This window comes from Sporosarcina koreensis (assembly GCF_000826145.2).
Lineage (GTDB): Bacteria > Bacillota > Bacilli > Bacillales_A > Planococcaceae > Sporosarcina > Sporosarcina trichiuri.
In genome coordinates this window covers 229,495-343,698 of the sequence record NZ_LN651335.1, presented here as the reverse complement: position 1 = coordinate 343,698, position 114,204 = coordinate 229,495, and the positions used below count along the sequence as shown (strand labels likewise).

Here is a 114,204-nt window from a genome sequence, read left to right as displayed (position 1 = left end):
TCCTGGATTTCGGTTCCGGCAAATCATATTTGACATTCGCTCTCTACCATTATCTCCGGATTGAGAAAGGGCTCGATATCCGGGTGACCGGACTTGATCTCAAGAAGGAAGTGATCGAGGAATGCCGGGACATCGCCAAGGATCTCGGCTATGAGCAGCTCGAATTCCTCGTCGGTGACATCAACGACTATGAAGGCGATACGTCGGTCGATATGGTCGTCACGCTGCATGCATGCGATACGGCAACGGACATGGCGCTTGCCCGCGCAGTCCGCTGGGGGGCGAGTGTGATTTTGAGTGTACCTTGCTGCCAGCATGAACTGTTCAAGCAGCTGCAGGCTCCGGAACTTGACGTGATGCTGCAGCACGGGCTCATCAAGGAACGGTTCGCAGCACTCGCGACCGATTCGCTCCGCGCCGAGCTGCTGACGCTCGCCGGCTACGAGACGCAGCTGCTGGAATTCATCGATATGGAACACACACCGAAAAACATTCTGATCCGCGCCTACCGTTCGGACAAGCAAGTGACGGCGGACGCAGCAGAAAGGTACAAAGCATTCCGCCGTCTGCTGCACGCCCGGCCGTTCTTGGAACGCGAGTTAAAGCTGGATATATTGAAGGAAGATTGACTGGAGACGGGTCCCGCTGTGGCTGGGCCCGTTTTTTTGGTGTGCCCGGGGCTTGAGCGTTTCAAGAAAGGAAGATATGAGCGGTTTGGTCGGGGAATGGAGCGGTTCTGGAGTGGAAATGAGCGGTCAAGGAACAAAATGGAGCGGTTCGCGGGCCGAATGGAGCGCTTAGCCGTAAGATAGGAGCGGTTCGGTCGGGGAATGGATCGCTTCCCCGGTCTGCAGTATTTACTTTGCAAGCCGCCCGATCGTTGCATGCCATCCAAGGCAAAAAGCCGCACTCGTCATGGAGTGCGGCTTTTGTCTGTTCACAATTCGGATACAGCTGGATCGCGGGGCATCGCTTCACCGTATTGCTCGGTATCGAGTTCACCCGTCACACGGGCGGCGGTCACACCGGCGGTCATGGAGCCGCTGACATTCAGCGCAGTCCGGCCCATATCGATGAGCGGTTCGACCGAGATCAGGATGCCGGCAAGGGCGATCGGCAGGTTCAATGCCGACAGGACGAGAATGGCCGCGAATGTGGCACCGCCTCCGACGCCCGCCACACCGAAGGAGCTGATGGCGACGACGGCAACCAGTGTGATGATGAACTGCGCATCGATCGGCTGGCCGACGGTAGGAGCGATCATGACCGCGAGCATCGCCGGATAGATGCCGGCACAGCCGTTCTGCCCGATCGAGAGGCCGAACGAGCCCGCAAAGTTCGCAATCCCTTCCGGCACGCCGAGACGGGTCGTCTGCGTAGTCAGGGTCAGCGGGAGAGTTCCCGCACTGGATCGGGATGAAAACGCGAACAGGAGTGTGTCGCCCGCTTTCTTCACGTAGTTGAGCGGGTTCAGGCCTGTGAGGGCGAGAATCGCCAAGTGGACTGCAAACATGACGATCAATGCGGCATAGGAGGCGCCGACAAATTTGCCGAGGTTAACGATTGCACCGTAGTCGGACACGGCGACTGTCCGCGCCATGATGGCAAGGATTCCGTACGGCGTCAGACGGAGGACGATTTTGACGACGGCCATGATGAGTGCGTACACCGCGTCAATGCCTTTCTGGACGACCGCTGCCTGTTCAGGCTGTTTCCTGCGGACGGCCAGGAAGGCGAAGCCGAGGAAGGCGGCAAAGATGACAACACCGATGGTCGATGTCGGGCGGGCACCTGTGAAGTCGAGGAACGGATTCGCCGGCAGCAGATCGAGCAGCTGATCAGGCAGCGCCTTATCGGCCACAGTCGAGGCTGTCTCTTCGAGGGAGATTCCCCGGGCGGCTTCCGCTTCCCCCTGCACAATCTGTTCAGCATTCAGGTTGAACAGCAGCGCAGATCCGATACCGAGCATGGCAGCAATCGCTGTCGTCCCGATGAGCATGCCGAGAATGACAGCGGCCTGCTTCCCGAAGTTTTTGCCCGCTGCCACTTTCGTGAAGGCCGTAAGGATGGAAATGAAGACAAGCGGAACGACGATCATCTGCAGCAGCTTGATATAGCCGGTTCCGATGATGTTGAACCAGGGGATCGAGTTCTGGAGTGCCGCCCCGTCTGCTCCGTAGCTGATGTGAAGTACGATTCCGTACACGATTCCGAGCCCGAGCCCTGTAAACACCCGTTTCGAAAATGAAACATGCCTGCGGTTCATCCAAAATAGGATTCCTGCCAGTACCAATAGGCCCGCAACGTTGAGCAGGATATATCCGATATCCATGGTGAGTCCCCCTTTAGTTATTCAAGTTATGTTTTTCTGACTCCATTTATATTATGTACTTAATTCCGATATGTCAACTAGGTTTTAAGTTTTTTTCATTCCGCCTCACAATTTCTTTGAAAATATCTGCACTGAAATTGAGGAATGGCAGCTTTTTGGTACAATGAAAGGATTACAGAATGGGGGATGTCTATGTTTGTCATGAAAGTCTCGGAAACCGTGTCACTGAAACTGCTGGAACAGGAGGATGCGGAGGAACTGTTCCAGACGGTCCACAGCTCACGCGGTCACTTGCGGGAATGGCTGCCGTGGGTCGATGGGGCACTGTCTCCGGAGAGCTACCGTCCCGTCATTGCCATGTGGCTGCAGCAGTTTGCCGGCCATGACGGGTTCCAGGCGGGTATTGTGGTGGATGGAGAACTTGCCGGCATGGTCGGGTTCCATACCATCAATTGGACGAACCGCAGTACGAGCATCGGCTATTGGCTCGCAGACGGACATCAGGGGAAGGGGGTCATGACCGCTGCTGTCGGCGCCCTGCTGGACTACGCGTTCACGGTCTACAAACTGAACCGGGTCGAGATCCGCTGCGGGACGGAGAATTTGAAGAGCCGGGCAATCCCCGAACGGCTGGGGTTCCGGCTGGAAGGGATCCAGCGGGACGGCGAGTTCCTGTACGATCACTTCCATGACTTGGCGGTCTACAGCATGCTGGCGGCAGACTGGAAGGTATGAGATCCGGCAGACCGCTGTTGCAGGTGAGGTGGCTTCGCTGCCTGCTGAACTTGTAATCTTGCGTTTATCTTACGTTCACCTGCGGGTGGTGCAGTAGGTAGATAAGATGATTTCCAGCGAGCAGCAAGTACAGCTGCAGCAAGTTACCAGATGGAGGTGTAAAGAGCATGGCAGCGGAAAAAACTTCGAAAGTCAATATTGGATTTGTCGTCCTGCTGATCGGTGTGTTCATGGCAGCGCTCGACAACGGGATTATCAGTGCGGCGCTTACGACCATCAATTCGTCCTTCGATGTGAGCGCGACACAAGGCTCCTGGGGTATTACGTTATACACATTGGGCCTGGCCGTGATGACGCCGATCGTCGGGAAACTTGCCGACCGGTATGGCCGGAAAAAATTATTCCTGATCGAAATCGCAATCTTCACGATCGGATCCCTCGGGGTCGCACTCAGTCCGAACTTCAGTCTGTTCCTGGCAGCCCGTCTGTTCCAGTCATTCGGAGGTGGCGGGATCTTCATCATCGCGAGTTCCCATGTCCTCAGTACATTCACGAAAGAGAAGCAGGGCAGCATGCTCGGCCTGCTCGGCGGCATGAACGGGATTGCGTCTGTCGTCGGTCCGAATATCGGGAGTTTCCTGATCGACCTGACCGGCAACTGGCACTGGCTGTTCCTCATCAACGTGCCGATCGGGATTGCGCTGGTGGTGTTCGGGATCTTCTCCCTGCACGAAACGAAATCATATGTCATGTCGAAGATCGACTTCCTCGGCATCAGCCTGCTGTCGTTCTCGATCCTCAGCATCATGTTTGCTGTGAATAATATCGGTCAGGGCGGTTCGTTCACTGAAGACGCGGCGAAATGGAGCGTTCTCGGATTGCTGCTGCTCGGTATTGCAGTCTTCGCAGTGCTGATTTACGTCGAGAAACGGAATGAGCGAGGGGATGCCATCGACCCGATCCTGCCCTACAGCCTGCTGCGCAAACCGACGTATGCAATGACCATGGTGATGGGACTGCTGTCCGGTACGTTCATCGGCGCGATCATTTTCATCCCATCATTCGCCCAGCAGATCCTCGGCATTTCCGCCGCGAAATCCGGGTATTGGATGACTCCTCTCGCGCTCGCATCTGGAATCGGCGCGGGCGGAGGCGGTTACTTTGTGGATAAAAAAGGTCCTTTGAAAACGCTCATTTTCGCTGGATTGATCGGCATCATCGGATTCGGCGGTCTCGGCCTCTTCACGGAGACGAAGCTGACGTTCATCATCTTCTCTGTCATTGCAGGAATCGGATTCGGTTTCGTCCTCGGCGCCCCGCTGACCGTGCTGACATCCAATGCGGCCGGCACGCAGAAGGGATCCGCCATCGGCACGCTGTCCGTCGCCCGGCAGATCGGCCTGACGATTTCCCCCACCATTTTTGCGGTATTCATCCAGAACGGGTTCAGCAAGATCGGTGACCTGATTCCGCAGAAACTGAAAGAGCACGGTGTCAATCCGGCCGATATGCCGGCCGGTTCGATGGAGCAGATCCAGGGCGGCAGCTATGGCGATCTCCAATCGAAGATCGACAAGATCCCGTCGCCGGATGTCCGCGATGCCATCCAAGAAGCGTTCCAGCAGGCGGCCCATCAGGCTTATGAACCGATCTACATCACGACGGCCGTGATGGCGCTGCTGATCATCGTGATCACCGTCCTGTTCAGCAGGCAGTATAAGCAGGATGCTGCGGACAGTGAACGGCTGGAGGCAGAGGAACAGCAGCAGGCCGCTTCTGGTCAATGAACAAGAAGACCCCCGCCCGGGACCTGGATCCCGGGTGGGGGTTTTGCATGCATAGGATCTGCCTACTTCGGCCATTCCGCCTTCACGAGCAGGCATCTGTCATTCTCCTGCAGACGGGCGAGCATGTCTTCATCCGACGGGTAGACGGTTTCGACACGGCCGCTCGCAGAGACGATATAATAAGCGAGTACCGCCGCTTCCCCTTTTTTCAGGACGAGTTCCTTCTCGAAGGCAGGTGCAAGCGCCGACCCGCCAGGCATCGCTTCGAGCTCCGGCATCAGCCGCTCTTCCGTCCCGCTGAACAGCAGCCGTTCGGGTGTGTGGTCGTCCGCCGGCTGCACACCGAACCCGATATGGGCCGGCCGGTCGTCTCCGCCGATCCATGCCGTTTCTCCAAGTGTTGCAACAAAGTTCCCCTGTTCGAATTGTTCCAAGGAAAGCTGGATCGTCTCACCTGCGGGCAGTCCTTTCTCCGATGTGAAGTGGAGGGCATCCACCCCGCCAGCTGCATAGATCAGCTGCTGTTCGTCTTCGGTCAGCGGACGGTGTGTGAACGTGACAGACTTCGTTCCGAAACACCCCGCCAGCAGGCTGCCGCACAGCAGAAGAAGCACCGTTCCTGCCATGATCCGTTTCACATGCATCCCCTTTGTCTGTTAGTCGGCCTCCGCAATGTGCGTCGGCAGGAATAGATAATTCCCGTGTGTCACTGCTTCACCGAACCGGAGCGGAATCCGGCTGCTGAAAATCGGCCCGTCCGCAACGACAGTATGGAATTCCCCCGCTTCCCCGCAGCTGTCGATTCCGAGCTGTTCGAGTTCATCCATCAGACTGACGGTGAACCGCCGGCCGAGGAACTCTGCGGGCATCCTTGCAGTGTCGATGACAATAATATACGCTTCGAACCCCGCGCTGATGAATTCTTCGAGCAATTGCCGCCGGGGGATATCCCACAGCGGGTGCAGCGCCGTCACCCCGGCGCGCCCGCTCATCTGCCGGACCCACGTGCGGTGATCCTCCAGATCGATGTCCCCGAACACACCGAAGCGGATCCCGTCGTTTGCCGACTCCTGCATTGCATCGATGAATTGGGCTTCGTACGTTTCCCATGACGCCCGCCGTTTTACGAACGGGGCACCGAGGCTGCCGGCCTGCGCACGGAGGACCGCTTCCGGCAGGGCATGGGAGCGCGAACGGTCCGCCTCCTCTTCGAACATGGTCCAGACGCGTGCGAGCTCATCCCCTTGCTGCACCGCTTTATAGACAGCCATGGCGGAGTCCTTGCCGCCGCTCCAGGACGCTGTGAATTTTCTGTTGGTCATGCTGCATTCCTCCTTCTGCTTCGATGCTCCCAGTATAGCAGACGGCAGCAGGGTGGGCGGTGGAGGAACGTGAGCACTTTTTACGCGGGGTAATGAGTACTGGTGCAGCTGGCGCAGTTCTTGTACGGCTCCACAGAAAACGCGGAGTGAAACGGAGCCACAAGCAGGTCTTTGACTTGCCTTTTTCTTAGCGGCGGAGGGTGCGGAAGATACCGGAGCGGTCCGCGGGCGGGGACTGATGAGGGGCATGATCACTTTGCAAGGTTTATGAGCGACACGGCTCTTAGAACAATACTTCTGTCCAGATGTCTCCACGGAAGAGACGGAGTCTGACAAGCCAGTCTTGGTATTGTTGGTGGAAAGGCACTTGGCGCGGAAGGTTTTCTCGCCAGCACTGGCGCCGGGTCGCGGCAATTGTGAAGTTATGAGCGGTTGGCTGGTGGTTATGAGCGGAACTTTGGATTTATGATCACTTTTCTGAGTTTATGAGCGGAAACTGAGATTTATGATCACTTTGCCAGGTTTATGAGCGGAAACTGGGATTTATGATCACTTTCAGCAATTCTCGACGGACTGCATTGGAAAACCCTCCGGCTGCAGGGCAGCGGGAGGGTTCATGTCAGTCGGCCATTGCTGTTTCGGCCGCCGCCAGCCCTTCATAGACGACCCGGTCGTGTTCGAAGGATTTTTCATATGTGCGGAGTCCGTGAATCTGCATCTCGTTCAGGCGCTTCGGGTCCACCAGTCTGCACATCCGGTTCATGCGGGATGCGTTGTGCCAGGCGGTTTGTTCGAATGCGTAATCCCGTTCATTTTCGTCGATGAGTTTCTTCATCAGCGGCATACTCCGGGATAGTTCGCGCCAGCTGTACCGACGCTTCAAGTCAATGATCTCACGCGTCTGCGGCAGTGAATCAAGAAGCGCTTTTCTGTCCATGGCGTGGCCAAGTTCATGCAGCGTCAGTGCTGTGACATACTCCAGAAGCGGCAGCGGTTCTTCCATTTCCAACCTCGCTTCGCACAGCCGCTCTATGTCGACTAAAATACAATGGTCGATGAAGTCATACATCATGTTGACGCCAGTCGTCTGTTCAATGATATCCAGCTCCATACTCACAGCTGCCATCGTCGTGCGGATTGTCCCGAGGATCTGTTCATTCAATTGTTCGTTCATTCTCTTCCCTTGCTCTCTCTATATATCGTCCTTCCAATCGTGTGAAAGGTACTATGTCAGTATAGTATATGCAGAGGAAATTACAATACTACATGTAAAATGTCACAATTTCTTCAACACATTTCTATCCAAAGTTCATAGAACAAAAAGCAGCCCCTGCATCTTACGTAAGGGGCTGTCTTATAATATAGTCAAATCGCCTTTTGCAGCTGCAGTGACTCGATTGTGTCCCGCAGCTGCTTCAGGTGCCGTTTTTCGTGAAGACCGACGAACGGGAACCATTGGCAGAGAGGAATCTGGCCGAAGATCGGATGCTTGAATGATTTGGCCATCAGGCAGTCCTTATTGCTGCTGTCATAGACGTCCAGCAGGAACAGACGGGAATTGTGCAGTTCCTGTTTCATTTCACAAAGCGTTTTGAATGTATCGGAAGGAACAGTGCGTTCCGGTGCGTCGACTTTGATGATCCGGTTGGTGGAAATGGAAATCGGTTTTTTCATCGCTTTCGGACTGTCTGGATTTTTCAATTCCTTGGCGACATTCGATGCGATCAGTGTTTCCATGAGCGAGAGATGCTCGAGGATCTGCTTCGGCGACCAGCCGCCGTCCGCAGGTTTCCGGTTGAACTCCTCGTTGGTCAGTCCTGCGACTGCCTGCAGTATTTTTTTGCGTATTTTGTTATTGCCTTCAAAAACCATTGTACCCCTCCTACGCAGTGTTCACGTCTGCATACTCTCAAAAAATCTATTAGCAAGCATACGCCCATCCATACGAAAAAGGAACCCCATTTCATACTGTCAGAATAGTAAATATCCGTCCTTTTCCCGCTCGCATGACAATGATCATAGACCACCTGTGAACGGAATACAACCATAATGGTTCAAGCCCGTCCTGAAAGGGTTTTCAGGTGTTTTCAGTACACCCGGATTACGTCGTTCTGCACGCAAAAACAGGCCCTCCGGAGAGGACCTGTTCTGTTCGGTTCATGCAGGCATCGGCGTGTCAGTCGGACGCGCGTAGCCTTCCTTATAATCGCTGTCGATTTTCTCCCGGATTTCCTTCAGCGTTTTTCCTTCTTTCGCCATGGTTACCGATTTGACCGCGATCTCCACACAGACGTTGCAGCGGGTGCCGTGATCATCCCAGACGACCGCGCCGTCTTCCCGGATTTCATCGACAAAACAGTTCAGGTTGCTGCCGTGCGCTGCGCTGTCCGCGCATCCGCAGTAGCAGGGCATCCACTTCAGGATATCCTCCGCATTGCCTGCGACTTGGTAGACGAGCTGCAGGTCTTCGGATTTCTCCGCAAGGAAAGCCGGCAGCTCATCAGCGGATGCTGTAACCTGCAGCAGGTCACCGTTCGGCAGCTGCTGCTGTTCCCCGACAGCAAGATCTGCGCCTTTGCTCTGTTGGACGGCACTGCTGTCTGCCGCACCTGTGCCGCCATGCTCGTGGACCGGTTTTGCCGCTTCCTTGCCGCAGGCTGTCAGGACCAGCAAGGACGCAAGAATGAGGGGCATGAATAGTTTTTTCATCATGTCGACTCCTTTTCCATGGTTGTCCGTTCAGCATACCGCAAATCACCGGGGCGTGCGGTTACAACTTTGTGGCGGCTCAGCGTCCGGTCATTTTCGACGGATCGACCCACTCGTCGAATTGCTCTTCCGTCAGAAGGCCTGTTTTCAGTGCCGCTTCTTTCAGCGTTGTGCCTTCCTTATGTGCCGTTTTTGCGATCTTCGCAGCATTTTCATACCCGATATGCGGGTTCAGTGCTGTCACGAGCATCAGGGAGTTTTTGACTTTGCGGTCGATCTCTTCCCGGTTCGGTTCGATGCCGACGGCGCAGTTGTCATTGAAGCTGACCATGCCATCTGCCAGCAGTTTCGCCGTCTGCAGGAAATTGAAGATGATGACCGGCTTGAAGACGTTCAGCTCGAAGTTCCCCTGGCTTGCTGCGAAGCCGATTGTTGCGTCGTTCCCCATCACTTGCGCGACGACCATCGTCAGGGCTTCGCTCTGTGTCGGGTTCACTTTGCCCGGCATGATCGAACTGCCCGGCTCGTTTTCAGGGATCGTGATTTCGCCGATACCGGAACGCGGGCCGCTTGCCAGCCAGCGCACGTCGTTTGCGATTTTCATGAGGTCCGCAGCGAGTGCTTTCATGGCACCATGTGTATAGACGACTTCATCATAGCTCGTCAGCGCATGGAACTTGTTTTCGGCCGATGTGAACTGGATGCCGACCGACTTCGTGATCTCCTCCGCCACTTTGTCGCCGAATCCTTTCGGTGCGTTCAAGCCCGTTCCGACCGCCGTACCGCCGATTGCCAGTTCTTTCATCGACTGGACACTGTCTTTCAGCATCTTTTCGGTCTTTTCGAGCATCCGGTGCCAGCCGCTCATTTCCTGGCCGAGCGTCAGCGGGGTTGCGTCCTGGAGGTGCGTCCGTCCGATCTTGATGATGTCCATGAAGGCTTCGGATTTTTCGCCCAGTGTTTTCTTCAGTTTCTCGAGCGCCGGAAGCAGTTCCCGCTCGACGGCGATCACACCCGCCACATGGAGGGCTGTCGGGAATGTATCGTTCGAACTCTGCGATTTGTTGACGTCGTCGTTCGGATGGAGACGTTCTTCGCTGCCCCATTCTTCGAGGAGCTGGTTGCCGCGGTTTGCGAGCACTTCGTTCATATTCATATTCGACTGTGTGCCGCTGCCTGTCTGCCAGACGACAAGCGGGAAGTGTTCATCCCACTTTCCTGCAAGCACTTCATCCGCTGCCTGTGCGATCGCTTTCATCTTCGGTTCGGACAGGTTGCCGAACGAGTGGCTTGCGATGGCTGCCGACTTCTTCAGATGCGCGAATGCCCGGATGATGCCGGTCGGAATGCGCTCGCCGCCGATTTTGAAGTTCTGCTTACTGCGCTGCGTCTGTGCACCCCACAGTTTGTCCGCAGGGACTTGAATTTCACCAAATGTATCGTGTTCAATGCGGTACTCCATCCTGAAAACCCCTTTTCGCAAATAATTTCACTCTCTTTCTATCATGCCGCAACTCGGCGGCAAAATCAAAGATATTCGATAGGGGATGAATGCAGAAAAGCCCGCCGGGAACGAAGCGGGCCTTACATTACAGTTCCTGGCGAAGCGCATCGATGACATCGATCTGTGTCGCTTTGCGGGCAGGTCTCCACCCGGATACCATCGCAACCGAGAGACTGATGGCCGAAGCGATCAGCACGAGCTGCCATGGGATGATCGAGAAGGTCACATTCAGTTCACTGAATTCCTCTTCGCCGAGCGCAGCGCCGACAATGAGCGGGAGGATATAATTGGCGAGCAGGCTGACGCCGTATGACAGAATGACCGCAATCACCGTACCGATCAGACCGATCCACGCACTTTCCAGGAGGAACAGCCGCTGGATGAGTTTCGGCTTCGCGCCGAGTGCTTTCATCACACCGATTTCACGCGTCCGCTCCGTCACCGCCATCGTCATCGTGTTGAAGATGCCGATCGACGAGATCAGGATGGCGATCGTACCGACGAAGATCAGACCTGCCTTCAGGGCAAGGAAGAAGACGTCGATCTGATCGAGTTCCTCGGATATCGAATAGACGTCATAGCCATCGTCCTTCAGTGTCTGCGTAATCGATTTCACATGTTCAAGTTCATCCGCATAGACATTGAGGTTCTGTCCGAACAGTGGATCGCTGTTTTCTTCCGACACTCCGTCCTGATAGATTGTCTCAAGCTCCGGGATGAGCGCAGCGTCGGCGTATACACGGTTATCCTGGATGAAATCCTTGGCAGGGGCTTTTGCGATGCCGACAATCGTCAGTTCCACGGGCTTGCCGAATGACTGGTCTTTCATGTAGTCGCCGAGTTCGTACGTGAATGTTTTGCCGAGCAGAGGCTCTTTATACGTCGGCAATTCCGGGTCCTCGGCCGTTGCGTCATCTGTCTTCTCTTGGGCAGCTTCTTCATCAATGAGGCTTATTGCGAAGTCATGACCGACGACGACTTCATGCGCGTCTTCCGGCAGCCGCCCTTCATCGAGCGCAAACCCGGCTTTCGCCTCTTCCTCAAAATCAGAGACCGACAGTGTACTGTGGCCGGTGAAGCCGTCGAGCTCCATCTTCTGCCAGGCTGTGACACTCTGACGCAGCACGACCGCATTGACATGCCCGATCTTCTTCATGTTTTCCGCTTTCTCTGCATTCAAATCTTGCGCATACACCTCGATCTGCGTGACGAGCCGGTTGTCGAGGATTTCCTTGCGCAGCGTGTCCTGGATGCCGAAGCCGACGGACGCCAGGATGATGAGGAAAGCCGTCCCCATTGTAGCGGCGAGCACCGTCATGAACACACGCAGCCGGTTCTTCCGGATATGCTGCCGGACAAAATCGAACTGGTCCTTAACCTGCATGACGGGCACCTCCTGCAAGAAGCACGCCATCGTGCATCTGATAGACCCGGTCCGCCGTGTCGGCCACTTCGTCGTCATGCGTGATGATGACGAACGTGATGCCGCGTGTCTTGTTCAGCGACCGGATGAGGGTCAGGATTTCCTGCTCGGTTTCCGAGTCGAGACTGCCCGTCGGTTCATCCGCAAAAATGACCGGCGGATTCGTAATCAATGCGCGCGCGATGCTGACCCGCTGCTGCTGGCCGCCCGACAGCTCATTCGGGTAATGATCGCGGACTCCCTGCAGGCCGACCTGCTTCAGCAGTTCCGTCACTTCTGCGCGACGCACCGTCCGGCTGACCCCTTTCAGCTTGAGCGGCAGTTCGATATTCTCAAACGTCGTCAAGCCGGGCATGAGCTGGAAGTTCTGGAAGATGAAACCGAACTGATCAAGCCGGAACGCCGCGCTTTCGGTCTCATTAAACCCCGAAGTCACCGTTCCGTTCACTGTGATCGTACCGGATTCCGGCTTCAGGAAGCCTGCCAGTATGTGCAGCAGTGTCGATTTGCCGGAACCGCTCCGGCCGACGATCGAGACGATCTCCCCTCTGCCCACTTCGAGCGTCAGGTCTTTCAGGACCGGCACCGCCCGCTCCTTGCCCTTCTTTCCTATTTTGAATGAATGTGATATATGTTCTGCTTTGATCACCATTGTGTCCCCCTTGGTTTTGCTGATAGACCAAGTATGACAGGCAAATCTTTAGATAAAGTGTGCAGGGAAATGAAGAAATTCTTAAGATTGGAAGAGTCGCGCAGGGGGAGGTGCATTGCGCCGCGGCCGAGGGGCGCTGGAGGACTGAATTGTGAAGTTATGAGCACTGGAACGTGGTTTATGATCACTTTTTTTGATTTATGATCACTTCGGAGAGTTTATGAGCGGAAACCTGTGTTTATGATCACTTTCGCTGATTTATGAGCGGTTTGACCAGGTTTATGATCACTTTGCCCTTGGCAGCACTCCCCGTCCCCGATCTCGCCTCAGAAAATATGAGCGCAGCGGAGCCGGCAAGCCAGCCCTTGACTTCTTCATTTTTGCGCGGCCCGGGAGTTTGAAGTTGCAGCAGTTGAGCCGCGGCCGAGGGGCACTGGAGGACTGAATTGTGAAGTTATGAGCGCTTGGGTGTGGTTTATGATCACTTTTTTGATTTATGATCACTTTGGGGAGTTTATGAGCGGTTTGGCGCGGTTTATGAGCACTTTCAAGTTTTTCATGAAGGTTCCTCCATAACAAAAACTGCCGCTCCCCAGTTCAGGGAGCGGCAGCTGCATATCAGTCTTCTGTTTGCTTCGGTTCGTTCTTGGATGGCTCTTCCGTCGTTGCCGCGAGCGGCGAGCGGGATTTCTTCAGTTCGTCGGTCAGGCTGTCGATGCTCGGGCGGACAGATCCTTTGCCTGCGTAGCTCTCGAGTATCTCCTTGATGTTGAGACCGGTTGTCGCGCCGAGCGATTCCTGCATGGTGGACATGAGGTCGGTGGCGTAGCCGGTGACTTTGTTGGCACCGCCGCCTTCCCCGCTGCCGGTATCGACGACTGTGATCTTGTCGATGTTGCTGAGCGGACTTGCGACCTGCTTCGCATACTCCGGAAGCATGCCGACGATCATGTCGAGCATCGCGGCCTGGCCATAGTGTTCGAAGGCTTCTGCGATTTTGCGCTTCGCTTCCGCTTCCGCGAGACCTTTCAGGCGGATGACTTCCGCTTCGGACTCACCCTGTGCGCGCTGGGCGTCGGCGCGTGCCGTACCGTCGAGACGGACTTTCTCCGCATCGGCCGCTGCACGTGCTTCGATGCGGTATTTCTCGGCATCGGCTTCCGCGAGCTGACGGGATTTCTCCGCGGCTGCGTTCTGCTCGACGGAGTAGCGGTCCGCATCCGCTTTCTTCTTCACTTCGGAGTCATACTGGCGTTCACGGCGCTGGATCTCTTTCTCTTCGAGTTCGATCTGCTTCTGACGCTCGATGATCCGGATCTGCATTTCCTGTTCCATGACTTCCTGCTTCGAGCGTGCTGTCTGCAGCTCATACGCCTGGTCGGCACGGGCCCGTGCAGCATCCTGTTCAAGACGGTAACCCGCCACTTTCAGCTGGTTCTCTTTTTCGGCTTCTGCAATCTCCGTGGCACGCTCGATTTCCGCTTTCTGCGCTTCCTTCGAGGCTTCCGCGTTTTTAATCCGCGTCTCTTTTTCGGAAATCGCTGTGGCAATGTCCGCATCCCGTTTCACCTGTGCGATCCGCGGCTTCCCGAGCGAGTCGAGGTAGCCGTTCTTATCGCGCACATCCTTGATGGTAAAGGATACAATGACCAATCCCATTTTCGCTAGATCCTGGGAAGCAACGCGCTGCACTTCCTGTGAGAACTTGTCACGGTTCTTATAGATCTCTTCGACGGTCATCGACCCGAGGATCGAGCGCAGGTGACCTTCGAGCACCTCTTTCGCTTCATTCTCCCGGTCTTCCTTCGACTTCCCGAGGAACTGCTCGGCGGCAGTCGCGATCTCGGAGATCGAGCCGCCGATCTTGATGATCGCCGTGCCGTCCGCCATGACTGGTACGCCTTGCTCCGTATACACTTCCGGTGTCGTCACTTCCAGTTTGCTCGACAGCAGGCTGAGCGGTGTCGCCTGCTGGAATACCGGCAGCACGAATGTACCGCCGCCCCGGATGATCTTCACTCTGTTTCCGGAGTCATCCGTATGGACATTTTTCGATCCCAAATAGCTGCCTGTCACGATCAGTGCCTCATCCGGACCGACTGTACGGTACTTCGTGACGTACACGAGAATAACGGCTAACACAACAAATACGGCGATGGCAATGGCAATCCACATCGCTGGCAATTCTGCTGGCATGTCTTTTCCCCCTTTTTTCTGCTAAAAAGTTATTTGAAACGGAAAGGCTCGTATTCTTTGACGATGAACGTCCCGGCCGTCACCTCGATAATCAGAACTTCCTTCCCGTACTCGATTGGGGTGTTCTCATAGCCGGCGGCCCGCTTCGACAGCAGTCCGTTGACCGTCTCGATGACGATCTCCCCGAATCCGTCCGCCGGAATCGGGACAATCACCTTCCCGACCTTACCGGCAAGCGATTCATCATTATAGGCAAGCGATACTTCTGCGGATTTGAGCGGCAGCAGGATGAAGAAATACAGCAGGAAATCAAGCACGGCTGATGCCGCAAGTGAAATCGCCAGAACCCAGCCGCTGCCGAGCCCCGTAACCAGCTCCAGGATGTATCCCCATGTCGCCGTCAATGTGACGAACGGAAGCAGCACAGCTGGATCGAGCAATGGATGAAGTTCACCGGATCCATCTGTCAGATCACTGAAGAATAAGTATAACAGCGTAGCAATCCCTGAAATGATAAGGACAGGTAAGTATAGGTCGCCGATCGGGATTCCGAACACTTCCATTTCAAACACCTCCTTTGCCTATTGTATACGGGCAAGCAAGCGAAAGGATTCATTCCGCTGAAAAAATTTTGAATAATGCACTAAAAGTGAGAGAAGGCTGACAAATATGAATAAAAAATGGATAACCGGATGCAGAACTCGAGAAAATTGTCGAATCCTGAAAAAATCTATTCGTCTAAACGGCGGCGGTTTGCTATGATAGATGCGTTATCAAATTATTACATTCCGAATATCCGGATGGAGGTCAGCCATGTTCAGCCCGAGAAAAACAGATCCTTTCTTTGCAGCCCTGGTCGCCATTGCCGAACACGTGCAGGAAGCGATGCACTATGCAAATGATTATAAAGTGAATTCCGCTGCCGACTTGAAAGAAGTCAGCATCAAATTGAAGTGGTATGAAACGGAAGGCGATGATCTGATCCACGACCTCATCACCAATCTCAATACCTCTTTCATGACACCGATCGAGCGGGAAGACATCCTGCAAGTGGCCATCAAAATGGATGATATCCTCGACGGTGTCGAACATTTCGCTGCCAACCTGGAAATGTTCTCGCTCACGGAAATCGACGGATATATGCACAAATTCATGGAAAACATCGTGAAAAGCTCGGACGAAATCGTTAAAGCGATGAAACTGCTGGAGCGCAAGAAACTCGTGGAGATGCGCGAACACGCTGTCAGCATCAAGGAGTACGAACGCATCTGCGACGAAGTGCTGCGGACATCCATCAAGCAGCTGTTCGTGACGGAGACCGATCCGATCCAAATCATCAAATTGAAAGATATCTATGAACTGCTCGAAGAAATCGCAGACTACTGCCAGGATGTCGCCAATCTGATTGAGACGATCATCATGCGGAACGCCTAAGGAGGCCTACGATGGATATAGTTCTCCTTCTGACGATCTTAATCGTCGTCTGTGCACTCGCCTTCGACTTCATCAACGGATTCCACGATACTGCGAACGCAATCGCGACGTCCGTTTCCACACGGGCGCTGAAGCCGCGTGTGGCCATTCTGCTGGCGGCCACCATGAATTTCGCCGGCGCCCTGACGTTCACAGGGGTCGCAAAGACGATTTCAAAGGACATCGTCGACCCGTTCACACTGGAAAACGGCTCCCTGGTCATCCTGGCCGCCCTGCTGTCCGCAATCATCTGGAACTTGGTGACTTGGTATTTCGGTATCCCGTCCAGTTCGTCGCATGCGCTGATCGGCTCGATCGCGGGTGCTGCGATTTCAGCAGCCGGTTTTGCGATCCTGAATTACAGTGGATTCATCAAAATCCTGGAAGCCCTGCTGATCTCCCCGGTCATCGCAATCGTCGGCGGCTTCATCGTCATGTCGCTGCTGCGCCGGGTGCTGAAGAACCGCAACCTGTTCAAGGCGAACAAGCGCATCCGCTATCTGCAGATCTTGACGGCTGCAATCCAGTCATTCACGCACGGAACGAATGACGCGCAGAAAGCGATGGGGATCATCACGATGGCGCTGATCGCGGCCAACCTGCAGACCGGTGACGACATCCAGATGTGGGTCCGCATTGCAGCGGCCACCTCGATGGGAATCGGCACCTCGATCGGCGGCTATAAGATCATCAAGACCGTCGGCGGTAAAATCATGAAGATCCGGCCGATCCACGGTGCGGCGGCCGATCTCAACTCGGCTGCCATCATTTTCGGTGCGACGCTTCTCCATCTGCCGGTCTCCACCACACATGTCATCTCTTCGTCCATCATGGGCGTCGGGTCTGCACAGCGGGTCAAAGGCGTGAAATGGGGCACAGCGAAGAAGATTGTCATCACCTGGGTGATCACGATGCCGATCTCCGCGGCCATGGCAGCGGTTCTGTATCAATTGCTGGACTTGTTCTTTTAATTTGAATCGTATGGGTTGCACTCCCAGAACACCTCTGTTATGATAAAGAAGAATTATTTTTGTTCGGTGCGATGGTCGAGGTGCACTTGACCTTTTCAAGACTTGAGCAAGGATAGTAACACAATGTATGCACGTTGCATACGAGGAGGAAACAAACATGGAACATGGTAAAGTAAAATGGTTTAACGCAGAAAAAGGTTATGGCTTCATCGAGCGTGAAGATGGCGACGACGTATTCGTACACTTCTCAGCTATCCAAGGCGAAGGCTTCAAGACTCTTGAAGAAGGCCAGGACGTAACTTTCGACATCGAGCAAGGCCAGCGCGGTCTTCAAGCTACAAACGTTGAAAAGAACTAATTGACTTCACCCTTACAAAACCGCTCCCTCCGGGGGGCGGTTTTTTTATGCGCTGGATCTGTAGTGCGCAGGTTTATTTTGACCTTTGGACTTTTTTTGCCGCGTGGATTTCTCCTCTTGGCGCGCGTATTCTCCCTCGGGCCGCGCGTATTCTCCTCCGGGCCGCGCGTATCTTTGCCTGTTCCGCGCGTATCCCGCCTCTGCCCGCGCGCATTTTCCGGCGCGCGCGTATTCTCTCCCGGGCCGCGCGTATCTCGGCCTGCTCCGCGCGTATTCCGCCTTTGGCCGCGCGCATTTCCCAGCGCGCGCGTATTCTCTCCCGGGCCGCGCGTATCTCTGCCTGTTCCGCGCGTACCCCGCCTCTGCCCGCCCGCATTTTCCGGCGCGCGCGTATTCTCCTCCGGGCCGCGCGTATCTTTGCCTGTTCCGCGCGTATCCCGCTTCTGCCCGCGCATATTCTCCGGTGCGCGCGTATTTCCCCCCTGGCGCGCGTATTCTCCCCCGGGCCGCGCGTATCCCGCCTCTGCCCGTGCTCGATCTCGATTGCAGCGCTTGCAATCCCCGACACGGCGCTGGTTCCCGTCCGCAATCGGCGTCGGAATCGCCATTGCGGTCGTCATCGACGCGACCATCATCCGCCTGCTGCTCGTCCCGAGTCTCATGAAACTGTTCGGCGACTGGAACTGGTGGCTGCCGTTCCGGAAGAAAAACTCCTGAACACATGTGAAAAAGGCTGCTGTGCGGAAATCCGCACGGCAGCCTTTTGTTTCATTGAACCACATAGCCCGTCTCCGCCGTATATCCGGCAGCCGAGCCGCTCTTCTGTTCATCCTGCTTGAACGTCGCCAGCATGAGCCAGATAATGACCGCCACGACAATGATCGTAATGGCAATGATCCCGATGGTCACCGTCCTGCCTTTCATCCGATCACCCCGTCGTCCCCGACTTTCCGGAAACCTTCTTCTTTCAAGTAATCGACAGCTTCCTGGTAATCCCCGAAGCTGTCTTCCAGATTGAGTCCATGGTAGACGTTCCACGCATCGAGCTCCTCTTTCAGTTCCAGTTTCGAATTGCTGCCGTCCAGCCAGACCTCTTCGACCGGTTCCCGGTCGGCACCGCTTTCGGACAGCCCTTTGATGGCATCCTCGATTGTCTGGCGCAGTTCCGCTTCCGATGCTTCCCGCACATTGACGAGACCGCGGCCGTCCGGCTCGTATCCCGGTACATCCGCTACGTACACGAACGCGTTGCCGTTCGGATGAAGATGCTGCACGACGACCGTCTTGTCGAATTTGCTGTCAAGATAGTGGTAGTTTACCCGTTTCATGGAGACGTCTTTCTTCGTCAGCTCCGGATAGGATTCAATAATTGCCTGTTTTTCTTCAAATGTCAGCATTGCTCGTCCACACTCCTCGTTTGGTTCGTTCCAGTATATCACGATTCCCCGTCCACCAATAAGCCGAACATACGGGCGAAGCCGACCGCCTGCTCACTGGATATACGGCAGCCTGCAATTTTGGCGGGGGTCACTTCGAGCCGATCGAACCGGCAGTCAGACAAGTCGATGCCGGCGAGGTCCGTCTCCCGGAAATTCACGTTCTCCAGCCGGCTGTTCCTGAACGAGACCGGTTTCAGGCTGCACTCGAAGAAGTCAGAATCCGACAGCTGGGTTTCGTTGAATTCCGCCCGCACCAGCCCGGAAAAACTGAAATTGCTGTAGCGCATATCACACTGGGCGAACAGCACATCAGCAGCGGACGCCTGGGAGAAGTCGGCTCCCGTCAGCTTGCAGTTGACGAATTCGCATCGCCGCATATCCGCCCGGGCCGCCTGGACGTTCGAGAAATCGCATCTTTCAAATACTGTATCGATGAACACTGCACCCGTCAGGTCATTCTCCGCAAACGAACAGTCCGTCAGCTTCGCATTGTCCGCCGTCACTCCCGCGGTATCCATGCTGAGGAATGATTCGTTCGCGAGTTCGCAGTCCCGCAGCACTGCCCCGGCGGAAGCCGGTTCGCGATGTGCTGTCAGTTTCGGCGTCTTCCGTTTCCATGCCGCCATTTCCATCATCCCCTTACCGTGTTTTCCACTCCGTGATCAGCACGATCAGGATAACCACTGAAAACGCCAGGATATAGAACCAATCCGGAACCGCACTCAATCCGCTGAACATTGCCGTCACTTCCTTCTCTGTTTTTGCCCGATCTGCCTCTGCCTTCTGAGTATACCTGCTTTCCGCCTCCCTGAACACCGGCGCCCCTTACGGCAAAAAGTGTTCCCGCTGTATCCGGACTGCCCCTGCAAGGTATACTGGAGACAGGAGGCGACTGATGTGAAACGACTATTCCTCTTCATCCTTCTGCTTGCTGCCATCTACCTCGCAAAACCGTTCTGGGAAGAACCGGTCTCGAAATACGCCGACCTTTCCTTCCTGGATCCCGTGGATGAAAAGCTCGAAGGCATCATTTCCAAAGACACGATCGAATCGACATACCATACATTGCGTGACGCGACGGAAGAACTCATCGGGATCGTTTCGTCGAAAACCGATACTCTCCGTGACGTCAAGCAGCCCGTCGAAAAGCCGGCGCTCGCGGCTCCGACGTCTACGCCGATCTCCATCAGCAACCTGGAAATCGGTTCATCGGCCGCGGACGTCATGACCGCTCTCGGCAAACCTGTGAACCAGTCGCTGAATGAGTACGGCACCGAGTGGAACACCTACCATACCGACTACCAGAATTTCGTCATGGTATCATTCGACGAAAAGGATAAAGTCGCCGCGCTCTATACGAATGATGATCTCATTTCATCCAAATCCGGCGTCCGCTACGGGTCTGCGAAAGCGGATGTGCGGAAAGCGCTCGGGCAGCCGCTGACCAAGATGCGGAAAGGGCTGAATGTCTATATTCTGCAGGACGACGAAGGCATGGACCTGTTCAAACTCGGGGACGTATACGCCTACGTCTTCTATGATCTCCATCAGGACAGCCAGGTGACGGCCGTCGAACTTGTTTCGGCGGATCTCGAAGACCGGAAGAAAGGGTTGTATGGCGAACGGAGTGAAGCGCTGCGCAAAGGGTTCGAACAGCAGCTGTTCCATCTGACGAATGCGGCGCGCGTCCGCCATGGCCGGTCCATCCTCACCTGGGACAGCGCCGTCGCTGCCACTGCGCGGAAGCACAGTAACGACATGGCGGAACACTCGTATTTCAGCCATGACAACCAGGAGGGACAATCGCCGTTCGACCGTATCAAGGAAGACGGCATCCGCTTCAAACGGGCCGGCGAAAATCTCGCCTATGGCCAATCGAGCAGCATCTTCGCCCACGAAGGGCTCATGAACTCGAAAGGCCACCGGGACAATATCCTGCTGAAAGGCTACAGCAGTCTCGGCATCGGCGTCGGATTCAGCAAGGAGCAGCAGCCGTACTACTCGGAAGAATTTTTGCTGCGGTGATACTAAAAACCAGACCGTCCTCAGCGAGGCGGTCTGGTTTTGTTTTTGATTCACATGTGATTTCCCTGCTGGATCGCAGTGGTGCCCCTTCTATCTGCGACTCGCACGTTCTTTTCCTGCCGAGTCGCAATCGGAGCCCTCCTCGTTTCATCAGGCCGCCGGTAAAGCGGCCGATCCGATAAGATAGGTGTCGAGCGGAACGAGTTTACCGTTCACTTCGAATTGGATCATGTTATCTTCCCCCTGACGCTGGAGTTCGAAGACATGGAGTTCCGTTTTGTCCGATCCGCCAGTTGTATCCAGACGGAACGTGACAAGGTCCCCATCGGTTTCGACCGACGAGGTGACACTGCCTGATGCACGGAAGACGAGATAGGACGCGCTGTCCCCGGTGCTGATCATATAAAGGTTGTGCTTGCTGCCCAGCATCTCCTGTTTCGTGATCATGTCCTGGACCTTGGCCGGGACGTTCTTGACTTCCTTAATATCAGCGCCTTTTGACTGGCATGCTGTGAGCAAGAGCACAGCGAAGAGCACCATTGCCATCTTTCTCATCTGTCATTCCCCTTTTCTCTGGGCGCCCCCTGTCCATAGTGAGACTGGCGGCCATGTGAATCTGCACGTAGTGTTTCAGCAGTCAGATAACTGAAGTATAGCACAGGTATATGCTGAAATAGCGGATAATTGGAAAAATAAAAAGCATTGCGCAGGGCAATGCTCGGACTATCCGTTTATTTAATTGGCCGAAAGGTGTTTCCGGGATCACTTGGCTTCCAATGCACCGCACACGATCCGATCGCCGGAATCGCCGGCCGGGTCGGTTTTGTAATCATCGGGTCCTGCGTGGATGACGAGCGCACTGCCGTCTTCATCGAGAAGGGAGTTCGGTTTCCCTTTCTGCAGGGTCACATTGTGCATGACCACTTTCACGGCGACTTTCCCGCTCTCGCCGACTTCCAGGTTCGGCAGATCGCCCAGATGGTACCCTTTCGGATTATCGAACCCATGCTGTTTGCCGGTCGGATTGAAATGACCGCCCGCCGATTTGAAGTCAGGCGGCGTGCAGACCGCTTTCTCATGCAGATGGATACCATGAGTGCCCGGCGCCAGTCCTTCCGCCCGTACGCTGATCGTCAGTGCACCATTCGCTTCCGTGAAATGGGCTTCTCCGATTTCCTTGCCGTCCGTATCGATCAGGACGGCTTCCGCGGTCATCGCCGCCTCTGCGCTGACAGGAAGTTTTGCGTCTTTCGGATTACAGCCGGTCATCATGGCAAGACACATCATGCCAGCCGCCGGCAGTAAGAATTGTTTTAGTATCATAATGGTTGGTCACCCTCCTTACAGGAAGGGTGGCTGGAAACCTGAGGATTATACGCCTTATCTTAGCTGGACTGCATCACTCATCTCCAGCACATCGAAGACGTCCTTCTGGATGATAAGTGACATGATCTTGCCGTTCTTCTTGAAATAATGGACATTGCCGACACGTGCCTCGGTCATCTCGGTCCAGCCCCATTTTTCGATTTCCGCCAAGTAGGCGGCGGGCGGGGTTCCGTCTTCATCGCCGATGCCAGCCAGCTTGTACTTTGCCGACTTGGCGATCTCTGTTGTGCAGTCTTCCGGTTTCAGCTCGTAGGCGTTTTTCGGCACGGGGAACCCCTCATTGATCACCGCCATCCGGTAGCCGTCTTCATGCGCGAACGTATAGGCGCAGCCGGATAGCAGCAGCACTGCGCCCAGCAGCAGCAGACCTGTCCATTGTTTCATCCCACTGACCTCCTGAAGTCGTTCTCATACTTCAAGCTTACTTCATAAGTCTGCCGCTGTCTCGGGCGTTTTTGTGACAGTACCTCCCTATTTGGGTTGCGGATCCTATAGAAAATGCTTCGCAAGGCGAAGCACACAAGCCAGTCTTGGTTTGTTTGCTGCGCGGCAGTCTTTGGGTGGATAAACAGGAAAACCGGCCGCGAGTAAGGGCTGCGGCCGGTTGGTTTATGAGCGGGTTGCGCTGGTTTATGAGCGGTTCTTCATGGTTTATGATCACTTTCCGCGTTTTATGAGCGGTCCCCATGATTTATGATCACTTTCCGCGCTTTATGAGCGGTTCCCTGTGCTTTATGATCATTTTCAGCGATTCATGAGCACATCGCCGAGTTTACTAATCATTCGCCAGGGTGTACGAGCGGGCGGCCCCGATCACTTCAGTTTCTGGATGATACACACTTTCAGATAGTTGAATTCCGGATAGTCACGGTTTGTGCGGAAGTCTTTCGGCAGTGATGAATCTTCCAGGATCTTATAACGGTGGCCTGCCGCCTTGAACGCTTCGTCGATGAACCCCTTGAATTTTTTCATGCTGAAGCTCGCGTTGTTCGTCGACGCGACGATGATGCCGTTCTTCTCAGTGATGGCGATTGCATCCTGCAGCAGGGCCGGGTAGTCCTTCGCTGAGCTGAATGTCGCTTTCTTCGAGCGCGCGAAGCTCGGCGGATCGAGGACGACGACTTCGAACTTCAATTCATGGCGCTTCGCATAGCGGAAGTAGTCGAACACATCCATCACTTTGATGTCCTGTGCTTCGTAATCGATGCCGTTCACACTGAACTGTTCGATGGTCTTTGCGAGACTGCGTTTCGCAAGATCGACACTCGTCGTCTTCACCGCGCCGCCGAGCGCTGCGGCGACGGAAAATGCGCCTGTGTACGAGAACGTATTCAGCACATGCTTGCCTTCCGAGTAGTTATCGCGGAGCGCCTTCCGGACGTCGCGTTGATCGAGGAAGACCCCTGTCATCGCCCCGTCGTTGAGATCGACTGCGAAATTCATGCCGTTCTCTTTGACGATGAGCGGGAAATCCGCCGGCTCGCCGGACACATAATCATCCTGATCGATGTACTGCCCTTTCGTATCGAACCGTTTCTTTTCGTAGACCGCCTTCGCGTCCGCAATCTTGTCGAGCACGCTATACACGTGATGCTTGAGCGTATAGATGCCTTCACTGTACCAGCTCACCATATAATACCCGTCGAAATAATCGATGGTCAGCCCGCCGATGCCGTCCCCTTCCCCGTTAAACAGGCGGTAGGCGGTCGTCTGTGTGTTCATGCGGAAGCTTTCCCGGCGCTCGAAGGCCGCTGCCATGCGGGATTCGAAGAAGTCGAAGTCGATCGCTTCCTCCTCTTTCCGGGTCAGCACCCAGCCGACCCCTTTGTTCTGCACGCCGTAATAGCCTTTGGCGATGAAACGGCGGTTCCGGTCCACAAGACGGAGCAGGCTGCCCTCTTCTTTCAGCACGTCCGGATTCATGACGGCATCTTTCAAAATCAGCGGATATCCTTTCCGCAGGCTGCTGGCGCTTTTATCGTTTACAAGTACATCAATTGTTTTCATCGTGTCATCCTTTTTGCTCCGGCCGCTGAGTGCTGCCGCGCGTTTTTTCCATTATCGCACGTTTCCGTCCGGATTGCGACGGGTTCATAAGATCACCCGGTCTTTCCGAGCCGACGCTTCATTAGGAAGCCCGGTTTCGTCTCAGCCAGCAGGATCGCTGCCAGGATCAGTCCGGCGCCGATCAGCATCCGTCCTGTGACCGCTTCATGCAGCAGAAGGATCGAAAAAACCATGCCCCATAGCGATTCCATCGACAGCAGGATCGCAGCTTTCGTTTCGGTGACATGTTTCTGGGCGACCGTCTGCAGCAGGAATGCAATCGTCGTCGAGAAGACTCCCAAGTACAGCAGCGCGGCAGCCGACTCCGGCGTTACCGGGATTGCGGCTTCCCCGCGCGCAATCACTGCCAGCCAGGCGATGACCGCAGCCGCCGCCATCTGGATAAGTGTCAGTATGATGGCATCTTCCGTCTTCACGAACTGGCCTGTGTAGAAAATATGGAAGGCGAACATCACCGCACAAAGGAGTGACAGCACATCCCCCGGATTGAGCGTCAAAGAGCCGTTCATGGACAGTAATGCAATTCCTGCCATCGCAAGAAACGCACCGGTCACCTCGAATGCACCGACCCGCTTGCGGTAAAGCACGAAGGCGATGAACGGCACGACAAGCACGTTGACGGCCGTCAGGAATGCGTTGTTCGAAGGTGTCGTGAATTGCAGGCCCACCGTCTGCAAGGCGAAGGCACTGTACAGGAAGATCCCAAGCAGACTTCCTTTCCAGACCGCCGCAGCGGTCACTGACTTCAATTTCCTATGGAACACGATGCCGAGCAGAACGGCACCGACCGCAAACCGTCCCGCGAGAATCTGGTATGGACTGAAGTAATCAAGTGCGATGGCACTGACCGGAAAGCCCGTCCCCCAGATGATGGCCGTGACCAGAAGGCCGATTTCCCCTATGTATTTCCTCATGATGCTTCCCCCTGTCTGTCTCCAGTATACAGGGCGGCCGGATGCCGGCGGAAGCGGAACATGAAAACCCCCCCGGGATTGTTCCTCCCGGAGGCCATCCATTATTCAGGAGTTGCTGCTGTGGCTGCACTTGCGATGGCGTCATCCCAATCCGGGGCGTCCACTTCAAGCGGCACTTGAGCACGCTTTGCTTTCACCGCGGAATAGAAGAACAGCGCAACGAGGAAGATCGAGATGACACTCGCCCCGATCAGCGACACTTCCATCGGCAGCCGGAACCCGATCGGCGCATTCAGGATATATGTCGTCGTCGCCATCAGCATGAACGTACCGGGCACAAGTGCTATCCAGTAATTCTTCCCGGCGATGAACAGATACGTCGCAGCGACGAACAGGGCGATGACAGCCGTGGACTGGTTCGCCCACGAGAAGTAGCGCCAGAGGATATTGAAATCGACGAATGTCAGTGCGATCGAAACGGCGAACAGCGGCAAGGCGATCCAGAGCCGGCTCATGACCTTCAGCTGCGGGAACTTGAAGTAATCCGCGATAATCATACGGGCACTGCGGAACGCCGTATCGCCGGATGTAATCGGCAGGATGATGACACCGAGAATGGCGAGGGTTCCGCCGACCGCGCCGAGCATGAGTGTAGAAGCTTCACTGACGATCATGGCAGGACCGCCTGCAGCGAGCAGTTCGTTCAGACCGACCGGACCATTGAACAGCGCCATGCCGGCCGCTGCCCAGATCATTGCGATGACCCCTTCTGCGATCATCATGCCGTAGAAGATCTTGCGGCCTTGTTTCTCACGCTGAGTCGTCCGAGAGATGATCGGCGTCTGGGTCGCGTGGAATCCGGACAGTGCGCCGCATGAGATCGTCAGGAACAGCAGCGGGAAGATGGGAATGTTATCCGGGTGCAGGTTCGTCAAAGACAGTTCAGGGATCGGCGCCCCTTTGATGAGCATGCCGCCGCCGACACCCAGCGCACTGATGATCAGCAGCAGGCCGAAGATCGGATAGAACCGGCCGATGATCTTATCGATCGGCAGCAGCGTCGCCAAGATGTAATAGATGAAGATCGCTGCAACGATGAGACCCATCGCCATCCAGCCGTTCATCAGGTTGTACAGGAGGCCTGCAGGTGCCGAGACGAACACCGTTCCGACCAGCAGGAGAAGTAAAATGGCGAAAGCGTTTACAAGGTGCTTCATGAATTTCCCGAGGAACTTGCCTGCAAGCTCCGGCAAGTGTGCCCCGCGGTTCCGGATGGAGATCATCCCGGTCAGGTAGTCATGCACTGCGCCCGCAAAGATTGCACCGAGCACGATCCAGAGGAATGCGACCGGACCGTACAGCGCTCCCATGATCGGACCGAAAATCGGGCCGACCCCCGCAATGTTCAGCAATTGGATCAATGAGTTCTTCTTCGTATTCATCGGCACGTAATCGACGCCGTCCTGATTCGCAAACGCAGGTGTCTGCCGTTCTTCTTTCACGCCGAACACCCGCTCCACAAACTTACCGTACGTGAAATACCCGACAATCAGCAATGCCACCCCAAATAGAAACGTATACATATATCCCCCGTCCTTTCTCTGTCAGAAGTCTTCCTTGATTATAAAACAACTATTCTAACAATTGGCCATTCCGGGGATATCATGTCGTTTCTTCCTTCTGACGTGCCGGATCTCCGTACTGACGTGCAGCTTGTCACCCTTCCAGCTTACGCCGCAGCGCTTTGGCATAATTCCGGCTGACGGAAAGCTGTTCCGGCCGGCCTTCCAGTTCAAGCTGATAAGCGCCGTTGAACCAGGGGGTCAGGCGGCGGACGTGCGCAAGGTTGACCAGAAAGCTCTTATGGATGCGAAAAAACGAGAAAGGGACGAGACGTGCTTCCAGATCTCTCAGCGGAAGCTTCACTTCGTGCTCCCCTGTCCGCGTGATGACCCGCGTCCGGTTCTCTTCCCGGCTGACGTACAGGATGTCAGGGATCGGCACGTACTCGATTTCCCCCTCCCGCTCAACAGCGAGCCGGCCGAGCGGCTGCCTGGCCGGTGCTTTCCCGCCTGCCGGCCGCTTTGCGCGGATCCGTGTGAGGGTCTGGGCGAGCTGTTCCTCTTCGTACGGTTTCAGCAGATAGTCGACCGCATCCACACGGAAGGCGTCCGCTGCGAACTGGGGATAGGCGGTCGCGAACACAAGATACGGCGGATGCTTAAGACCGTTTGCAACTTTTGCCGCTTCGAGGCCGTTCATCTTCGGCATCTCGACGTCGAGGAACAGGACATCGGGCTGCAACTCGATCGTTTTCAAGATCGCCGCATCGCCCGAGTCCGCTTCTCCGACGATTTCAACGTCCGGATGGCGTCCGAGCAAATAGATGAGTTCCTCCCGGGCGTAGCGTTCGTCATCCACCACAAGAATCCGGATACTCATACGTGCACCTCCTCTTTCGCTGTCTGGGGGATGCGGAACCGGACAGCCGTCCCTTCCCCTTCAGGGACCCCGAACCGGAGGCCCGCTTCGCTGCCGAACGACATGACGAGACGGCGGTGGACATTATAGAGGCCCATCCCTGTTCCGGTAGCCGATTCGACAGGTTCCTCGCCAAGAAGCGGCAGCCGTTCTTCCGCAATCCCCTTGCCGTTGTCCCGGACCGTGATCACGGTCTCCCCTTCCTCCAATCCGATCGAGACGGTCACCACACTGCCGCTCGCCATATCGGCGATGCCATGCTTGACAGCGTTCTCGACGATCGGCTGAAGCGTCAGCGGAGGGATCAGCTGCGACAGTACGGATGGATCGACGTCGAGCTCCACCGTCAGTTTGTCGACGAACCGCGCCTGCTCGATCTGCAGGTAGGCCTGGACATGGGCCAGTTCTTGTTCGAGCGTCACACGCATCGCCGTTGTCCCTTCAACGTTCTGCCGCAGGAACTTTGACAGCGACATGAGAAGCTGGCGCGCCTGGTCCGGATCGGTCCGGATCAGCGAAATGATGACATTCAGGGAATTGAAGAAGAAATGCGGACTGATCTGTGCCTGCAGCGCTTTGATTTCCGCATCTTTCGCGAGTTCGTGCGCCCGTCCTGCGGCTGCGATCTCGAGCTGGTCGCTCAGCAGCGAGCTGAGCCCGTCGATCAGTTCGATCGTCACATCCGTGATCGCCTTCTCCGATGGATAATAGAGTTTCAGGGTCCCGACCACTTCATCGCGCTGCTTGAGCGGCGCAATGACAGCAGCGCCGAGCGGACAGTGCGCTTCGATGCAGTGGATCGCCCCGTCATCCGCTGTGACACGGCGGCCGTGCTGCAGCACTTCCTTCGTGATCGTCGTCTGGATCGGGCTGTGCGGCTGATGATGATCGCTCGCCACACCTACATGCGCCAGGATTTCGGACTGGTTCGTCATTGCCACTGCGCTTGGCTCCAGTTCCCTGTACAGGATCCGGCACACAGCGTCGCATGTCGCCGCTGTCATCCCCTGCCGCAGATGCGCAAGCGTCTGATTGGCGATGCGGAGCGTCTTCTGCGCCTGTAATGCGGTCGCCTTGTCCTGATCGCTCAGCACGTTGTAGACGATCAGCAGGAAGATGGCAGTGCCAAGTCCGTTTGCAAGGATCATCGGCAGGCCGATCGTCTTCACAAGCGCCCAGCTCTCCGTGAACGGCTTGGAAAGGACCAAAATCAGCCCCATCTGCATCGCTTCCGCCAGTGCACCGATGGCGAACGCCATGACGGGATGCACCGTCTTGCCTTTCCGATAGAAAAAGCCGGCAAGAATACCGGATAAGATTGTTGAAAACCCACAAGAGAACGCCGTGAATCCGCCGAGCGTCATCCGGTGGAGACCCGCAATCAGTCCGGCCCCGAGACCCAGCCGCCAGCCACCCAGCAAACCGGCGACCACAATGCCGATGACGCGCGAATTCGCGATGGCCTCATCCCCCGAGAGATTCATGGACATGCTGTTGAAATGCAGGGTCTGCGTGCTGAACGCCACTCCGAGATACGTGCCGATCACCCCGAATGCCCCAAAAAACAAAATAGCATTCACCGACTGACGCCGTGTCAGCGTATCCTGGTGAATGAGCTGTTTGAAAAACCGGAACCGAGTCAGGATGAATGCCACCGCAACAATCGTCCCGACCCGCTCCAGCATGATGATCAGCAGGTCCAGCATAGCGGCCGCCCCCCTTCCCTTTTCATCTGATTATAGAATGAATTCAGTCACTTTAAAAGAGGGAAACGCAAAGCGCTTCCCTTTCAGCTTTCCAAAAACCGGTCCAGAATCTCGGCAACCGTTCCGCCGCCCGCCTGTGCAGCACCTGTTCCCGCCCACAAGGACAAATAGTCTGCATTCTCCAGATTGGCCGCTTCTTTCCGAAGCCGTTTCGTCAGGTCGTTCTGGATCGGGTACGGCGCAATCGGCATCCTTTGCATCCGATCGATGATAGCATTCCGGATACCGCGCGCCGGCCGGCCCGAAAAGACCGGTGTGATCACAGTCCGGTCGTCCGTTGCGTCCAGGATCGTCTGCTTATAAGCGGACGCAGCACCGCTTTCATCCGCCGCGAGCAGCGCCGTGCCGATCTGGACGGCGGACGCGCCGGCTCCGAGCAATTCCCGCATCCGGCTCGCAGACATGATGCCGCCTGCTGCCACCAGCGGGATACCGAGCCGCCGCACCGATTCGTCCAGCAGATCATCGAGCGGAACGAGGGGGCCATCCGGCTGGAAGGAACCCCGATGACCGCCTGCCTCCGAGCCTTGCAGCACTACCATATCCATCCCGATCCTCTCGGCGGCTGCCGCTTCTTCGGCCGTCGTCGCCGTACCAACCGCCAGGATGCCGGCATGCCGAAGCTCGTGCACGGTTTCCAATGACGGCAGACCGAAGGTGAATGAACAGACGGCCGGCTTCTCTTCCAGGACCACCCGGAGCTGTGCTTCAAAATCCGATTCTGACAGCGGCGCCTTCCAGAACGGCAGGCCGAGCTGTTCGCCGATCGGCTGCAGCGCCTCATACGCCCGGCGCACGTCCTGCTGATCGAACACCGGCTCATCCGGAACGAACAGATTGACCGAGAACGGCTTGTCCGTCAGCTGGCGGACCGCTCGGATGATGTTCCGTGTCGATGCCGCGTCCAGGTAGCCGGCACCAATCGAACCGAGCATACCCGATTCCGTGCACGCTGCAACGAACTCTGCTGTCGTCACGCCTGCCATCGGCGCCTGGATGATCGGATGCTTCAGGTGGAATCTGTCAAGCGGATTCATCGGACTGCCTCCCTTCACTCCAATATGTCGCAGACCCTGCCGACCTGGCCGTCTTCGAGCCGCACTTTGATGCCATGCGGATGGTGCGCGGATTTCGTCAGCAGATCCTTGACAACCCCTTCCGTCTTCACCCCGCTCCGCTGGTCTTTCTTCAAAATCACGTTCACCCGGAGACCGGGGCGGATATCACTTCGATTCTTTCCATCCATCGCATGATCACTCCTTTCCTATCAGTGTAGCATATCCTGTGGAATCGGCTGTTTCTGCAGGAATCGAAAGGGTTGACGGAAACTTGTTCACCCTATAAACTAGTAAACAGTTTAGGGGGTGTACGATGATGATGAAAGATACATTGCTGGAGGCAATCGAGCTGTTCGAAGAAGTGATGATCTACGGAACTGAGCATTTCCTGAAGTCCGTGCAGGCACCTGTCTGGAAGGAGTATTCCCCGGAACAGATCCAGACGCTGAAACTGCTGGCCGCCTACGGACCGCTGTCGAACGGCAAGCTGGCAGAATTGCAGGGCGTCCATAAGAGCGCCATCACTGCGCGCATCAAGAAGCTCGAGGACAAAGGGCTCGTCTGTACGGAACGGTCGATGACGGATCAGCGGTCGAAAACCGCCGGCCTGACCGCAGAAGGGCAGGAGATCCTCGAGACATCGAACCGCGCACTGAACGAAACGATCACCCGGATGTTCGAGAAGGAAATCTCTGAGGATGAGCTGCGCGCCTTCGTTCAGACATTCCGGAAAGTGAAGGACATCTTGAAAATGGAGGAAACTGACCAATGAAGACCATCTTGAAATTCCGCTGGCCGATTTTCATCGTCCTCGTCGGACTCGCCGTCGGCCTGCTGTTCGTCGCACCGGACCTCGCCAAACAGGCGGAAGAGGCCGGTTCGTTCCAGCTATCGAAGGATGCCGATTCCCAGAAAGCGGCGGATATCCTGGAGAAGGCGGGCGCGTCGGAAGACACCCTTTCGCTCGTCTATGACTATGACAAAGCGATCACGGATAAAGACAAAGACTCGATCCGTGATACCGCCAAAGAAATTGCAGATCTCGGAAAACCCGTCACAGATGTGATGGAGCCGTTCGAAAGCAAGGAAGTTGAAGAACAGCTCGTGTCCGAAGACCGCAAAACGGTCCTCGTCCCGATCACAGTTGACGGAACCGATGAAGAGATCATCGACCTGAGCGATAAAATCCGGTCGGAGATCCTTCCAAAGGACACGACAGTCTACCTGACCGGGGAAGCGATCATCAATAACGACGTCAACGACAGCGCGCAGGAAGGACTGAAGAAGACCGAAGTCATCACAGTCGTCCTCATCTTCGCGCTGCTGCTGATCGTGTTCCGCTCGATCGTGACACCGATCGTTCCGCTCATCGCTGTCGGGATCACCTACCTGCTCAGCCAATCACTCGTTGCGTTCTTCGTCGACTGGTTCGGCTTCCCGGTTTCGAACTATACGCAGATCTTCCTGGTCGCGATCCTGTTCGGGCTCGGAACCGACTATTGTATCCTGCTCCTGAGCCGGTACAAGGAAGAGCTCATCGAAGGGCATGAAATCACGGAAGCGATCGTCAATACGTACAAAACTGCCGGCCGGACGCTGATCATCAGTTCACTTGCCGTGTTCATCGGGTTTGCAGCTATCGGCTTCGCCGACTTCCCGATCTTCAAATCCGCTGTCGCGGTCGCCGTCGGGATCGCCGTCTTGATCCTTGTGCTGTTCACGGTCGTCCCGCTGTTCATGATGCTGCTGAAAGACAAATTGTTCTGGCCGTCGAAACAAGCGACAGCCCACAATGACAGCAAACTGTGGATCGGCTTCAGCAAGCTGTCCGTTGCACGGCCTTTGCTGTCGATGGCAATCGTTGCAATCATCACTGTGCCATTGCTGCTGACGTACGACAACGATCTTTCCTTTAACACAGTGGACGAAATCGACCAGTCGAAAGAGTCCGTCAAAGGGCTGAACCTCATTTCAGAAGGATTCGGGAAAGGGGACTCCCTTCCTGTCCAGGTCATCCTGAAAGATGACAGTTCCATTGTCGATGAGAAAGACGTTCCCTATCTCGAGACAATCAGCCGCAACTTGGAAAAAGTCGACGGCGTCAAATCCGTCCGGACGATCACCCGCCCGACAGGCGAACAGATCGAGGACCTCGATGTCGATCATCAGCTCGGTCTGATTGCAGACGGCCTGAACGATGCCAATGACGGCATCAAGCAAGTGCAGGACGGCCTTGGGCAAGTCGAAGGCGGACTGAACGATGCGGCCAGTCAGCTGCCATCCGGCTCGGAGGCCTCCTCAGGCGGCGCAGGTCTGCGCCAGGCCGCCCAAGGTATCGGGCAGATCAACGCCCAGCTCGGCCAGATTGCCGGCGGCTTGTCGCAAGGTATGCCGGCTGCACAGGCTGCGGGCGGACTGAATGCTCTCAGCGGGGAGCTCGGCAAGATTTCCAGCAGTCTGAACGGGGCTGCCAGTCAGATCGAAGGCTCCGGCTCCCAGATCGGACAGCTCAGCGGCGGTCTCGGCCAGCTCGCGAAAGGGGTCACCGATTCGAAGAACGGACTGACTGACATCAGCAAAGGGCTCACCGAAGTGACCGATATGCTGAAGGACATGAGTGACACGCCGAGCATCCGGGATACCGGCATCTACATCCCGTCCGGCACGCTCAAAGAAGAAGAATTCCAGCCCGTCATCGACCGCTATACATTCGGTGACGAAACCGGTATCCTCATGGAAGTCATCCTGGAAAACGATCCGTATTCACGCGAAGCGATCCAGACGGTCCATGACATCAAAGACAGCGTGAAAACATCTGTCATTGGCACACCGTTCGAAAAGACGGACGTAGCGTTCGCCGGGATTTCCAGCATGAACTCGGATCTCGATGACATTTCATCGAAAGACTTCACACGTACGGTAACGATCATGCTCGTCGGTCTGTTCATCGTCCTGACGATCCTGTTCCGCTCCGCAATCATGCCGCTCTATATGATCGGCTCCCTGCTGCTGACGTATTACACGTCGATCTCCGTGACGGAGCTCATCTTCGTCAACGGTCTCGGCTATGACGGCGTCAGCTGGGCTGTTCCATTCTTTGGCTTCATCATGCTGATCGCACTCGGCGTCGACTACTCGATCTTCCTGCTCGACCGTTTCCGCGAAGAGAGCATCAAAGGCAGCAAAATCGGCGATGCGCTTCGCATCTCGATGGCGAAGATGGGCACAGTCATCATCACCGCCGCCGTCATCCTCGCCGGCACGTTCGGTGCGATGATGCCGTCCGGCGTCCTGAGCCTCGTGCAGATCGCGATCATCGTCATCACCGGCCTCCTGCTGTACGGCCTCATCATCCTGCCGCTCCTGATCCCGGCGATCACCGTATCGTTCGGCCGCGGCGTCTGGTGGCCGTTCCGCGGGTGACGGGATATCGATAATCGAATGAAACCGCCCGGAACAAGCATCTGCTGTTCCGGGCGGTTTTTCATTGTAGTTATGGAGTTATCAGCAGACACTTACCTTTCATGGACTATCTTCGGATTTAATTGGCAAGCCGGCTCTTCCTCACTTCCCGCACAGCCACCATCAGCAACACAATCGCAATTACCAATGTAACGGGCAATGCCACGTACCACATCCGACTGTTCTGCTGCTGGAGAAGATCGCCCGGTAACAGGTTCAGAAAGGGGTTGATCCACCCAGGGATGAACGCCCCGAACAGTTTTGTGAGACCGTAACCTGCGCCGAGTGTTCCGAGGACAGCGGCCAGCACGGGCAGCGTCTTCTTCACATACGGGGCTGGGACATAACTAGCCTCCAATGAACCGAAAAAGCGAATCCTCACTGGTTTTTAGTGAGAATTCGCTTTTTTCTTTCCCAAGTCCCTTGTTTCTAACTGGTGGACCTACTCACGGCCGTGTATTTTCGTAAATTCACAGCCATGAACGCAAATCCCATTTCATTCCTTGCTTTCTCAAGCCCCCTCACGGAGAATCGAGTGAACGCCAAATTCGCCTTCAGAAATCCAAAAACTGGTTCTACATCAATCTTTCGTTTCCCGTAGAGTGCACCGGTTTTCTCTTCTGAAAGCTTCTTGCGAACAATGGTCTTATGTGCTTCCCATGTTTCATTTACGGCTAATTTGCGATTGTTCCCTTCGGTCGCTTTTGTACAGCTGGCACGCAAAGGACAATCTGAACAGTTTTCACATTCGTAGATTTTGTAATGGCGTGTGAACTCATACTTATCCGTTCGTTTCGCAAAGTGACTGAATCCAAGCTTCCGGCCATTTGGGCAAGTATACACATCATTCTGTTCATCATACGTCCAATTCGCTGTGTTGAACGGATCCTCTTTCCACTTCTTTTTCTGTTCCTTGCGGTACTGGTTGTAGGTGATTAACGGAACTCGCTCACGGTTTTCCAGAATATCTCCATAGTTTTGTTCACTCCCATACCCTGCGTCTGCGACAATGTGGGGAGGGAGGTTGAAGAAATCTTGTTCAATTCGATCCAGAAACGGAATGAGTGTGCGGGTATCCGTGGGATTCGGATAGAGATCGTACGCAAGGGCATATTGACCTTCAGTCGCGACTTGTACATTATAACCGGCCTTGAGCTGACCGTTTTTCATGTGATCTTCCTTCATCCGCATAAAGGTGGCGTCATGGTCCGTTTTCGAATAGCTGTTCCGAGCACCGAAAATTTCCATGTCCTTGCGGTATTTCTCTTTTCGCCGCAAGAAGTCCTCAAATTGTTTTCGATAGTGTTTGGGTTCTTTTCGTTCGGAACGAAGCTTCTTGCGAACATGGGTATCATCGCTCGCTTCAATTTTTTGATCATACTCCTGGACGTTGTCTTCCAATTGATTCAGGATGCTGGATAGCTCGTCCGCCGAAAGTTCCTCCGCATCTTCTCTTTGTATCGCCGGGATGATATTCTTTTCCAACAGTTCCTCGTACATCTGATTCGATTTCTCCACCAGACCGGCACTGTACCGTTCCACTGCCTTACGCCAGACAAACGTATACTTATTCGCATTGGCCTCCAGTTTCGTACCATCGATGAAGATGGCTTCTTCATCAATGCGCTTCTCTTCGACCAGCCGGCAGCGAAATTGGACAAAGCACTGACGCAGTAATTCCTGGACTTGCGGATGGACGCGGAAACGATTGATCGTGCGATACGTTGGTTCGTACCCTTGCGCCAGCCACATCATGCGGATACTGTCTTTCAAAAGAGCTTCGATTTTCCTGCCGGAAAACACGGATTGTGTGTAGGCGCAGAGAAGAATCTTCATCATCATACGAGGATGATATGCAGGACATCCGGTTTCACGAGCCTGTGAAGGCTTCTTGGGGGATGGATTCGACCAAGTCATTCACAGCGTAGGCAATATCATCTTTTTGCAATTTCATTTCCATATCAAGCGGCAAAATAAGTTGATTCATGGTATACTCTTTAAACATAGGGAGACCTCCGTTGATGGTTTGTGGTGAATCTATTTTAACAGAGAGTCTCCCTATTTACTTGTCTAAAAGATCAAAAGAACGGGCCTGGAGGTTTTATTCCTCCGGGACCCGTTCTTTTTAATGACTGGGTTTTGTCCCAGCCTCTTTCATGGTTTACAAGCCATTCCGGCAATGGTACCCTATTCACCGGACCAATCATCCTACAACTTTCTGGAGGGACGCCATGGTACGCAAAACACATCGCAAATCGCTGGTGGAGCAGGTGGCTGAACAGATGGAGCAGCTCATTGAACAGCAGCACTGGACCGTCGGCATGAAACTTCCGCCTGAAATGGAACTGATGGCGGAATTCGGTGTCAGCCGCAATACGCTGCGGGAGGCCATCCGGGCGTTAGTGCACGCCGGGTTATTGGAAACGAAACAAGGCAGCGGCACTCTTGTCCGTTCATCCAGTACGCTCGGCAGCGCATTGGCGCGCCGAGCTAAAAAATCCACGATGCTTGAAACACTGGAAGTCCGAGAAGCGTTGGAAAAGCAGGCGGCCCAGCTGGCCGCTGCACGAAGAACAGAGACGGATTTAACAAACCTGGAAGCGTGTATCCAGAGCTGCAGGCGCGCCTCTGCACACGGAGATGTGGAGCAGTTCATCACTTCCGACCTGCAGTTCCACAAAAACATCGTGCTCGCTTCCGGCAACCCACTGCTCGTAGATCTGTATGAGCATATGACCGGCATTCTGTATGCTTTCATCCAGGACGTCCTGGCGATGGAGCCTGCCCTGCAGAAGAGTCAGAAGGTCCATCTTGAATTGCTGGAAGCCATCCGGAAACAGGACCCGGAATCGGCAGCCTGCTATGCAGCGCGTGATATGAAGATGCTGAAAGAAATGATTTTGGATGCACGGGAGGAATCGTATGAAGAAACAAACCGCAACATTGGCAGATAATCGTACAGCAAAAACAGGGTGGCTCCTGCTGATTGGGGTTATATTGGTAGGGTCGACGCTACGGGTGCCCATCACGTCAGTCGGCGCACTGATTCCGTTCATCCGCGATGACCTCGGTATCAGTAATGCGGCGGCCGGGCTGATCACGACATTGCCACTGCTGGCCTTCGCGTTCCTCTCCCCTTTCGCCCCGAAAATCGCCAACCGGATCGGAATGGAATGGACAATCGCACTGTCGACCTGCCTGCTGATTGCCGGGATCCTCGTCCGCTCCGTGACAGGGATCGGTTTCCTGTTCACCGGGACGGTGCTGATCGGCTTGGCGATCGCCGTCGGCAATGTGCTGATCCCCGGCATCATCAAGATGAATTACCCTCTGAAGATCGGTATCATGACTGGCATTTACGCCATCTTCATGAATATCTTCGGCGCGCTCGGGTCAGGAATCAGCGCCCCGCTCGCTAAATCAGGTGATCTGGGCTGGCAGGGAGCGCTCGGGATCTGGGGAGGGCTGGCAGCCATCGCACTGCTCATGTGGCTGCCGCAGCTGCGCAAGCCGCGGGATGCCTCCCCTAAAGTGAAGGTGGACACGAAACAGAAAGCCAGTCTATGGAGTTCTCCACTCGCCTGGAGTGTGACCCTATTCATGGGCTGCCAATCTCTTGCCTTTTACACATTGATTACCTGGATGCCGGACATTCTGCGGTCGATCGGCTACACGGCGGACGCAGCAGGCTGGATGGTCTTCCTTATGCAGGCCGCATTGATTCCGACCACGTTCATCGTACCGGTCGTTGCGGAGAAATTGACAAACCAGGTCGGAGCATCAGTCGCAACGGCTGTCCTGTTCATCGTCGGGTTCAGCGGACTGCTGCTTGGCATCCCGACATTCATCCCTCTCTGGGCAATCCTGCTCGGAATTGCGGGCGGCAGTGCATTCAGCCTTTCCATGATGTTCTTCACAATCCGGACGGATGACGCACAAGAAGCGGCAGAGCTGTCCGGAATGGCCCAATCGTTCGGGTACTTGTTAGCTGCAGGCGGCCCTGTCTTTGTCGGGATCCTGCACGATCTGAGCCACGGCTGGTCCTTGCCGATCCTTTTCCTGATCGCCATTTCCACCGTAATTTTATTTGCGGGTATTGTATCCGGTAAGAAAGGGACCCTATCCGAACGATCCGGCCAGCAGGATAAAACAAGTGCGATCACCAAAAGGTAAAAAAGTTCCTGAATAGGCGGGATGAGTTCTCCGTGTCTGGATACGATGACCACTTCATCGCTATTGACAAAATCTTCTTCTACTCATTTCAGTATGACATCACAGCTTCTCGATTTTGACGATTCCGACAGTGTTCAGCCGTGACGTCTGTTAGCTTCGCCTCAAGCAGCGGAGTGTGTAACGCCAAAACCTAACAACTGAGTGGTAGCCAGCTCACACGTCCTAAAGAAAGAGCCTTGGGGAGTATGCACTCTCCAAGGCTCTTTCTTTTACGTCAGCGACTTTTTTCGGCCTACTCAGCAATTCTTACTGAAATCAAACTATCTCTTCCTCCACAAACGCGCCCTATTCTGGCATAGTTTACAAACTTGGCTTATGTGATTGTAAAAGCGATAAAAACTTCTTTTTTGTATATGTATATACCGCTGGAATGGAGGTGTTTTCTGTCGCTACTTCATCTTCTAACTGTATATGATTTGCATTTATCTTTCTAACAACAAACATATTGCCTTCATACTCACCTTGACGGAAGTTATCCAATGCAACAAAATCATAAATGAGATTAAATGTTTCGATATCCATCATTTCATCACTGATAAATTTGTCAAACATACTTTCATTTTTACTTATCATTTCACCACCTTAACGTATCTAACAATATGGCCCGTTTGTGGAAGAGTCGACGCTCTCTGACTCCTCCTCAAAACCTGGTACTCTGCTTCCATTCTATCATACCGACTATTCAAAAATCTCATTTCCTCCAAATTTTCATGGAAAATATCGGTTGTACAGATCATAGCGCAGTTTTCCGCTCAGTTGTGCATAGATCTTGGTGGTTTCACTCTTTTCATGACCCAGGAGGCTTTGGATCACTTCGAGCGGTGCGCCGTTGTCGATCATGTGCGTCGCATAACTATGACGCAGCTGATGTGGATGGATGGTTTTCGTCAATACGGACCGCTCGGAAATCTGCCGGATGACATACCGCAGGGAGTCGATGCTCATCCGTCTGATCGGTTTCCGGGTTGTCGTGAACAGGCACGGTTCGCTGTCTGATCGTTCCTGCAGGCTGCGTTTCAGCCAGATTGCGCAGCGGATGCTGAAATAGACTTCCCGTTCCCTGTCCCCTTTCCCGCGGACGATGACCGAGTTCGTGCCGAAGTCAATATCCAGCCGATCCAGCGCCGCCACTTCGCCGATCCGGCAGCCGGTCGAGTAGAAGAATTCGAAGATCGCCTTTTCTTTTGCTGTCCGGCACGCTTCCCGTAAGTATTCGATGTCCTGCTTGGTCAGGAACTTTGGCACCCGTTTCCCGGCTTTCGGCTCCTTCAGCTTGGCCGCCGGGTTTTTCCGGATGATGCCTTCTTCGTGCGCCCATCTGAAAAGTGAGCGGACGAACCGGACCCGGTGGCCGAGACTGGATGGCTTCAGGTACTCTGCCGCTTCGGCCAAATAAGATTTCAATTCGTCCGCTGTCACCTCCTCCGCCTGCAGGTCCCCCAAGTACCGCTGCAGCAGATTGTGCTGGTAGCCGTACATTTTCAGCGTCGCTGAAGAGAACCCCTCGATCTTCTTGTCGGTGCAGTAGTTTTCCCACACCTCGGACAGCTTCATGAAGTCCACACTCCTCTTCTTCGTATTGGTATACTTTCGGGTTCCGGGTCGTGACTTGTCATCCCTTCTAGGCATGCACCTGCATTGTAGGCTATTTTAATCATTCTAGAAATCAAAGAGACTTATATTTATTATTTTCTCATCACTCACTAAAGAAGCTGTCCATGAACGATGCATAGACCACGCACAAAACCGCCCGGGACAGCGGACTGTCCCGGGCGGCATGCGGAGGTTGTTTCATAATTTGAGTTGATTATAGATAAATATCCGAGAACTCGTACTTGATGAGCTGATCTCGATCCATGTCACGGTTGCTCATTGGCGGCTGGCCGCTGCGGGTGCCTCCCGTTCCGATCGGAAGTTCGATCGTGAACGTGCTGCCTCTGCCAAGGGTGCTTTCCGCCCGGATCGTGCCGCCATGCAGCTCGGCCAGTGACTTTGCAATCGGCAGGCCCAGCCCGGTGCCTTCGGCGGTGCGGTTCAGGTTCCGGTTGACCTGCACAAATTTATTGAAAATCGATTCCAGATTGTCCGGATCGATTCCGATCCCTTCATCCCGGACCGAAATGCAGACGGTCTGTGCATTTTTCCGTTCGAGACGGATGAAGATCTCCTCACCCGGTACGGAGAACTTGATGGCATTCGAGATGAGGTTGAGCAGCATGCGGTCGAATTTGACGATGTCGACCGGCAAGATCAGTTCCTCCACTTCCGGGTCGAAGACGATGCGGATCCCTTCGGATTTGGTGTATTCCGTGACGGAGTCCACAATCCGGTCGATCATGTCGACGATGTTGTAGTCGGCCGTCTGCAATTCCGACAGTCCCGATTCGATCTTGGAGATATCGAGGATGTTGTTGATGAGCCGGTTCAGGCGGTAGCAGTTGCCGACCGTCCGTTTGTTGACGTCCCGGATCTCCTCCCGTACCTCGTTCAGGCATTCCTTCTCCACGTACAGATCCAGCAATTGCGCTCCGCTCATGATGACGGTCAGCGGTGTCTTTAGCTCATGGGACGTGTTGATGAACAGGTCCTCCTGATCTTTCAGCAGTTTTTCCATGGATCGGTTCGCCATCTCTTCGTCGGAGATATCGATGCCGAGCGCGATGATCTTCTCCACCTCTCCCTGTCCGTTCATGACCGGCTGGAAAATCGTTTTCGTATGGTAGGTGACCCCGTCCTTCGTGAACTCCAGCTTGTGGAGGTAGGACTCCCCGTTTGCGACCGCTTCGTCGATATCCTGAAGCAGCGTCTCCAGGTCCTCCGCCCGGTAATAGTTGAAAAAGTTCTTGCCGATGACATCCGCTTCCGTCCGGATCTCCGGCCATTCTTCCGAAAAGGCCTGGAACGAGAACCGGTTCAAGAAGATGATCGCTTTCGTTTTGTAATCGAATGACGCGTAATACAGGGAAATTTCATCGACACTTTCCTGCAGCGCGGTGAATTCCCTGCTTTCTTCATCCGGCTCCGACCGGCCGCTGTTCAGCAGGCTGCGCATGTCACGGGTCTCCCCGATGAGCCTGTCCCGTTCTTCTTCTCTGGCGGTCGCATCGAAGAAGGTGACAACCAGATACTCCGGTCCCTCTTGCTCCAGGAAGCGTTTCAGCGTCACATCCCAGTAGGTGATGGTTCCTTCAGGGCCGGGCGCGGCAAGGCCGGTTTCATGGACCGAGGCACCGCGTTCCAGCAGGCCTGCAATCTCCGGAGGAAACTCCAGGCAGGTGCCGACCGACGCATCGGTCTCCATTCCAAGCAGTTGCAGCGTGTCCCGGAAATGGCTGTCATGTCCCCACAGACGACAATCCGGGTACTCGACGATCGCTGTGGAGCCGTTATCGATCGTGTCGGCTCCGCAGTAATTCCTCAGCAGGAATTCAAGCAGCGGGGTGTTCAGTTCTTCCATTTGTACATGATCTCTCCTGCGACGACCGTCATGACCGTCTTCGCGGCTAGAATATCTTCGCCCTCCACGGTCAGCAGATCACGGTCGAGTATAGTAAAGTCGGCATCAAAGCCCGCGACGATCTTGCCGCGGGTGCCCGATTTGCCGATTGTGGCGGCACTGCCCGATGTGAAAAGGGCGACGGACTCAAAGCGGGTCAGTTTCTCTTCCGGCAGATAGCCGTCGTGCGTTTCGCCCGGCTTCCGACGATAGGCGGCGGCAAAGATGCCGAGCAGCGGATCGACTTCTTCAACGGGTGCATCAGACCCACCGCCGCAGATGAAGCCGCGGTCGAGCAGCCGCTTCCAGGCATACGCCCAGTCCATCCGGTCTCCGCCGAGCCGGTCTTTCGCCCACGGGAAGTCGGACGGCACGAAGACGGGCTGGATGTCGAGAATAACCGGGAGCCGCGCGAGCCGGTCCACCAGGTCGTCGCGCAGCACGTTGACGTGGATGATACGGTCCCGTTTGCCTTCTGCAGGCGGGGCGGCTTCGATGGCGTCGAGCACTTTCTCGACCGCTTTGTCGCCGATCGTATGGACGGCGACCGCTTCGCCGTACTTGCGGGCGAGTGCGACGTGGTTCCGGATTTCATCGTCCGTCAAGACTGCCATCCCCGAATTTCCCGGATCGTCCGCATACGGTTCACTCAGCAGCGCGGTGCGGCCGCCGAGTGCCCCGTCGATGAAGAACTTCATCTCCCCGCCCTGGATCCACGGTTCGTCGTACGCTGCCCCGTCTTCCATGAGCTGTTCGAATACGGTGGCCCGGCGCAGCAGGTGCGCCCGGAATTTCAGCTTATCCGCCCCGATCACGTTGCGGAATGCCTGCAGCGGATTGCGGTAATCGGCGTAGTAGCCGAGGTCGTCGGTGACCGCCCCGGTGATGCCGCGGGCGAGCAGGTCCTCGACGGATGCCTGCAGCGCGCGGGTGAGTGCCGCTTCGTCCGGCACCGGGATGACCGCTTCGACGAGATCGGCCGCCCCTTCGAGCAGGAGCCCTGTCGCTTTGCCGTCGCTGTCACGGACGATCGTGCCGTTGCCGGGATCGGGAGTTGCATCCGTGATGCCGGCCAGTTCCAGCGCTTTCGAATTCGCAAGCGCGGCATGGCGGCATGTCCGTTTCAGGAGCATCGGCGCGGTACAGACCGCATCCAGCTCCTCTTTCGTGACGATCCGCCGATCTTCGAAGTTGTTTTCATTCCAGCCGTCCGCAGTGAACCATTCCTCTGCCGGATGGTCGTTTGCAGCTGCTGCCAGCATCCCGAGCATGTCCTCCGCCGACTTCGCATATGAGAGATCGAGCTGCAGCGTACGGGCACCGTGACCGATCATATGCATGTGACTGTCGATGAAGCCGGGGTACATGACTGCGCCAGCGAGGTCGACCTCATTGTCCGCCTGCGGCCGTAAATCCTCCGCTGTTCCCACGGCAATCACTTTCTCATCCTCGACCAAGACAGCCCCGACCGTTTCGCCTTCCTTTGTCATCGTATAGATGGTGCCGTTATGCCAGACTGTCTTCATATCCCCCATCGACTCCTTTTTTCTTTCCAGTGTACTCCTGTCGGGAAGTTGAAGCAATATTCTGCTACACTGATAGTACAAGAACGAAGGAGGAGATCGGAATGGAGTTGGCGGTTTACTTAGCAGGGGAGATCCACAGTTCATGGCGCGAGGAGATCAAACAGAAAGCGGAGGCGCTCCGGCTTCCTGTCGTGTTCTATGGACCGATGGAAGATCATGACCGGTCGGACAATATTGGCGAAGAGATTCTCGGTGCGCAGCCCGATGCCATCGCAAAAGATGCCGCCGCCTCGAGCGTTAACAACTTGCGGACGAAGCTTCTGCTGTCGAAGAGCGATCTCGTCATCGCCCTGTTCGGCGAGAAGTACAAGCAGTGGAATACGGCGATGGATGCGAGTGCTGCCGTTACGATGGGCAAGCCGCTCATCCTGATCCGTCCCGAGGCGCATCATCACGCACTGAAGGAATTGTCGCGCAAAGCGGATGTAACCGTGGAGACGCCCGACCAGGCGCTGAAAGCCCTGAAGTATATTTTCGAATAATACGTGAATCGCCTTTCCGGCACTGTCCGGAAAGGTTTTTTCATCCGCCGGCTTCACGGCGGCTGGCAGGCAGCCGATACAATACATAACTTAGTCGTAACGATCCATCATCATCTATGAAGCGGGGTGCCCTGTGCGCAAGAGAACAATCCGGACGACCTATATCAATATCATACTCGCCCTCTGCGGGGCCATGCTGATCCTGCTCGGTGCCGCTTATCTGTACAGCACGTCCGTGTTCAAGAAGAACAGCGAAGCGATGGAGCAGCAATCGGAAAAAGCTGAAGTGATCGGGGAATTGTCGGACAGCATTTCCAATGTCTTTTTCCGGGCGCGCGGATTTTACGCATTCAAGATGGACAGTGAACTGGATTTGGCACACGAAGAATTGACCCATATCCGCAAAGTGAATGAGCGGCTGCTGGCATTGCCGCTGTCTGCAAAAGAACAGCAATTCGCACAGGAAATTACTGTGTTCATCGACCATTATGAAAACGCTGTCCTCCCGGCTGCCGTCAACTTGGTGGAAGTGGATGACTATGAAGGCTTGCGGGAGCTGTCCAGCAGCGGCGCCAACCTGTCCGTCAACCAATTCATCAAATACGCCGACCGCTACGGACAGCAGGCGGGACAGATGCGGGATGAGTTCTACAGGCAATCCGAGAAGCAGGTGAACCAGCTGTATCTGGCAATGGCTCTTCTCGGTGTATGCGGCCTGCTGTTCCTGATCCTGCTCAGCTGGCGGGTCGTCCGTCAGCTCATCGCCCCGATCGAGTCGATGACTGCTGCAGCCGAACGGTATGTCGATGCACAAGATGTCAATTATACACCGGAAACACGGCCGGATGAACTTGGCTCACTGTCCCGGTCATTTGCCGGCATGATGGCGACCATCCAGACGAAGGAGCAGGAGCTTGTTGCTCAGAATGAAGAGCTGCTGTCGCAGCAGGATGAGCTCCTCTCCCAGCAGGATGAATTGTTCAGCCACCAGCGGCAGCTCGAGGATGCGCTGTCGGAAGCCCGGTATGCGAATATCCGTGTGGAACGGTACAGCGGTCTGAGCCATGAGATCTCCTTCTCGGATAATGTCCGGGAAATCGCTGAAGCGACCCTGCAATATCTGGATACGCTGTTTGGTGTCGATAAGGGGATCATCCACGTGCCCTCCAATGATGTGCATGTCCTGCGGGGGATTTCCGAAGAGAGGTACAAAGCGTATGATGACGCACATACAGGCTCCCTGGCGCGACTGAAGCAGGAGCCGTGTTTCCAAACCGAGCGGTCATTGGCGGACGGCACGAAGGTCTTTGATCTGTTTGCCGCCCCTGTCGTATCAGGAGATGACTACAAAGCGCTGTTTGTCCTGTCGCGAAGCAGACGCCCGTTCACGGAAGAGGATCAGGAAGACCTGTTCAATCTGGCCAAACGGGTAGCGCTTGCGGTTGACCGGGTCGATCAGCGGACGACGATCAGCCGCGAACGCCAGCTGAACCAGACGATCCTGGATAATCTGGCGGAGGGGATCCAGTTCGTCTCCGCCGACGAAGCCGACGTGCAGGTGAACGATGGGCTCGCCTATCTGCTGAATGTTCCGGCGTCCGACCTGTCAGGAGCCGGCTGGTCCGCCGAACTCGCGCAACGAAGTGAAGACCCTGCCGCACTGCTGGTATTCATCCGCCAGGCGCTCACCGGTGAGACCGGCGGCCTGGCCGAGACCGTCTACACACTGACCGGGGAGACGCCGGTCGTCGTCGCGCTGTACAGTTCTCCAGTGCACCATGACGGCAGGCGGATCGGCACGCTGTTCGTCCACCGGGATATCACGCAGGCATTCGAGGTCGATAAAATGAAGACCGAACTCGTGTCAACGGTTAGCCACGAACTGCGGACCCCGTTGTCGAGCATCCTCGGATTCACCGAGCTGCTGATCGGAAAAGAGATGGATACTGCCCGGCAGGCACGATATCTGCAGGCGATCTATAAGGAGGCGAAGCGTCTGACGTCGCTCATCAACGACTTCCTCGATGTCCAGCGGATGGAATCCGGCAGCCAGGAGTATTCCATGCAGGATGTCAATGTGGCGTCCATCGCTGACCAGACGATCCAAAACTTCTCCGTTCCCGCCTCCCACACGATCCGGCTCGAACGCCTGACAGACCAGGTCTGCTGCATCGGTGATGAGGACCGGCTGATCCAAGTGTTCACAAACCTGCTGAGCAATGCTGTGAAATTCTCGCCGGACGGCGGCACTGTAACAATTACTCTGGCTGCTGCTGGCAGTGATCTTCAGGTGACCGTCCGGGACGAAGGGATCGGCATTCCGGCTGACCAGCTGAAGCATATGTTCGAGAAATTCTATCGGTTCGACAATTCATACAGCCGGAAAATCGGAGGCACTGGACTTGGCCTGGCGATCTGCCGCAAGATTATCGAGAAGCACGGCGGGGAAATTTCCGTGGAATCCGAAGAGAATGCCGGCACCTCCGTCCGGTTCACTCTCCCGCTGCAAGGGAGGGCCGCCGAACAGTCCGCCGAACGGAGCGGGCAGCCGGAGATTGTTGTTGTAGAAGATGATGCGAGCATCGCCCTCTTGCTGGAAGAGGAATTGAGCCAGCATCAGTACGAAGTGATCCGCTTCAGCGACGTTGCACACTCGTTCGCCTACGCGAAGGAGCACACACCGGCGTGCATGGTCATCGATCTGATGCTGCAGGAACAAGAAACAGGCTGGGACCTGATCGGAAGATTGAAGGAGGATCCGGTGACATGCCACATCCCGATCATCATCTCATCGGCTCTGGAACAGGAAGAAGAATTGACGCGTAAGTTCAATATCCGCCATTACATGACGAAACCGTACCCGCTGCGCACACTGTCGGAGACCGTCGCAGAAGCGATCCGGAAAGAAGACGGACGCATTTTGTATCCGTTACGAGAATAGGGAGGATGAAGAAGGCAGCCGGACAGGATCCGGCTGCTCTTTTTGGTTGGGATGATGTCTTTGAGATTGGAGCGGTCTGCTGCCGGTATCGTGCACTCGGCATGCGGAGGGACCCCTTGTCCGCCGTCACTCCACAGAAAGTGCGCAGCGCAGCGGAGCCGGCAAGCCGGTCTTTTGACTTGCTGGCTGTTCGCGCGGCCCGGCGGGGTGCCGGAAGCGGGGCGGGCGCCGCGAAATTGATGCCGTGCGGGGAGCCATTTGTGAAGTTATGAGCGCTGCGGACCAGTTTATGAGCGGAATTTTGCGTTTATGATCACTTTGGCCAGTTTATGAGCGGTTCGTTGCGTTTATGATCACTTCCTGCGTTTTATGAGCGGTATGGCTTTGTTTATGAGCACTTTTCCTCACACTGCACGGTCCAGTGAAAAAATCCCACGCGCGCAGTTGCGGGCGTGGGATTCTCAGGGTCATCATTCATCCACTTGCAGCACTTGGCGGACGAGCGCCACCAGTTCGGCCGGGCTGAATGGTTTTGGCATGAAATAAGCGGCGCCGAGTTCCGCGGCAAGGTCACGGTCCGATTGCTGGGCTTTGGCCGTCAGCATGATGACCGGGATACCGAGTCCGAGCGGCCGCAGTTTTTCGAGCACTTCCGGTCCTGTCAGGCGTGGCATCATATAGTCGAGCAGGATCACATCATAACCGCCGGCTGATGCCTTCTCAAACCCTTCCTGGCCGTCCGCGGCTTCCTCGACCTCGAATCCTTCGAAAGAAAGCGTGTCTGCGATCAGCATGCGCAGAATCTCTTCATCGTCCACTACGAGAATCTTTTTGCTTTCTTTCATTCTTCCTGCCTCCTCTTTCTGTTAAAACATCCGGGACGCCAAATTCTGGATACGCGCCAGCATATCTTTATTCCGGAATGGCTTCGTCAAGTAATCGTCTGCGCCGAGTGCAAGGGCTTCCTTTATGTCTTCTTCGCTGGCCCTCGCTGTCATCATCGAGACAAGGACGTTGTTCAGCTCCGAGCGTTTCTTGAGCTGCTCGAGCACCTCCAGTCCATCCATTCCCGGCATGACACCATCCAGCAGGATGATGAAATTCGTATCTTCATCATACCAATCCGTCCTAAGGAAGGTGACGCCGTCTTCGAACAGGCGCACCGACAGCTCGATGTCCGGCAGACGCCACTGGGCCAGCTGCTCTTCCAGCATGGTACGGATCAGCAAGTCATCATCGATAATGATGACCTGCAGTTTCCGTTTCACTTGTGCCGTTCCGCTTTCATAGACAGCCGTCCGGTTGCGGCCCGACCGCTTCGCTTCATACAGTGCCTGGTCCGCTTCAATCAGAAGGGTCTCGAGCTCGTGTGTATATTCGGCGATGCCCGCAGAGAACGTCACCGAGAAGGAGCCGCCCGCTGCTTCGAATTCCTGTTCGTTGAACGCCGTATGCAGCCGCTCCGCGAAGGTGTAAGCTTCGCCTTTGTGACCGTTGACCAGGATGACGAATTCCTCACCGCCAAACCGGAAGATGCTGTCGGTCTCCCGCTTTTCCGTTTTCGCGATATCGCTGAACCGCCGGAGCACCTCATCCCCCGTATGATGGCCGTATGTATCATTGACGTGCTTGAAGTGATCGAGATCCACCATGACGACGGAAAATGGATCCCCTGTCCGTTCATGTACGCGGAGTGCATGGTCCAGCATCTCCGTCAGCCGCTTCCGGTTCCCTGCGCCAGTCAGGCCGTCCGTCGTGATGGACTGACTGATTTTTTTCCGCAGCATATCCCGGTTGAACAAGTATGGCAGGAACAGTGTCAGATCGAGCGGCTTCTGGATGAAATCCATCATTCCGGATCTGTAGGCTTCTATCATGATCTTATTTGTCTGCTCACTGCTCATGAGCATCGAGATGACATGCCGGTCGTTCGCTGTATCGCGGATTTTTCCGAATAGCTCGGTACCTGTCATATCAGGCAGCTGCATATCAATCATAAGCATATTCGGTTTCATGTCGTAAAATTGCTGAATACCGCGCATACCGTTCATGGCCACCAGGACCTGGGCGCCCAGCTGTTCGAGCAGGTCTTTGACAAACGAGACGAACTCCAGATCATCGTCGATCACCAGGACGAATGTATTGCGGTCGAACCGTTCGGAATAGACTGCCGGTATCAGACTGCCCCGGTCCTTTTTTTCATTGCCCGCTGCCAGCAGCCTGATATTCTTCTTGAAGTTTTTCAGAGAGGACACGGGTATGCTCGCGTCATCATCTTTTGACAGGATCTCCAGGTGCGCGCTGCAGAACTCCGCCAGATCCGTCAGACCGATCGTTCCTGATGTACCTTTCAATGTGTGCAGGAATGCATACAATTCAGATTCGCTGACTGTTTTTTGCACACTCCATTTCGTGAAGGCCGTCTCTATTTTTTCAGTTAGCAGTTTTTGATACTTCCCATAGTCCATGCAAACACCCCCCATCCCCGACAAGCACCTGGACGACTCTGTCTGTATAGAAGAAAACTGAAGTCCTGTATGATTCCCCCGGACTTCAGTTCAAGCCTTGCTGTATTACTCCGTACCCATTTCCTGCTTCACGACATTGACGATCCGGTTGCTGTAGCTCTCGCATGCATCTTCTGTCGGCGCTTCCACCATGACCCGGACGAGCGGCTCCGTTCCGGACGGACGGACGAGCACGCGCCCCTCGCCGGACATTTCCCGTTCAACTTCCGTGATGATCGCAGCGACTTTTGCATTGTCCGTCACGCGGTGTTTATCGGTGACACGGACGTTGACGAGTTTCTGAGGGAAGATGGTCATCCCTTTCGTCAATTCGGACAGTTTCTTGCCGGTCCGTTTCATGATGCTGACGAGCTGCAGTCCTGTGATCAGGCCGTCTCCGGTCGTGTTGTAGTCCAGCAGGACAATATGGCCGGACTGTTCGCCGCCGAAATTGTAGTTGTTCTTCCGCATCTCTTCCACGACATAACGGTCGCCGACAGCCGTCTGGGCGCTGTGCATGCCGTTGTCTTCGAGTGCTTTGTAGAAGCCGAGGTTGCTCATCACGGTCGAGACGATCGTGTCTGAATTCAGTGCACCTTTCGAACGGAGGTAGCTGCCGATCACATACATGATCTGGTCACCGTCGACAATTTCCCCGGTCTCATCGATTGCGATGACCCGGTCCCCGTCACCGTCGAATGCAAGGCCGATCTGCGCCCCTTTTTCCACGACCAGTCTGGCGAGCTGCTCAGGATGTGTTGAGCCGACTTCATCATTAATGTTGAGACCATTCGGGGAAGTCCCCATCGTCGTGAGATCTGCTTCCAGATCAGCAAAGACATGCGTGGCGATCGTCGATGTCGCACCGTGTGCACAGTCAAGAGCGATATGCATATCTTCAAAATCACCGTCAATCGTCTGCTTCAAGTATTGGATGTATTTCTGGCAGCCTTCAAAGTATTCCGTGATTGTTCCGACTTCTCCGCCAACCGGACGCGGCAGTGTATCCTCTTCGGCATTCAGCAGCTCTTCGATTTCAGATTCCAGCTGATCGGACAGTTTGAAGCCGTCTGAACCGAAGAACTTGATGCCGTTATCTTCAACAGGGTTGTGGGACGCGGAAATCATGACGCCGGCCTGCGCATTCATGGCTCTTGTCAGATACGCGACACCCGGTGTGCTGATAACGCCAAGGGTCATCACTTCGACGCCTGTTGACAGCAGACCTGCGGTAAGCGCGCTTTCGAGCATCTGTCCGGAAATACGGGTGTCTTTTCCGACGAGCACACGGGCTCCGTCCGAAGAATGCTGTGTCAGGACGTATCCGCCGAACCGCCCCAGTCTGAAAGCAAGTTCAGGTGTCAATTCCTTGTTCGCGACGCCTCGTACACCGTCCGTACCAAAATACTTAGTCATTTTCATTCTCCCTTTCGATCCTATCCTTTGTTCGTTCTATTATACTTGCTCAATCCGTATGGTGACTTCTTTGAAACCGACCTCAACCTGTATACCCGGAGGGACCTGTATCGTAATCCCCGCAGTGTGTTCACCTGCTGTTGTTATGGAACTGGCATCTGCTGTGATGCTGATGTCCGTTTCCTCCAAGGCAGCGATTGCCTGTTCTTCCCCTGTCAGCGTCACGGCAGCTGCACCGTCTGCTGGCTTGCTGATGGTACCGCTGAACTGTTTATCCAATCCTTGTATGCCAATAGGGATATTGGTGAATTTTTTCGTTTTTTTTTGTGAGGCGGCTTCCTGCTCTGCAGCAGAACCGGCTCCTGCAGGTTCTTCGCCTGCAGCTAAATCCGAGCTGTTTTCTTCCTGATCGGAAACGGCAGCGGCCTCTTCATCGGCCTGCCCCGGTTCGTCCTCGGTGTCTGCGGCGTCTCCATCCACCTGGACGTCAATGGTAATATCGACTTTGTCCTTCGACAGCTTGGAGATCCCTTTCGGCTTTTCCAGTCCGACCGTCTGTTTGCCGTTTCCTGAAATCTTGCTGAGGTCCACGCTCGCCGTCACCTGCTCGACGGCATCAACCGCTTTTCGGGGTCCATAGACGCTGACCGTCTTTTCGTCGGAGGTCAGTGAGTTGACCGTAATTCCCTTCTTAGGCTCCCCGGTCTGTTTTACAACAACAGGAACTTCCTTATGATACGCTTCCACGTCGACCTTCACGGTCACTTCCTCCGGTTCGATCGTGACATTCAGTTTGTTGAGATCCCTGTCCAAGACCCGGACCCGTCCGACCTGCTCGAACGACTTGCTGATCTCCTCTTCCCCCGTGACGGATACTTTGACAAAGCTGATCGCTTCCACCGCACTTTTCGCACCTGTCACTTCAATTGTCGACGGTTCCACTTCCATGTTCACCAGCGTGTAGTCTTCCGCGAGCATTTTGTCATTCAATTCGGGGTCCACCCGGAAGGACTTCGATATCTTCTCTTCAATATTGACGTTGATGGTGGCGGGCTCCAAGTGTACTTCCAGCTTATCCGACAGGTTTTCGTGCTGGATCTGGACCGTGTGGCTGCCCAGCGTCATGCTCCGCAAGTCGACTTTCAGTGCGAAGTCCTTCATCAGTTTCGTGGACTGCACGAGACTCGCCGGCCCTTTGATGGTCATGTTGACTGTTTCAGGCACACCGGTGACGACATAGTTTTCGTTATCGTAATAGACTTCCACAGGGACGTCGCGGATCATGTCCACCGAATCCCCTGTGCTCGCAAGCGAAGAGCTCTCCATCTCGGCACGGACGGAAAAAAACAGGAAGAGCGCCAGGGCGAGTGCCGTAAGCCGTAAAAACCAGGGACTGTCCATGAATTTATCCATTTTTCCGTTTCCCCCATTTCCAGATGGAGTTGACGCCGAGTGCTGACGCCGTATCACCGAACCACGCGAGACGGACGATCCGTTCAAATTCCTCCATCGTCACATTCCGGTTGATCTCCCCGTCGATCGTGACGCTGACGGCTCCCGTCTCTTCCGACACGACGATTGTGAAGGCATCCGTCACTTCGCTGATCCCAAGTGCCGCCCGGTGCCGTGTCCCGAGTTCTTTTGAAATGAACGGGCTTTCGGACAACGGCAGGTAACAGGCAGCAGCAGCTATCTTGTTTTTCTGCACGATGACAGCGCCATCATGCAAAGGCGTGTTCGGAATGAAGATATTGATGATCAGCTCGGATGAAATATCCGAGTTCATCGATATGCCTGTCTCGATATATTCACTGAGACCCGTTTCCTTCTCAACGGAGATCAGCGCTCCGATCCGGCGTTTCGCCATGTAGCTGACCGACTTGGTGAACGCATCGATCAGACGGTCGCGTTCCTCTTCCTCCTGCATCTGCGTGCGCGCAAACAGACGGCCGCGTCCCAGCTGTTCGAGCGCGCGCCGGAGTTCCGGCTGGAAGATGATGATGATTGCGAGGAATCCCCATGTCAGCACCTGTTCGACCATCCACTTCAGCGTATCGAGACCGAGGAGATCGGTCAGGATCCTGACGATCAGGATGACGAAGATCCCTTTCAGGAGCTGGACCGCTTTCGTTCCTTTGATGATTGTGATGAGCTTATAAACCACAAACCAGACGAGAAGCACATCCAAAATGGATTTCAATACTTCCACTGCGTTCATATCTGTGATCATTCCCCAATCCGGCATGCGCTTCCCCTACCTTTACAGACAAATTTCCAATGTATGTTCAGTATACCATACAGCTCTTGCGGTATTGTATTCAGACGGTGCAGTCCCAATGTAAGTTTCGCGAAAAAACCGACAGGCCCATGCCCGTCGGTCAGTCTGAATCCGGTTGTTCCGTCTCCTCAGGAACAAGCCCTTTGAATGCGGTTTTGATTTTGTACCAGAGCCAGTCGAACAGCTTATCGATTTCCTCAATATTGCCAGTCACGACTGCTGTCGATGCCATATACTTCTCTCCGCGGATAACGGTGACATTCCCGTCGACTTCCCCTTCGATCCGCAGGTCGCCGTTCTTGACGACCACATCCCCTTTGACAACCTCTCCTGCCGGTACGACGACAGTGTCGCCCTCAATGACAAGATTCGGCTGCATAGTGACGACTAGCTGCTCACTTGTATTATAACTGGAGAAGAGGGCTGCACTCATCAGGATCAGGAACAGTGCGGCAGCCGAGAGCATCGGATGCTTGCGGAGCCAGCGGCTGGCAGCGGACCTCTTCTTAGCTGTGGTCTCCGGCAGGCGGGCCATAACCCCTTCGGCAAACCCTGCTGGTGCCTTGATCGGCTCAGCCAGCCCGAGAAAAGCTGCAGTGCCGCTCAGTTCATCGAAAAGCCGGCTGCATTCTTCGCAGTCTTCCAGATGTTCATGCAGTTCTCGTTCATGCTCAGGTGCAATCTCTCCATCCAGGTACTCGTGCATGTACTGGACAACTTCTATTGGACATTTAGTCATCCTTACCCCTCCTACATTGTACCCATCTGTTTTCGTAAAGCTTCCCGTCCTCGGTGCACGCGTGTTTTTACGGTGCCGAGCGGGATATCCAGTATGTCCGCAATCTCCTGAAGCGGCAGTTCCTCCATATAGCGGAGCGTGATGACGGACCGGTATTTTTCCGGCAGCCGGCCGATTTCATACTGGACCCGCTCCTGGGTTTCCATCCGTTCCACTTCCTCATCGGGAAGCTCCTCGGATGCCGCAATCTGGGAGTACATATCCAGCCCTTCCGTTCCCGGGACCTGCGCATCCAGTGAATAATCCGGTTTCTTCTTCCGGATGCGGTCAATGCAGAGATTGGTCGCAATCCGGAAAATCCATGTGGAGAATTTCCGTTTTTGGTCGAACGTATGCAAATTGGAGTACGCGCGGACGAACGCTTCCTGCGCGATGTCCTGTGCCTCTTCCCGGCTGCCGAGCATCCGGTAGCAGACGTGGTACAGACGGTGCTGGAACAGCAGTACTATTTCTTCAAAGGCATCCTGGTTTCCTTTCAGCACTTCATTTATCCGTTTATTGATCAATTCATCCAACGACTCTCATCCTCCGCTTCTTCTGCGGCTGTCCCTTCCTATACGGGCGAAGGGGTCAACAGGTTTCATTCATGTTGAATTTAGTTTACCAAATTTCCTGCTGGATTTCTCTGTTATTTCTAAAGCTCGTTGAAATAGAAAAAAGGCTGCCCGCTGACGTCACATTTTTGTGACGCCGGGCAGCCTGTATTTATAAGGATCCGTCTAGCCTGCTTATAGAAGCTTTTCACCGAACAGTGAGCCGATGAGTCCGACGGCCACGTCCGCTGTCGCATTTTTGTCATCCAGGATCGGGTTCACTTCCACGAATTCCGCTGACGTCAGCAGGCCCGAGTCCTGAAGCATCTCCATCGCCAGATGACTTTCACGGTAGCTGATACCGCCCGGCACCGGCGTTCCGACACCCGGTGTGTACAGTGGGTCCAGGCCGTCGAGATCCAATGACAGATGCAGTCCGTCAACGCTGCGGGATTTCAAGTAGTCGATCGCTTCGTTCATGATCGCTGTCATCCCATCCCGATCGATTTCATGCATCGTGAAGACTTTGATGCCCAGTTCTTTGATGAGCGCCCGTTCCCCCGGATCCACCGACCGTGCACCAATGATGACGACGTTTTCAGGCTTTATCTTCTGACCGTCTTTGTACAGGTTGACGAGACGCTCGTGACCGATCCCGAGACTTGCCGCGAGCGGCATGCCGTGGATGTTGCCGGATGGCGATGTCTCACTTGTGTTGATGTCCGCATGGGCGTCATACCAGATGACACCTAGATTGCTATAGTGATCGGCCAGACCGGCAAGCGTACCGATCGCCATGCTGTGGTCGCCTCCGAACACGAGCGGGAACCGCTTTGACGACACGATCGCCGCCACCCGTTCCGCCAGTTCAGTACAGGCAGCCGTGACTTCCTCCAGATTCTTCAGACCGCTCGTCTCCTGTCCGACGCGTTCGCCGACTGGGACATTGACGTCTCCTGTGTCTGTCACATCATGCCCGATCGCTTCCAATCGCTGTTGGGCACCTGCATAGCGGATGGCACTCGGCCCCATATCCACGCCTCTTCGGCTCTGACCGTAATCAAGCGGCATGCCGAGCAGTGAAATGTTCAGTTGCTGTTCCATAATTCGTTCCCCCCGGAATATTCTTTGTCTGTCGCTTTCATTGTAGCCTCTTCAGACAAATGGCTCAACCGCGCATTTTCAAGCATATTTATTCACTTAGCGGTGTCCGGTTTCCGTACGAGCCCGAATGCTTCCGTCTCCGGCAGCGGCCGGCTGTAATAATAGCCCTGCCCTTCCCGGCAGCCGAGCCGCTTCAGGATGGCTGCCTGTTCTGCCGTTTCGACGCCTTCAGCGATGACGTTCAGTCCCGCCGTATCCGCCATGGTGACGATCGCCTGGATGATGGCACGGCTGTTCTCACTTGTCTCGATGTCCCGCACGAACGACATATCAATTTTCAGGGTTTCTGCAGGGAATTCACGAATATAACTGAAAGAGCTGTATCCCGTCCCGAAATCATCGATGGATACGGCAAATCCCAGGCTCCTTAGCTGCCGCAGCGAAGATCCCATCTCCAGCCGATCCGCGAACGCACTTTCCGTCACTTCCATTTCGATCAGATGCGGGTCGATCCCGGTCCGCTTCGCCAGCTTCTCCACGAAAGCGATGAGCCCCGGACTTTCCAGATGAACGGCCGAAAGGTTGACTGCCAGCGTGACAGGCCGGACGGTTTGACCCTGCAATGTCTTAGCTTTCATGAACACTTCTTCGAGAATCCATTCACCGAGGGGGATGATCACTTTCGTCTCTTCGGCAATTCCGATAAATTTGCCGGGCGGAATTCTCCCGAGATCCGGGTGCTCCCACCTGACCAGCGCTTCGAATCCGACAATATATCCGGTCGTCAAGTCGACCTTCGGCTGGTACTCCAAGACGAAGTGCTTTTCTTTCACACTTTTCCTCAATTCGTTCTCGAGAATGATCCGGTCCAGGGACTGGGTGTACATATCCGCCGTGAAGATTGCAAATCCGGAGCCGCCCTGGATTTTAACGGACTGCATGGCCTGCTCGGTCGTCGTCATCAGACCGGGTACTTCCACAGCATGTTCAGGAAACATGGACAGCCCGCAGCTGACGGATGGATTGTACAAATTCCCGGCTACTTCCACCGGCTCTTCCAGCAGCTGATGAATGGCCTCTGCCTGTGCGTACAGCCCTTCTTCCGACTCTCGGCTGTTCAGGACAAACGCGAATTCATCGCCCGCTGTCCTGCCGCAGATCGAACCCTGCAAATGTCCCGTAAGCCGTTCCGCCATTATCTTCAGTATGTCATCGCCCGTATCATGACCGAACGTTTCATTGGCATACCGCAGTTTATCGATATTCACATAGACAAGACCTAAACTCCGGCCTGAGTGCTTCGCCTGTTCCAGCTCCCTGAACAGCTCTTTCAGGAAGGCCCGCCTGTTCAGCAGACCAGTGAGCTGGTCGGTCGATGCCAGATCATGGATCAGGAGCTCCTGTTCACGCTCCGCGGTCACGTCATGGAACGACAGCACGCTGCAGTCCTTGAACTGCCCTTCCGTCTGGACGCGGGCCAGTTTTCCGCTCATCTGAAGAATTTCCTGGCCGGCGGAACGGAGCCGGAATTCCGCATCCTGCCGGTATCCTGCTTCAGCAGATGAATGAGCTGCCGCAGCCTTCAGGAACCGTGCTTCTTCCGTCGGCATATGATCTAGCAATTCGGGAGTGTTTGAACCAAGCAGCTTCTCAAGTGACGGGGAACAATACTGGGTGCATCCATGCCGGTCGAGCACAGCGACAAAGTCTCCGGCATCCTGTGTGATCAGCTTGTACAGTTCCAATTGTTTCTGCAGTGCCGCCTCATTGTTTTTCTTATCGGTTATATTGTGCCGGATGGAGATGTATTGAACAGGGATGCCCCGCTCATTCAAGAACGGGACGATCGTTGTATCCACCCAATACAGCGCACCACCCTTGGCCCGGTTGCAGATCTCACCGCGCCAGATCCGGCCGCTGCCGATTGTCCGCCACATGTCCTTGAAGAAGTCGGGCGGATGATAACCGGAATTGACAATCGACTGGTTGGCACCGAGCAGCTCGTCCACTGGATACTTCGAAAGTCTTGAGAAAAAGTCATTCGCATACAGAATCGTCCCCGTCCGGTCCGTGACAGCGACTATCGCTGAATTGTCGAGGGAATAGACGATGTCATTCAGCAGCTGTTCGGTTGAACCGTGCTGCAGAGACTCGCTGATGTTTCGGATCATATCATGGTGTCTGGTCATACAGCGCCTCTTTCATCCAGAATACCTGGTGTTTTTATGAGTAATCCATTAATCCGGAAAGACAAAAAATCCTTTCTCCCTGTATGGAGAAGGATAGTTACTATACAGTATAGATATCGGCATCTCAGCTATACATTCCATTGCTGAGCAGCTGAAAGTCTCTTCAGAAGCATGTATTTTTACATCTCATCAGGTGTGCCATGCAAGTAAAAGTGGCTGGGGTAGCTGGATTCGAACCAACGAGTGACGGAGTCAAAGTCCGTTGCCTTACCGCTTGGCTATACCCCAGTAATCAAAAAAAGCGGCTGTTCCCTGCACCTTTGTCCGGCACATTTAGAGAATACCCTTTTCTGCAGTTTTTATTCAAGTAAAATGGTGGTGGGGGACGGATTCGAACCGCCGAACCCGGAGGGAGCGGATTTACAGTCCGCCGCGTTTAGCCACTTCGCTACCCCACCATCTGAGTCGTCCTGAGCTGATAAGCGTGCATGGCAACATCGCTTATCGGTATGTAAAGGAACAAACATGGTGACCCCTACGGGATTCGAACCCGTGTTACCGCCGTGAAAGGGCGGTGTCTTAACCGCTTGACCAAGGGGCCGTTCTGGTATGTATACAGTCTGATTGCATTCTGGAGCTTCCAACCGGATTCGAACCGGTGACCTCTTCCTTACCATGGAAGCACTCTACCTGCTGAGCTATGGAAGCATGCGCATGGAAATGGCTCCGCAGGTAGGACTCGAACCTACGACCGATCGGTTAACAGCCGATTGCTCTACCACTGAGCTACTGCGGAATCATATGAATGTTATTTCAAAGACAAGAAAAATTATAACACAGTCGGACAGGAAAGCAAGCCTTTTCTGTACACACTGTCTTTTCCTCTTCAGGACTTTTACATAATAGCATGGGCCGCGCATACTGGTCAAGCCTTTCTCATACAGTACAGTAACCGAGTTGAAAGGAGCCCGCCGCGCTGAAAAGAATAGGTATCGCCATACTGGTCTGCATACTTCTTGTCATCCTCCTGCCTGCTGCAAACACTGCACCGAAAATGATTGATGTATTCCGCGCCGCGAGCGGACCGGATGTCATTGTCAAAGGAACAAAAGGCACCTCACTGACGATTGATCTGTCGTTCGGCGACGAGCCGGTCGAGGAATGGATCGCCGGGCTCTCGGCACCCTATCCGCTGCTGATGATCGATCCGGCCTGGGCAGAACGATTCCCCGATTCCGCACAGCTTATCAAGGAAAAAAACATACCGATCTCCCTTCTCGGTGAGCCCGGCGCCTCATATGAGGAAGACCCTGCCCTGTTCAACCGCCAGCTGGAACACTTCACCGGGATTTTCGAGAAGAAACCGCTCTGGTTCCGAACACAGGATGAGTACTTTCCGAAAGTCCTGAGAGATGTGCTGTGGGAAAAAGAGATCAACGCGTTAGGATCCTCCACCCGCTGGAGAGGCGGCGTCCTTCCTAAAGTGAAGGAAGGAGATATCATCGCCGTGTCACTCGACCGTCGTCAGCTGGTGTCCCTTGATGAAGTGAATGAGCTGCTCGCAAGCCGTCAGTTCCAATCCGTCGAAGACGTCCTGTTTACGGTGGACATCAAGACCAAAAAAATACCGGAATGAATAAAAGCGCACAATCCGCTGTGGATGTGCGCCTCTTGTCATTTCACTTTTACCGCTTTCTGTTTCCGACGCTCCGCTTTCCGGGCGTCGAGTTTCGCCTTATCTTCATCCGACTTCCGATTGTACTTCGGAAGCGCGAGAAGCTGATAGGCATTCACCGCCACGAGCGGGAACAGCATGATCGTCACCCATGTATCGACTTCGCCTTTACGCACCATCAGTGCAGGCAGCCATTCGAGCGTCGTGATGACGATCATGAAGAACAGCGCCGATATGAGGATATGTTTTTTCGTCCATTTCGCCTTGAACCACGCCGTCACTGCTGCAGTCCCGACAAGTACGAACAGAAGCACCATATAGAGCACAGTACGCCCGGTATCATCCGCAGTCAGACGGAAACGGAAAAAGACCAGGTCGAACAAAACGACAACAATCAGCAGCAGCTGCACCCAGTTCCACAATGTCAATGTCCGGAACAGGTTAACTCCGAATTGATGTACTGACAGATAGGCAAAAAAGCCCATCTGGGCAATGACACTCATCGTGAAGCCCAGGAAGATCATCCACAACAGTGCCCCGATGAATTGAAAAATCTCACCCGATGATAAGTATGAGTAGAAGAAATCCCAGCGTACGATCAAACCGACCAGACCGGTGATCCCGCCGCCGAGCAGCAGCGCGCGTAAAAAGAATTTTATCCAATTTCGTATAGTCACAACAGCGTTCCCCCGTTTTCCTTACTGTACCCAGTGTACCAGCGATTTCCCGAAAAATCTATTTCATTACACAGCGTTTGCATAATCGGCAGGAAGATGTGAACAATAATTGAAAAGCCTGCGGAGGGATCTTGCACTCATGAAAAAATTCACAGTATCTCTGCTTCCCGTCCTTCTGTTGACCGCCGCCTGCACACAGCAGGCCAATCCCCCCTCGTACGATGAAACGAAAAAGATGATGACGGACGCCATCCAGACCGAAGAAGGGAAAAAAGCGATCCGTCAGCTTCTGACGGAAGAAGAATTCAGGAAACAGCTCGTACTGGAGCAGCCCGAAGTGACCGCCGCCATCGAAACCACCCTGCTGTCCGACGACGGAAAAACGTTCTGGAAACAGACGTTCGAGGATCCGAAATTCCAGAAAACCGTCGCAGAAAGTATGAAAGACCAGCAACAGGAGATCATGAAAGCACTCATGGACGATGCGTCTTTCCAGAAAGAACTGGAGGAGTTCTTCGGCACCCCGGATATGCAGAAGCAGCTTGAAAACATCCTGCATTCCGGTTCCTTGAAGAAAGAGTTCCAGAAAGCGATCGAGGAAACGATCCAGAGTCCGCTGCTCCAGGCCAAGTGGCAAGAACTTATCCTGCAGGCCGGCGAAGTGAAACCGACGGAAAAGGATAAAGGAAAAGACAAACAGGAAGGCCAGGACAAAGAAGAAAGCGGAGGGGGTCAGTAACCCGCTCCGCTTTTCCGTCATTTCTTCGTTTCACCGATCACTTTAGCAGCGATATCCAAGTATGTCTTTCCGATCGGGTGGTCCTCCGCATAGACGGAAGGGGCGAAGTCCTCTTCGTCCCAATCCGGCTGACCGAGCGGAATCTGGCCGAGCAATTCCGTACGGAGTTCTTCCGCCAGGCGCTTCCCTCCGCCCGAACCGAATACATATTCCTTTTCACCGGTCGTTTTCGATTCGAACCAGGCCATATTTTCGATGACACCGAGCAGGGCATGATCTGTCTGCAAGGCCATCGCTCCGGCCCGTGCGGCAACGAATGCAGCCGTCGGATGAGGGGTGGTCACGACGATTTCCTTGGATGCCGGAATCATCTGGTGGATATCGAGGGCGACATCCCCTGTGCCAGGCGGCAGGTCGAGGATCATGTAATCGAGATCCCCCCACTCGACGTCACGGAAAAACTGATCAAGCACTTTCCCGAGCATCGGTCCCCGCCAGACGACAGGGGCATTGTCTTCCACAAAGAAGCCCATCGAGATCATCTTGACGCCTTTCCGGTCCACCGGGATGATCCGGTCTCCGCGGATGACTGGGGATTCCGTGACGCCCATCATATCCGGTACACTGAATCCGTAGATGTCGGCGTCGATCAGGCCGACCTTCTTGCCTTGACGCGCAAGCGCGACTGCCAGGTTGACGGATACCGTCGACTTGCCGACGCCGCCTTTCCCGGATGCGATGGAGATGAACGTCACATCATTCAGCGGTGACAGCAGATCCTGCGCTTCCGCCGCGGTGGCGGTACCGCGGAACTTCTCGATCGCTTCCTGCGGGAGTTCCTCAAACCGGATGCCGACGGAATCGGCACCCGCTGCTTTCAACACTTCCACGACTTTCGACTGCAATGCCATCTGTTCGGCGGTGTTGATCTTTGCAATGGCCAATTTTACACTCACATGTTTTTTCTCGGACTTCAGCGACACACTGATGATGCCGCCTGTTTCCGCCAACGGTTTATGTAAAAAAGGATCGCTCAGTTTCCCGACGACTTCACGCATGTTCTCTTCTTTCATCAAAACGGAACACTCCTTAGAGGTTTAGTACATTCACCCCCAAGTATAGCACAATCGTCCGGATGCGTAAGGCGTTCGGCTCTTCAGTTCACTTCCATCGACTGATGCCGGACAATCCCGTCGACAATCGCATCTGCCACCTTTTTACGGTACGCCGGATCCGCGAGAAGCTTGTGCTCTTCCGGATTGGAGATGAAGCCCGTTTCCACGATGACCGAAGGGGTCTGGATATTCTTCAGTAAATAGATACCTTTGATTTTCATGGCTTCACGATCCGTGTTCTTCAGGCCATCCCGGAATGCGCCCTGGATCGACTTGGCAAGCGCCTCTCCGCCTTCATGGCCTTCCGGATGGTAGAACACCTGCGCGCCCCGCCACTGGGTCTGCGGGATGGCATTGACGTGGATGCTGACGAACAGATCCGGCTCTTCCGTCTCCGCCAGTTTGACACGCATCTTCAAATCTTCGAACTTCCGGTCACGCAGGGAACTGAATTTCCGGTCCGGCGCATGCTCACCGATCGCGTCGCCCGCTTTCGTACGCGTCATGACGACTGTTGCGCCTTTCTGCTTCAGCCGTTTCTCGACCTCTTTCGAAATGGTCAGGGTAATATCGCTTTCGATCAGTTCGTCTGTCGAGGCGCCGCCATCCTCCCCGCCATGACCCGCATCCAGCAGCACCTTCACCCCTGCAAGTTCCGCAGGCATGAAGAACGCCCGGTCTGATGCTCTGACGCCCATCCATACCACACCCAGTGAACAGAACAACAATAAGCCGATAATGAGAACACGTTTCATAGGACACCGCCTTTTTCATCCACTATACGCAGGGGACGTCCGCGGTATGACCAAGCAAAAAGACGTCTCCCTGTTACGGGAAACGTCTTCTCCTGACTTATTCGATCGGCCCCTGCCAGCTCAGCATGCCGCCTGTCATGTTGGTGACATCGTAGCCCTGTTCTTCCAGAAACTCAGCTGCCCGGCCGCTGCGTCCGCCTGACCGGCAGATGATCGTATACGGCTTCGACTTATCGAGCTCCTCCATCCGGGCAGGGATCTCCCCGAGCGGGATATGGACAGCACCGGTGATTTTGCCGGTTGCGATTTCGTCAGCTTCCCGCACGTCGATCATGTTGACCTGCTGTCCTTCTTCCAATTTCGTTTCAAGCTCGCCAGCTGTGATTTCCTTCATGTACATACGCCTCCTGTACGTCAATATCCGTATTCTATCCGGAAACGGCGGATCCGTCCATGCATCAGCCCAGTTCCTCTGATTTGTGGATGACTTGATAGTTGAGCGGCAGTTCGATGCCGGCTTCGTCGAATGCAATCTTCATGGCTTTCAGCAGGTCGCGCTCACACTCCCACTGCAGACCGTTTTCGACCTGCCCGATGACACGCAGGACGACGTCGGTCCCCTGTATCGTCTGGACACCGATTGCGTTCGGGCCGTCCTTGAAGCGTTCGTCCTTCTGGAATTCATCACAGAGCTGTTCCAGGACGCCGATCGCCCGATCCACATCGTTGTAGTAACTGATCCCGATATCGACGAGCGCCCGCATGTGACCGCGCGAATGGTTGGCGACGTTCTCGATGATCCGGTTCGGCAGGTAGTTCAGTGTCCCATCGAAGGAACGGATTTTCGTCGTGCGAAGTCCGATCTCCTCGACGACGCCGTCAATCCCCGCCACTGTGACGTATTCATCCACCTCCATCTGCTGCTCCAGCAGGATGAAGAACCCGGTGACAACGTCGCTGACAAGCCCCTGCGCCCCGAACCCGATAGCCAGGCCGACGACACCGGCGCCGGCGATCAGCGGTCCGATATTGACACCGAGTATCGACAGCAGCGTGCCGATGAATATGAAGATCGCCACGTAGGAGAAGATGTTGACGAGCAGCTTATCGAGTGTTTTCACGCGACCCGGTTTCGTTTTCCGGGACAGCGACATTTTCTGTATGGTCGCGCTGAGGATTTTCTTGCCGAGCGGCACGGCGATGGCGAAGACGACGATCAGGATGCCGACCTTGCCTGCTGTTTGCAGCAGCTTTTCCATATTAATGGGGATTTCATATCCGAATAGTTCCATTTGTTTCAGGTACCTCCCATGCTGGTGAGTGCATTTTATCAGCATAACGCACGGAGGCATGCCGTTTCAAGTGATAGGCCGCAGCGGTGCTTCCCGTCAAGCCGCCTTTATTCCATGTCCGTCGCAGACGGGCTAATCTGTTTCAGATCGCGGCCGGTTGGGCTCTGGAACAGCTCCAGGCCGAAATCGCCGATGACTGCAAAGAGATGATCGAAAATATCTGCCTGGATCGTCTCATAGACGGCAAACTCCGTCGTCTTGGCGAATGCATAAATTTCGATCGGCAGCCCGTCTTTGCCCGATGCGAGCTGACGCGCGATGAGGGGTGCCTCCTGGTCAATGTCCGGATGGTTGCGCAAGTACTGGATGATGTAGACACGGAACACGCCGATATTGGTCAGGGCACGTCCGTTGATGCTCGTGCCGTCCTGGATGCCGTGTGCGTCGTTGTATGCGTTTATTTCCTTCTCGCGGCTTTCAATATAATCTGTCAGGATGTCAATCTGCCGGAACCGGTCGATCATGTCCGGCGTGCAGAACCGGATGCTCGTCATGTCGATGTGTAGCGAACGCATCAGCCGGCGGCCGCCCGACTCGAGCATCCCCCGCCAGTTCTTGAAGGAGCTGGAGATCAGCGCGTAACTTGGGATCATTGTCACCGTGCGGTCGAAATTCTGCACCATGACGGTGTTCAGCGAAATATCGATCACTTCCCCGTTCGCCTCGTAATTCGGCATCTCGATCCAGTCTCCCACACGCACCATGTCGTTTGCGGACAGCTGGATACCGGCAACAAGGCCGAGCAGCGAGTCCCGGAACACGAGCAGGAACACGGCGGACAGCCCGGCGATCCCGCTCAGCAGGATGGCCGGACTCTCCCCCATCCACCGGGCGATGATAGTGATGATCCCTACAATGATGACCACGAGTTTTGCGACCTGGATATAGCCTTTGATCGGCTTCGTCTTGGAGATGTCATACGTCTGGTATATATCATTCAGGACGCTGAGCAGGCGGCTGATCGCCACGAGTGTCACTGCGACAAGATACGTCAATGCCGCCGTCTCGATCGCCTTCCGGTACGTCGGGAAGGCGGCCGCGGACCAGTAGATGATCATCGCCGGCACCAGATGCGACAGCACGCGAAACACTTTGCGCCGCAGCAGGTACTCATCCCACCGGTAACGGTGCTTGCGCAAAATATGGGTCACCAGGCGGACCAGTATTTTCTGTGTGATGAAATTTGCAATCAGGCAGACGAGTGCAATGCCGCCGATCAGGATGACGAACGCCAGGAGCTCTGCCCAGGCTGCGTCGACCCCGTAGGCGAGCAGGCGGCTGCGGATAATGGTCATGGTGGTTCCTCCTGTTGCAGTAATTGTTCAGTCAGGGGTTGTCTTCCCTGTTTGGTGACGCCCTATGTCTGGAAAGCGGTCTCTCCTGTAAGGGACGTTCGGGAGGCGGTACGGTTTCCTGCCCGTGGTAGTGCGCAGGCAGGACTATTGCGCGTCGCTGTCGAACTCAGGGAGCAGGAACCTCTTCCCCTGGTTCCGTCCCCGGCGGCTCTGCCGCGGAAGTTCCCCCTCATCATTCTCTTCTCTCTCGTCCGTATTGCATCATAGGCTGTTCCGCCAGCTCTTTAGCGCGGATGATGCCAGCCGGCTATACTATCTGATGGAAAAGGAGTCTATCAAAGTTGATAAAACCAATTGAACGCAGCGGCGCCGCGACAGAATTGCGGTTGCTGGAACAGCTGCGGATCCGCGGGGTGCTCCCGGAGGACGGACTGCGGCGTGCAGCCCGCCTGTCGAAAGGGAACGCCGGCGAAGAGATGTTCGGGCGGCTGACCGCAAAGCTTCGCGGCGATGTCATCGTGCAGCATGATCTGTATCTGGAGCATGCCCAGTCCGCATTCCAGATCGATTCATTATTGATTTTAGAAAAAGGGATCCTGCTGTTCGAAGTGAAGAACTATGAAGGCGACTACGTGTATGAGGACGGAGCATTCCGGCTGCTCACCACCGGTCAGGAAATCCTCAATCCGCTGCACCAGCTGAGCCGCAGCAGGACTTTGCTGCAAGGCCTGATGAAAACCTGGAAGGCCGGGTTGCCCGTGACAGGATATATTGTCTTCGTTCATCCGCATTTCGCACTGTACCACGCGCCCACGGACTCTCCGATCGTACTGCCCGGCCAGCTGGAACGGTTCCTCGCCCGGCTTGACCTGGCGCCTTCCGTCCTCGGCCGAGCGCACCAGGAGCTGGCCGGACGGCTGCGGGCGCTCAGCCGGACCGACCGGCCGATGCCCCGGCTGCCCGCCTATACGCGGGACAAATGCCGGAAAGGAATTGCGTGTCCGCGCTGCTCCGCTTTCATGATCAGGGTCGGCCAGCGCACGCTGAGCTGCCCGGGTTGTACCTGGGGAGAGCCCGCCGAACACGGCATCCTGCGGAGTGTCCGCGAGCTGGCCCTGCTGTTCCCGGAAGACCGGATCACCACGGCGCGCGTGCATGAATGGTGTGCGGTGTTTGAATCGCCAAGCATCATCCGGCAAACATTGAAACGAAATTTCACTCCTTGCGGCGGCCGCAAGCACCGGTATTACGAAGTCAGAGACGACTCATAAGGACGTTCCTATTAGGCATGCGACCAGTTTTATTAACTGGTCGCATGCTATTTATATGTCATGATGTCTCATGTGAAAGTAAACATACAACTACCTGTCTTCTTTTTGTATGAAGCTACCAGTAATCTACCCCTTTGTGCAATTAAGCGCACTCTTTCTGCATGAAGCCTTCGATGACCAGTGCCTTCGTGCAATTAAGCACTCTCTTTCTGCATGAAGCCTCCGGCGACCAGCGCCTTCGTGCAATTAAGCACTCTCTTTCTGCACGAAGCCTCCGGCAACCAGCGCCTTCGTGCAATTAAGCGCACTCTTTCTGCACGAAGCCTCCGGCAACCAGCGCCTTCGTGCAATTAAGCACCCTCTTTCTGCACGAATCAACCAGCGACCAACGCCTTCATGCAATTAAGCGCCCTCTCCCTGCACACTTTATCGATACAAAAAAACCCCCTCCCCGGCTCTGCCGGGAAGGGGGCTGCATATGCATATGATTAACGCTTCGAGAATTGTGGTGCGCGACGTGCGCCTTTGAGACCGTATTTCTTACGTTCCTTCATACGTGGGTCACGTGTGAGGAGACCGGCTGATTTCAAGGCCGGACGGAAGTCAGGGTCTACTGTGAGCAATGCACGGGCAACGCCGTGACGGATTGCGCCGGCTTGTCCTGTGTATCCGCCGCCACTTACGTTAACGTGGATGTCGTAGCTTCCCAATGTGTTTGTCGCAACAAGCGGCTGCTTGATGACATTGCGAAGTGTTTCGAATGGTACGTAGTCTTCTGCGTCACGCTTGTTGATGATGATCTTGCCTTCACCAGGTACCAAACGTACACGTGCTGTTGAACTTTTACGTCGGCCAGTGCCGATATATTGTACTTGTGCCAAAAGTGTTTCCTCCTCTTTAATTACCCGCGAAGCTCGTATGCTTCAGGTTTTTGTGCTGCATGAGTATGCTCCGCGCCTGCGAATACATGAAGTTTCTTCGCTGTCTGACGGCCAAGCGGTCCTTTTGGAAGCATGCCTTTGATAGCCAGTTCGAGCATCTTAGTCGGATAGTTCGTGCGCATTTCAAGTGCTGTACGCGACTTGATGCTGCCTGTGTATCCTGAGTGACGGTAGTATTTCTTGTCTTTCAGTTTGTTTCCTGTCAGCTGGATCTTTTCAGCGTTGATGATGATCACGTGATCACCAGTGTCCACGTGTGGTGTGAAAGTCGGTTTATGTTTACCGCGAAGCAGTGAAGCGACTTCTGAAGCAAGACGGCCAAGCGTCTGTCCTTCAGCATCGACAACGAGCCATTTACGCTCTACTTCGTGGCCTTTAGCCATGAATGTTGTACGCATAGTTTCAGTTCCTCCTAAATTAGGTTTCAGTCTGTTCCGTTTTCTCTATCCCTTGAACACAAATAAAGTTTCGGGGCTTTTTTGTGGGGTTATTGAAATACCATTGATTATCTTACCGGTTATCCCCAGCGAAGTCAAGAGAATTTGCATAAAACACCTGGAAAAGTTGCTTATTCCCCGTACGTTACGTTCATCAGATACAAACCGTGTGCCGGTGCAGTTTTGCCCGCCTGTTTCCGGTCGCGCGCCTCGAGGATCTCAGTGACGTGATGGGGCTCGTCCCAGCCGATCCCGACTGCATATAGCACGCCCGCAATCGTCCGGACCATGTTGTACAGGAACCCGTCTCCCTCAACCGTCATGAGCAGTTGGTCGCCCTGCTCCTCGATCTCAAGTTTCCGGATGGTCCTCACTTTCGAAGACGTCGCGGTCTTGGATGAACAGAAGCTCGAGAAATCATGCGTGCCCAGAAGACGGGCAGCCCCTTCGCGCATCCGCGCCGCGTCGGGATTCCACTTGCCGAGATGGACGGCATAGTTCCGCTCGAACGGACTCTGGATCGCCGTCCGCGTCCAGCGGTACTGATACGTCTTGCCTGTTGCGGAATAGCGCGCGTGGAACTCTTCTGGCACCACGGCGGCATCAATGACACGGATGTCTTTCGGCAGCAGTACGTTCAATGCCATCACCCACCGGTCATCCTCGAGGGACAGCGGTGTATCGAAGTGGATCACCTGCCCCCATGCATGGACGCCGGCATCCGTCCGGCCGCTTGCGACACTGTACACCGAATCGTCCTTATGCAGTTTGCGCAGGGCCTTATCGATATCCGACTGGACGGTCCGCTTGCCCGGCTGCGACTGATACCCCGAGAACAGGGTGCCGTCGTACGCGACAGTCGCCTTGATACGATTCATATGTTCCTCCTCCTCATGCTCTGAAATACACCAATACGGCGCATAGCAGGGCAAAAACGATCATGACGGCCGTATCGCCTGCCTGCCAGTGCAGTTTGCGGAACCGGGTGCGTCCTTCGCCACCACGGTACCCTCTTACTTCCATCGCCACCGCCAGGTCCTCCGCCCGCTTGAATGCACTGACGAACAGGGGCACGAGGAGCGGGATGACAGCTTTGATGCGCTGCTGGATGGTTCCCGAACTGATATCCGAGCCCCGGGCGAGCTGCGCTTTCAGGATCTTGTCTGTTTCGTCCATCAAGGTCGGGATGAACCGGAGGGCGATCGACATCATCATGGCGAGCTCATGGACAGGCAGTTTTACGGCTTTCAGCGGATTCAGCAGTGTCTCCACCCCATCCGTGATGGAGATCGGTGACGTCGTCAGTGTCAGCACGGTCGTCATCAGGACGAGAATCAGGAACCTCAGCGATATGTAGATCCCCTGCCGCAGCCCCTCTTCGTAGATCTTGATGAATTTCCACTCGACCAGGACAGCCCCTTCCCTTGTCAGAAACAGGTGCATGAACAGAGTGAACACCACAAGGAACAGAATCGGCTTCAGCCCGCCGAGCAGGAAGGGCAGGCGGATCTTTGAGACTGCAATCACCAGCAGCGTGAAGACCAGCAGGATGGCATACGTCACTGTGTTGTTCGCCAGGAACACCGCTACGATGAACAGGAAGACGAAGACCAGCTTGGAACGGGGATCCAGCCGATGGGTGAAGGAGTTGCCCGGCAGATATCGGCCGAAGATCATTTTCTGCATCATCGGGAATCACCTGATTTCCGCGCCCGCTGTGCGATCAGTTCGGCCAGTCTCTCTTCCGTCAGCGCCTTCGCGGGCAGCGGTTCGCCGATCAGCCGTTCGAAATCCTGCTGGAATCGGACGGTCCGGGGCAATTCCAGCCGGAAGGTCTCCAGCCGCTGCCTATTTGTCAGTACATCCGCGGGCGTCCCGGTCAGCACAGCATGTCCTTCATGCATGACAATGACATGCTCTGCATAGCGTGCGGCATCTTCCATGCTGTGGGTGACGAGGATGGTCGTCAGCCCCTCCTCCCGGTGGAATCTCTCGAACAGCGCCATGATTTCGCGGCGCCCTTGCGGATCGAGACCCGCTGTCGGCTCGTCCAGGATGAGCACGGACGGCTTGAACGCCAGCACGCCCGCAATCGCCACCCGTCTCATCTGGCCGCCCGACAATTCGAACGGGGATTTGTCAGCCACATCTGCAGGCAGACCGAGCAGTTCGATCAGCTCCAAAGCCCGCGTCCGTGCTTCTTCCTCCGGCATGCCGAAGTTGAGCGGACCGAACATGATATCTTTCAGGACCGTTTCCTCGAACAGCTGATGTTCGGGAAATTGGAACACGATGCCGACGTTCCGGCGCACGTCACGCAGCGTCTTCCCTTTCGTCTCGGCTGTGATGAGCGTATCCCCGACACGGACAGTCCCTTCCGTCGGTTTCAGCAGCCCGTTCAAGTGCAGCAGCAGTGTCGACTTGCCCGATCCTGTATGGCCGATCACCGCAGTATAGGAACCGGATGGAATCGACAGATCGATTCCGTGCAATGCCTTCTTCTCGAATGGCGTGCCGGGGGAATAGGCGAAATTCACTTGCTGAAATGAGATGTCCATAACTCGTTCACCAACTCTTCTTCTGACATATAGTCGCCGGCAAGCGGGAGTCCGGCCTTCCGAAGCAGCACGGACATGCGCAGTGCAAACGGCAGATCGAGCCCGTGGGCCTGCAGCTTGGCTCCTTCTTCAAAAACTTCTTCAGGCGTACCCGTGTCGACGAGACGGCCGCCGTTCATGACGAGCACACGGTCCGCGAGCAGCACTTCCTCCAGGTCATGTGTGATGGAGATGACCGTGAGTCCCGACGTTTTACGGAGTTCCGTGATAAGATCGATCACTTCCTGACGTCCCTGCGGATCCAGCATGGACGTCGCCTCATCGAGGATCAGGATATCGGGCTCCATGGCGAGGGCACCGGCAATCGCCACCCGCTGTTTCTGGCCGCCCGACAGATGATGCGGTTCGTGCAGATGATACTCGGACATGCCGACTTGCGCGAGCGCCTCTTTGACCCGCGTTTGCATAGCCTCATACGGCACACCGTTGTTCTCCAGGGCGAATGCCACATCATCCTGGACCGTTGCGCCGACGAATTGGTTATCGGGGTTCTGGAAGACGACGCCGAGGCGCGAGCGGACGTCCCAGAGATTCTGTTCATTCAGCGGCTCCAGAAACACATTGACGGTTCCGGATGCTGGGAACAGCAGGCCGATCATCAGTTTCGCCAGCGTCGATTTGCCCGAGCCGTTATGTCCGACAATCGAGACCCACTCACCCTCCCGGATCGAGAACGACACGTCCCGGACCGCTTGTACAAAGACATCCTCTTCGGTTTCGTAGGCATATGAAACAGCATCCAGGGACAGCACTTCCCGCATGGCGGCCCGCCTCGCTTTCTGTTATGTATGATAAGTAGCTTGAAAATTCAATAATGGATTTCCGATAAATAAAAAAAGCGCGCATCTCATCCGAAGAATGCGCAGCAAAATGGGTCGATGCCGGGTGCTCACGCCGACATCGCGGATGAGATGCGTAGAGCTAGACCGATCAGGAAACCTGTCGATCGTAACACTCAGCTTTTCATATTGTCGTATAAATCAGTATGTGGAAAGAGGGTGTGGCTGTCGCGAGTCACACCCCCAAGTTTGTTACACGAGTTCGATGATAACGACAGGTGCTCCGTCGCCGCGGCGCGGTCCCATCTTCATGATGCGTGTATAGCCGCCCTGACGCTCTGCATAGCGCGGTGCCACATCATCAAATAGCTTCTGGATCGCAAACGTCTTCGTTTCCTTGCCTTCTTCATCTTCCCCAAGAATAACTTCCCGGCGGATGAATTCAGCAACCTGACGACGTGCGTGCAGGTCTCCCCGCTTACCAAGAGTGATCATTTTTTCAACAACTGAACGAAGCTCTTTCGCACGTGCTTCTGTTGTCTGGATGCGTTCGTGGATGATCAGGTCTGTTGCAAGATCCCGGAGCATCGCTTTACGCTGTGAACTTGTGCGTCCAAGTTTTCTGTAACCCATAGAAGATTCCCTCCTTCATCTGATTCTGCGTCAATCTTCAGAGCGTAACCCAAGATTCAGCTCGTCTAACTTCAGCTTTACTTCTTCAAGTGATTTGCGGCCAAGATTGCGCACTTTCATCATCTCGTCTTCGGACTTGTTTGCAAGCTCCATGACGGTGTTGATGCCTGCACGTTTCAGGCAGTTGTAAGAACGAACCGAAAGATCGAGTTCTTCAATCGTCATTTCCAGAACTTTTTCCTTTTGGTCTTCTTCTTTTTCCACCATGATCTCTGCAGTTTGTGCTTCGTCTGTCATGCCGACAAAGATATTTAAATGTTCCGTCAGGATTTTCGCTCCGAGCGAAACAGATTCTTTAGGACCGATACTGCCATCTGTCCAAACATCCAATGTCAGTTTGTCAAAGTTCGTACTTTGACCGACACGTGTATTCTCCACTTGGAAGTTCACACGGGACACTGGTGTGTAGATCGAGTCAATCGGAATCACGCCGATCGCCAGGTCATCACGTTTGTTATGATCAGAAGGTGCATAGCCTCTTCCGCGCGACGCATACATCCGCATACGCAGGTGGCCATTCTTGCCAAGTGTTGCAATATGAAGATCCGGATTCAGCACTTCCACATCACTGTCGTGTGTGATGTCGGCAGCGGTGACCGTTCCTTCGCCTTTCACGTCAATCTCGATGACTTTCTCGTCATCCGAATAGATTTTCAGTGCCAACTGCTTCACGTTGAGAATAATAGTGGCTACATCCTCGACAATGCCTTCTACAGTTGAAAACTCATGAAGGACACCATCGATCTGAATCGATGTTACGGCTGCTCCAGGCAGAGAAGACAGCAGGACGCGGCGCAAGGAATTCCCTAATGTATTCCCGTATCCCCGTTCCAGCGGTTCAATAACAAACTTACCGAACCTTGAATCTTCTGCGACCATAACGGTTTCAATCTTCGGTTTCTCAATCTCGATCATTCATGTACCCTCCTTCAAAACGTCTGTGTGGCCGTTCCGCATTGAAATCGATTAGTAGACGGCAAAATGCAATCGCACAATTCATTCTTACCAAAAATTGTGATTCTCAATCAATTGGAATAGAAACCATTATACACGACGACGTTTTGGAGGACGGCATCCGTTGTGCGGAACAGGCGTTACGTCACGGATCGCTGTTACTTCAAGACCAGCTGCCTGCAATGAACGGATTGCTGCTTCACGTCCTGCACCAGGTCCTTTTACAGTAACTTCCAACGTTTTCAAACCGTGTTCCATAGAAGCTTTTGCAGCAGTTTCTGCAGCCATCTGAGCCGCAAAAGGAGTCGATTTACGGGATCCGCGGAAACCGAGTGCACCGGCGCTTGACCAAGAAAGTGCGTTTCCGTGAGTATCCGTGATCGTTACGATTGTATTGTTGAATGTTGAACGGATATGTGCAATTCCGGATTCAATATTCTTTTTTACACGACGCTTACGTGTTTGTTGTTTACGTGCCATGTTCGAAAAACCCTCCTTTACCTATTATTTCTTTTTGTTAGCGACTGTCCGTTTAGGACCTTTGCGTGTACGTGCGTTGTTCTTCGTGTTCTGTCCGCGTACAGGCAGACCGCGACGGTGGCGGATTCCACGGAAGCTTCCGATTTCCATCAGGCGCTTGATGTTCAATGAAGTCTCACGGCGAAGGTCACCTTCGACTTTCATAGAATCCAGTTGTTCACGGATTTTGTCGAGTTCAGCATCAGTCAGATCGCGAACGCGTGTATCTTCAGATACGCCTGCAGCTGCGAGGACTTTCTGTGCTGTCGTCTTGCCAACTCCGAAGATGTAAGTCAATGAAATTACAACGCGCTTATCGCGCGGTACGTCTACACCAGCAATACGTGCCATATAAGTTGCGCACCTCCTTTAAATTATCCTTGACGTTGTTTGTGCTTAGGATTTTCACAGATTACCATTACTCGGCCGCGTCTGCGAATAACTTTGCATTTTTCGCAGATCGGTTTTACAGATGGCCTTACTTTCATCTTACCCAACCTCCTTCATTAGTCCGGAGTTGCAAAAGTTTTATTTGAAACGGTACGTGATTCGACCGCGTGTCAAGTCATACGGTGACAATTCGATTGTCACTCTGTCGCCTGGCAGAATACGGATGAAGTGCATACGGATTTTACCGGATACATGTGCAAGCACTGTATGTCCGTTTTCCAGTTCCACTTTGAACATCGCATTCGGCAGCGTGTCGACAACAGTACCTTCAATTTCAATTACGTCATCTTTCGCCATCAGCTCAGTCTCCCTTCTATATCCAATAAAGGCCCTCACCTTCAAGCGCCATCAGTCGCTCTACAAGCTCCTTCAACATATGTCCGGTATGCGCGAGTGATGTTCGAAAAGACGCAAATCACAATTCATGCCGATTAGCCGATCCCGAACTAGTGACTGGAACTTCAAATCGGTTCGCACATGACCACAGTCTGGCATCCGGCCTGCTGATGTAAATCAGCGAAGCGGCACACCACAACACATTATACTCGAAAAAGCAAGGAAATGCATGCATGGAGTATTGAGCCTTCAACTGTCGACTGATCCCGATTTCCAGCTGAGCATCAACTGCTTTTGCAGCCCACTCTGATCAAATGATCTTTCCGTACAGCAGGACGCTGCCGGACGAGATGCCCTGACGTCTGCCTGCTTCGGAATGCTTAGAGGACGTGTGCGGTCAGCACAGCATCCACGTCGCGGAATACGTCATCGATGTCCTGTTGACCATTGATGTTCGTCAGCACACCTTTTTCGTCATAGAACGACAGAAGCGGTGCCGACTGTTTCATATTTACTTCCAGACGGTTTGTAACAGTTTCCGGATTATCGTCAGCCCGCTGATAAAGTTCGCCGCCGTCTTTGTCACACACGCCTTCCACCTTAGGCGGGTTGAATTCGAGGTGATACGACGCACCGCAGACTTTGCAGATCCGACGTCCTGTCAAACGGGCAACCAGCAGGTCCTTGTCGACTTCGATATTCAATACGGGGTCGATTTTCCGGTTCATCCCAGCCATGATGCCGTCAAGCGCTTCCGCCTGGGCAACTGTGCGGGGAAAACCGTCCAACAGAAAACCGTTATCGCAGTCAGGCTTGCGAAGCCGCTCGCTGACAATACCAATCGTCACTTCATCAGGAACGAGAGCGCCCTGGTCCATATACGATTTGGCTTTGACTCCAAGTTCCGTGCCTTCTTGAATGGCAGCACGGAACATATCGCCTGTAGAAATATGAGGGATCCCGTACTTTTCGACAATTTTATCTGCCTGAGTTCCTTTACCGGCACCCGGCAGACCCATTAATACGATATTCATACGTCGTGCCCTCCGTTGGTATCCATCAGGAAAGGGACCTTTCCGTATGGAGTTATTTCATGAATCCTCGGTAATGCCGTTTCACGAGCTGGGATTCGAGCTGTTTCATCGTTTCGAGGGCAACCCCGACAACGATCAGAAGGCTCGTACCGCCGATCTGGGCAGATTGAGGAAGATTTGCGATTTTGATGATGATAATCGGCAGAACCGCGACAGCAGCAAGGAAGATCGAACCGACAAATGTCAGACGATACAGCGTGCTTGTCAAGTAGTCCTGAGTGTTCTGACCCGGGCGGATTCCTGGGATATACGCCCCTTGCTTCTTCAGGTTGTCTGCCACATTCTCAGGATTGACCTGGACAAATGCGTAGAAATACGTGAAGGCGATGATCAGACCGATATAGAGTGCCATACCGACAGGATGCGAGTAGTTCAATACTCTCGAAATCGCTGCCATGGTATTGTTATCGCTGAAAAACGTACCCAGCAGCTGCGGTGTTGTGAAGAACGCGACCGCGAAGATGACCGGGATGACCCCTGCAGCGTTCAGTTTCAGCGGAAGGTGCGTCTGCTGCCCGGCAGAAGTCTGCTGGCGGCCAGTGACACGCTTCGCGTACTGAATCGGAATCTTCCGGAGCGCTTCCTGGAAGTAGATGACGCCGACTGTGATTGCAATGACAGCGATCAGCAGCAGGACCATCGTCGCGATGCGGATGAACAATGCATCACCTGCGTCCTGGATCTGGGATACATACAACTGGTTGACGGCATTCGGGATTGCAGCAACGATACCGGCGAAGATGATGATGGAAATTCCATTCCCTACGCCTTTCGCTGTAATCTGCTCACCGAGCCAGAGAAGGAAAGCAGTTCCTGCTGTCAGTACAAGAGCGATGACGATATATGTCGAAATGCCGTTGTCTGCAACAAGCGTCCCTTGAAACATCTGGTTGAATCCGAACGACATTGCAATCGCCTGGATGAACGCAAGAACCATGGTGAAGTAGCGGGTGAACTGTGCAAGTTTACGACGTCCGACGTCTCCTTGTTTCGCCCACTCGGCAAACTTCGGCACAACATCCATCTGCAGGAGCTGCATGATGATCGATGCTGTGATATACGGCATGATTCCCATGGCAAAAATGGAGAACTTCGAAAGTGCTCCCCCGCCAAAGATGTTCAAGAATCCGATGAACTGGTTACTCGATTGCTGAAGCGCAGTCGCGTCCACGTTCGGAACAGTGATGAACGTCCCGATACGGAACACGATGAGCAATAGCAGTGTGAAAAGTATTTTAGACCGTATCTCTTTCACTTTCATGAAGTTGGAGATTGTCTGAAACATTAAACCACCTCGACTTGCCCGCCCGCTTTCTCAATCGCTTCTTTCGCAGAAGCAGAGAATTTGTGAGCTCTGACTGTAATCTTCTTCTCAAGAGTCCCATTGCCAAGAATCTTAATACCAGATTTTTCTTTGCTCACGATCCCTGTTTCAATCAACAGTTCAGGTGTTACTTCTGTGCCTTCGTCGAAACGATTCAATGTATCGATGTTGACGATTGCGTATTCTTTACGGTTGATGTTCGTGAATCCGCGTTTCGGCAGACGCTGGAAGAGTGGAAGCTGTCCACCTTCGAATCCAAGACGCACACCGCCGCCTGAACGTGAGTTCTGACCGTCATGACCTCTACCGGATGTTTTACCATTCCCTGATGCCATACCACGACCAACGCGGTTGCGTTTTTTACGAGAGCCTTCTGCAGGTTTCATTTCGTGTAATTTCATCTTCGGCACCTCCTTGTTCAAAAATACGAATTATTGTTCGCTGACAGTTACCAAATGGCTGACTTTGTTGATCATGCCGCGGATTGCAACATTATCCTGATGCTCAACTGTTTGGTTCATCTTGCGAAGTCCAAGAGCCTCTACTGTTTTACGTTGTGCTGGCTTAGCGCCAATCACGCTTTTTGTAAGGGTGATTTCAAGTTTGTTCGCCATTGTGTTTCCCCCCTTAACCTAACAGTTCTTCTACGGATTTACCACGCAGCTGCGCTACATCTTCAGCACGCTTCAAGTTCGTCAATCCTTCGATCGTTGCACGGACCATGTTGATCGGTGTGTTAGAACCAAGAGATTTTGAAAGGATATCCGTGATTCCTGCAAGTTCAAGTACCGCACGGACAGGTCCGCCGGCGATAACTCCTGTACCAGGTGCAGCCGGTTTGATGAGAATCTGGCCTGCTCCGAAGCGTCCGATGATCTCGTGAGGCGTTGTGCCTTTGACCATTGGTACTTCAACAAGGTTTTTCTTCGCATCTTCGATTGCTTTACGGATTGCATCAGGAACTTCCTGTGCTTTTCCTGTACCGAAACCGACGCGGCCGTTCTTATCACCAACGACGACCAAAGCAGTAAAACGGAAACGACGTCCGCCTTTTACGACTTTCGCTACACGGTTGATGGTAACTACGCGCTCTTCGAATTCACTTTTGTTTTGTTCATTACGACGCATGGAATATGTCCCTCCTTCTTAATTAAAATTCAAGTCCATTTTCGCGTGCAGCGTCAGCAAGTGCTTTTACGCGGCCGTGGTATAGGTAACCGCCACGGTCAAATACGACAGCTTTCAGGTTCTTTTCCAAACCTTTTTTCGCGATCAGTTCGCCGACTTTGCTAGCAGCGTCTGCGTTGGAAGAAGAATCCGCTGAGAATTCTTTGTCCATTGTAGATGCACTCGCAAGAGTTACGCCGTTTGCATCATCGATCAGCTGTGCATAGATATGTTTGTTGGAACGGTATACATTCAAGCGCGGACGCTCAGCAGTACCGTTGATCTTTGTACGGACACGCGCGTGCCGTTTTTTACGGACAACGTTCTTGTCTTGTTTTGTGATCACTCAAGGTCACTCCTTCCGAATGCCTATGGGGCATTATTTACCTGTTTTACCTTCTTTGCGGCGTACAACTTCGCCTTCGTACTTAATACCTTTACCTTTGTAAGGCTCTGGCGGACGCACTTTGCGGATGTTGGAAGCAAGTGCACCGACGCGCTCTTTGTTAATGCCGCGCACGATGACTTTCGTGTTCGCAGGCACTTCCACTTCAAGGCCTTCTTCAGGTGTGAACTCGACTGGCTGTGAGTAGCCGACGTTCAAGATCAGTTTCTTACCTTGCATCTGGGCACGATACCCGACACCGACCAGTTCAAGCGAGCGCTCGAAACCAGCAGATACACCAGTGATCATGTTCGCAAGAAGCGAACGTGTCGTACCGTGCATCGAACGGTGTTCTTTCGATTCAGTCGGACGTGTCAATGTGATGACATTGCCTTCCTGCTCGATTTTCATATCTTTGTTCAAATGATTTGTAAGTTCGCCTTTCGGTCCTTTAACTGTAACGAAGTTATTCTCATCGATCGTAACTGTTACGTTTTCAGGCACCTCAATCGGACGTTTACCAATACGGGACATTTATGTGCACCTCCATTCTTATGTTACTGATTACCAAACGTAAGCGACGACTTCTCCGCCAACTTGTTTAGCACGCGCTTCTTTATCTGTCAAAACACCGTTGGAAGTTGAAACGAGGGCAATACCCAGTCCGTTCAACACTTTCGGCACCTCATTGGATTTAGCATAGACACGAAGACCAGGCTTTGAAATACGCTTGAGTCCAGTGATTACGCGTTCTTCATTCTTGCCATATTTCAAGAAGATGCGGATGATCCCTTGTTTGTTATCTTCCACGTATTCAACGTCGCGGATGAAACCTTCACGTTTGAGGATTTCTGCGATCTCTTTTTTAAGGTTTGAAGCAGGTACTTCAAGCTTCTCGTGGCGAACCATGTTCGCGTTACGGATGCGAGTAAGCATATCTGCGATCGGATCACTCATTGTCATTACATTAACCTCCTTCCCAGAATGGGGTTTACCAGCTTGCTTTTTTGACGCCAGGAATTTGTCCTTTGTATGCGAGTTCGCGGAAACAAATACGGCAAAGTTTGAACTTCCGATATACCGAGTGCGGACGACCACAGCGTTCACAGCGTGTATATTCTTGAACTTGGAACTTTGGCGTACGTTTCTGTTTTGCGATCATTGATTTTTTAGCCACGTTTTCGCCTCCCTTATGTTTACTTTTGGAACGGCATGCCGCACTGCTTGAGCAACTCGTGAGCTTCTTCATCCGAGTTGGCAGTCGTAACGATGACGATATCCATTCCGCGTACTTTAGACACTTTATCAAAGTCGATTTCCGGGAAGATGAGCTGTTCTTTTACGCCCAATGTGTAGTTGCCGCGTCCGTCGAACGATTTATTCGAGACACCGCGGAAGTCACGTACACGTGGCAATGATACAGCAATCAGCTTATCCAGGAATTCATACATGCGTTCTCCGCGCAATGTAACTTTCGTTCCGATCGGCATTCCTTCACGAAGACGGAAACCTGCGATTGACTTCTTCGCTTTGGTTACGACTGGTTTCTGACCAGAAATAGTTGCCAGGTCTTCTACAGCAGCGTCAAGCGCTTTTGTATTTTGAACCGCGTCACCAACACCCATGTTGATAACGATCTTTTCAACTTTAGGTACTTGCATAACAGATGTATAGTTAAACTTGCTCATCAGAGCAGGAGTAATTTCGCTTTTGTACTTCTCTTTTAATCGGCTCATTCAGAAGAACCTCCCTTCTTAGAGAGTTATTTTTTGAGTTCTTTTTTGCTTAGCTGGTCGATCACTTCTCCGGACTTCTTCGCAACACGGTACTTGTAGCGGAAAGTTTTGTCGCCTTCCGTTTTTTCCTCATACTTGTAACCGATACGAGTTGGCTCTCCGGATTTCGGGTCAACGAGCATGACGTTTGATACGTGGATTGCCGCTTCCTGGCTTACGATACCGCCCTGTGGGTTCACTTGGTTCGGTTTCGTATGCTTTTTAACGATGTTCACGCCCTCAACGAGGATTCGCTCTTTGTTCGGGAATACGGAAAGGATGACGCCTGTCTTCCCTTTGTCTTTCCCGGAAATCACTTTTACTTTATCGCCTTTTTTAATGTGCATTCTGTCGCACCTCCTTGATTGGCAATGCTCTATTATTAAAGTACTTCTGGAGCAAGGGAAACGATTTTCATGAAGTTGTTATCGCGGAGTTCACGAGCAACTGGTCCGAAAATACGAGTTCCGCGAGGGCTCTTATCATCACGGATGATGACACAAGCATTCTCGTCGAATGTGATGTATGATCCGTCTTTACGGCGCATACCGCTCTTAGTACGAACGATAACCGCTTTTACGACTTCACCCTTCTTAACAACGCCACCTGGTGTTGCTTTCTTAACGGTAACAACGACGATATCGCCGATGTTAGCAGTCTTACGGCCTGAACCGCCAAGAACTTTAATTGTCAGCACTTCACGTGCGCCAGAGTTATCTGCGACTTTCATGCGGGATTCCTGTTGAATCAATTTGGTTACCTCCCCTCGGATGCTAGGTTCCGAACGTTATTAGATGATGACCGCTTTCTCGATGATTTCAACGAGACGGAAACGTTTTGTTGCGGACAATGGACGAGTTTCCATGATACGGACCACATCGCCGATCTTCGCTTCGTTCAGCTCATCATGTGCTTTGTATTTCTTCGAGTATTTTACACGCTTGCCATACAAAGAATGCTTTTTGTGAGTCTCTACCATTACCGTTACTGTCTTATCCATTTTGTCGGAAACGACACGGCCTGTGTATACTTTGCGCTGGTTACGCTCAGTCATGGGTGCAACCTCCTTCATCAGTTATTTGCACTGATTTCTCTTTGACGTATTACAGTTTTCATGCGCGCAATCGATTTGCGTACTTCACGGATGCGTGCAGTGTTTTCTAATTGTCCTGTCGCTAACTGGAAGCGAAGGTTGAAAAGCTCTTCTTTCAGTGATTTCACTTTTTGCTCGATCTCTGCAGTTGTCAAGTCACGGATTTCATTAGCTTTCATTAGATTCACCACCAATTTCTTCACGTTTTACAAACTTGCTTTTTACAGGAAGTTTGTGCGCTGCCAGGCGGAGTGCTTCACGTGCGACCTCTTCAGAGACGCCAGCGATTTCGAACATCACCCGGCCGGGTTTTACAACTGCTACCCATCCTTCTACAGCACCTTTACCAGAACCCATCCGGACTTCCAGAGGCTTCTTTGTATAAGATTTGTGAGGGAAGATGTTGATCCATACTTTACCGCCACGTTTCATGTAACGTGTCATTGCGATACGTGCTGATTCGATCTGACGGTTTGTGATCCATGCAGCATCAAGGGACTGAAGGCCATACTCACCGAAATTAACCGTTGCGCCGCCTTTAGTCTGTCCGCGCATTTTGCCGCGGAATACACGACGATGTTTTACTCGCTTTGGTACTAACATGATTATTTGCCTCCTTCCTCAGAGTTCTTCTTCACTGGAAGGACTTCTCCCCGATAGATCCATACTTTAACGCCGAGTTTGCCGTATGTTGTATCAGCTTCAGCATGTGCATAGTCGATATCTGCACGAAGTGTATGAAGCGGGACAGTTCCTTCGCTATAGTGTTCTGCACGCGCGATGTCAGCTCCGCCAAGACGTCCGGATACTTGAGTTTTGATACCCTTCGCTCCAGAACGGATTGTGCGTTGAATTGCCTGCTTTTGTGCGCGGCGGAATGATGCACGGCTTTCCAATTGACGGGCGATCGACTCTGCAACGAGTTTCGCGTCAAGGTCAGCGCGCTTGATTTCTACGATGTTGATGTGTACACGCTTGCCGGAGATTTCGTTAAGCTGTTTACGAAGTGCTTCGACTTCAGTACCACCTTTACCGATAACCATACCAGGCTTAGCTGTGTGGATTGTGATGTTGACACGTTTCGCTGCGCGTTCGATTTCCACTTTGGAAACTGATGCGTCAACCAGACGCTTTTCGATGTATTTGCGGATTTTCAGGTCTTCGTGCAAGAGAGTCGCATAGTCTTTTTCTGCGTACCATTTCGAATCCCAGTCACGAATAATACCGACCCGCAGACCATTAGGATGTACTTTTTGACCCACGAATTATCCCTCCTTCTTTTCAGATACCACTACTGTGATGTGGCTTGTGCGTTTGTTGATTGCGCTCGCACGGCCTTGTGCACGCGGACGGAAACGTTTCATTGTCGGACCTTCGTCAACGAATACTTCACTGACAATCAGGTTCTCAAGATCCATTTCAAAGTTGTGCTCAGCGTTAGCGATAGCTGAATTCAATACTTTTTCCACGACTGGAGATGCCGCTTTTGGCGTCAAACGCAGAATAGCGACCGCTTCACCGATTTTCTTGCCCCGGATAAGATCAACGACTAATCGTACTTTACGAGGAGCAATGCGGACTGTGCGGACAGATGCTTTAGCTTGTTGCATCAGAATTTCCTCCTCTCAATTAGCGTTTCGTTTTCTTGTCGTCAGCACCGTGACCTTTATAAGTGCGGGTAGGTGCGAATTCACCCAATTTGTGGCCGACCATGTCTTCAGTGATGTAGACAGGTACGTGTTTGCGTCCGTCGTAAACAGCGATTGTCAATCCGATGAAGGAAGGGAATACTGTTGAACGGCGTGACCAAGTCTTGATGACTTGTTTCTTCTGTGCATCTTTTTGAGCATCGACCTTCTTCAGCAGATGATCGTCTGCGAAAGGTCCTTTTTTCAAGCTGCGGCCCATTTTGTTACCTCCCTTTGTGTTTGTACTACGGTCCAGTCATTGAACCGCAGTGCAATCACATTATTTTTTGCGGCGACGAACGATGAGTTTGTCGGATTTGTTACGCTTCGAGCGTGTCTTGTAACCAAGAGCAGGCTTGCCCCAAGGTGTAACTGGGCTTGGACGGCCGATCGGCGTACGTCCTTCACCACCACCATGCGGGTGATCGTTCGGGTTCATGACAGATCCGCGGACAGTCGGGCGTTTGCCCATCCAGCGTGAACGTCCTGCTTTACCGATGTTGATGAGTTCGTGCTGCTCGTTGCCGACTTGGCCGATTGTTGCGCGGCAAGCTGCAAGGATCATACGGACTTCACCAGATTGCAGACGGATGATGACATATTTGCCTTCACGTCCGAGCAATTGTGCGGATGTACCAGCGGAACGGACAAGCTGTCCGCCTTTGCCAGGCTTCATCTCGATGTTGTGGATTGTTGAACCCATTGGGATGTTTTCCAATGGAAGAGTGTTACCTACGCGGATGTCCGCATCAGGTCCTGACATGACAGTCATGTCCACTTTCAATCCTTTTGGAGCTAGGATGTAACGTTTTTCCCCATCCGCATAGTTGATCAATGCGATGTTGGCAGAACGGTTCGGATCATATTCGATCGTAGCAACGCGTCCTGGTATGCCATCTTTCCGGCGCTGGAAGTCGATGACACGGTATTGGCGCTTGTGACCGCCACCTTGGTGACGAACTGTAATCCTACCTTGGTTGTTACGTCCGCCTTTACGCTTGATCGGCTCAAGCAATGATTTTTCCGGCTTGCTTGCTGTGATTTCAGCAAAATCCGAAGTCGTCATGTTACGGCGTCCGTTGGAGGTAGGTTTGTATTTCTTAATCGCCATTGGTATTCCCTCCTTCGTTTATTGTGATCAGATGTCGAAGAGTTCGATATCTTTAGAGTCAGCAGTCAATGTAACAATCGCTTTGCGGCGCTTGTTTGTGTAGCCTGCATGTTTACCCATACGCTTGAATTTACCTTTGTAATTCTGGACATTCACTTTTTCCACTGTTACTCCGAAGATTTCTTCGACTGCTTGTTTGATGTGCGTTTTGTTTGCACGAGTGTCGACTTCGAATGTGTACTTGTTGAACTCCATCGCTTCAGAAGATCGCTCGGTAATGACCGGACGCTTCAATACATCACGTGCTTCCATTAACCAAGCACCTCCTCGATTTTTTTAACAGCGTCTTTTGTGATGACGAGCTGATCATGTGCAGCCAAGTCAAGCACGCTGATGCCGTTTGCAGTCACAACGCTGATTCCGGGGATGTTACGAGCAGACAATGCTACGTTCTCATCAAGGTCAGCAGTGACGAACAATGCTTTTTTGCCGATTGAAAGATCAGCAAGCACTTTTGTGAATTCCTTTGTCTTCGGTGCATCGAAAGTCAAACCTTCCAATACGACCAGTTCCTCTTCACGCACTTTGCTGGACAAAGCGGAACGAAGGGCAAGACGACGGACTTTTTTAGGCAGTTTGTAGCTGTAGCTGCGTGGTGTCGGTCCGAAGACGATACCGCCTCCGCGCCATTGCGGGGATCGGATCGAGCCTTGACGGGCACGGCCAGTACCTTTCTGGCGCCACGGCTTGCGGCCGCCGCCTGCTACTTCTGCACGTGTTTTTACTTTGTGGTTCCCTTGGCGCATTGCTGCACGCTGCTGAACCAATGCTTCGAATAGGACTGCCTGGTTTGGCTCAATTCCGAATATGGAGTCGTTCAGTTCGATTTCGCCTGCTGCAGATCCAGTTTGATTCACTACGGATACTTTTGGCATTAGTGTTTCCTCCTTCCTTCGTTAATTAGTTCCCTTTGATTGCGCTTTTCACGATGACAAGTGATTTCTTAGCGCCTGGAACGTTACCTTTTACAAGCAGCAAGTTGCGTTCTGTATCAACCCGCACGACTTCAAGGTTTTGGATAGTAACGGTTTTGCCGCCTGTACGACCCGGCATTTTCTTCCCTTTGAATACGCGCTGTGCGTCAACAGATCCGATTGAACCTGGTGCGCGGTGATGGCGTGAACCGTGGCTCATAGGCCCGCGTGAGAATCCGTGACGTTTGATAACACCTTGGAACCCTTTACCTTTAGATACTCCTGTAATGTCGATGACATCGCCTTCTGCGAATGTATCAACTTTGACTTCCTGACCAACTTCGTACTCAGCTGCATCGATTCCGCGAATTTCGCGAATGAAGCGCTTAGGTGCCGTTTCAGCTTTTGCAACATGTCCCATAGCTGGTTTGTTGGAAAGCTTTTCACGTTTGTCCTCGAATCCGAGCTGGATTGCTTCGTAGCCGTCTGTTTCGTCTGTCTTCTTCTGAAGAACAACGTTTGGAGCAGCCGCAATTACAGTTACGGGGATCAAGTCGCCGTTTTCAGCAAATACTTGCGTCATACCGACTTTTCTTCCTAAGATTCCTTTGGTCATTTGTCACACCTCCTGAATGTTTTAGTTATAGTATTATTGTTTGCCATTAGAGTTTGATTTCAATGTCTACGCCAGACGGTAAGTCAAGCTTCATCAAAGCGTCGACAGTTTGTGGTGTCGGATTGACGATATCGATCAGACGTTTGTGCGTACGCATTTCGAACTGCTCACGTGAGTCCTTGTATTTGTGGACCGCACGAAGAACTGTGTAGACCGAACGCTCTGTCGGCAATGGAATCGGACCTGATACACTAGCTCCTGAACGCTTTGCAGTTTCAACGATCTTCTCAGCCGATTGATCAAGCACACGGTGGTCATACGCTTTCAAACGGATACGAATCTTTTGTTTTGCCATTATTTTCCCTCCCTCTCGCCTATTTTCTAGACATTCTCCACGGAAATTTTCCCACACACATGCCATGGCAAAGCGGCCGGGTGTGTCGGTAACCTCCCGCTTCATCGCAGTCAAAGACCAACACTAAACATTATACACATAAAAAAAGAATGTCGCAATAGGTTTAGCGATATTCTTTAACAACTTTTATAGTATAGAACGAAATGGCATGAGATGCAACTGTTATGTTGCTGTGCAGAGCGGTGTGAGTTGTATTTTATCAGATTTGAGGAGGGATGTTTGTGCTGTGGGGATTGCTTTCGGAGGTGGTCGTGTGATTTTTGACAGAGCGCTTGGCTGGCTACCAGATTGTTTGAGCGTTTGTCCTGGTTGCTTGAGCGTTTCTTGCAGATACCTGAGCGTTTCCCATACTCACTTGAGCGTTTCTCTGGTTGCTTGAGCGTTCCTTCTTCTGCTTGAGCGTTTGTCCTAGTTGCATGAGCGTTTCTCAGGCTGCTTGAGTGTATCCTCTAGTTGTTTGAGCGTATCCTCTGCCCGCTTGAGTGTTCCTCACGGCTGCTTGGGCGGCTTAGGGATGGTAGGTCTGGTTCTATGCGCGTAGCGCTGATCGGCAGCCGTTACATGCTTGCTGAGCAAGCAGGCATAGAAAAAAGCCCGTCGGCGCCGACGGGCTTTTCAAGGTGATTACTTTTCGATAGAAGCTACAACGCCAGCGCCGACAGTACGGCCGCCTTCACGGATTGAGAACTTAGTTCCTTCTTCAATCGCGATTGGAGAGATCAGTTCGATCGTCATTTCAACGTTGTCGCCAGGCATAACCATTTCTACGCCTTCTGGAAGTGTGATGATTCCAGTTACGTCAGTTGTACGGAAGTAGAACTGCGGGCGGTAGTTCGAGAAGAATGGAGTGTGACGTCCGCCTTCTTCTTTTGACAAAACGTATACTTCAGATTTGAAGTTAGTGTGCGGTGTGATTGAACCCGGCTTTGCAAGTACTTGTCCGCGTTCGATATCTTCACGAGCTACCCCGCGAAGAAGTGCCCCGATGTTGTCGCCAGCTTCTGCATAGTCAAGAAGCTTACGGAACATTTCAACACCTGTAACAGTTGTTGATTTTGGTTCGTCAGCCAATCCGATGATGTCAACAGTGTCGCCGACTTTAACTTGTCCACGCTCAACACGGCCAGTTGCTACTGTACCACGGCCAGTGATCGAGAATACGTCCTCGACAGGCATCATGAATGGCTTGTCAGTATCGCGCTCTGGAGTTGGGATATACTCGTCAACTGCGTCCATAAGTTCAACGATCTTCTCTTCCCACTCTTCTTCGCCTTCAAGTGCTTTAAGAGCAGAACCTTTGATAACTGGAAGGTCATCGCCAGGGAAGTCATATTCAGAAAGAAGATCACGGATCTCCATTTCTACGAGTTCAAGAAGTTCTTCGTCGTCCACCATGTCACATTTGTTCATGAACACTACCAAGTAAGGTACGCCTACTTGACGTGAAAGAAGGATGTGCTCACGTGTTTGCGGCATTGGGCCGTCAGCTGCAGATACAACCAAGATTCCGCCGTCCATTTGAGCAGCGCCTGTGATCATGTTCTTAACATAGTCGGCGTGTCCTGGGCAGTCTACGTGTGCGTAGTGGCGAGTTGCTGTTTCATACTCGATGTGTGAAGTATTGATTGTGATACCGCGCTCTTTTTCTTCAGGTGCGTTATCAACGTCAGCGTAAGAACGTGCTTCACCGCCGCCTTTTTTTGCAAGAACTGTTGCAATTGCAGCAGTCAAAGTTGTTTTACCATGGTCAACGTGGCCGATTGTACCGACGTTAGCATGCGTTTTGGACCGATCGAATTTTTCTTTAGCCATTTTGGAGTTCCTCCTCTAAATTGAGTGTGATTTTAGTTTTATAGATATGGACCGGAGCCGTATGACTCCGGAATCATAACTTACAAAGTAGTTATACTTGAATCGGAGACGAATTTCAATTATTCGCCTTTATTCTTTTTGATAACATCTTCTGCAATGGATTTCGGCACTTCTTCGTAGTGGTCGAATACCATCGAGAATACACCGCGTCCCTGGGTGTTCGAGCGGAGTGCTGTCGCATAACCGAACATTTCCGCAAGTGGAACCATTGCACGGACGACTTGTGCGTTACCGCGTGCTTCCATACCTTCTACGCGGCCGCGGCGTGAAGTGATGTCACCCATGATGTCTCCCATATATTCTTCAGGGATGATGACTTCGACTTTCATCGTCGGCTCGAGAAGTACTGGTTTACACTTGTTGACAGCGTTTTTCAAGGCCATGGATGCAGCGACTTTGAAGGCCATTTCGTTGGAGTCGACGTCATGGTACGAACCATCGAAGAGACGGGCCTTGATGTCGATCAGCGGGTAGCCTGCGAGTACACCGTTAGCCAGTGAGTCGCGTACGCCTGCCTCGATTGCCGGGATGTATTCACGAGGAACGACACCACCGACGATCGCGTTCTTGAATTCGAATCCTGCACCTTCTTCGTTCGGTTCGAACTCGATCCAAACGTGACCGTATTGTCCGCGTCCGCCTGACTGACGTACGAATTTACCTTCGACCTCAGCGCCTTGACGGAATGTTTCACGGTACGATACTTGAGGAGCACCAACATTCGCTTCCACTTTGAATTCGCGCTTCAAGCGGTCAACGATGATGTCGAGGTGGAGCTCACCCATTCCGGCGATGATGACTTCACCAGTTTCCTGGTCAGTGTGTGCACGGAATGTCGGGTCTTCTTCCTGCAGCTTGCCAAGCGCCTGACCCATTTTGTCTTGGTCGGCCTTTGTTTTCGGCTCGATCGCAACAGAGATAACCGGTTCAGGGAATTCCATGGACTCAAGGATGACTGGAGCTTTGTCGTCACAAAGCGTATCGCCTGTCCCTGTGTCTTTCAGTCCGACTGCAGCAGCGATTTCGCCGGCATGGACTTCTGAAATCTCTTCACGGTGGTTTGCGTGCATTTGCAGGATACGTCCTACACGCTCACGCTTGTCCTTCGTCGAGTTCTTGATGTACGAACCGGATTGCAGGACGCCTGAGTAGACACGGAAGAATGTCAGTTTACCGACGTAAGGGTCAGTCATGACTTTGAACGCAAGCGCAGAGAATGGAGCATCGTCGCTGGCTTTACGCTCTTCTTCTTCTTCTGTTTCAGGGTTGATCCCCATCATTGGAGGAAGATCGGTAGGAGCCGGCAGGTAGTCGATGACTGCATCCAATACGAGCTGGACCCCTTTGTTTTTGAATGCTGTACCGCAAACGACCGGGTAGAATTCTACAGCCAGTGTCGCTTTACGGATAGCCGCTTTCAGTTCTTCAACTGTCAGCTCTTCGCCGCCCAGATATTTTTCCATGAGGTTTTCGTCGAAGTCTACGATCGCTTCCACTAAACTTTCACGGGCTTTTTCAGCATCTGCACGGTATTCTTCCGGAATTTCACCGACTTCTACGTTCATGCCAGTGTCATCAGGATAGAAGTTCGCTTTCATTTCAACCAGGTCGATGATCGCTTCGAAAGCATCCTCTGCACCGATCGGCATTTGGATCGGGTGAGCATTTGCCTGAAGACGGTCATGGAGTGTTCCTACAGAGTACATGAAGTCTGCACCTGTTTTGTCCATCTTGTTGACGAATACGATACGAGGCACGCCGTAAGTCGTTGCCTGGCGCCATACTGTTTCAGTCTGCGGTTCAACACCGGACTGTGCGTCAAGGACCGTTACAGCACCATCGAGTACACGGAGTGAACGTTCAACTTCAACTGTGAAGTCTACGTGTCCCGGTGTATCAATGATGTTTACGCGGTGACCTTTCCAGCTTGCTGTTGTCGCAGCCGATGTGATCGTGATTCCGCGTTCCTGTTCCTGCTCCATCCAGTCCATCTGTGATGCACCTTCGTGCGTTTCACCGATTTTGTGGATTCGGCCTGTGTAATAAAGGATCCGCTCAGTCGTTGTTGTTTTACCAGCATCGATGTGAGCCATGATACCAATGTTACGAGTATTCTCTAAGGAGAACTCTCTACCCATTTTGTATTGCTCCTTCCATATCGGAATAACGATTTAGTGAACGAATGGATCTTACCAGCGGTAGTGAGCGAATGCTTTGTTCGCTTCTGCCATCTTGTGCATTTCTTCACGGCGTTTTACAGATGCGCCTGTGTTGTTCGATGCATCAAGAATTTCGTTCGCAAGACGTTCTTCCATCGTCTTTTCACCACGTGTGCGTGAATAGTTCACGAGGTAGCGGAGACCAAGAGTCGTACGGCGCTCCGGACGGACTTCCACCGGTACTTGGTAGTTCGCTCCGCCGACACGGCGTGCACGCACTTCAAGAACTGGCATTACGTTGTTAAGCGCTGCTTCGAACACTTCGATCGGATCGTTTCCTGAACGCTCCTTCACAAGTTCAAACGCACCGTATAAAATTTTCTGAGAAGTACCTTTTTTACCGTCTACCATCATTTTGTTGATAAGACGAGTAACTAGCTTCGAGTTATAAATCGGATCTGGCAAAACATCACGTTTTGCAACTGGACCTTTACGAGGCATGTTGTGTTCCTCCTTTCAAAATAGTTGCTGCTTTATTATTTTTTCTCTTTAGGCTTTTTCGCACCGTAGTGTGAACGGCTTTGCATACGGCCAGTTACACCGGCAGTATCAAGCGCACCACGAACGATATGGTAACGGACACCCGGTAAGTCTTTTACGCGTCCTCCGCGGATCAGAACAACACTGTGCTCTTGAAGGTTGTGGCCTTCACCAGGGATATATGCGTTGACTTCCAGAGTGTTTGTCAAACGTACACGAGCATATTTACGAAGGGCCGAGTTCGGCTTCTTCGGTGTCATTGTGCCCACACGTGTGCAGACACCTCGTTTTTGTGGCGAGTTGACGTTAGTCATCGACTTTTTGAAACTGTTATACGTTTTTCCAAGTGCCGGAGCTTTCGAGCCGCTAGTATTCGATTTACGTGGTTTGCGGACCAATTGGTTAATTGTAGGCATCGGTTTTTTTCCTCCTTCCAACTTCTTTTAAGACCACACATCCAGGTGGTTCATTTTTGGGTAAAAACAAAGGTTTTGCACTTTTATGCGTGCAAAAACCGTTAATCAGTGATGACGACCACTGATGCAGCCACTTGAATTCCGCATGCTTTCCCAAGCTCAGTCCGCGATTCGACATATGTCAGCGGAATGTCCTGTCTGGCAGCTTCTTCAATTACCGGACCAGTCACCCGATCCTCTGCATCCTGTGCAATGAAGACTTCATGCGCCTTATTCCGGCGAATCGTTTTCACTGCTTGCTTTGTACCGATGATCAGCTTCTCTGCCTGTGAGACTTTATCATAAGACATGATGATATCCTCCAAAGTACAGACATTCAACTATCAACCTTTTGTATAGTACCATCTGCGCGGAGCCGTGTCAACAATAAAAATGTAAAACGGAAGGAGGCTGGCTCCTCCCGTTTGCATTGATCATTACTCTGCAGATACTGCGTCTTCTTCAAGTTCCTCTTCGCGGTCAAGTTCAATGCCGCGGTAGCGCTGCATGCCTGTTCCCGCCGGTACGAGTTTACCGATGATGACGTTCTCTTTCAAGCCGAGCAGTTCATCAGTTTTGCCTTTGATGGCTGCGTCGGTGAGGACTCGTGTCGTTTCCTGGAAGGACGCGGCCGAAAGGAAGGATTCCGTTTCAAGCGACGCTTTCGTGATTCCGAGGATGACAGGACGTGCTGTTGCCGGCAGTTTGCCCGTTTTCAGGACTTCTGTGTTGGCATCCGAGAATTGGTGGATGTCCAGAAGTGATCCCGGCAGCAGTTCCGTATCGCCCGCTTCGATGACACGGACTTTCCGCATCATTTGACGGACCATGACTTCAACGTGTTTGTCGCCGATTTCAACACCCTGCATCCGGTATACTTTCTGTACTTCTTTCAGTAAGTATTCCTGTACAGTCGAAACGTCTTTGACGACAATCAGTTCTTTTGGATCGACGGAGCCTTCCGTCAGTGCCTGACCGCGTTCGACCGTATCTTCCACAGCCACTTTCAGACGGCCGTTATACGGCGCGAGGTACTTGCGCGTCTCGACGTCGCCTTTGATAGTGATTTCTTTCTGTCCTTCGCGGATTTCGTCGATATCCGTAACGATACCTTTGATTTCCGAGATGACAGCCTGACCTTTCGGGTTCCGCGATTCGAAGATCTCCTGGATACGCGGAAGACCTGATGTGATGTCATCTCCTGCAACACCGCCTGTGTGGAATGTACGCATCGTCAGCTGGGTTCCCGGCTCACCGATCGACTGGGCAGCGATAATACCGACCGCTTCTCCCACTTCAACCGTTTCGCCTGTCGCCAGGTTGATGCCGTAGCATTTCTTACACACACCGTGCTTCGTGTTACATGTGAATGCCGAACGGATCGACATCGATGTAATACCGGCATTGACGATAGTCTGTGCAACGTCGGCTGTGATGAGCTGATCTTTTTCCGCAAGCACTTCACCTGTTTCAGGATGGAGCACTCTCTTCTTCGCGTGCCGGCCTTCGATCCGTTCCTCAAGGGATTCGATCAGTTCCACACCTTCTGTCAGCGCGGTAATCTCAAGTCCCCGGTCGGTTCCGCAGTCGTCTTCGCGGACGATGACATCCTGTGCAACATCTACGAGGCGGCGTGTCAGGTAACCGGAGTCGGCTGTCTTCAGAGCTGTATCCGCAAGACCTTTACGTGCACCGTGTGTAGAGATGAAGTACTCGAGTACTGTCAGACCTTCACGGAACGATGACTTGATCGGCAGTTCGATAATACGTCCAGCCGGGTTGGCCATCAGTCCACGCATTCCTGCGAGCTGCGTGAAGTTCGACGCGTTACCACGTGCCCCCGAGTCACTCATCATGAAGATCGGGTTTGTGTTTTCAAGGGAGCCCATCAGTTTGTCCTGGATGACATCCTTCGCGTGGCTCCAATACGAGATGACGCGGTCATACCGCTCTTCTTCCGTCACGAGTCCGCGGCGGAACTGCTGTGTCACTTTGTCCACTTTCTCCTGTGCATCCTGCAGTATATCGTGTTTGTCCGGAAGAACGACGATATCGGAGATACCTACCGTGATGCCGGCACGTGTGGAATATTTGAATCCCAGGTTTTTCATGCGGTCGAGCATCTTCGACGTTTCGGTGATGTGGAAACGGCGGAAGATCTCCGCAATGATATTTCCAAGATATTTTTTCACGAACGGCGAAACGACTTCAGCATTTTTAATATGTTCCCGTACATCAGTTGTCCCCGGGACGAAATACATATCCGGCGTTTCCACCTGGAGGTTCTGCTGGGTCGGCTCGTTGATATACGGGAATGATTCCGGCAGAATTTCATTGAATACCAGCTTACCGACAGTTGTGATCAGCAGTTTGCGGTTCTGCTCTTCCGTGAATGTCGGGTTTTTCAGCGAGCCTGCCTGGATGGCGATACGGGAGTGGAGATGGACATGACCGTTCTGATAGGCGATCAGCGCCTCATTCACATTGCTGAATGTTTTCCCTTCTCCTACTGCACCTTCACGCTCCAGTGTCAGGTAATAGTTACCGAGAACCATATCCTGGGACGGTGTAACTACAGGTTTTCCGTCTTTCGGGTTCAAGATGTTCTGCGCGGCAAGCATCAGGAGCCGTGCTTCCGCCTGCGCTTCCGCGGAAAGCGGCACGTGGACAGCCATCTGGTCACCGTCGAAGTCGGCGTTGTATGCCGTACAGACGAGCGGGTGCAGCTGAATGGCGCGCCCTTCAACGAGCATCGGCTCGAATGCCTGGATGCCGAGACGGTGCAGCGTAGGGGCCCGGTTCAGAAGAACTGGGTGTTCCTTGATGACCTCTTCCAGCACATCCCATACTTCGGAATGGAGGCGTTCGATCTTACGCTTCGCACTCTTGATGTTATGTGCAAGTCCGCGTTCGACAAGCTCTTTCATGACGAACGGTTTGAACAGTTCGATCGCCATTTCTTTCGGCAGACCGCACTGATACATCTTCAGGTTCGGTCCGACGACGATAACGGAACGGCCGGAGTAGTCGACACGCTTACCGAGAAGGTTCTGACGGAAACGCCCCTGCTTCCCTTTCAGCATGTGCGAGAGGGATTTCAGCGGACGGTTGCCCGGACCGGTTACCGGACGGCCGCGGCGGCCATTGTCGACAAGAGCATCAACGGCCTCCTGCAGCATCCGCTTCTCATTCTGCACGATGATGCCAGGTGCCCCCAGGTCCAGAAGACGCTTCAGGCGGTTGTTCCGGTTGATGACGCGGCGGTACAAGTCGTTCAGGTCGGACGTTGCAAAACGGCCGCCATCCAGCTGTACCATCGGACGGAGTTCCGGCGGGATGACCGGCAGCACTTCGAGAACCATCCATTCCGGACGGTTCCCTGAGTTACGGAAGGACTCGACAACTTCCAGGCGGCGGATCGCACGTGTGCGGCGCTGTCCCTGGACTGTTTTCAGTTCTTCTTTCAGACTCTCCGTCTCTTTATCGAGATCGATTGCGGACAGAAGCTGTTCGATCGCTTCCGCTCCCATGAGCGCCGTGAATTTCGTGCCGTACTTCTCACGGTACAGACGATATTCCTTCTCGGACAGCAGCTGTTTCCGCTCAAGCGGCGTATCAGCCGGATCGACGACAACATACGAAGCGAAGTAGATGACTTCCTCCAACGCACGCGGTGTCATATCCAGGATCAGACCCATCCGGCTCGGGATCCCTTTGAAATACCAGATGTGTGTGACAGGCGCTGCAAGTTCGATGTGGCCCATCCGTTCCCGGCGCACTTTCTGGCGGGTGACTTCCACGCCGCACCGGTCACAGACAACGCCTTTGTAACGAACGCGCTTATACTTACCGCAATGGCACTCCCAGTCCTTTGTCGGTCCGAAAATACGCTCGCAGAACAACCCATCTTTTTCAGGCTTCAATGTGCGGTAATTGATCGTTTCGGGTTTTTTGACTTCCCCGTAAGACCACGAACGGATCTTATCCGGTGAAGCGAGCCCGATTTTCATATACTCAAAATTATTAACATCTACCAAGGAGCCTACCTCCCTCTAGTCTAGTCGCTGCCTTGCTGGCCCTGTGTTCATCACAAAAAGGGGGACAGTGCCCCCGTTTTTTTATTGGTTACGCCTGACGGTTTCAGACAGGCTGGTCTTCTTTCATGAGGTTCAATGCGTCTGTCGGCTGCATATCGTCATCGTCTTCCAGATCTCGCAATTCGATTTCCTGGAAGTCTTCCGAAAGCATTTTGACATCCAATCCAAGGCTCTGCAGTTCTTTGATGAGAACTTTAAAGGATTCCGGTACGCCCGGCTGCGGCACGCTGTCACCCTTGACGATCGCTTCGTATGTTTTCACACGTCCGACGACGTCATCCGACTTCACTGTCAGGATTTCCTGGAGTGTATAAGCAGCACCATAGGCTTCAAGCGCCCACACTTCCATCTCCCCGAAACGCTGTCCGCCGAACTGCGCTTTCCCGCCGAGCGGCTGCTGTGTGACGAGTGAGTATGGCCCTGTGGAACGGGCATGGAGCTTATCATCGACCATGTGTGCGAGTTTGATCATATACATGATACCGACAGACACACGGTTGTCGAATGCTTCTCCGGAACGGCCGTCATAGAGAACGGTTTTCCCGTCACGGTCCATACCTGCCTCTTCCATCGTATCCCAGACATCTTCTTCGTTCGCACCGTCGAATACCGGCGAAGCCATATGCACACCAAGTGAACGGCTCGCCATACCAAGGTGCATTTCCAGAACCTGTCCGATGTTCATCCGTGATGGCACGCCGAGCGGGTTAAGCATGACATCCACCGGAGTACCATCCGGCATGAACGGCATATCCGATTCAGGGAGGATGCGGGAGATGACACCTTTGTTACCGTGACGTCCCGCCATCTTATCTCCGACCGAGATCTTCCGCTTCTGCACGATATAGACGCGCACCAGCTGGTTGACGCCCGGTGCAAGCTCGTCGCCGTCTTCGCGGTTGAACACCTTTACGTCAAGGACAATTCCGCCTGCGCCGTGCGGTACGCGTAACGACGTATCACGCACTTCACGGGCTTTTTCCCCGAAGATCGCATGCAGGAGCCGTTCTTCGGCTGTCAGTTCAGTAACCCCTTTCGGTGTCACTTTCCCGACAAGGATGTCGCCGTCGTGCACTTCTGCACCGATACGGATAATTCCGCGGTCATCCAGGTTGCGCAGTGCATCTTCACCGATATTCGGAATGTCGCGGGTGATCTCTTCCGGTCCGAGTTTCGTATCACGTGCATCCGATTCGTATTCCTCGATATGGACGGATGTGAATACATCGTCTTTCACAAGACGTTCGCTCATGATGATCGCATCCTCGTAGTTATAGCCGTCCCAAGTCATGAAGGCGATCAGGATATTCTGACCGAGTGCCATTTCACCATTCTCCATGGATGGTCCGTCTGCGAGGATATCCTTTTTGGATACACGGTCGCCGACACGGACGATCGGGCGCTGATTGTAGCATGTCCCCTGGTTCGAACGGATGAAGTTGGACAGACGGTAGACATCAAGGTCACCCTTGACTTCCTTGCCTTCCACGACACTGATGCGGCGGACGCGGATCTCTTTCGCTTCCACGTGCTCGACGACCCCTTCATAGCGGGATACGACGGCTGCACCTGAGTCACGTGCAGATACGTGCTCCATACCAGTTCCGACGAACGGTGCTTTCGGGTTAAGGAGAGGCACCGCCTGCCGCTGCATGTTCGCTCCCATGAGGGCACGGTTGGAGTCATCGTTTTCAAGGAACGGAATACATGCTGTCGCTGCGGAAACAACTTGTTTCGGCGATACGTCCATGTAGTCGATCTGTTCGCGTTTGAACACCGTGTTGTCCCCTTGGAAACGGCCGACAACTTCTTCGTTCACGAAGGTGCCGTCATCGTTGAGCGGCGCATTTGCCTGCGCAACTACGTAGTTGTCCTCGAGATCTGCAGTCAGATAGTCGATGCGTTCCGTGACACGTCCTGTATCCGGGTCGACTTTCCGGTAAGGTGTTTCGATGAAGCCGAACTTGTTGACCTTCGCAAAGGTGGACAAGGAGTTGATCAGCCCGATGTTCGGACCTTCCGGCGTTTCGATCGGACACATGCGGCCGTAGTGCGAGTAGTGGACGTCCCGGACTTCCATGCCGGCACGTTCACGTGTCAGTCCGCCCGGTCCGAGTGCTGACAGACGGCGCTTATGCGTAAGTTCCGCAAGCGGGTTCGTCTGGTCCATGAACTGGGACAGCTGGGAACTGCCGAAGAACTCTTTGATGGACGCGATGACCGGTCTGATATTGATGAGCTGCTGAGGGACGATCGACTGGGTGTCGTTGATCGACATCCGTTCTTTGACGACACGTTCCATCCGCGACAAACCGATGCGGAATTGGTTCTGCAGCAGTTCACCGACTGAACGGAGGCGGCGGTTCCCCAAATGGTCGATATCATCTGTTGTACCGACACCATGGAGCAAGTTGAAGAAGAAGCTGACAGAAGCGATAATATCCGCAGGTGTGACATGTTTGATGGAATCATCGATGGACCCGTTGGAAATTACGTTGATGATCTGGCCTTCTTCACCTTTTGGTGCATAGATCTTGACGGACTGGATCCGGATTGGCTCATCCAATACACCGCCTGCCTGTGACAGTTCCACCATGCCCAAACCGTTTTCGAAATGAGGGAGCAGCTTATCAAGCGTACGGCGGTCGATCAGCTGGCCTTTTTCGATCAGGATCTCGCCGGTTTCAGGGTCGACCAGCGTTTCTGCGATCGTCTGGTTGAACAGACGGTTCTGCAGGTGGAGTTTCTTGTTCATCTTGTAACGTCCGACATTCGCCAGGTCATATCGCTTCGCATCGAAGAAGCGTGAGAAGAGGAGATTCTTCGCGCTTTCCAATGTCGGCGGTTCTCCTGGACGGAGGCGTTCGTAAATTTCGAGCAATGCTTTTTCGGAGTTTTCCGTGTTATCTTTTTCAAGAGAGTTTCGGAGGTATTCGTTGTCACCGATCAGGTCGATGATTTCCTGGTCACTTGAGAAACCAAGCGCTCTCATCAAAACAGTGATCGGCAATTTCCGCGTACGGTCGATCCGCACGTGAACGATGTCTTTTGCGTCTGTTTCGTATTCAAGCCATGCACCGCGGTTCGGAATGACAGTCGCCCCGAATCCGCGCTTGCCGTTCTTATCTGTCTTGTCATTGAAATATACACTCGGTGAGCGGACGAGCTGGGAAACGATGACGCGCTCGGCACCATTGATGACGAACGTTCCGTTTTCGGTCATGAGCGGGAAGTCTCCCATGAAGACATCCTGTTCTTTCACATCTTCCGTCTCTTTATTGTGCAGCCGCACTTTTACACGAAGCGGCGCGGCGAATGTCACATCGCGCTCTTTCGATTCGTCCACAGGATATTTAGGCTCGCCTAGCTGATAATCGACGAATTCCAATGAAAGATTTCCGGTGAAGTCCTGGATCGGGGAGATGTCGTGGAACATTTCCCTGAGGCCCTCTTCCAAAAACCATTCATAAGATGCCGTCTGGATTTCAATCAAATTCGGCAGATCGAGTACTTCGCTGATTCTCGCGAAACTTCTGCGCTGACGGTGTTGACCGTACTGAACTAAGTGACCTGTCAACTCTTTCACCCCTCATAAGACAATAATAGAGCCCATTTCGGCATGCATGATCCTTCCGAGCCGGCACAAAAATCACGCCATGCTGCCCAAACAGCCCATAATAAGTCTTTCCGAAATCACAAAAATAGTGTATGATATCGAAAAAACAAAAAGAAAACGAGTTCCGGCTAGAGCTCATTTTCGATTTACCAATCTTTTATCCAACGTCAGTATACCTAAGATTTCCATTGCTTATGCAATGTGTATAAATAGGCATACGAATGCAGTATATTTATTGTTGCATTTTATAATGCTACCACAAGGCCCATCCACCGTCAATGTTTTTTCGACTTGAAAATGTAATACCCCTTGCTTTTTGCCGCAATCTCTGCATTGCCAAACAGTTTCTTGAGTTCCGCTTCCGTGGAAGGCGCCCCCTGTTTCTTCTGAATGACAACCCACAGTTCCCCTCCTGATGCCAAACGGTCATATGCCTGCCGATAAATTTTGAAGACCGTCTCTTTTCCAGCCCGTATCGGCGGATTGGTCAATACTGCCGCAAATCCTCCGGCAGTCACTTGGTCAAGCGCATCGCTCGAAAAGATTTCCACATTTCCGATCGCATTCTTTTCCGCATTAGTCTCGGCCAGTCTCAAAGCCCGCTCATTCACATCGACCATTTGCACCGTCCGCTCGGGAAGCAGTGACGCGACCGCCAGCCCTACAGGCCCGTACCCGCATCCGACATCGAGCACATCCCCATCTGTTCCGGGCACCTGAAACGTTTCGATCAGCAGCTTGGAACCGAAGTCGATATCTCCCTTACTGAATACCCCTGCATCTGTCGCGAACGCGAAGTTCCGCCCTCGCAGTACGGTGCTCCAGTGACGGGGCTGGCTTTTGACATCGGGATTTTTTGTATAGTAGTGATCCGCCATCTTCCGCCCAGACCTCCTCCGCCTGATTTATTGTATAAAAAAACGGAGAAAAGCCCGTCACAAAGACGAGCCTTTCTCCGCAATCCGGCTATTACTTAACTTCTACAGAAGCACCGACTTCTTCAAGTTTAGCTTTGAGTTCGTCAGCTTCTGCCTGGTCAACGCCTTCTTTGATCGGCTTCGGAGCGTTATCAACAACTTCTTTCGCTTCTTTCAAGCCAAGGCCTGTGATTTCGCGAACGACTTTGATGACTTTGATTTTCTGGTCTCCAGCGCCAGCAAGAATTACGTCGAATTCAGTCTGCTCAGCAGCTGCTTCTCCAGCACCAGCGCCTGCGCCAGCAGCAACAGGAGCTGCAGCAGTTACGCCGAATTCTTCTTCGATTGCTTTTACAAGGTCGTTAAGTTCAAGAACAGACATTTCTTTGATAGCGTCTAAGATTTGCGCGTTAGTCATTATAGTTCCTCCTAATGGATGTGTTTTTACGGGCTATCCCGTGATTTTGTCAGGCCGCAGAATTATGCGCCTTGTTCTTCTTTCGATTCGGCAACCGCTTTGGTAACCAATGCGAAGTTGCGCATCGGTGCCTGCAGTACGCTGAGGAGCATGGAGAGAAGTCCTTCGCGTGAAGGAAGAGTCGCCAATGCTTTCACTTCTTCAACAGAAGCGATCGAGCCTTCGATGACACCTGCTTTGATCTCCAGAGCTTCGTTATCTTTTGCGAAGTTGTTGAGTACGCGTGCTGGCGCGATGACATCTTCAGTCGAGAACGCGATTGCGTTAGGGCCTGTAAGATGTTCGTTCAGACCTTCAAGGCCTGACTCTTCAGCAGCGCGGCGGGCCATTGAGTTTTTGTAGACTTTGAACTCCACGCCTGCTTCACGAAGTTGCTTACGCAGTTCAGTTGCCTGCGCAACGTTAAGACCGCGGTAGTCAACGACGACCATGGAAGCAGAAGCTTTCATTTTGTCCGCGATTTCACTTACAACCGCTTTTTTTGCTTCTAATACTGTGCTCATCTTGACACCTCCTGTTTAGTATAGGGGCATTCATACCATATGCATAAAAAGCCCTCCGATCTGTTAAACAGACGGAGGGCTGGAAAGTCGTCATCTTTTCATTTCGAAAAAGAGCGTCTTGTCCCTCGGCAGGATGATTAAGCGCTGGCGCCCCTGCTGTCTGCGGTACAAATCGTATATTGTAACAAACGTTATCCTACCAAACGGCAGGGCATCTGTCAACTGATTATTTTACAGTTACTGAAGAAGTATCGATCTTTACAGCAGGTCCCATAGTCGTCGTCACAACAACAGACTTCATGTACGTACCTTTTGCTGCAGCCGGCTTCGCCTTCTGGATCACTTCGAAGACAGCGTTGAAGTTCTCTGTAAGCTTCTCGTTATCGAACGAAACTTTACCGATCGGCGCGTGGATGATCCCAGCTTTGTCCGCACGGTATTCAACTTTACCTGCTTTGATCTCTTCGACAGCTTTCGTTACATCGAATGTAACTGTGCCGGTTTTCGGGTTCGGCATGAGACCTTTTGGTCCGAGCACGCGTCCGATTTTACCGACTTCACCCATCATGTCAGGTGTCGCAACGATCACGTCGAAGTCGAACCATCCTTGCTGGATTTTCGCGATATATTCAGCATCGCCGACATAGTCAGCACCTGCTGCTTCCGCTTCCTTCAGTTTTTCGCCTTTTGCGAAAACGAGTACGCGCTGTGTTTTACCAGTGCCGTTCGGCAGTACGACTGCTCCGCGGATCTGCTGGTCGTTTTTACGTGTGTCGATTCCGAGACGGAAAGCCACTTCAACTGTAGCATCGAAGTTTGTCGTGCTTGTTTTCTTAGCGAGTTCAATCGCTTCAGTCAGGTCGTATGCCGCTGTGCGGTCTACAAGCTTCGCAGCTTCTACGAACTTTTTACCTCTTTTAGCCATCTGATAGTTCCTCCTCGATTGTGGTTTTAGCGGAATGGTCCTCCCACGAGTAAGGGTTGCGTGTTCTTACGAACGACCGCAACCCCCGTAACAATGTTCAATGGATGCGCAAAAACGATCAGTCTTCGATCGTGATTCCCATACTGCGAGCAGTACCTTCAACCATTGCCATCGCCGCTTCAACAGACGCAGCGTTCAAATCCTGCATTTTCTGTTCAGCAATTTCTTTAACCTGATCACGCTTCACGCTTGCAACTTTCGATTTGTTCGGTTCGCCTGATCCTTTTTGGATGTTAGCTGCAACCTTCAGCAAAACTGCTGCCGGCGGAGTTTTTGTGATGAATGTAAATGAACGATCTTCGAATACAGTGATTTCAACAGGAATGATCAAACCTGCCTGGTCAGATGTACGCGCATTGAATTCTTTACAGAATCCCATGATGTTCACACCCGCTTGACCGAGCGCCGGTCCAACTGGCGGTGCTGGGTTTGCTTTCCCTGCAGGAATCTGCAGTTTCACAAGTTTAATTACTTTTTTAGCCACGAGACACACCTCCTTAAGTCCGTGATGTGGTATTTGGGTTGCCCCTCCCACTCAATATGTGCCTGCCGGCGGCTGCCGGTAGAATTTTGTTAATACGTCCAGACAAAACGACGTCTGACCTTTGAAATAATACCATCATTTTCTCAGGTTTGCAAGAGGGAACGCACGATTTTTTTCAATCGGTGCGTTCAACCTGCCCGAAGTCCAGCTCCATGTTCGTCTCACGTCCGAACATGTCGACGGATACTTTGACCTTCCCTTTGTCCAGTTCGATTTCCTCGACTTTGCCCTGGAAGCCCGCGAACGGTCCTTCCAGCACTTCCACCATCTCGCCGATCTCGAAATCGACGTCCATCTTCTTGTCTTTCACCCCCATCTGCTTGAGGATGAATTCCACTTCCTCCGGCAGCAGCGGCGTCGGCTTCGCGCCGCCGCCTGATGAACCGATGAACCCCGTGACGCCCGGTGTATTCCGGACGACATACCAGGAATCATCCGTCATGATGACTTCAACCAGTACGTAACCCGGGAAGGTTTTGCGCATGACCGTCCGCTTCTTGCCTTCTTTGAAATCCGTTTCTTCTTCTTCAGGAACGATGACCCGGAAGATCTTATCCTGCATGCCCATCGTCTCGACACGCTTCTCCAAATTCTCTTTCACTTTGTTTTCGTAACCTGAGTACGTATGGACGACGTACCAATTTTTCTCCATTTCCATAGCGCTGAGGACTGTGCGTCCGTCCCTCCTTTTTGGTCAAAATGAAAAAACCCGTGCTTTCAGTCAGACGGGATATTTTCAAGATGCTATTTAACATGCCCTATTATAACGCAACATACCATTCCATGACCCGTGATAAGATAAGATCCACAAGACCGAAATAGACAGCCATGAAGACGACTGTGCTGAGTACGACGATCGTATAGCGTGTCAGGTCTTTCCGTTTCGGCCAGCTGACTTTCCGCATTTCCGTGACAACATTTTTGAAGAAACTTGTTATCTTGCCCATTCTTTTGCAAACCTCCGAATAGTAGATATGACGGCCTTCAGTCAAGCCAGACCCTCACGCTGTTTGTCTGTGTAATGTGTGCGTATTGCAATGGCTGCAGTATTTCTTCAGCTCCAGGCGTTCTGCGGATCGGCCGCTTGCTGCCGGGAGCGAATAGTTTCTGGAACCGCATTTCTCACAGCTAACTACAATTTTATTTGACATTTCTAGTGAACACCTAGTCTTTCCATAGTCTTGATAAAGAGTACCACCTAACCTATTCTCTGTCAACGCGATGTTAGTCAGAAAATTGGCGATGTTTCACGTCGGCGCGCCGGCTGTCATGAAGCGCTCAAGTTTCCGCTTGATGCGCTGGAGCGCGTTATCGACAGATTTCACCTGGCGATTCAGCTCCTGCGAGATTTCCTGGTAGGACTGTCCGTCCAGATAGAGGCCGAGCACCTCTTTTTCAAGGCCGCTGAGCACTTTGTTCATCTCGAGTTCCATCTGGACGAACTCCTCTTTGTAGATCATCAGGTTTTCCGGATCGTCGTTTTCTGCATTCGTCAGCACATCCAGCAAGGTCCGGTCGGATTCTTCATCGAACACCGGCTTGTCCAGCGAGACGGATGAATTCAGCGGGATATGCTTCTGACGGGTAGCGGTCTTGATGGCTGTGATGATCTGCCGTTTGATGCACAGTTCGGCAAACCCTTTGAACGAACTGAGGCGGTCCGGCCGGAAGTCGCGGATCGCTTTGTACAGACCGATCATGCCTTCCTGGATGATATCCTCCCTGTCGCCGCCCATCATGAAATAGGATCTCGCTTTCATGCGGACGAAGGATTGGTATTTTGTAATCAGGAAATCGAGGGCATCCGTGTTCCCCTGCTGGATGATTCCGATCATCTGTTCATCGGAAAAAGTGCTGAAGTCTGCTGGTCTCGGTGCAGGTACTGTCTTCTCCGCCATTCCCATCACTCCGGTCTGTCATACTAGTATGTCAATTATAGCGCAGTAGATTTTTTTGCGTCAACCGGTCATCTGTTCCCCCGTCGCCACTTTTCGAAGATTTCCGCCACTTCCTGCGACAGCTGGATCTTGGAGAAGGACCGGTCCTCCTGGATCTTTTTCACTTTCTCCGTGATGATCCGGTCGATGTCCTGCAGTTCGATTTCCAGCTCACGAGCCGAGATCCGCAGGGCTCCCTGCCCGAAGATCATCCACTGCTCCGTACGATCGGATGTTGCAACGTGCAGCTGGACACGCCGGCCGGAGAGTTCCGCCACGAATTTCTCGATCCTCTCGTCGGCGGTCTCATTTTCCCTTGTGAACACCACTTCCACATTCGATTGTTTCTGTTTGTTCTCGATACCGGGGACCAGGTAGGCATCGAACACGATAATGACACGCCACCCTTTGAACGCCTGATACTCGGCCAGCCGATCGATCAGCCGGTCTCTTGCTTCCGCGAGCTTCACCCGTTTCAGTTCCTGCAGTTCCGGCCAGGCACCGATGATGTTATAGCCATCGACCAGCAGAATATCTTTCTTCACGGCGCCGGTGTGAGCGGCAGCCGTTTGCGCATGACTTCATACATGAGGAGTGATGCAGCCACAGAGGCATTGAGGGATGTGACATGCCCGCGCATCGGCAGATGATACAGGAAATCACACTTCTCTTTCAGCAGGCGGGACATCCCTTTCCCCTCGCTGCCGATGATGATGGCAAGAGGCAGCGTCGCATCCATCGTCCGGTAGTCGGCCGAACCGCGTGCATCCGTCCCTGCTATCCAGACACCCCGTTTCTTCAGTTCATCGGCGGTCTGGCCGAGATTCACAACACGGACAACCGGGATGTGCTCGATGGCCCCCGTGGAGGCTTTCGCCACAACGCCCGTCAGTCCGACAGAACGCCGTTTCGGGATCACGATGCCGTGGACGCCCGCAGCATCCGCCGTCCTGAGAATGGACCCCAGGTTATGGGGATCCTCCAGCTCGTCAAGCATCAGGATGAACGGGTCTTCACCCCGCTGCTCGGCGATTGCAAAGACGTCATCCAGTTCCGCATAGCTGTAGGCCGCGACTGAGGCAATGACTCCCTGGTGATTCACATCGAGCAGCTGATCCAGCTTCTTTTTCGGAACAGCCTGCACGACGACCCCCGCCTTTTTGGCGAGTGTCGTGATTTCACCGATACTCTGCTTGTTCAGCCCTTCCGCAACCCAGATTTTATTGAGTTCCCGTCCTGATCGCAGGGCCTCTGCAACAGGATTCTTGCCGCCGATCAGTTCGGCACCATCAATTTCCGGCATTCCGCTCTCCTCCTTCTGCAATTTCGATCGCTTTTCGGATGAACTCCCCAGTCCTTTCGCTGTCCCCGAGCAAATACAGGAAACCGACGACCGCTTCGAACGCGGAACTGTGGTTGTACGTCACAACATCCGTGTTTTTCGGGACGGATCCCGACTTGGCATTGCGGCCCCTCTTCATGACAGCGAACTCTTCCTCTGTCAGGAAGTCTTCCTCCACCATGGTCCGCAAGATGGCGGCCTGCGCTTTGGCCGAGACATAGGTCGTCGCTTCTTTGTGCAGCACATTGGGTTTAACGCGTCCCGAGCGGAGAAGGTGCTCACGCACGGCCTGCTCGAAGACGGCATCCCCCATGTAGGCCAGCGAGAGGGCTTTCAGCTGGCGCACATCCTGCGTGCGCAATGTATAGTCCTTCATGCGCGTTTCCACCGGACTCCCTGGGCCGTGTCTTCCAAAAGGATCCCTTGCGCCTTCAGTGTGTCGCGGATTTCATCCGCACGGGCGAAGTCCTTGTTTTTGCGGGCCGTCTGACGGTCTTCGATCAGCTGTTCCACCGCATCATCATGCAGCTCTTCCTTGTCGCGGAATGGGAGGCCGAGGACGGACATCAGCCTGCGGAACGTCTCCTGGAACGCTTCCAGCACTGCCGTTTCCGTATTCTTCTCACGCAGATACACATTGGCGAGACTGGCGAGTTCGAAAATCGCGGCAATGGCGTTTGCTGTGTTGAAGTCATCGTCCATCGCTTCTTCGAACAGTATCTGCTGCTGCCGGATCTTATGCAGCCAGATATCATGCTGGTCGCCATTATCCGCCGAGACCGCAAGACGGTGACCGATGTTTTCGTAGGCTGTCCGGATCCGGCCGAGTCCGTTCGCTGCGCTCTCCACAAGATCCTGAGCAAAGTTCACCGGAGACCGGTAATGGACGGACAGGATGAAGAACCGCAGCACTTGCGGATCGATCTGCTGGATGATGTCATGCACCAGAACAAAGTTCCCGAGGGATTTCGACATTTTTTCATTATCAATATTGATATATCCGTTGTGCATCCAGTAGCGCGCAAACGGCTCGCCTGTCAGCGCTTCGGACTGGGCGATTTCATTCTCGTGATGCGGGAAGGTCAAGTCCTGGCCGCCGGCGTGGATGTCGATTGTGTCGCCGAGCAGCTGCCGGGCCATGACAGAGCATTCGATATGCCAGCCGGGACGGCCTTCCCCCCACGGACTCGTCCAGGAGATCTCGCCTTCTTTCGCTGCTTTCCAAAGGACGAAGTCGAGCGCATCGTCTTTCCGTTCGCTCGCTTCGATGCGTGCTCCGACTTTCAGTTCATCGATGGACTGGTGAGACAATTTACCGTATCCATCAAATTTCCGTGTCCGGAAATAGACGTCTCCTTCCGCTTCGTATGCATATCCCTTTTCAATGAGCAGGGCAATGAAGTCGATGACATCCTGGATATGATCGGTGACACGGGGATGCATATCCGCCTTTCCGCATCCGAGCGCGCCGACATCTTCAAAGTATGCCTGGATGAAACGCTCCGTCAGCTCCGGCACTTCTTCGCCGAGCTCATTTGCAGTTTTGATGATCTTGTCGTCGACATCCGTGAAATTCGAGACATAGGTGACATCGAATCCCCGGTATTCCAAGTAGCGGCGGACCGTATCGAATGCGATGACCGGACGCGCATTCCCGATATGGATGTAGTTGTAGACGGTCGGTCCGCATACGTACATTTTCACTTTACCTTCTTCGAGCGGAACGAATGGTTCTTTCTTCCGCGTCAGCGTGTTATAAATCTGGATTGTCATCACACATCATCCTTTTCTGAAGTAGTGGGCAGTTCCTTCCGTACAGCAGCAAGCTCGGCTTCCAAGCGGGCGATCCGGTCCTCGAGGATCTGGCACCGGTCGGATACAGGATCGGGAAATGAATGGCTCAGGCGGTCTTTGACCCGGACACCGTTCGCGATGACCACTTTGCCGGGGATGCCGACAACTGTGGAATCGGCAGGCACGTCTTTCAGGACGACCGATCCTGCACCGACTTTGCTGTTCTCTCCAATGATGATATTGCCAAGTACTTTCGCCCCCGTTGCGACGAGGACACCGTCGTGCAGTGTCGGGTGGCGCTTGCCTTTCTCTTTTCCGGTGCCGCCGAGGGTCACCCCCTGGTAGATGGTTACGTCATCACCGATTTCACACGTCTCTCCGATGACCACGCCCATCCCATGGTCGATGAACAGCCTGCGTCCGATGACTGCGCCGGGATGGATTTCGATCCCTGTGAAAAAACGTCCCACCTGGGAGAGGACACGGGCTGCAAAACGCAAGTCTCTCTTGTAGAATGCATGCGCCAGCCGGTGTGTCCAGATCGCATGCAGGCCTGAGTAAGTGAGGACGACTTCCCAAGTGCTCCGGGCAGCAGGATCCTGGTCGAAAATGCAGTGGATGTCTTCTTTCATTCGAGAAAACATGTCGTTCCCCTTTCTGAGTTTGGTGAACAGCATCCGGCCGGACCGAAGCCGTTTGGCGGTCTTGGCTGCGCCAACAAAAAACACGCCCCTGTCTGACGACAGAGACGCGTTTGCGTGGTTCCACTCTTGTTTCGGCAAGGACAGGGATATCCTGTCTTGCCGCTCAATGTCTATAACGCAGACAAGACGTCCGGCCTACTTCACTGTTCAGCCCGGCGCTCCGAGGTGCATTTCCGCAAAACGGCCGGTCCGGCTCCCTTTCAGCCAAGGGGGAGCCTCTCTGTCGGACCCGTTTTTTGCGTACTTCTCCTCTTCAATGCTTACCTATTCAATTCGTGCTGTTGTATCTCTCATTGTACACAGCGTCCGCGCCTTGTCAACAGACGCTCACTGTGCATACTTTTCGACACGGGCAATGGTTTTGTCACGTCCGAGCAGCGCAATCGACTCGGGCAGTTCAGGGCCGTGCGCCTGGCCTGTCGCCACGACACGGATCGGCATGAACAGGTTCTTCCCTTTGTGGCCGGTTTCCTTCTGCACGGCTTTGATGGCCGCTTTGATGGACGGTGCGTCGAACGTTTCCAGACTTTCGAGCTGCTTCTTGAACGAAGCCATCACTTCAGGGACCTGCTCGCCTGCCAGAATCTCTTTCGATTGCTCATCATATTCAATCGCATTGCTGAAGAACTGGGCGGACAGCTCGACAATTTCAGCACCAAAGCTCAATTGGCCATGATAGAGGGCGATCAGATCACGAACCCAGCTGCGTTCCTCCGCAGACATGTCTTCGTTTACCAGCCCTGCCTTGACGAGATGCGGAAGTGTGAGGTCCATTACTTTATCCAGCGTGAGTTTCTTGATGTATTGGTTGTTCATCCATGTCAGCTTCTGCTTATCGAACATGGAAGGGGATTTCGACAGACGGCTTTCATCGAACTGTTCGATCAGTTCCTCTTTCGTGAACAGTTCCTCTTCACCGACCGGCGACCAGCCGAGCAGGGCGAAGAAATTGAACATCGCTTCCGGCAAATAGCCGAGCTCCTTATACTGGGAGATGAACTGGATGATCGACTCATCCCGCTTGGACAGTTTTTTGCGGTCTTCGTTGACGATCAGTGTCATGTGTCCGTAACGCGGCGCTTCCCAGCCCAGCGTGTCGAAGACCATGAGTTGTTTCGGTGTGTTCGTCAAATGCTCTTCTCCGCGGAATATGTGCGTCATCTCCATCAGGTGATCATCGATGACGACCGCGAAGTTATATGTCGGAATCCCGTTCGCTTTGACCAGCACCCAGTCACCGATATCATGCGATTCGAACTGGACGGCGCCCCGGACGAGATCGTCGATTGTATACGTGACATCTTCCGGCACCCGCATACGGATCGTATACGGCATGCCCGCCGCTTCTTTTTCCGCAACCTGTTCTTCCGTCAGGTGGCGGCAGGTCCCTTTGTACATCGGCGCCGCGATACCGGCCTGTTTCTGTTTTTCACGCTCTTCTTCCAGTTCTTCCGAGGTACAGAAACACTTGTAGGCTGCCCCTTTTTCAAGCATCTCCTGTGAGTATTTCTCATACGTATCGAGCCGTTCCATCTGGCGGTATGGGCTGTACGGACCGCCGATATCGACAGACTCATCATAGTCGATACCGAGCCATTTCAGGTTGTCCAGCTGTGAAAGTTCCCCGGCTTCGATATTACGGGCCGTATCGGTATCTTCGATGCGGACAATGAATTTCCCGCCGTGATGGCGGGCGAATAAGTAATTGAACAGCGCTGTCCGGGCTCCGCCGATATGCAGGTGGCCTGTCGGACTGGGTGCGTAGCGCACGCGTACTTCTGCTGACATGGTGAAACATCTCCGTTCTGTAGTTCGATTCGTATTCAAGTCTGATTTTCAGTGTACCAAAATTTTAAGCTTTCACCAATAGGATCGCAGCAAGAGCGGCGATGCCTTCTTCCCTGCCGACGAATCCGAGCCGCTCTGTGGTCGTCGCCTTCACATTCACCTGTGAGGGATCGGCATGCAGCAGCCCGGCGATCCGTTTCTGGATCGTCCCGATGTGCGGCGCCATCTTCGGCTGCTGCGCCATGATCGTACAATCCACGTTCCCGAGCGCATACCCTTCCGCTTCGACGATTTTCCAAACTTCTTCGAGCAGGACCGCCGAGTCAGCATCTTTGAATGCCGCATCCGTATCCGGAAAATGGTGTCCGATATCTCCTTTGCCGATCGCTCCGAGAGCCGCATCCGTGATTGTATGCAGCAGTACATCCGCATCCGAATGGCCGATCAGACCTTTTGTATGCGGGATTGTCACGCCGCCGATGATGAGCGGCCGTCCTTCCGCGAATTCATGTACATCAAAACCTTGTCCGATCCGTATCATTCCATCGTCTCCCCGTGCCGTTTTTTCAGTAAATACCCACCGTATTCCAAGTCTTCCGGTGTTGTCATCTTAATATTATCATAGGTGCTTTCCACAACATACACCGGATAGCCCGCATACTCCGCGAGCATGGATTCGTCTGTGCCGAGGAACCCTTCTCCGGCCGCTTTGCGGGAGGCTTCGAGCAGAAGATCATACCGGAACGCCTGAGGGGTCTGGATGGCCCACAGCCGTTCCCGGTCCGCTGTCTCTTCGACCTGCCCGTCTGTTACGTATTTCATCGTATCCTTCGCTCTCACACCGGCGACCGCGGCTCCGCCGGCTGCTGCGCGCTCCGCCAGCTCATGGATGACGTTCTGCCTGATGAACGGCCGGGCCGCATCGTGGACGAGCACGATACCGCCGCCGCTGTGCGCTTCCAGGCAAGCCGCTACACTATTCTGCCGTTCTGCACCTCCCGCCGGCATCGCCTTCACTTTCGTAATGCCGGATTCCGCCAGGATGGCGTCGATCTGCGGCCGCTCCGATTCTTTTACCGCAAGGATGATTCCCTTACACCATGGGTCCGCCTGGAAAACTTCCAAAGTCCGACCCAATATCGTTTTTCCTGCGAGTCCGAGGAAAAGTTTGTTCTGTCCGGCACCCATCCGAGTGCCGCTGCCGGCTGCCGGCATCATCACTGTATACTCCATGCTGTCTCCCTTCCGCGCAACCCGGCCTGTTCAGGATTTCGATTGTTTGCTATGTTTCGGTTTTGCGAAGATCATCCGGCCGGCAGACGTCTGCAGAACACTCGTGACAACGACGTCGATCGATGTGCCGATGAAGCTGCGGCCCTCTTCGATGACAATCATCGTCCCGTCATCCAGGTATGCAACCCCCTGGTTATGCTCTTTTCCATCTTTGATGACCATGACGTGCATATCCTCACCCGGGATGACAACCGGCTTGACGGCATTCGCCAGGTCGTTGATGTTAAGCACTTCGACACCGTGCAGATCCGCCACTTTGTTCAAGTTGAAGTCATTTGTCACGACGAGACCTTTCATGCGTTTCGCAAGATGGACAAGCTTCAGATCCACTTCCGCCACATTCGGGAAGTCCTCGTCGGTGATAAGGATCTTTTTGCCGTCGCCTTCCTGAAGACGGCGCAGCACATCCAGCCCGCGCCGCCCTTTCGTCCGTTTCAGCGTATCCGCGGAATCCGCGATATGCTGCAGTTCTGTCAGAACGAACTGGGACACGACGAGCACTCCTTCCAAAAATCCGGTATCCACGATATCCGCAATTCGACCGTCAATGATGACACTCGTGTCGAGAATTTTATGGACCGGCTGGGAATCGGTGTTCTCCTGAGTTTCCCCGTCCTTTTTCCTTCCGACATTGCGGATCGAAAAGAGGGCATTGAGGAATTCATCCCGCTTTTTGAAGCCCACTTGGAAACCAAGGTACCCGAACAGCACCGAAAGCAGCATCGGCAGCAGCGCTGTCACAGCGGGAATCCGGATGTTATTCAGCGCCGATCCGAGCAGGAATGCAACCACCAGGCCGACAATCAGGCCGATCGAACCGAAAAACAAATCGAGGATCGGCGCTTTCAAGAGCAGATCTTCGAGCCACTTTATGAAATTGACAATCGGATCAGTGAGGAAGGTGCTGAACACAAACAGGAACAGCGCTCCTAATATTGCAGCAACATACGGATTATCGATCAGTGGAGAGGCTGTAAAATGAGATAATTGGAATAAATACGGAAGAAATAAGACACCGAGCGTCCCGCCGACTAACAGAAACATAACTTGCACAACTCGTTTCATCATACGATCCACCTCCTTTTTAATAGTCCCAGTATACAGGTATTCCCCGCCGATTGCTTTCTTGAACCGGCGAGGACGGGGAATCCTGCTTTTTTCACAGGACCCTCCGCAGTCCGCGAAAGTTCCCTCATCCCGGCAGTTACTCGGGCAGGCAGAGTTCCAGCGCTTCCCGTACAGTTTCGACACCGACGACCTGGATGCCTTCCGGGTATTCCCAGCCGCCGACATTGGAAGCCGGTATGATTGCACGTTCAAATCCGAGTTTCGCAGCTTCGCCGACCCGCTGTTCAATCCGGGAGACCCTGCGGACTTCACCGGTCAGTCCCACTTCACCTATATAGCAGTCTGTCCCGCTCGGTGCCGTGTCCCGATAGCTTGACACGATGCTCATCAGGACGGCGAGATCGATTGCGGGCTCATCCAGCTTGACGCCGCCCGCCACTTTAATATACGCATCCTGCGCCTGTAATAGCATGCCCATCCGCTTTTCCAGGACCGCCATCAGGAGCGAGACGCGGTTCTGATCCAGCCCCGTCGCCATCCGTTTCGGATAATTGAAACTGGACGGTGTGACGAGTGCCTGGATTTCGACGAGGATCGGACGTGTCCCTTCCATCGAGGCGACAATCGTCGAACCCGCTCCGCCCTGCGACCGTTCCTGGATGAACAGTTCGGAAGGGTTCAGCACTTCTTTCAGCCCGGCCTGCACCATTTCGAAAATGGCGATTTCGTTCGTCGAGCCGAACCGGTTTTTCACACTTCGCAGAATCCGGTACGTATGGTGCCGTTCCCCTTCAAAATACAGGACCGTATCCACCATGTGCTCCAGCAGCCGGGGACCGGCAATCTGCCCTTCTTTTGTGACATGTCCGACGATGAAGATCGCAATCCCCTGGGTCTTCGCGATTTTCATCAGCTCCGCGGTACACTCCCTCACCTGCGACACACTGCCCGGAGCGGAAGACACTTCAGGATGGTGGATCGTCTGGATGGAATCGACGATGACGAACTTCGGTTTCACGCTTTCGATCGTCTCGTGGATCATCGCAAGATCCGTCTCCGCGTAGATATATAGTTCATCCGACAGGACACCGAGCCGCTCCGCCCGGAGTTTCGTCTGTCGGATCGATTCTTCCCCTGAAATGTACAGGACACGCTGCTGTCGGTTTGACAGCAGGGCGGACACCTGGAGCAGCAAAGTCGACTTCCCGATACCGGGGTCTCCGCCGATCAATACAAGCGAGCCAGGCACGATTCCGCCGCCGAGAACACGGTTGAGCTCCCCCATGTCCGTCTGGATGCGCGGTTCGTCTTCCACGGCAACAGCATTGATGGGCATCGCTTTCTGTTTGACTGCACCCGTATGCTGGAATGCGCCGCGAGGACCTTTCTGTACGATTTCCGTCTCTTCCTCCATCGTGTTCCACTCACCGCAGCCCGGACAGCGGCCCATCCATTTCGGGGATTCGTAGCCGCAGGCGCTGCACATGAATTTTGTCTTCTTTTTTGCCATGTAAGTCCTCCAAACGACGAAGAGGACAGCCCTTCCCCTTTTTTCACACCAAGGGGCGGGCCATCCTGATCATCACTTCCGTATTAGTGTTCCACCATTTCGGCTGTATCGCGGTCGGCCGTGCTGACCGTGAATTCACCGTCTGCATAGTCGACTGTCACTTTTCGGCCGGCAAAGTCCGTGCCTTTCAGCAGCTCTTCCGACAGCCGGTCTTCAACGTGTTTCTGTAAAGCCCGACGGAGCGGCCGCGCTCCATATTCCGGATCGAATCCTTCGTCCGCGATTTTCAGCTTCGCTTCATGGGTCAGTTCGAGACTGATGTCCTGCTCAGCAAGCCGGTCGCTCAGCTCTTGCGCCATGAGTGTCACGATCTCTTCCAGCTGGTCTTTTTCGAGCGAGTGGAAGACGATCATTTCGTCGATCCGGTTCAGGAATTCAGGGCGGAACGCTTTCTTCAGCTCATCCAGCATCTTTTTCTTCATATCTTCGTAGTCCTGCTCCCCATCTTGGAGATTGAATCCGACATACCGGTTCTTCTTCAGTTCCTGGGCGCCAACGTTCGATGTCATGATGATGACGGTGTTCCGGAAATCGACTGTCCGGCCTTTCGAGTCCGTCAGACGGCCGTCTTCCAGTACTTGCAGCAGGATATTGAAGACATCCGGGTGTGCTTTCTCGATTTCATCCAGCAGGACGACGGAGTACGGCTTCCTGCGCACTTTCTCAGTGA

At 53.5% G+C, this 114,204-nt stretch carries 122 protein-coding genes, 5 tRNA genes, 2 pseudogenes and 2 other annotated features (2 of these 131 cut by a window edge); of the genes and pseudogenes, 17 read left to right on the top strand and 112 right to left on the bottom strand.

The genetic code is table 11. The features are described from left to right. Positions 1–629, top strand: the 3' portion of a protein-coding gene (locus BN1190_RS03240) for a class I SAM-dependent methyltransferase (RefSeq protein WP_040285561.1). Its footprint begins 544 nt before the window's first position; the window shows 629 of its 1,173 coding nt (coding positions 545–1,173); the start codon falls outside the window, past its left edge; the stop codon is at positions 627–629. A gap of 308 nt (positions 630–937) precedes the next feature. On the opposite strand, the gene BN1190_RS03235 is transcribed toward BN1190_RS03240, so the two are convergent. After that, positions 938–2,332, bottom strand: coding sequence for an L-cystine transporter (locus BN1190_RS03235; protein ID WP_040285560.1), 1,395 nt, complete (start codon positions 2,330–2,332; stop codon positions 938–940). A 192-nt stretch (positions 2,333–2,524) separates the two neighbouring features. On the opposite strand from BN1190_RS03235, the gene BN1190_RS03230 reads away from it, so the two are divergent. Both BN1190_RS03230 and BN1190_RS03225 read left to right on the top strand, forming a co-directional pair. Beyond that, positions 2,525–3,067 (top strand): GNAT family N-acetyltransferase, encoded by a 543-nt coding sequence (locus BN1190_RS03230; protein ID WP_040285559.1) that lies wholly within the window; start codon positions 2,525–2,527, stop codon positions 3,065–3,067. Between the two features lie 167 nt (positions 3,068–3,234). After that, complete coding sequence (locus tag BN1190_RS03225) at positions 3,235–4,854, top strand: MFS transporter (protein WP_082023247.1); 1,620 nt, start codon at positions 3,235–3,237, stop codon at positions 4,852–4,854. A gap of 62 nt (positions 4,855–4,916) precedes the next feature. Here BN1190_RS03225 and BN1190_RS03220 read toward each other — a convergent pair whose 3' ends face one another. The 10 genes from BN1190_RS03220 to BN1190_RS03175 form a co-directional block, all read right to left on the bottom strand. Continuing rightward, positions 4,917–5,492 (bottom strand): hypothetical protein, encoded by a 576-nt coding sequence (locus tag BN1190_RS03220; RefSeq protein WP_144036066.1) that lies wholly within the window; start codon positions 5,490–5,492, stop codon positions 4,917–4,919. Positions 5,493–5,510: 18 nt separating this feature from the next. Next, positions 5,511–6,176: a diphthine--ammonia ligase gene (locus BN1190_RS03215; protein ID WP_040285557.1), complete on the bottom strand. Its 666-nt coding sequence runs from the start codon at positions 6,174–6,176 to the stop codon at positions 5,511–5,513. A 619-nt stretch (positions 6,177–6,795) separates the two neighbouring features. Next, positions 6,796–7,350, bottom strand: coding sequence for a hypothetical protein (locus tag BN1190_RS03210; protein WP_052461663.1), 555 nt, complete (start codon positions 7,348–7,350; stop codon positions 6,796–6,798). 191 nt (positions 7,351–7,541) lie between these two features. Beyond that, positions 7,542–8,048 carry a DinB family protein gene (locus tag BN1190_RS03205; RefSeq protein ID WP_040285556.1) on the bottom strand — a complete coding sequence of 169 codons (507 nt, stop codon included), beginning with the start codon at positions 8,046–8,048 and terminating at the stop codon, positions 7,542–7,544. Positions 8,049–8,333: 285 nt separating this feature from the next. Beyond that, positions 8,334–8,885, bottom strand: a complete 552-nt coding sequence (locus tag BN1190_RS03200; protein WP_040285555.1) for a PCYCGC motif-containing (lipo)protein — start codon at positions 8,883–8,885, stop codon at positions 8,334–8,336. Between the two features lie 79 nt (positions 8,886–8,964). Next, complete coding sequence (fumC, locus tag BN1190_RS03195) at positions 8,965–10,347, bottom strand: class II fumarate hydratase (protein WP_040285554.1); 1,383 nt, start codon at positions 10,345–10,347, stop codon at positions 8,965–8,967. Between the two features lie 127 nt (positions 10,348–10,474). Further along, entirely contained in the window at positions 10,475–11,773 is a 1,299-nt protein-coding gene (locus BN1190_RS03190) for an ABC transporter permease (RefSeq protein WP_040285553.1), read from the bottom strand. Beyond that, positions 11,763–12,461 carry an ABC transporter ATP-binding protein gene (locus BN1190_RS03185; RefSeq protein ID WP_040285677.1) on the bottom strand — a complete coding sequence of 233 codons (699 nt, stop codon included), beginning with the start codon at positions 12,459–12,461 and terminating at the stop codon, positions 11,763–11,765. Before BN1190_RS03185 ends, BN1190_RS03190 begins: the two co-directional genes overlap by 11 nt. A gap of 621 nt (positions 12,462–13,082) precedes the next feature. Next, complete coding sequence (locus BN1190_RS03180) at positions 13,083–14,639, bottom strand: flotillin family protein (protein WP_179860742.1); 1,557 nt, start codon at positions 14,637–14,639, stop codon at positions 13,083–13,085. A 50-nt stretch (positions 14,640–14,689) separates the two neighbouring features. Then, positions 14,690–15,223 (bottom strand): hypothetical protein, encoded by a 534-nt coding sequence (locus BN1190_RS03175; protein WP_179860736.1) that lies wholly within the window; start codon positions 15,221–15,223, stop codon positions 14,690–14,692. Between the two features lie 250 nt (positions 15,224–15,473). Here BN1190_RS03175 and BN1190_RS03170 point away from each other — a divergent pair, with 250 nt between their 5' ends. From BN1190_RS03170 to BN1190_RS14970, 4 genes and pseudogenes are all read left to right on the top strand, one after another. Beyond that, a complete protein-coding gene (locus BN1190_RS03170; RefSeq protein WP_040285551.1) occupies positions 15,474–16,094 on the top strand; it encodes a DUF47 domain-containing protein in 621 nt (206 codons plus the stop codon). 11 nt (positions 16,095–16,105) lie between these two features. Then, complete coding sequence (locus tag BN1190_RS03165; RefSeq protein WP_040285550.1) at positions 16,106–17,104, top strand: inorganic phosphate transporter; 999 nt, start codon at positions 16,106–16,108, stop codon at positions 17,102–17,104. A gap of 157 nt (positions 17,105–17,261) precedes the next feature. Then, the gene (locus tag BN1190_RS03160) at positions 17,262–17,462 is read left to right on the top strand and encodes a cold-shock protein (RefSeq protein WP_040285549.1); all 201 of its coding nucleotides are present in this window, start codon (positions 17,262–17,264) and stop codon (positions 17,460–17,462) included. 588 nt (positions 17,463–18,050) lie between these two features. Then, positions 18,051–18,179, top strand: a pseudogene (locus BN1190_RS14970) (MMPL family transporter); the annotation flags it as partial. Positions 18,180–18,230: 51 nt separating this feature from the next. Here the strand turns inward: BN1190_RS14970 and BN1190_RS14965 are convergent. The 3 genes from BN1190_RS14965 to BN1190_RS03150 are packed head-to-tail and all read right to left on the bottom strand — an operon-like array spanning position 18,231 to position 19,527. Next, positions 18,231–18,386 carry a hypothetical protein gene (locus BN1190_RS14965; RefSeq protein WP_179860735.1) on the bottom strand — a complete coding sequence of 52 codons (156 nt, stop codon included), beginning with the start codon at positions 18,384–18,386 and terminating at the stop codon, positions 18,231–18,233. Further along, the gene (locus BN1190_RS03155; RefSeq protein WP_040285547.1) at positions 18,383–18,859 is read right to left on the bottom strand and encodes a hypothetical protein; all 477 of its coding nucleotides are present in this window, start codon (positions 18,857–18,859) and stop codon (positions 18,383–18,385) included. Before BN1190_RS03155 ends, BN1190_RS14965 begins: the two co-directional genes overlap by 4 nt. Before the next feature lie 38 nt (positions 18,860–18,897). Then, positions 18,898–19,527: a pentapeptide repeat-containing protein gene (locus tag BN1190_RS03150; RefSeq protein WP_052461662.1), complete on the bottom strand. Its 630-nt coding sequence runs from the start codon at positions 19,525–19,527 to the stop codon at positions 18,898–18,900. Between the two features lie 271 nt (positions 19,528–19,798). On the opposite strand from BN1190_RS03150, the gene BN1190_RS03145 reads away from it, so the two are divergent. Beyond that, on the top strand, positions 19,799–20,926 hold the full coding sequence (locus tag BN1190_RS03145; protein ID WP_040285546.1) for a CAP-associated domain-containing protein: 1,128 nt from the start codon (positions 19,799–19,801) through the stop codon (positions 20,924–20,926). 150 nt (positions 20,927–21,076) lie between these two features. On the opposite strand, the gene BN1190_RS03140 is transcribed toward BN1190_RS03145, so the two are convergent. From BN1190_RS03140 to BN1190_RS03095, 10 genes are all read right to left on the bottom strand, one after another. Continuing rightward, entirely contained in the window at positions 21,077–21,481 is a 405-nt protein-coding gene (locus BN1190_RS03140; RefSeq protein ID WP_040285545.1) for a hypothetical protein, read from the bottom strand. Between the two features lie 207 nt (positions 21,482–21,688). Further along, a complete protein-coding gene (locus BN1190_RS03135) occupies positions 21,689–22,249 on the bottom strand; it encodes a superoxide dismutase family protein (RefSeq protein WP_082023245.1) in 561 nt (186 codons plus the stop codon). A gap of 57 nt (positions 22,250–22,306) precedes the next feature. Continuing rightward, positions 22,307–22,696 carry a hypothetical protein gene (locus BN1190_RS03130; RefSeq protein WP_040285544.1) on the bottom strand — a complete coding sequence of 130 codons (390 nt, stop codon included), beginning with the start codon at positions 22,694–22,696 and terminating at the stop codon, positions 22,307–22,309. A gap of 429 nt (positions 22,697–23,125) precedes the next feature. After that, a complete protein-coding gene (locus tag BN1190_RS03125) occupies positions 23,126–24,319 on the bottom strand; it encodes a class I SAM-dependent rRNA methyltransferase (RefSeq protein ID WP_040285543.1) in 1,194 nt (397 codons plus the stop codon). Positions 24,320–24,411: 92 nt separating this feature from the next. Continuing rightward, positions 24,412–25,293 carry a DMT family transporter gene (locus BN1190_RS03120; protein ID WP_040285542.1) on the bottom strand — a complete coding sequence of 294 codons (882 nt, stop codon included), beginning with the start codon at positions 25,291–25,293 and terminating at the stop codon, positions 24,412–24,414. Between the two features lie 101 nt (positions 25,294–25,394). Further along, a complete protein-coding gene (locus BN1190_RS03115; RefSeq protein WP_040285541.1) occupies positions 25,395–26,876 on the bottom strand; it encodes a carbon starvation CstA family protein in 1,482 nt (493 codons plus the stop codon). A gap of 133 nt (positions 26,877–27,009) precedes the next feature. Then, a complete protein-coding gene (locus BN1190_RS03110; RefSeq protein WP_040285540.1) occupies positions 27,010–27,735 on the bottom strand; it encodes a LytR/AlgR family response regulator transcription factor in 726 nt (241 codons plus the stop codon). Continuing rightward, the gene (locus BN1190_RS03105; RefSeq protein WP_040285539.1) at positions 27,732–29,480 is read right to left on the bottom strand and encodes a sensor histidine kinase; all 1,749 of its coding nucleotides are present in this window, start codon (positions 29,478–29,480) and stop codon (positions 27,732–27,734) included. Before BN1190_RS03105 ends, BN1190_RS03110 begins: the two co-directional genes overlap by 4 nt. Before the next feature lie 83 nt (positions 29,481–29,563). After that, positions 29,564–30,577, bottom strand: a complete 1,014-nt coding sequence (locus BN1190_RS03100; protein WP_040285538.1) for an NAD(P)H-dependent flavin oxidoreductase — start codon at positions 30,575–30,577, stop codon at positions 29,564–29,566. 14 nt (positions 30,578–30,591) lie between these two features. Further along, positions 30,592–30,786 (bottom strand): YwbE family protein, encoded by a 195-nt coding sequence (locus BN1190_RS03095; protein ID WP_040285537.1) that lies wholly within the window; start codon positions 30,784–30,786, stop codon positions 30,592–30,594. A 125-nt stretch (positions 30,787–30,911) separates the two neighbouring features. Between BN1190_RS03095 and BN1190_RS03090 the strand changes: the two genes are divergently transcribed. Both BN1190_RS03090 and BN1190_RS03085 read left to right on the top strand, forming a co-directional pair. After that, entirely contained in the window at positions 30,912–31,370 is a 459-nt protein-coding gene (locus BN1190_RS03090) for a MarR family winged helix-turn-helix transcriptional regulator (RefSeq protein ID WP_244898662.1), read from the top strand. Beyond that, entirely contained in the window at positions 31,367–34,021 is a 2,655-nt protein-coding gene (locus tag BN1190_RS03085) for an MMPL family transporter (RefSeq protein WP_040285536.1), read from the top strand. Before BN1190_RS03090 ends, BN1190_RS03085 begins: the two co-directional genes overlap by 4 nt. A gap of 118 nt (positions 34,022–34,139) precedes the next feature. On the opposite strand, the gene BN1190_RS03080 is transcribed toward BN1190_RS03085, so the two are convergent. Then, positions 34,140–34,388, bottom strand: coding sequence for a hypothetical protein (locus BN1190_RS03080; RefSeq protein WP_040285535.1), 249 nt, complete (start codon positions 34,386–34,388; stop codon positions 34,140–34,142). After that, a pseudogene (locus tag BN1190_RS03075) lies at positions 34,385–36,065 on the bottom strand (IS1182 family transposase). Before BN1190_RS03075 ends, BN1190_RS03080 begins: the two are co-directional and overlap by 4 nt. A gap of 226 nt (positions 36,066–36,291) precedes the next feature. Between BN1190_RS03075 and BN1190_RS03070 the strand changes: the two are divergent. Both BN1190_RS03070 and BN1190_RS03065 read left to right on the top strand, forming a co-directional pair. Continuing rightward, positions 36,292–37,014: a FadR/GntR family transcriptional regulator gene (locus BN1190_RS03070; protein ID WP_040285534.1), complete on the top strand. Its 723-nt coding sequence runs from the start codon at positions 36,292–36,294 to the stop codon at positions 37,012–37,014. Then, positions 36,983–38,233, top strand: a complete 1,251-nt coding sequence (locus BN1190_RS03065) for a CynX/NimT family MFS transporter (protein WP_040285533.1) — start codon at positions 36,983–36,985, stop codon at positions 38,231–38,233. The genes BN1190_RS03070 and BN1190_RS03065 overlap by 32 nt, the downstream gene beginning before the upstream one ends. 360 nt (positions 38,234–38,593) lie before the next feature. Here the strand turns inward: BN1190_RS03065 and BN1190_RS03060 are convergent, their stop codons facing one another. The 4 genes from BN1190_RS03060 to BN1190_RS03045 form a co-directional block, all read right to left on the bottom strand. Beyond that, positions 38,594–38,866, bottom strand: a complete 273-nt coding sequence (locus BN1190_RS03060) for a hypothetical protein (RefSeq protein ID WP_040285532.1) — start codon at positions 38,864–38,866, stop codon at positions 38,594–38,596. A gap of 135 nt (positions 38,867–39,001) precedes the next feature. Further along, positions 39,002–39,847, bottom strand: coding sequence for a tyrosine-type recombinase/integrase (locus BN1190_RS03055; protein ID WP_040285531.1), 846 nt, complete (start codon positions 39,845–39,847; stop codon positions 39,002–39,004). A 253-nt stretch (positions 39,848–40,100) separates the two neighbouring features. Beyond that, positions 40,101–41,750: a PAS domain-containing sensor histidine kinase gene (locus BN1190_RS03050; protein WP_052461661.1), complete on the bottom strand. Its 1,650-nt coding sequence runs from the start codon at positions 41,748–41,750 to the stop codon at positions 40,101–40,103. Next, entirely contained in the window at positions 41,738–43,315 is a 1,578-nt protein-coding gene (locus BN1190_RS03045) for an amidohydrolase (protein WP_040285530.1), read from the bottom strand. The genes BN1190_RS03050 and BN1190_RS03045 overlap by 13 nt, the downstream gene beginning before the upstream one ends. A 101-nt stretch (positions 43,316–43,416) precedes the next feature. Here BN1190_RS03045 and BN1190_RS03040 point away from each other — a divergent pair, with 101 nt between their 5' ends. After that, positions 43,417–43,857 (top strand): YtoQ family protein, encoded by a 441-nt coding sequence (locus BN1190_RS03040; protein ID WP_040285529.1) that lies wholly within the window; start codon positions 43,417–43,419, stop codon positions 43,855–43,857. 133 nt (positions 43,858–43,990) lie between these two features. Beyond that, positions 43,991–46,798, top strand: a complete 2,808-nt coding sequence (locus BN1190_RS03035; RefSeq protein ID WP_040285528.1) for an ATP-binding protein — start codon at positions 43,991–43,993, stop codon at positions 46,796–46,798. A 470-nt stretch (positions 46,799–47,268) separates the two neighbouring features. On the opposite strand, the gene BN1190_RS03025 is transcribed toward BN1190_RS03035, so the two are convergent. The 14 genes from BN1190_RS03025 to BN1190_RS02960 all read right to left on the bottom strand — a co-directional run bounded on the left by BN1190_RS03025 (position 47,269) and on the right by BN1190_RS02960 (position 58,420). Then, on the bottom strand, positions 47,269–47,643 hold the full coding sequence (locus BN1190_RS03025; RefSeq protein WP_040285526.1) for a response regulator transcription factor: 375 nt from the start codon (positions 47,641–47,643) through the stop codon (positions 47,269–47,271). Positions 47,644–47,664: 21 nt separating this feature from the next. Then, on the bottom strand, positions 47,665–49,266 hold the full coding sequence (locus tag BN1190_RS03020; protein ID WP_040285525.1) for a diguanylate cyclase: 1,602 nt from the start codon (positions 49,264–49,266) through the stop codon (positions 47,665–47,667). Positions 49,267–49,371: 105 nt separating this feature from the next. Beyond that, on the bottom strand, positions 49,372–50,721 hold the full coding sequence (gene glmM, locus BN1190_RS03015) for a phosphoglucosamine mutase (protein ID WP_040285524.1): 1,350 nt from the start codon (positions 50,719–50,721) through the stop codon (positions 49,372–49,374). Between the two features lie 39 nt (positions 50,722–50,760). Beyond that, positions 50,761–52,134: a CdaR family protein gene (locus tag BN1190_RS03010; protein WP_082023243.1), complete on the bottom strand. Its 1,374-nt coding sequence runs from the start codon at positions 52,132–52,134 to the stop codon at positions 50,761–50,763. Further along, on the bottom strand, positions 52,127–52,966 hold the full coding sequence (gene cdaA / locus BN1190_RS03005) for a diadenylate cyclase CdaA (RefSeq protein WP_040285523.1): 840 nt from the start codon (positions 52,964–52,966) through the stop codon (positions 52,127–52,129). Before cdaA ends, BN1190_RS03010 begins: the two co-directional genes overlap by 8 nt. A gap of 133 nt (positions 52,967–53,099) precedes the next feature. Beyond that, a complete protein-coding gene (locus tag BN1190_RS03000) occupies positions 53,100–53,738 on the bottom strand; it encodes an anti-sigma factor family protein (RefSeq protein ID WP_040285522.1) in 639 nt (212 codons plus the stop codon). 11 nt (positions 53,739–53,749) lie between these two features. Then, entirely contained in the window at positions 53,750–54,313 is a 564-nt protein-coding gene (gene sigW, locus BN1190_RS02995; protein ID WP_040285521.1) for an RNA polymerase sigma factor SigW, read from the bottom strand. A gap of 213 nt (positions 54,314–54,526) precedes the next feature. Then, entirely contained in the window at positions 54,527–55,435 is a 909-nt protein-coding gene (rocF, locus tag BN1190_RS02990) for an arginase (protein ID WP_040285520.1), read from the bottom strand. A gap of 92 nt (positions 55,436–55,527) precedes the next feature. Then, on the bottom strand, positions 55,528–57,624 hold the full coding sequence (locus tag BN1190_RS02985; protein ID WP_040285519.1) for an EAL domain-containing protein: 2,097 nt from the start codon (positions 57,622–57,624) through the stop codon (positions 55,528–55,530). A 213-nt stretch (positions 57,625–57,837) separates the two neighbouring features. After that, a tRNA-Gln gene (locus tag BN1190_RS02980) sits at positions 57,838–57,912 on the bottom strand. An 85-nt stretch (positions 57,913–57,997) separates the two neighbouring features. Beyond that, positions 57,998–58,082, bottom strand: a tRNA-Tyr gene (locus tag BN1190_RS02975). A gap of 68 nt (positions 58,083–58,150) precedes the next feature. Beyond that, a tRNA-Glu gene (locus tag BN1190_RS02970) sits at positions 58,151–58,225 on the bottom strand. 31 nt (positions 58,226–58,256) lie between these two features. After that, positions 58,257–58,332 (bottom strand) — tRNA-Thr (locus BN1190_RS02965). Between the two features lie 13 nt (positions 58,333–58,345). Further along, positions 58,346–58,420 (bottom strand) — tRNA-Asn (locus BN1190_RS02960). A 258-nt stretch (positions 58,421–58,678) separates the two neighbouring features. On the opposite strand from BN1190_RS02960, the gene BN1190_RS02955 reads away from it, so the two are divergent. Then, entirely contained in the window at positions 58,679–59,260 is a 582-nt protein-coding gene (locus BN1190_RS02955) for a hypothetical protein (protein ID WP_052461660.1), read from the top strand. Positions 59,261–59,298: 38 nt separating this feature from the next. Here BN1190_RS02955 and BN1190_RS02950 read toward each other — a convergent pair whose 3' ends face one another. Beyond that, positions 59,299–59,976 carry a KinB-signaling pathway activation protein gene (locus BN1190_RS02950; RefSeq protein WP_040285517.1) on the bottom strand — a complete coding sequence of 226 codons (678 nt, stop codon included), beginning with the start codon at positions 59,974–59,976 and terminating at the stop codon, positions 59,299–59,301. A 139-nt stretch (positions 59,977–60,115) separates the two neighbouring features. Between BN1190_RS02950 and gerD the strand changes: the two genes are divergently transcribed. Continuing rightward, on the top strand, positions 60,116–60,715 hold the full coding sequence (gerD, locus tag BN1190_RS02945) for a spore germination lipoprotein GerD (RefSeq protein ID WP_040285669.1): 600 nt from the start codon (positions 60,116–60,118) through the stop codon (positions 60,713–60,715). Between the two features lie 17 nt (positions 60,716–60,732). Here gerD and BN1190_RS02940 read toward each other — a convergent pair whose 3' ends face one another. The 5 genes from BN1190_RS02940 to BN1190_RS02920 form a co-directional block, all read right to left on the bottom strand. Further along, on the bottom strand, positions 60,733–61,788 hold the full coding sequence (locus tag BN1190_RS02940; protein ID WP_040285668.1) for a P-loop NTPase: 1,056 nt from the start codon (positions 61,786–61,788) through the stop codon (positions 60,733–60,735). Between the two features lie 83 nt (positions 61,789–61,871). Beyond that, positions 61,872–62,585, bottom strand: a complete 714-nt coding sequence (locus BN1190_RS02935) for an N-acetylmuramoyl-L-alanine amidase (protein ID WP_040285516.1) — start codon at positions 62,583–62,585, stop codon at positions 61,872–61,874. Between the two features lie 97 nt (positions 62,586–62,682). Next, complete coding sequence (locus BN1190_RS02930; protein ID WP_040285515.1) at positions 62,683–62,979, bottom strand: rhodanese-like domain-containing protein; 297 nt, start codon at positions 62,977–62,979, stop codon at positions 62,683–62,685. 64 nt (positions 62,980–63,043) lie between these two features. Continuing rightward, entirely contained in the window at positions 63,044–63,877 is an 834-nt protein-coding gene (locus BN1190_RS02925) for a mechanosensitive ion channel family protein (protein WP_040285514.1), read from the bottom strand. Between the two features lie 107 nt (positions 63,878–63,984). Further along, positions 63,985–65,232 carry a mechanosensitive ion channel family protein gene (locus BN1190_RS02920; protein WP_040285513.1) on the bottom strand — a complete coding sequence of 416 codons (1,248 nt, stop codon included), beginning with the start codon at positions 65,230–65,232 and terminating at the stop codon, positions 63,985–63,987. A gap of 341 nt (positions 65,233–65,573) precedes the next feature. Between BN1190_RS02920 and BN1190_RS02915 the strand changes: the two genes are divergently transcribed. After that, the gene (locus tag BN1190_RS02915) at positions 65,574–66,503 is read left to right on the top strand and encodes a nuclease-related domain-containing protein (RefSeq protein WP_052461659.1); all 930 of its coding nucleotides are present in this window, start codon (positions 65,574–65,576) and stop codon (positions 66,501–66,503) included. Between the two features lie 488 nt (positions 66,504–66,991). Here BN1190_RS02915 and rpsI read toward each other — a convergent pair whose 3' ends face one another. From rpsI to BN1190_RS02605, 62 genes are all read right to left on the bottom strand, one after another. Beyond that, complete coding sequence (rpsI, locus tag BN1190_RS02910) at positions 66,992–67,384, bottom strand: 30S ribosomal protein S9 (protein WP_040285512.1); 393 nt, start codon at positions 67,382–67,384, stop codon at positions 66,992–66,994. A 20-nt stretch (positions 67,385–67,404) separates the two neighbouring features. Next, a complete protein-coding gene (gene rplM / locus BN1190_RS02905; RefSeq protein ID WP_040285511.1) occupies positions 67,405–67,842 on the bottom strand; it encodes a 50S ribosomal protein L13 in 438 nt (145 codons plus the stop codon). Between the two features lie 170 nt (positions 67,843–68,012). Continuing rightward, on the bottom strand, positions 68,013–68,759 hold the full coding sequence (gene truA, locus BN1190_RS02900) for a tRNA pseudouridine(38-40) synthase TruA (RefSeq protein ID WP_040285510.1): 747 nt from the start codon (positions 68,757–68,759) through the stop codon (positions 68,013–68,015). A 13-nt stretch (positions 68,760–68,772) separates the two neighbouring features. Continuing rightward, positions 68,773–69,570 (bottom strand): energy-coupling factor transporter transmembrane component T family protein, encoded by a 798-nt coding sequence (locus BN1190_RS02895; RefSeq protein ID WP_040285509.1) that lies wholly within the window; start codon positions 69,568–69,570, stop codon positions 68,773–68,775. Continuing rightward, entirely contained in the window at positions 69,567–70,439 is an 873-nt protein-coding gene (locus tag BN1190_RS02890; RefSeq protein ID WP_040285508.1) for an energy-coupling factor ABC transporter ATP-binding protein, read from the bottom strand. Before BN1190_RS02890 ends, BN1190_RS02895 begins: the two co-directional genes overlap by 4 nt. Next, entirely contained in the window at positions 70,415–71,260 is an 846-nt protein-coding gene (locus BN1190_RS02885; RefSeq protein ID WP_040285507.1) for an energy-coupling factor ABC transporter ATP-binding protein, read from the bottom strand. The genes BN1190_RS02890 and BN1190_RS02885 overlap by 25 nt, the downstream gene beginning before the upstream one ends. 270 nt (positions 71,261–71,530) lie before the next feature. Next, positions 71,531–71,911 carry a 50S ribosomal protein L17 gene (gene rplQ, locus BN1190_RS02880; RefSeq protein ID WP_040285506.1) on the bottom strand — a complete coding sequence of 127 codons (381 nt, stop codon included), beginning with the start codon at positions 71,909–71,911 and terminating at the stop codon, positions 71,531–71,533. A 30-nt stretch (positions 71,912–71,941) separates the two neighbouring features. Further along, a complete protein-coding gene (locus BN1190_RS02875) occupies positions 71,942–72,886 on the bottom strand; it encodes a DNA-directed RNA polymerase subunit alpha (RefSeq protein ID WP_040285505.1) in 945 nt (314 codons plus the stop codon). 129 nt (positions 72,887–73,015) lie between these two features. Beyond that, positions 73,016–73,405: a 30S ribosomal protein S11 gene (rpsK, locus tag BN1190_RS02870; RefSeq protein ID WP_040285504.1), complete on the bottom strand. Its 390-nt coding sequence runs from the start codon at positions 73,403–73,405 to the stop codon at positions 73,016–73,018. A 24-nt stretch (positions 73,406–73,429) separates the two neighbouring features. Next, positions 73,430–73,795, bottom strand: coding sequence for a 30S ribosomal protein S13 (rpsM, locus tag BN1190_RS02865; protein WP_040285503.1), 366 nt, complete (start codon positions 73,793–73,795; stop codon positions 73,430–73,432). A gap of 23 nt (positions 73,796–73,818) precedes the next feature. Then, positions 73,819–73,932 (bottom strand): 50S ribosomal protein L36, encoded by a 114-nt coding sequence (gene rpmJ / locus BN1190_RS02860; RefSeq protein WP_076758849.1) that lies wholly within the window; start codon positions 73,930–73,932, stop codon positions 73,819–73,821. Positions 73,933–73,972: 40 nt separating this feature from the next. Further along, on the bottom strand, positions 73,973–74,191 hold the full coding sequence (infA, locus tag BN1190_RS02855) for a translation initiation factor IF-1 (RefSeq protein ID WP_040285502.1): 219 nt from the start codon (positions 74,189–74,191) through the stop codon (positions 73,973–73,975). 419 nt (positions 74,192–74,610) lie between these two features. Further along, positions 74,611–75,264 carry an adenylate kinase gene (locus tag BN1190_RS02850; RefSeq protein ID WP_040285501.1) on the bottom strand — a complete coding sequence of 218 codons (654 nt, stop codon included), beginning with the start codon at positions 75,262–75,264 and terminating at the stop codon, positions 74,611–74,613. Positions 75,265–75,316: 52 nt separating this feature from the next. Continuing rightward, positions 75,317–76,609: a preprotein translocase subunit SecY gene (secY, locus tag BN1190_RS02845; RefSeq protein WP_040285500.1), complete on the bottom strand. Its 1,293-nt coding sequence runs from the start codon at positions 76,607–76,609 to the stop codon at positions 75,317–75,319. Then, positions 76,609–77,049, bottom strand: a complete 441-nt coding sequence (gene rplO / locus BN1190_RS02840; protein WP_040285499.1) for a 50S ribosomal protein L15 — start codon at positions 77,047–77,049, stop codon at positions 76,609–76,611. The genes secY and rplO overlap by 1 nt, the downstream gene beginning before the upstream one ends. Before the next feature lie 30 nt (positions 77,050–77,079). Further along, positions 77,080–77,262 (bottom strand): 50S ribosomal protein L30, encoded by a 183-nt coding sequence (gene rpmD, locus BN1190_RS02835; protein WP_040285498.1) that lies wholly within the window; start codon positions 77,260–77,262, stop codon positions 77,080–77,082. A gap of 13 nt (positions 77,263–77,275) precedes the next feature. Continuing rightward, a complete protein-coding gene (rpsE, locus tag BN1190_RS02830; protein WP_040285497.1) occupies positions 77,276–77,776 on the bottom strand; it encodes a 30S ribosomal protein S5 in 501 nt (166 codons plus the stop codon). Positions 77,777–77,798: 22 nt separating this feature from the next. Next, positions 77,799–78,161 (bottom strand): 50S ribosomal protein L18, encoded by a 363-nt coding sequence (gene rplR, locus BN1190_RS02825; protein WP_040285496.1) that lies wholly within the window; start codon positions 78,159–78,161, stop codon positions 77,799–77,801. Between the two features lie 33 nt (positions 78,162–78,194). Then, a complete protein-coding gene (gene rplF / locus BN1190_RS02820) occupies positions 78,195–78,734 on the bottom strand; it encodes a 50S ribosomal protein L6 (protein ID WP_040285495.1) in 540 nt (179 codons plus the stop codon). Positions 78,735–78,764: 30 nt separating this feature from the next. Continuing rightward, a complete protein-coding gene (gene rpsH, locus BN1190_RS02815) occupies positions 78,765–79,163 on the bottom strand; it encodes a 30S ribosomal protein S8 (protein WP_040285494.1) in 399 nt (132 codons plus the stop codon). Between the two features lie 28 nt (positions 79,164–79,191). After that, positions 79,192–79,377, bottom strand: a complete 186-nt coding sequence (gene rpsN / locus BN1190_RS02810; protein WP_025783851.1) for a 30S ribosomal protein S14 — start codon at positions 79,375–79,377, stop codon at positions 79,192–79,194. A gap of 19 nt (positions 79,378–79,396) precedes the next feature. After that, on the bottom strand, positions 79,397–79,936 hold the full coding sequence (gene rplE / locus BN1190_RS02805; protein ID WP_040285493.1) for a 50S ribosomal protein L5: 540 nt from the start codon (positions 79,934–79,936) through the stop codon (positions 79,397–79,399). A gap of 26 nt (positions 79,937–79,962) precedes the next feature. Then, entirely contained in the window at positions 79,963–80,322 is a 360-nt protein-coding gene (gene rplX / locus BN1190_RS02800) for a 50S ribosomal protein L24 (RefSeq protein WP_040285492.1), read from the bottom strand. Positions 80,323–80,357: 35 nt separating this feature from the next. Beyond that, positions 80,358–80,726, bottom strand: coding sequence for a 50S ribosomal protein L14 (rplN, locus tag BN1190_RS02795; protein WP_040285491.1), 369 nt, complete (start codon positions 80,724–80,726; stop codon positions 80,358–80,360). A gap of 39 nt (positions 80,727–80,765) precedes the next feature. Further along, positions 80,766–81,029: a 30S ribosomal protein S17 gene (gene rpsQ, locus BN1190_RS02790; protein ID WP_040285490.1), complete on the bottom strand. Its 264-nt coding sequence runs from the start codon at positions 81,027–81,029 to the stop codon at positions 80,766–80,768. Positions 81,030–81,046: 17 nt separating this feature from the next. Next, entirely contained in the window at positions 81,047–81,247 is a 201-nt protein-coding gene (rpmC, locus tag BN1190_RS02785; protein ID WP_025783856.1) for a 50S ribosomal protein L29, read from the bottom strand. Next, on the bottom strand, positions 81,237–81,671 hold the full coding sequence (rplP, locus tag BN1190_RS02780) for a 50S ribosomal protein L16 (protein ID WP_040285489.1): 435 nt from the start codon (positions 81,669–81,671) through the stop codon (positions 81,237–81,239). Before rplP ends, rpmC begins: the two co-directional genes overlap by 11 nt. 2 nt (positions 81,672–81,673) lie before the next feature. After that, positions 81,674–82,330: a 30S ribosomal protein S3 gene (rpsC, locus tag BN1190_RS02775; protein WP_040285488.1), complete on the bottom strand. Its 657-nt coding sequence runs from the start codon at positions 82,328–82,330 to the stop codon at positions 81,674–81,676. A 3-nt stretch (positions 82,331–82,333) separates the two neighbouring features. Then, positions 82,334–82,678: a 50S ribosomal protein L22 gene (gene rplV, locus BN1190_RS02770; RefSeq protein WP_040285487.1), complete on the bottom strand. Its 345-nt coding sequence runs from the start codon at positions 82,676–82,678 to the stop codon at positions 82,334–82,336. A gap of 19 nt (positions 82,679–82,697) precedes the next feature. After that, the gene (gene rpsS, locus BN1190_RS02765; protein ID WP_040285486.1) at positions 82,698–82,976 is read right to left on the bottom strand and encodes a 30S ribosomal protein S19; all 279 of its coding nucleotides are present in this window, start codon (positions 82,974–82,976) and stop codon (positions 82,698–82,700) included. A gap of 60 nt (positions 82,977–83,036) precedes the next feature. Next, complete coding sequence (rplB, locus tag BN1190_RS02760; protein WP_040285485.1) at positions 83,037–83,867, bottom strand: 50S ribosomal protein L2; 831 nt, start codon at positions 83,865–83,867, stop codon at positions 83,037–83,039. A 27-nt stretch (positions 83,868–83,894) separates the two neighbouring features. Beyond that, positions 83,895–84,179 (bottom strand): 50S ribosomal protein L23, encoded by a 285-nt coding sequence (gene rplW, locus BN1190_RS02755; protein WP_040285484.1) that lies wholly within the window; start codon positions 84,177–84,179, stop codon positions 83,895–83,897. Beyond that, positions 84,179–84,802, bottom strand: coding sequence for a 50S ribosomal protein L4 (rplD, locus tag BN1190_RS02750; protein WP_040285483.1), 624 nt, complete (start codon positions 84,800–84,802; stop codon positions 84,179–84,181). Before rplD ends, rplW begins: the two co-directional genes overlap by 1 nt. 25 nt (positions 84,803–84,827) lie before the next feature. Beyond that, positions 84,828–85,457 (bottom strand): 50S ribosomal protein L3, encoded by a 630-nt coding sequence (gene rplC, locus BN1190_RS02745; protein WP_040285482.1) that lies wholly within the window; start codon positions 85,455–85,457, stop codon positions 84,828–84,830. 46 nt (positions 85,458–85,503) lie between these two features. Next, complete coding sequence (gene rpsJ, locus BN1190_RS02740) at positions 85,504–85,812, bottom strand: 30S ribosomal protein S10 (protein ID WP_040285481.1); 309 nt, start codon at positions 85,810–85,812, stop codon at positions 85,504–85,506. 684 nt (positions 85,813–86,496) lie between these two features. Beyond that, positions 86,497–87,684: an elongation factor Tu gene (gene tuf, locus BN1190_RS02735; RefSeq protein ID WP_040285480.1), complete on the bottom strand. Its 1,188-nt coding sequence runs from the start codon at positions 87,682–87,684 to the stop codon at positions 86,497–86,499. A 119-nt stretch (positions 87,685–87,803) separates the two neighbouring features. Continuing rightward, entirely contained in the window at positions 87,804–89,882 is a 2,079-nt protein-coding gene (gene fusA / locus BN1190_RS02730; RefSeq protein ID WP_040285479.1) for an elongation factor G, read from the bottom strand. Between the two features lie 51 nt (positions 89,883–89,933). Beyond that, positions 89,934–90,404, bottom strand: a complete 471-nt coding sequence (gene rpsG, locus BN1190_RS02725) for a 30S ribosomal protein S7 (RefSeq protein ID WP_040285478.1) — start codon at positions 90,402–90,404, stop codon at positions 89,934–89,936. A gap of 35 nt (positions 90,405–90,439) precedes the next feature. Further along, a complete protein-coding gene (gene rpsL, locus BN1190_RS02720; RefSeq protein WP_040285477.1) occupies positions 90,440–90,859 on the bottom strand; it encodes a 30S ribosomal protein S12 in 420 nt (139 codons plus the stop codon). 101 nt (positions 90,860–90,960) lie between these two features. Continuing rightward, positions 90,961–91,209 (bottom strand): ribosomal L7Ae/L30e/S12e/Gadd45 family protein, encoded by a 249-nt coding sequence (locus tag BN1190_RS02715; protein WP_040285476.1) that lies wholly within the window; start codon positions 91,207–91,209, stop codon positions 90,961–90,963. 126 nt (positions 91,210–91,335) lie between these two features. Continuing rightward, entirely contained in the window at positions 91,336–94,935 is a 3,600-nt protein-coding gene (gene rpoC / locus BN1190_RS02710; protein WP_040285475.1) for a DNA-directed RNA polymerase subunit beta', read from the bottom strand. 103 nt (positions 94,936–95,038) lie between these two features. Further along, positions 95,039–98,581, bottom strand: a complete 3,543-nt coding sequence (rpoB, locus tag BN1190_RS02705; RefSeq protein WP_179860733.1) for a DNA-directed RNA polymerase subunit beta — start codon at positions 98,579–98,581, stop codon at positions 95,039–95,041. A gap of 305 nt (positions 98,582–98,886) precedes the next feature. Beyond that, positions 98,887–99,489: a class I SAM-dependent methyltransferase gene (locus BN1190_RS02700; protein ID WP_040285473.1), complete on the bottom strand. Its 603-nt coding sequence runs from the start codon at positions 99,487–99,489 to the stop codon at positions 98,887–98,889. A 91-nt stretch (positions 99,490–99,580) separates the two neighbouring features. Then, positions 99,581–99,946, bottom strand: coding sequence for a 50S ribosomal protein L7/L12 (gene rplL, locus BN1190_RS02695; protein WP_040285472.1), 366 nt, complete (start codon positions 99,944–99,946; stop codon positions 99,581–99,583). Positions 99,947–100,008: 62 nt separating this feature from the next. Next, a complete protein-coding gene (rplJ, locus tag BN1190_RS02690) occupies positions 100,009–100,509 on the bottom strand; it encodes a 50S ribosomal protein L10 (RefSeq protein WP_040285471.1) in 501 nt (166 codons plus the stop codon). Between the two features lie 35 nt (positions 100,510–100,544). Further along, positions 100,545–100,693, bottom strand: a sequence feature (ribosomal protein L10 leader region). 42 nt (positions 100,694–100,735) lie between these two features. Further along, a complete protein-coding gene (rplA, locus tag BN1190_RS02685) occupies positions 100,736–101,434 on the bottom strand; it encodes a 50S ribosomal protein L1 (RefSeq protein WP_040285470.1) in 699 nt (232 codons plus the stop codon). Positions 101,435–101,552: 118 nt separating this feature from the next. After that, positions 101,553–101,978, bottom strand: coding sequence for a 50S ribosomal protein L11 (gene rplK, locus BN1190_RS02680; protein WP_040285469.1), 426 nt, complete (start codon positions 101,976–101,978; stop codon positions 101,553–101,555). A 175-nt stretch (positions 101,979–102,153) separates the two neighbouring features. Further along, complete coding sequence (gene nusG, locus BN1190_RS02675; RefSeq protein ID WP_040285666.1) at positions 102,154–102,690, bottom strand: transcription termination/antitermination protein NusG; 537 nt, start codon at positions 102,688–102,690, stop codon at positions 102,154–102,156. A 109-nt stretch (positions 102,691–102,799) separates the two neighbouring features. Further along, on the bottom strand, positions 102,800–102,985 hold the full coding sequence (gene secE, locus BN1190_RS02670; RefSeq protein ID WP_040285468.1) for a preprotein translocase subunit SecE: 186 nt from the start codon (positions 102,983–102,985) through the stop codon (positions 102,800–102,802). Between the two features lie 54 nt (positions 102,986–103,039). Next, a complete protein-coding gene (gene rpmG, locus BN1190_RS02665) occupies positions 103,040–103,189 on the bottom strand; it encodes a 50S ribosomal protein L33 (protein WP_082023240.1) in 150 nt (49 codons plus the stop codon). Positions 103,190–103,285: 96 nt separating this feature from the next. Then, complete coding sequence (gene sigH / locus BN1190_RS02660) at positions 103,286–103,936, bottom strand: RNA polymerase sporulation sigma factor SigH (protein WP_040285467.1); 651 nt, start codon at positions 103,934–103,936, stop codon at positions 103,286–103,288. Positions 103,937–104,004: 68 nt separating this feature from the next. Further along, the gene (locus BN1190_RS02655) at positions 104,005–104,520 is read right to left on the bottom strand and encodes an NYN domain-containing protein (RefSeq protein ID WP_040285466.1); all 516 of its coding nucleotides are present in this window, start codon (positions 104,518–104,520) and stop codon (positions 104,005–104,007) included. Beyond that, entirely contained in the window at positions 104,517–105,278 is a 762-nt protein-coding gene (rlmB, locus tag BN1190_RS02650) for a 23S rRNA (guanosine(2251)-2'-O)-methyltransferase RlmB (RefSeq protein ID WP_040285465.1), read from the bottom strand. Before rlmB ends, BN1190_RS02655 begins: the two co-directional genes overlap by 4 nt. Further along, positions 105,265–105,693 (bottom strand): Mini-ribonuclease 3, encoded by a 429-nt coding sequence (locus tag BN1190_RS02645; protein WP_040285464.1) that lies wholly within the window; start codon positions 105,691–105,693, stop codon positions 105,265–105,267. The genes rlmB and BN1190_RS02645 overlap by 14 nt, the downstream gene beginning before the upstream one ends. Beyond that, the gene (gene cysS / locus BN1190_RS02640; protein ID WP_040285463.1) at positions 105,690–107,090 is read right to left on the bottom strand and encodes a cysteine--tRNA ligase; all 1,401 of its coding nucleotides are present in this window, start codon (positions 107,088–107,090) and stop codon (positions 105,690–105,692) included. The genes BN1190_RS02645 and cysS overlap by 4 nt, the downstream gene beginning before the upstream one ends. Then, on the bottom strand, positions 107,090–107,755 hold the full coding sequence (cysE, locus tag BN1190_RS02635) for a serine O-acetyltransferase (RefSeq protein WP_040285665.1): 666 nt from the start codon (positions 107,753–107,755) through the stop codon (positions 107,090–107,092). The genes cysS and cysE overlap by 1 nt, the downstream gene beginning before the upstream one ends. A 97-nt stretch (positions 107,756–107,852) precedes the next feature. Continuing rightward, positions 107,853–108,081 (bottom strand) — a binding site (T-box leader). 61 nt (positions 108,082–108,142) lie between these two features. After that, positions 108,143–109,603, bottom strand: a complete 1,461-nt coding sequence (gene gltX / locus BN1190_RS02630) for a glutamate--tRNA ligase (RefSeq protein WP_040285462.1) — start codon at positions 109,601–109,603, stop codon at positions 108,143–108,145. A gap of 64 nt (positions 109,604–109,667) precedes the next feature. Next, positions 109,668–110,144: a 2-C-methyl-D-erythritol 2,4-cyclodiphosphate synthase gene (ispF, locus tag BN1190_RS02625; RefSeq protein ID WP_040285461.1), complete on the bottom strand. Its 477-nt coding sequence runs from the start codon at positions 110,142–110,144 to the stop codon at positions 109,668–109,670. Then, entirely contained in the window at positions 110,141–110,836 is a 696-nt protein-coding gene (gene ispD, locus BN1190_RS02620; RefSeq protein WP_040285460.1) for a 2-C-methyl-D-erythritol 4-phosphate cytidylyltransferase, read from the bottom strand. Before ispD ends, ispF begins: the two co-directional genes overlap by 4 nt. A gap of 30 nt (positions 110,837–110,866) precedes the next feature. Continuing rightward, positions 110,867–111,964, bottom strand: a complete 1,098-nt coding sequence (locus BN1190_RS02615) for a PIN/TRAM domain-containing protein (RefSeq protein WP_040285459.1) — start codon at positions 111,962–111,964, stop codon at positions 110,867–110,869. A gap of 136 nt (positions 111,965–112,100) precedes the next feature. Beyond that, entirely contained in the window at positions 112,101–113,474 is a 1,374-nt protein-coding gene (gene radA / locus BN1190_RS02610) for a DNA repair protein RadA (protein ID WP_040285458.1), read from the bottom strand. A gap of 83 nt (positions 113,475–113,557) precedes the next feature. Next, positions 113,558–114,204: the final stretch of an ATP-dependent Clp protease ATP-binding subunit gene (locus BN1190_RS02605; protein ID WP_040285457.1), read on the bottom strand. Its footprint extends 1,810 nt past the window's final position; the window shows 647 of its 2,457 coding nt (coding positions 1,811–2,457); its start codon lies off the right edge, out of view; the stop codon is at positions 113,558–113,560.

Coding starts and splice junctions, on each gene's coding strand:
- BN1190_RS03235 (WP_040285560.1), bottom strand. CDS start 2,332: ATGGATATCGGATATATCCTGCTCAACGTTGCGGGCCTATTGGTACTG.
- BN1190_RS03230 (WP_040285559.1), top strand. CDS start 2,525: ATGTTTGTCATGAAAGTCTCGGAAACCGTGTCACTGAAACTGCTGGAA.
- BN1190_RS03225 (WP_082023247.1), top strand. CDS start 3,235: ATGGCAGCGGAAAAAACTTCGAAAGTCAATATTGGATTTGTCGTCCTG.
- BN1190_RS03215 (WP_040285557.1), bottom strand. CDS start 6,176: ATGACCAACAGAAAATTCACAGCGTCCTGGAGCGGCGGCAAGGACTCC.
- BN1190_RS03210 (WP_052461663.1), bottom strand. CDS start 7,350: ATGAACGAACAATTGAATGAACAGATCCTCGGGACAATCCGCACGACG.
- BN1190_RS03205 (WP_040285556.1), bottom strand. CDS start 8,048: ATGGTTTTTGAAGGCAATAACAAAATACGCAAAAAAATACTGCAGGCA.
- BN1190_RS03200 (WP_040285555.1), bottom strand. CDS start 8,885: ATGAAAAAACTATTCATGCCCCTCATTCTTGCGTCCTTGCTGGTCCTG.
- fumC (WP_040285554.1), bottom strand. CDS start 10,347: ATGGAGTACCGCATTGAACACGATACATTTGGTGAAATTCAAGTCCCT.
- BN1190_RS03190 (WP_040285553.1), bottom strand. CDS start 11,773: ATGCAGGTTAAGGACCAGTTCGATTTTGTCCGGCAGCATATCCGGAAG.
- BN1190_RS03180 (WP_179860742.1), bottom strand. CDS start 14,639: ATGTGGATTGCCATTGCCATCGCCGTATTTGTTGTGTTAGCCGTTATT.
- BN1190_RS03175 (WP_179860736.1), bottom strand. CDS start 15,223: ATGGAAGTGTTCGGAATCCCGATCGGCGACCTATACTTACCTGTCCTT.
- BN1190_RS03170 (WP_040285551.1), top strand. CDS start 15,474: ATGTTCAGCCCGAGAAAAACAGATCCTTTCTTTGCAGCCCTGGTCGCC.
- BN1190_RS03165 (WP_040285550.1), top strand. CDS start 16,106: ATGGATATAGTTCTCCTTCTGACGATCTTAATCGTCGTCTGTGCACTC.
- BN1190_RS03160 (WP_040285549.1), top strand. CDS start 17,262: ATGGAACATGGTAAAGTAAAATGGTTTAACGCAGAAAAAGGTTATGGC.
- BN1190_RS14965 (WP_179860735.1), bottom strand. CDS start 18,386: ATGAAAGGCAGGACGGTGACCATCGGGATCATTGCCATTACGATCATT.
- BN1190_RS03155 (WP_040285547.1), bottom strand. CDS start 18,859: ATGCTGACATTTGAAGAAAAACAGGCAATTATTGAATCCTATCCGGAG.
- BN1190_RS03150 (WP_052461662.1), bottom strand. CDS start 19,527: ATGGCGGCATGGAAACGGAAGACGCCGAAACTGACAGCACATCGCGAA.
- BN1190_RS03140 (WP_040285545.1), bottom strand. CDS start 21,481: ATGAGAAAGATGGCAATGGTGCTCTTCGCTGTGCTCTTGCTCACAGCA.
- BN1190_RS03135 (WP_082023245.1), bottom strand. CDS start 22,249: ATGATACTAAAACAATTCTTACTGCCGGCGGCTGGCATGATGTGTCTT.
- BN1190_RS03130 (WP_040285544.1), bottom strand. CDS start 22,696: ATGAAACAATGGACAGGTCTGCTGCTGCTGGGCGCAGTGCTGCTGCTA.
- BN1190_RS03125 (WP_040285543.1), bottom strand. CDS start 24,319: ATGAAAACAATTGATGTACTTGTAAACGATAAAAGCGCCAGCAGCCTG.
- BN1190_RS03120 (WP_040285542.1), bottom strand. CDS start 25,293: ATGAGGAAATACATAGGGGAAATCGGCCTTCTGGTCACGGCCATCATC.
- BN1190_RS03115 (WP_040285541.1), bottom strand. CDS start 26,876: ATGTATACGTTTCTATTTGGGGTGGCATTGCTGATTGTCGGGTATTTC.
- BN1190_RS03110 (WP_040285540.1), bottom strand. CDS start 27,735: ATGAGTATCCGGATTCTTGTGGTGGATGACGAACGCTACGCCCGGGAG.
- BN1190_RS03105 (WP_040285539.1), bottom strand. CDS start 29,480: ATGCTGGACCTGCTGATCATCATGCTGGAGCGGGTCGGGACGATTGTT.
- BN1190_RS03100 (WP_040285538.1), bottom strand. CDS start 30,577: ATGAATCCGCTTGACAGATTCCACCTGAAGCATCCGATCATCCAGGCG.
- BN1190_RS03095 (WP_040285537.1), bottom strand. CDS start 30,786: ATGGATGGAAAGAATCGAAGTGATATCCGCCCCGGTCTCCGGGTGAAC.
- BN1190_RS03090 (WP_244898662.1), top strand. CDS start 30,912: ATGATGATGAAAGATACATTGCTGGAGGCAATCGAGCTGTTCGAAGAA.
- BN1190_RS03085 (WP_040285536.1), top strand. CDS start 31,367: ATGAAGACCATCTTGAAATTCCGCTGGCCGATTTTCATCGTCCTCGTC.
- BN1190_RS03070 (WP_040285534.1), top strand. CDS start 36,292: ATGGTACGCAAAACACATCGCAAATCGCTGGTGGAGCAGGTGGCTGAA.
- BN1190_RS03065 (WP_040285533.1), top strand. CDS start 36,983: ATGAAGAAACAAACCGCAACATTGGCAGATAATCGTACAGCAAAAACA.
- BN1190_RS03060 (WP_040285532.1), bottom strand. CDS start 38,866: ATGATAAGTAAAAATGAAAGTATGTTTGACAAATTTATCAGTGATGAA.
- BN1190_RS03055 (WP_040285531.1), bottom strand. CDS start 39,847: ATGAAGCTGTCCGAGGTGTGGGAAAACTACTGCACCGACAAGAAGATC.
- BN1190_RS03050 (WP_052461661.1), bottom strand. CDS start 41,750: ATGGAAGAACTGAACACCCCGCTGCTTGAATTCCTGCTGAGGAATTAC.
- BN1190_RS03045 (WP_040285530.1), bottom strand. CDS start 43,315: ATGAAGACAGTCTGGCATAACGGCACCATCTATACGATGACAAAGGAA.
- BN1190_RS03040 (WP_040285529.1), top strand. CDS start 43,417: ATGGAGTTGGCGGTTTACTTAGCAGGGGAGATCCACAGTTCATGGCGC.
- BN1190_RS03025 (WP_040285526.1), bottom strand. CDS start 47,643: ATGAAAGAAAGCAAAAAGATTCTCGTAGTGGACGATGAAGAGATTCTG.
- BN1190_RS03020 (WP_040285525.1), bottom strand. CDS start 49,266: ATGGACTATGGGAAGTATCAAAAACTGCTAACTGAAAAAATAGAGACG.
- glmM (WP_040285524.1), bottom strand. CDS start 50,721: ATGACTAAGTATTTTGGTACGGACGGTGTACGAGGCGTCGCGAACAAG.
- BN1190_RS03010 (WP_082023243.1), bottom strand. CDS start 52,134: ATGGATAAATTCATGGACAGTCCCTGGTTTTTACGGCTTACGGCACTC.
- cdaA (WP_040285523.1), bottom strand. CDS start 52,966: ATGCCGGATTGGGGAATGATCACAGATATGAACGCAGTGGAAGTATTG.
- BN1190_RS03000 (WP_040285522.1), bottom strand. CDS start 53,738: ATGACTAAATGTCCAATAGAAGTTGTCCAGTACATGCACGAGTACCTG.
- rocF (WP_040285520.1), bottom strand. CDS start 55,435: ATGGAACAGCAACTGAACATTTCACTGCTCGGCATGCCGCTTGATTAC.
- BN1190_RS02985 (WP_040285519.1), bottom strand. CDS start 57,624: ATGACCAGACACCATGATATGATCCGAAACATCAGCGAGTCTCTGCAG.
- BN1190_RS02955 (WP_052461660.1), top strand. CDS start 58,679: ATGATTGATGTATTCCGCGCCGCGAGCGGACCGGATGTCATTGTCAAA.
- gerD (WP_040285669.1), top strand. CDS start 60,116: ATGAAAAAATTCACAGTATCTCTGCTTCCCGTCCTTCTGTTGACCGCC.
- BN1190_RS02940 (WP_040285668.1), bottom strand. CDS start 61,788: ATGAAAGAAGAGAACATGCGTGAAGTCGTCGGGAAACTGAGCGATCCT.
- BN1190_RS02935 (WP_040285516.1), bottom strand. CDS start 62,585: ATGAAACGTGTTCTCATTATCGGCTTATTGTTGTTCTGTTCACTGGGT.
- BN1190_RS02930 (WP_040285515.1), bottom strand. CDS start 62,979: ATGAAGGAAATCACAGCTGGCGAGCTTGAAACGAAATTGGAAGAAGGA.
- BN1190_RS02925 (WP_040285514.1), bottom strand. CDS start 63,877: ATGGAACTATTCGGATATGAAATCCCCATTAATATGGAAAAGCTGCTG.
- BN1190_RS02920 (WP_040285513.1), bottom strand. CDS start 65,232: ATGACCATTATCCGCAGCCGCCTGCTCGCCTACGGGGTCGACGCAGCC.
- rplM (WP_040285511.1), bottom strand. CDS start 67,842: ATGCGTACAACATTCATGGCTAAAGGCCACGAAGTAGAGCGTAAATGG.
- truA (WP_040285510.1), bottom strand. CDS start 68,759: ATGAATCGTATCAAGGCGACTGTCGCGTACGACGGCACCCTGTTCTCG.
- BN1190_RS02895 (WP_040285509.1), bottom strand. CDS start 69,570: ATGATGCAGAAAATGATCTTCGGCCGATATCTGCCGGGCAACTCCTTC.
- BN1190_RS02890 (WP_040285508.1), bottom strand. CDS start 70,439: ATGGACATCTCATTTCAGCAAGTGAATTTCGCCTATTCCCCCGGCACG.
- BN1190_RS02885 (WP_040285507.1), bottom strand. CDS start 71,260: ATGCGGGAAGTGCTGTCCCTGGATGCTGTTTCATATGCCTACGAAACC.
- rplQ (WP_040285506.1), bottom strand. CDS start 71,911: ATGGGTTACAGAAAACTTGGACGCACAAGTTCACAGCGTAAAGCGATG.
- BN1190_RS02875 (WP_040285505.1), bottom strand. CDS start 72,886: ATGATCGAGATTGAGAAACCGAAGATTGAAACCGTTATGGTCGCAGAA.
- rpsK (WP_040285504.1), bottom strand. CDS start 73,405: ATGGCACGTAAACAACAAACACGTAAGCGTCGTGTAAAAAAGAATATT.
- rpsM (WP_040285503.1), bottom strand. CDS start 73,795: ATGGCACGTATTGCTGGTGTAGACGTACCGCGCGATAAGCGCGTTGTA.
- rpmJ (WP_076758849.1), bottom strand. CDS start 73,932: ATGAAAGTAAGGCCATCTGTAAAACCGATCTGCGAAAAATGCAAAGTT.
- infA (WP_040285502.1), bottom strand. CDS start 74,191: ATGGCGAAAGATGACGTAATTGAAATTGAAGGTACTGTTGTCGACACG.
- BN1190_RS02850 (WP_040285501.1), bottom strand. CDS start 75,264: ATGAATATCGTATTAATGGGTCTGCCGGGTGCCGGTAAAGGAACTCAG.
- secY (WP_040285500.1), bottom strand. CDS start 76,609: ATGTTTCAGACAATCTCCAACTTCATGAAAGTGAAAGAGATACGGTCT.
- rplO (WP_040285499.1), bottom strand. CDS start 77,049: ATGAAATTACACGAAATGAAACCTGCAGAAGGCTCTCGTAAAAAACGC.
- rpmD (WP_040285498.1), bottom strand. CDS start 77,262: ATGGCGAACAAACTTGAAATCACCCTTACAAAAAGCGTGATTGGCGCT.
- rpsE (WP_040285497.1), bottom strand. CDS start 77,776: ATGCGTCGTAATGAACAAAACAAAAGTGAATTCGAAGAGCGCGTAGTT.
- rplF (WP_040285495.1), bottom strand. CDS start 78,734: ATGTCCCGTATTGGTAAACGTCCGATTGAGGTGCCTGAAAACGTAACA.
- rpsH (WP_040285494.1), bottom strand. CDS start 79,163: ATGACAATGAGTGATCCGATCGCAGATATGCTTACTCGCATCCGTAAC.
- rplE (WP_040285493.1), bottom strand. CDS start 79,936: ATGAGCCGATTAAAAGAGAAGTACAAAAGCGAAATTACTCCTGCTCTG.
- rplX (WP_040285492.1), bottom strand. CDS start 80,322: ATGCACATTAAAAAAGGCGATAAAGTAAAAGTGATTTCCGGGAAAGAC.
- rpsQ (WP_040285490.1), bottom strand. CDS start 81,029: ATGACTGAGCGTAACCAGCGCAAAGTATACACAGGCCGTGTCGTTTCC.
- rpmC (WP_025783856.1), bottom strand. CDS start 81,247: ATGAAAGCTAATGAAATCCGTGACTTGACAACTGCAGAGATCGAGCAA.
- rplP (WP_040285489.1), bottom strand. CDS start 81,671: ATGTTAGTACCAAAGCGAGTAAAACATCGTCGTGTATTCCGCGGCAAA.
- rplV (WP_040285487.1), bottom strand. CDS start 82,678: ATGCAACAAGCTAAAGCATCTGTCCGCACAGTCCGCATTGCTCCTCGT.
- rpsS (WP_040285486.1), bottom strand. CDS start 82,976: ATGGGCCGCAGCTTGAAAAAAGGACCTTTCGCAGACGATCATCTGCTG.
- rplB (WP_040285485.1), bottom strand. CDS start 83,867: ATGGCGATTAAGAAATACAAACCTACCTCCAACGGACGCCGTAACATG.
- rplW (WP_040285484.1), bottom strand. CDS start 84,179: ATGGAAGCACGTGATGTATTGAAGCGTCCGGTCATTACCGAGCGATCT.
- rplD (WP_040285483.1), bottom strand. CDS start 84,802: ATGCCAAAAGTATCCGTAGTGAATCAAACTGGATCTGCAGCAGGCGAA.
- rplC (WP_040285482.1), bottom strand. CDS start 85,457: ATGACCAAAGGAATCTTAGGAAGAAAAGTCGGTATGACGCAAGTATTT.
- rpsJ (WP_040285481.1), bottom strand. CDS start 85,812: ATGGCAAAACAAAAGATTCGTATCCGTTTGAAAGCGTATGACCACCGT.
- tuf (WP_040285480.1), bottom strand. CDS start 87,684: ATGGCTAAAGAAAAATTCGATCGGTCCAAAACGCATGCTAACGTCGGT.
- fusA (WP_040285479.1), bottom strand. CDS start 89,882: ATGGGTAGAGAGTTCTCCTTAGAGAATACTCGTAACATTGGTATCATG.
- rpsG (WP_040285478.1), bottom strand. CDS start 90,404: ATGCCTCGTAAAGGTCCAGTTGCAAAACGTGATGTTTTGCCAGATCCG.
- rpsL (WP_040285477.1), bottom strand. CDS start 90,859: ATGCCTACAATTAACCAATTGGTCCGCAAACCACGTAAATCGAATACT.
- BN1190_RS02715 (WP_040285476.1), bottom strand. CDS start 91,209: ATGTCTTATGATAAAGTCTCACAGGCAGAGAAGCTGATCATCGGTACA.
- BN1190_RS02700 (WP_040285473.1), bottom strand. CDS start 99,489: ATGGCGGATCACTACTATACAAAAAATCCCGATGTCAAAAGCCAGCCC.
- rplL (WP_040285472.1), bottom strand. CDS start 99,946: ATGACTAACGCGCAAATCTTAGACGCTATCAAAGAAATGTCTGTTCTT.
- rplJ (WP_040285471.1), bottom strand. CDS start 100,509: ATGAGCACAGTATTAGAAGCAAAAAAAGCGGTTGTAAGTGAAATCGCG.
- rplA (WP_040285470.1), bottom strand. CDS start 101,434: ATGGCTAAAAGAGGTAAAAAGTTCGTAGAAGCTGCGAAGCTTGTAGAC.
- nusG (WP_040285666.1), bottom strand. CDS start 102,690: ATGGAGAAAAATTGGTACGTCGTCCATACGTACTCAGGTTACGAAAAC.
- secE (WP_040285468.1), bottom strand. CDS start 102,985: ATGGGCAAGATAACAAGTTTCTTCAAAAATGTTGTCACGGAAATGCGG.
- rpmG (WP_082023240.1), bottom strand. CDS start 103,189: ATGTCAAATAAAATTGTAGTTAGCTGTGAGAAATGCGGTTCCAGAAAC.
- sigH (WP_040285467.1), bottom strand. CDS start 103,936: ATGGCGGAGAAGACAGTACCTGCACCGAGACCAGCAGACTTCAGCACT.
- rlmB (WP_040285465.1), bottom strand. CDS start 105,278: ATGCCGGAAATTGATGGTGCCGAACTGATCGGCGGCAAGAATCCTGTT.
- BN1190_RS02645 (WP_040285464.1), bottom strand. CDS start 105,693: ATGAAGGACTATACATTGCGCACGCAGGATGTGCGCCAGCTGAAAGCC.
- cysS (WP_040285463.1), bottom strand. CDS start 107,090: ATGACAATCCAGATTTATAACACGCTGACGCGGAAGAAAGAACCATTC.
- cysE (WP_040285665.1), bottom strand. CDS start 107,755: ATGTTTTCTCGAATGAAAGAAGACATCCACTGCATTTTCGACCAGGAT.
- gltX (WP_040285462.1), bottom strand. CDS start 109,603: ATGTCAGCAGAAGTACGCGTGCGCTACGCACCCAGTCCGACAGGCCAC.
- ispF (WP_040285461.1), bottom strand. CDS start 110,144: ATGATACGGATCGGACAAGGTTTTGATGTACATGAATTCGCGGAAGGA.
- ispD (WP_040285460.1), bottom strand. CDS start 110,836: ATGGAGTATACAGTGATGATGCCGGCAGCCGGCAGCGGCACTCGGATG.
- BN1190_RS02615 (WP_040285459.1), bottom strand. CDS start 111,964: ATGATGAAACGAGTTGTGCAAGTTATGTTTCTGTTAGTCGGCGGGACG.
- radA (WP_040285458.1), bottom strand. CDS start 113,474: ATGGCAAAAAAGAAGACAAAATTCATGTGCAGCGCCTGCGGCTACGAA.